Consider the following 115343-nt stretch of genomic DNA (forward strand, 5'->3'; position numbering starts at 1 on the left):
TACCGATGGAACCCTGAGCAAGTCCCATTCTGTCACTCAGACAGGGCATTTCGTCTATCCCTCATCCCCCGGACAGGTACAAATCGGTGGATCGAGGCTTAGCCTGTTCAGCGGCACCCTGCTGGTGGGGTCGCGAGCGCTGGGAGTTCCGGTCTCCAAGGATGATTCGCATGCACTCATGCATCTGTGGAAGTACGTCGGATGGTTGATCGGGGTCGACGAGGACTGGCTCTTCGACCCCGAACGCGCCCAGCACCAGCTGAGCTACGCGATCCTGTTGGCACAGGACGATGTGAGCGCTGCCGGCGCCGAACTCACCTCGGCGCTGGTCGCCGCACAGGCCGATCTGCACTACCGCCATGCGCCCGCCTTCTCGGCCTGGTACACCCGCATCCGCCTGCTCAGCATGCTCACCGGATTCATCGGCATCCGCGGTATGCGCGATCTCGGCCAGAAACCCACGCTCCCCTGGGCATTCGGGATCGCATGGGTGCGGAACACCGTCAATCACCGCCTCATCGGCTCGACGCGCTTCGGTGATCGCTATCTGGAATTCCTCGGAGCACGTGCACGAGACCGCGCCCGCTTCCGCCACTTCGGCACCACCGCGTCGGCCGTGGGTGGACTCGCCGCGTCCGGTCGCGCACAGGTCGGTCACGCGTCATCGTGAGCCGTCGGCGGACCGGCCACGTCGTCACGGCCTGCGCCATCGTTCCCCGACCCCGCGATGTCGAGATCCAGATCGATCAGCACGCCGATGTCGACACGGTAGTTCCGCCCGACGAGCGGTGCCGGGGCGATGATCTCGTGCGTGCCATCGGTGGCGGTCACGACTGTGGTCACCGGCCGTTCGTCGGTGAAGAAGCGGGGTGAGGTCTGCACCTCGCGATAGTCACGCAGATCCGGCTCCGGGAACCCCCATCCTCGCGAATCGGTTTCCGAGAACGTCGATGTCACGCTCACCACACGAACTCGCGTGACCAGGCCGCGCACCCATCCGATCGCATCGATGCCGAGCACCCCACTGAACTCACCCACCAGCTCCACGCGACCCGCGCGCGGCTGCGACCCTTGCCAACTGGCGGTCCATCCGTCGCCGCGCAGCAGTCCCGACCACATCGGCTGCTCACGCCCCTGGGGTGTCGTCATCGTCGGCGGCGCACCGCAGGGTTCGAGATCTGCGCAGATGCTCATCACGTCGGGACCCGTCGGGGGCCGTTCGGTGAACAGCAGCGGAAAGGCGCTCACCGCGCCGACCGACGGCGGTTCGATCTGTCCATCTTCGATGGCGAGTTCGTCGACGAGCACGCGGAGCGTGCGTGGGCGCCTCATGCGCCCTTCTGCTTGTCCGACATCACAGGCATGACGTGACGCTAGCACGCCGTCGATAGCGCTCACACCGCACGGACAAAGATGACAAGGTGGTCACATGACGACCTCCGCTCACAGCAGCGATGCCACCGATCACCAAACCCGTTGGCATACAAGACCACTCATGGCGATCTTCCTCACGTCACTCATCGGGCAGAACGCTATCGCCCTGCCCTATGTGAAGAGGAACGGGTTGCCCAGTGCCGCGGACTTCTTCGTCGGCGACATCTGGAAGACCACGCCGGGTCGATTCGCCATGGTCGACCTGACGCTGGTGGTGATCGGATTCCACACGTGGGCATTCTCCGAGGCCCGGCGACTGCACATCGTGCACTGGTGGCTCGCGTCGCTGGTGATCACCTTCACTGTCGGAATAGCCTCGGCCATCCCGTTCTTCCTGCTCGCTCGCGAACGCCACATCGACTGATTTCGCGCTAACGCGACGTATCGGACTGTGTTCCAGCCACTTTCCCACTACCGCCGTCGTGGATTGGGCACACTGGACGTGGCGGCGTGAGGATCGCTTCACGCGGCCCGCTTCAGACGGGCACGCCGGACAGCGCGCCTCGCGACGAACGAGCCCGCGACGAACAAGGGAGTGCAGATGTACATCGCCACCGTCGTCCTGTCGGTCATCCTGGCCGCGCTGCTGGTGTTCTCCGGTATCGGCAAGCTACGCCACGACCCCAAGCAGATGGGGGTGATGAAGGCGATCAACTTCCCCGAGGATCAGGTGTGGTGGCTGGCGATCATCGAATTCACCGGCGCGCTCGGCCTGCTGCTCGGCTTGTGGGCGTGGCCAATCGGCCTCGCGGCGGTCATCGGCGTGATCATGTACTTCATCGGCGCGCTGATCTTCCATCTGCGCGCACATGACAAGAACATCGGTCCGGCGATCGTGATCATCGTGCTCGCCGTGGTGACAATGGTGATGCGCCTGACGTCGATCTGAGATCGGGCCGGTGCAGTGCGGGACCGGGCGCGTTCGCGCTCACTCGTTGCCCCGGCACACGAAATCCGGTGAGCATGAGACCAATCGATGAGCGACAGCACCCGAGCCGCTTCTTCCGTATGACGAGCAGCTGGTCGCTGCCGTACTCGCGCGATGTGGTATTCGACGCACTCGCCGACGCAGACAGCTATCGGCTGTGGTGGCCCCAGGTGCGCGAAGTCCGTCGTCTCGACGAGACCCACGGGACAGCACGATTGCGCGCGCTGATCCCGATGGCGTTGCACATCACCCTGACCCAACGGGTCAACGACGCTGTTCGAGGTGAGCTACGCGCCGATCTGACCGGCGATCTGGTCGGCTGGACCAGTTGGCATATCCACGGCGACAACCGCACTGCTCGCGCCGAGTTCGCACAGGAGGCCTACCTCGTCAAGAAGGGTGTGCCGACCTGGTCGGTCCACGCAGCCCGACCGATCCTCGTCGCCAACCATCGCTCCATGATGTGGTCGGGACGTCGTGGGCTGATCCGACATCTCGCCGGCTCCTGAGTGCCGGGCAGTAGCGGTGACTCAGACGTTCACAACGGTGGCCTTCTCGCGTGTGGTCAGGATCAGCGGACCATCCTCGGTGACGGCGATGGTGTGCTCGCTGTGCGCGGTCTGCGAGCCGTCGGCCGAGCGGATGGTCCACCCGTCGGGGTCGTAGACGATCGTGTCCGTGCTCGGCGACCACCACGGCTCGATCGCGATCGTCAGACCCGGCCGCAGCACCATCCCACGACCGGCCGGACCGGCGTTGGGAACGTGCGGATCCTCGTGCATCGTCCGTCCGAGCCCGTGTCCACCGAATTCGGTGTTCACCGGATAGCCGTACTCCCGAGCCACGGCGCTGATGGCCGCCGCGATGTCACCGATGTGATTGCCCGGTGTCGCCGCGGCAATACCCGCAGCGAGGGCAACCTGCGTCGACTCGATCAACCGCTCGTCGCCGGGACGCGGTGTGCCGACGATGATGCTGCGGGCCGAGTCGGCGACCCACCCCTCGATCGACACCGCGATGTCCATGCTGAGCAAATCACCGTCGGCCAGTACGTAGTCGTGCGGAAGCCCGTGCAGCACAGCATCGTTCACCGACAGGCAGATGACATTACGAAACGGGCCGCTGCCGAACGACGGCGCGTAGTCCCAGTAACACGACTGCGCCCCGCGCTGCGCGATGAGGTCGCGTGCTCGCTGTTCGAGGTCGAGCAGATTGACGCCGGGTTCGCCGCGCCCGGCGAGATCCTCGAGCAATTCGGCGATGAACGACCCGGTGGTGTCCATCGCGGCGATCTCGCGCGGTGTCTTCAGTTCGAGCACAACACAACCTTCCAACAAAACTCGGTATTAAAATACCAACGTACCCGTATTTTCATACCGCTGTCGAGGTAGACTCCAGCCATGGTCCGACTCCCGCTCACCCCACAGCAACTGGCCGCGGGCAAACAGCTCGGCGACCAGTTGCGCCAGGCTCGGGGGGCTCGCACCCTCGTGAGCGTCGCGGCCGAGGCAGGAATCTCGCCGGAGACGTTGCGCAAGATCGAGACCGGCCGATTGGCCACCCCCGCCTTTCCGACCATCGCCGCGCTGGCGAGTGTGCTCTCCCTGTCTCTCGACGAACTCGCCGCGATCTTCATCGCCCGCAGCGAACCCGGCGACCTGGAACGAACAGGCTGACGGATACGCGCGCCCGAAGTCGACCGCGACCGGAGGCAACTCGTAACCCGCTCGACCCCGATCTCTGACCACGGTGCACCTCGTCACCTCTGCGAGCCTGCCGTTCACGATGGTAGTTTCGAAGCAGTTGCGCTTTGGAGATCACCGGAGCACCGCACGCCTCCACGACGCCAGACGTCGAGGCGGCACGTCCGACGGGGGTTCTCGAACTGACTCACAGCCCGCCCTACCTCACCCAGCCCGCCGGTGGCCCTGGCACACAACTCTCATGGGTGGGACTCGACCACGCACCGGCCGACACCACCCTGATCACTGCGATCACCGACTTCGTCGACCATGCCGGCATCGATCACGCTCACATAGACGGACACTCTCACATAGACCTCACCGAGGTTCCCCATGTCGCGCGTGCGATCGCCGACGCCGACGGCTTACTCGCCGAGTGGTCGGCGATGGCAACGGTGGCCGCACACGGTCTGACGTTGGCGCGAGTGGTGGAGCCCGATGTCGACGCGCTGACGATCCTCGCGGCATCCGACACCCCTCTCGCCGACGATGTCGACGCCCTCACCTGGGGTGTCTTCGCCGCCGAGGGGCGCGGACGCCGGCTCGAGGCGCACCACACCGATCGCGGATGGGAACTCACCGGCAGCAAGCCGTGGTGCTCGCTGGCACACCGCCTCGATCGGGCGCTGGTCACCGCATGGACTTCGGCCCAGTCGCGGCGTCTGTTCGCGATCGACCTCACCCGACCTGACGTCACGGTCGGCGACGACCCGTGGGTGGCACGCGGCCTGGTCACCGTCGAATCACCCTCCATCACCTGTCAGCAGACACCGGCGACACCGGTCGGAGATGATGGCTGGTACCTGCGCCGCCCCGGCTTTGCCGAGGGTGGAATCCGCGTTGCCGCAATCTGGTTCGGTGCCGCCGTTGGCCTGGGTCGCACGCTGCGCGACGCATCAGCACGCCCTGACCTCGACCAGATCGGATGTCTGCACCTCGGCGCGGTCGACTCCGCGCTGTACGCCGCGCGGTGCGTGCTGCGCGACGCCGCGATGCGCGTCTCGTGGCCCGACACCGATCCGTGGGTGGTTGCCCTGCATGCCCGTCGAGCGGTGCGCGAGGCAGCCGAGGACGTTCTCCGGCACACCCATCACGCACTGGGACCCACTCCACTGGTCCGTGACGAACAGCACGCCGCCCGCGTCGCCGATCTGACCGTCTACCTGCGTCAGGAGCACGCCGAACGCGATGCCGCCGCACTCGGCTCGCGCGTACACGACGGCAAGGGTCTCGTCCTGTGACGACCCAGCGGCCCAGTCCGCCGGACACATTCACCCCCGCGGAATCCGGCACCGATGAGCGTGACTGGCGCGCCCTCGTGGCGGCGCGCCCACCTGCTCCCCTGGACCTCGCCGACTACGACGCCCTGGTGGTGGTGGCCGCGCATCCCGACGACGAGGCGCTGGGGTGCGGCGGGCTGATCCACCATGCCCGCACCCTCGGCATCCCGGTGACGGTGGTACTGGCGACCTGGGGTGAGGCGTCACACCCTGACTCGCCGACGGTGTCGCCGTCGCAGCTCGCCGAACTCCGCACGAGTGAGATGCGCCATGCGCTGACGATCATGGACCAGGACCTCCCGCACGACCCGGAAAGTACGAAGAGCTCACGTGCCCCCGGAACACTCAGCAGCACAATCCATCTCATCGCTCTCGGTCTGCCCGATGGCAAGGTGTCGCAGTACCACGACCAGCTGTCGGCAGCGATCGTGGACGCCATCGACGCGCGTGGGGCCGGCCGAGCGCTGGTGGCGGCGCCCTGGCGGTATGACGGGCACCCCGATCACGAGTCGGCCGGACGTGCGGCGGCAGCCGCAGCCGCCCGGACCGATGGCGTTCTGGCGGAGTTCCCGATCTGGTTCTGGCACTGGGGCGATCCCGAGTCCCTGCCGCTCGTCGGCACGGCGGCGCTGGCTCTCACCGACGAGGACATGCGCACGAAGGCCCGGGCCATCCTCGCGCATGAGTCGCAGGTGCGACCGCTGTCCGACTCACCCGACGACGCGCCGATCCTGCCCGCGCATGTCCTGCGTCATTTCCACCGGCCGATCGAAGTGTTCTTCCTCGATCGCGCACCGGCCGACCACACCGCCTTCGACGCCCTGCACCGGACCGATCCAGATCCGTGGAAAGTCGAGTCCCGCTACGAGATCGACAAGCGACACGCGACCATCGGCCTGCTCGACGACATCGAGCGCGTCGGCCGGGCGCTCGAAATCGGCTGTTCGATCGGCGCTCTCACCAGCGACCTCGCGCAGGTGTGCGCCCGCGTGGACGCCATCGAGCCGTCGCCCGCGGCCGCGGAGCGAGCCCGGTCACGAACGTCGCAGTGCGAGAACGTATCGGTGGCCCTGGGCTCCGCACCCCACGATCTTCCCGACGATATCTACGACCTCGTGGTGCTCTCGGAGGTGGGCTACTTCCTCAGCCCGGCCGACCTGCGGGCGACCCTCGACGCGATCGCGGAACGACTGGGGCCGCACGGTCATCTGCTCGCCTGCCACTGGGTGCACCCGATCGACGGATGGGTACTCGACGGACACGCCGTCCACGAGGCGATCAACACCCATCGCTCGTTCACTACGGCCCGCTCCACCAGCACATCCGACTATGTGCTCGGGCTATGGGAGGCCACATGAGTGGCGCGGCACCCGAGCCCATCACGCACGTGACTGTTGTGGTGCCCGCCCGCGACGAGGAACGTCTGATCACCCGCTGCCTCACCTCGATAGCCGTTGCGCGCGAACACCTTCGCATCACTCACCCCACCCCTGTCGACGTCAGGGTCATCGTCGTCCTCGACCGGTGCAGCGATGGGACCGAATACGCCGCACAGAGCGCGGGCGTCGACGTGGTGTCGGTCGATGCCGGCTCGGTCGGCGCCGCGCGACGCATCGGGATGACCAGGGCACTGTCGAACCCCACTGCTCACCAAACCCTTTCCGATCAACACGCGCCAGTCCGGCCACCGGCCCGGCGACACTGGCTGCTCAGCACAGACGCCGATTCAGCAGTGCCTGTCGAGTGGCTGCGCACCCATGTCGAACTCGCCGCCGGCGGCGCGCAGGTCGTTGCCGGCCTCGTACGACCAGACGACTGCACGGCCCCACGGGTGCTCTCACGATGGCACGCTGCGCACCCGATCCACCTCGGACATGACCAGATCTACGGCGCCAATCTGGGGATCCGCGCCGACACCTACCTTCTGGTCGGCGGATTTCCTGCCGTCGACACCGGCGAGGACCGCTACCTGGTGAACGCGGCACGCGCGATCGGCGCGAGGATCGTCGCGACCGACCGCGGTACCGTCACGACCTCCGGACGCCTCGACGGGCGCGCGCCCGCCGGCTTCGCCGCATGGCTGCGGCAGAGCTGAGCACACCACGGATACGGATGAGCCCTCAACTCCAGAACCCTCAAATCCAGAGCACCGTCGACAGGTGTGCAATTGCCTGTGCTACCGCAGCTTTCGACTGCGGAGTGTCGTGCATGCTGTTCACCATGACGAAGTCGTGGATGATGCCGCCATAACGAACCGCTGTCACGGTGACGCCAGCAGACCGGAGCTTGCTCGCGTAGGCTTCACCCTCGTCGCGCAGAACGTCGCACTCGGCATTGATCACCAGCGCCGGCGGAAGACCAGCAAGCTGATCAACTGTCGCCCGCAGCGGGGAGACGGTGATCTGGGCACGGTCGTCGTCACTCGTCGTGTACTGATTCCAGAACCACTGCATCCCGGTTCGGGTAAGCCAGTACCCGTCGGCGAATTCGAGATACGACGAGGTGTCGAATGACCGGATAGAACAGAACCTGCCCCGCGAAGTTCACATCACGACGCTCCTTGGCCATCAGCGTCAGGGCGATCGCCATGTTGCCGCCGACCGAGTCGCCCGCAATCGCAAGCCGGGTACCGTCGAGACCATTGTCTCTTCCCTGCTCGACAACCCATTTCGCAACCGAGTAGGACTGCTCGTTGGCCACCGGATACCGCGCCTCCGGTGAACGGCTGTACTCGGGAAAGACCACCGCGGCACCTGTACCACCGCGAGATCACGGACGAGCCGATCATGCGTGTGCGCGTCGCCGAAAACCCAACCGGCACCATGTGTGTAGAGGATCGCGGGGAGGTGCCCCGGTACCCCCGCAGGTCTCACGATCCGGACTGGGACCGAGCCGCCCGATTCGCCGTCAACGGTGAGCCACTGGTCGTCTACCTCGGGCTTGTCGATCGGCGAATCCTGGACCCCGTCGACCACCGTGCGCCCCTCTTCGGGCGCGAGTTCGTACAGGAAGGGCGGATTCACGGTGGCGTCACAGAACTCCTGCGCAGCAGGTTCGAGGGTGTATCCGTGCGGATTGGATGTGGACATGGTCGAGTCCCCGTTCAAGGAAGAAGTCGTTCAAGGAAAGAAGTTCAGGTGGGGTCAGTTGGCACGTGGCAAGATCCAAGAACTCAACTCACCTCGGCGGCGGCAGCGGCGATGAAATCGGCGACGTCGTCCGGATGTGAGCGCATGACCAGGTGCGGCGAATCGAGCTCGATCACACGTCGTAGTCCGGCTCGCTTGTACCCGAAGCGCTCCACGTCAGGGTTGATCGTGTGATCGGCCGCCGACACGATCCCCCAGCCGGGTTTGGTTCTCCAGGCAGCGACCGACGCGGCCTCGCCGAAAGCGGCTGCGGCCAGCGGACGTTGGGAGACCGCCAGCACCTGGGTCACCTGCGGGTCGACACCGGCGGCAAACACGTCGGGGAATGCGGTGATCTCCACCGAAACGTCAGTACCGGGCTCCCCATCGCCTTGGGGAAATGGGGTGTACACGAGTGCAGCAGCCAGGTCGGAGTCAGCGAATCGGCCCTGCAGCTCGCCGAGTGACTCGCCTTCCTCGAGCGCATACCCGGCGAGATAGACAAGTCCGACGACATTGTCGGCCGCACCAGCAACCGTGACGACGGCTCCTCCGTACGAATGACCGACAAGCAATACCGGTCCGTCGATTCGCTCGATGATGGAACGGACGTACGCCGCGTCGCCGACGAGGCTGCGGTTGGGCACCGCCGGCACCACAACGGTGAAACCGCGGTCGAGCAGTAGGCGGGTGACGGGCGCAAAGCTGGCGGAATCCGCGAACGCGCCGTGGATGAGCATGATCGTGGGTGTGGTCATGATGTCGTCCTCTCGGTGGGTGATATCACCGTAGGTTCGTCCCACCTCTGCGGTCCTGCCCCTGTCATGGCCTGAAAGTTGCTTTCGCACAGCGATATACCTGCTCGTGGCGGCTACGGAACCTGGGATTTCCGACGACTCTGACCCTGTCAGGGTCAGCCTGACAGGCGACCGGATCGCCCCAATCGACCCGCATCGGCATCCGCATCGGCATCGAGAGCACGCGCAAGCCGAGATCTCGCCGACAGGTAGTCGATCGCCGCTGACGCGGGCGAACCCGCCTCACCGAACATGGTCGTCAGGAAGTATTCGCCGCCAGGCACTTCCAGCGTCTGCCACCGGAATGTGACGTATCCGAAGGGTTCGACGAGGGCGAGGAGGTCACCACCACGCTGCGGGCGCGCCTCATGACTTGCCCACGTTGAGCGGAACACCCGCGAGGAGGCGGACAGTGATGCCACCAGCAGCTGCAGACGCGGGTCATCGGGATCGCTGTGATATCGCAGTGCCGCCGTGACGCGGCGAACCATCTGCTCCCAGTGCTCGCTGCGTTCGGTCCCTGCGGCAATCGCCCCTCGCACGACCGCCTCCACGAGGTTCACCCCGGGCGTCAGCGGGAACGGGACCAGCGCCTGCGCCATGTCGTTGACCGCGACCACCTCTTGAACACGATCCGACACGTATGCGGGTGCGGTGGTCCATTGCATGACCAGCGCTGCGAGACCGGACGCCGCCTCATCAGAGTCGTCACGCTCACCCGCCGACGCCGCCACCGTGCCGGCCAGAGCAGACGCGGACTGCGGTGGACTCTGACCCACGAGCCGGAACATGTACGCGGTCGCGTCGGCGTCGAGCACCAGGGCACGCCCCAATGCGAGAAGTACCTGCGGAGAAGGGTTGTGCGCCTTGGCTTGTTCGAGCCGCAGGTAGTACTCCGGGCTGATCCCGGCAATCGTCGCGACCTCCTCGCGCCGCAGTCCGCCGACCCGTCGTCTCGAATCGACGGCCTCCGCCAGGCCCACATCGCCAGGCAACAGTGCGCCTCGTCGAGCGCGCAGAAACGTACCCAGGACCACCTGGGGAGTGCTCACATCTCCTCCTCCTGGCAGGTCGACCGTTCCCGGGGGCGACCTCGCCGATCGTTGATGACGATTCTTCGCAGACACCACCGTGGCGTCCAATGAAAGCTGCCCGTGGCCGCGATAGAAACCATCGATACCCGCCGCCGACACGCACTGACCGCGGCCACACATGTCATTCTGGGAGTGTGGATCTTCGCGGTTTGGAGTACTTCCTCGCAGTGGTCGATGAGCAGTCGTTCACCCGCGCCGCCGCACGATGCCACGTCACCCAGCCAACCATCAGCGCGGCAGTCCACGCGCTGGAACGTGAACTCGGTGAGCAGTTGTTCGACCGCACATCTCGAGGCGTCGCACTGACCGACGGTGGCCGGCTCCTGCTACCCCACGCGCGACGGGCGGTGGCCGCCGGCGACGACGCCCGAGCCGAGTTCTCCGCACGCCGAGGCCTTCACCGCGGACAACTTCGGCTGGGCACCGGAGGTGGGGTCGAACGCACTACCGTTCCCGAACTGCTCGGAGCATTCCGCCGACGGTATCCGGGAATCGACGTCGAACTGCGCGAAGGAACGAGTCTGCCGCTCATGACGCAGGTGGTCGAGGGAGCGCTGCACCTGGCGATCATCGCCCAGCAGCCCGACCCGTTGCCTGCGGTGCTCGACTTCGCCCCGATGTTCGGCGACGAGCTGGTCGCGGCGTTCGACCCGTCAGTGTTCTCGGTGCCCACCGATCCGATGGATCTCGCTGCTTTGGCGGCCTACCCGGTGATCAGCTATCCGACAACCAGCGCGCTTCGTCGCGCGCTCGACATCGCTGCCGCAAAGGTGTCGGCATCCCTGGACGTCAGTTATGTGGCCAACGACGTCCGCCTCCAACTCGCGCTGGCGGCACAGGGTATCGGGGTGGCGGTATGTGCAGGAAGCGATCCGGCGCTGCATAGCACGAGCGCGCTGGTGATCCGCGACCTCGATCCTGCGCCGTACTTCGAGAAGGTGCTCATCTGGCGCCGGGATGGCCAGCCGCCCGCTGTACGTGCATTCCTCGACCTATGGCACGAACGCATGACGCGCTGACCGGCACGACGTCACCACAGCGCATCTGCCTCCGACTCGCGGTCTACGGCGCCGTTTCAGCCTCCGACATAGGGTTTGAGGATGACCTCGGTCGGGGAGTCGTCGAACGAAGGTACGTCGGATCTGCGGTCGTTCTCCGCACAGACTCTTCGGCGGGGCGGCGACGCCTTTCGCTCGCTCCTGCAGTCGGAGACCCTCGGCAGCATCGTGTTGTTGCTGGCCGTGGTGGTTGCACTGGTCTGGGCGAACATCGCTCCCGCCGGCTACGACGGCACCTGGGAGAGCGTGTTCGGGCTGCGCCTGCGAACCCACGAGGTCGACCACACACTGCGGGAGTGGGTCAACAGTGGGCTGATGACCGTGTTCTTCGTGGTGGTCGGACTCGAAGCGCGGCGCGAGTTCGATCTGGGTGAGCTACGGGAGCGCTCTCGACTCGCCATGCCGGTGGCCGTCGGGATCCTCGCGATGGCGATCCCCGTCGGCATCTTCATCGCCGCGAACGTGAGCAGCGGCAATGCCGGGGCGTGGGGTGTTGCAATGTCCAGCGATACCGCACTGGCTCTGGGCGCGCTGAGCGTGCTACGCGGGAGCAATGGCGACCGGCTGCGGATCCATCTGGTGACGATTCTGGTGGTCGACGATCTGGTGTCGATAATCGTCGTCGCCACCGTGTACAGCTCGTCGGTGTCGTGGGTCCGCGTGGGCATCGCGGTGGGCGTACTGGCGATTCTCGTTCTGGCGGTGCGCTTCGGGATGCGTCAGCTGGTCCCGTTCGTCGTGCTGGGATTCGTCGCATGGGCGGCGTTGTTCGGCAGCGGAATCGACCCGATCGCCGCGGGCCTGGCCATCGGGCTGGCGGCGCCCGCATTCACCCCGCGCCGCGAGAGCTTGGAACGGGCCACCTCGACCTTCCGTGCCTTTCGCGAAGAGCCCACGCCCGAACTCGCCCGGACCGCGACTGCGGCGGTCAGCGACACCCAGTCGATGAACGCCCGACTGCAGCGCATCTTCGTGCCGTGGTCGGCATTTCTCATCGTGCCGCTCTTCGCGCTGGCGAACGCCGGTGTGCGGTTGGACGGTGATTCCCTGCGTGCCGCCGCCACCTCGCCGATCACCTAGGGCATCATCGCTGCTCTGCTACTGGGCAAACCGTTGGCGCACATCCTCGCCACCCGTGTCGTCACTCGGGCGAGCTCAGGGAGCCTGCTCGCACCCGTCGGCCCCGGCGGAATCGTGATCGGCGGGTTGGCCGCTGCCGCGCCGTTCACCCTCGCGCTGCTGATCGCCAACACCGCGCTGTCCGGTTCGACGCTGACCGAGGCCAAGATCGGCATCCTCGCCTCCGCGGTGTTGTCCTTCGCGATCACCTCGCTGGTGCTCGTGCTCGTCGGTCGGCTCTCGCGTGCCCGACAGGCGCGACTGCTCATCGGCGCGGCGAGCGGTCTGACCGACCTGCAGCAACCGGTGGATCCGCGCCGGGATCACATTCGCGGAGCCGCCGACTCCGACGTCACCGTGGTCGAATACGGCGACTTCGAATGCCCGCACTGCGGACTGGCCGAGACGGCCGCGCAGCGGGAACAGGCCGAGGACAAGCGGATTCGGTATGTGTGGCGCCACTTCCCGCTGACCGATGTGCACCCGCGAGCACAGATCGCCGCAGAGGCGTGGAGGCGGCCGCGGTCCAGGGGGCGTTCTGGGAGATGCACGACATCCTGCTCACCCACCAAGACGACCTCACCCGCGACGATCTCATCGGCTACGCCCGCGACCTCGGACTCGACGTCGACCGTTTCACCGCCGAGATCGAGAACCGGGCGCACCGTGAGCGGATCGCCCAGGACGTCGATTCGGCCGAATGCAGCGGCGTCGCCGGCACTCCCACCTTCTTCATCAACGAGCGCCGGCATTACGGCGCCTACGACTTCGAGTCGATCCGCGAGGCCGTCAAGCAAGCGCGCGACCGGCTGTTGGTCGCGGCGGGCAGATCGGATGTCGACTGATCACGGCGTGAATCCGCCTTCAGCGTCAGCGGAATGGGCTCAGCCGCGACCAACTCCTGCAACGCCACATACAGATCGGCACGTCGGCCTCCTCACGTGCGTGCCCGACCTCGCCGGGTAACCGGCCGTGCGCACACGATCGCGACACTCAGCGCCAACGGGGGCAGCGCCCACAGCGCTGCGGTCACGTAACCGCCTCGCGCCGGGATCAATTCGCCGTCGGAGGTCGCCACAGTCAGCAGCAGGCCGCCGACCGCGCTGCCGATGCTGAACCCGATACTGCGCACAATCGCATTGACCGTGAGCACGCTGGCGGTTTCCTCGTCGGGTACCCGCGTGAGGACCAGTCGGGGCATGACGGCCGAGATACCCCCGACGCCGAATCCGAGAACCGCCATGGCGATCATGACCGCCGCCATCGAGTCGAGTGTCAGCGCAAAGATCACCGCAGCACACATGACAGCGACCGCCGACAGCAGATACGCCCATCGCACACCGGTGCGGCGGATCAGCATCGGAGTGGTCCTACCGGCGACAAAGCCCAACGCGGAGAACGGAATCAGCGCCGCCCCGGAGGCGATCCCGGGAAGCGCGAACCCGTAATCGGCTGAGGACGGCGTCTGGAGATAGCGTGTGAAGAGGGTGAACAGCAGATACATCCCCACGCCGGCAACCAGCATGGCGACGTTCGCGCCCAGGACCGTCGGTTGCGACAGGACGCGTAGATTCACCAGCGGTGCCGGTACGTGCAGCTCGACGGTGACCCACCCGGCCAGCACCACCACACTCGCCACCAGCAGTGGCAGCCACCCCAGTGGGGTACGCCATACCGACTGGTCGGCGATCAGGATGAGGACGCCGGTGGTGCCCAGCGCCAGCAGAGCCGCACCCCACCAGTCGATTCTCGGTACTGGACCGGGCTTTTCGCGCGGGATGACCAGCCAGGCGACCGCAAGTGCAGCCACCGAGAGCGCCAGACCGAGTCCGTATGCCGCTCGGAGGCCACTAACCTGCTCGATCAGTCCGATCAATGGGTACCCGACGCCGATGCCCACCGTCGAGGCGACCGACAGGCCGGCGATCGTGGATGCCGACCCGCGCGACGACATATGTGTGCGGGCGACACTCATCAGCAGCGGCACACATCCCAGACCGATCCCCTGCAGCACCCGGCCGGCGAGGAGGAACCCGAACTCGAGTGGCAGGGTGGTCAGCACACCACCGATCACGACAATCACCATGCAGCCGAGAATCGTTGTGCGGGGCCATGTCCCACTCCCGAGTCGCCCCAGCACCGGACCAGCTATCGCACACAGCGAAGAGGGTGACGGTGAGCGTCCACTGCGCAGCGTCGAGCGAGACGTGCAGGCCCGTCGCGACCGGGGTGATCAGCGGTGCGCCGAGGCTTCCGATCACTGCGACCACCAGCCCGACCACGATCAGCCCCACCGACAGGCGCTTCTCTCCGTGCACCCTTGCCGGCTCCGAGCCCGGTACCTCTCCGGTGGTCCCCGCGTCGTCGCCGGCCGTCGCGTCCGATCCGATCGCCGGTTGCCGAGTCCAGTCCTGGTCGGTCATCGGTTGGTCTGCGTCGTGATATGGCCGAAGAGCTCGGGATTGATCCGCGTCCGGACTCCGTGCGCCCAGTTCTCATCGAGGTCGTCGATGTCGAGTGCGGCGCCGGTGTTGAGCAGCATGCCAAAGGCGAGAAAGGTTTTCACCGTGACAGGGTCGGCTCCGGTCTGTTCGGCCACAGCATCCCACAGCGCCGCGAAACACTCTCGCACCACCTCACGCACCTCGACATCGCCGCACGCGGCGAATGCCTGGAGTTGTAGCAACAGACTCGTGCGATCGGCGAGCTGTTCGTAGTACTCGAGGCCCATCGCCGACAACGCATCGAGTCCGCCCTCCCCGGCGGCCGCGGCTCGCATCCGTTCAGTGAGGGTGGCGAACGCTCCGCGCACGAGTTCTAGGAACAAGCCCTTCTTCGTTCCGAACATGCGGAAGATGTAGGGCTGGGTGATCTGCGCCGACTTCGCGATGTCCTCGGTCGATGCGCCGTGGAGGCCGTGTGCGGCGAATTCTTCGGCGGCGATTGCGAGCACCTGGGCCCGGCGCTGTTCTCCGGTCATACGTGTGGTCACGGAGCTAAGTTACCAGTTACTAACTACTAACTACACCCCGGTCGCAGGCTGCTGCGCTCTCGCCGCCGCGATCAGCACCACCACGCTCGCGCCCTCGAGAATCACCGCACCCCACAGCGCCGGACCGATTGCGTCTGTCACGGCCGCACCGCACAGGGCGCCGAGGAGGAACGCGATCGCAATGAGGAACGTCGCACCCGCCGCCGACAACCGCTGCGGCGACCGGTCGCGAACGAGATCTGCTGCGGCAGAGACGAAACGCATCAGGTTTCCGGTGGTGGCGATGCTCACGAATGACACCGCCCCCGCCGACCGGAACAGCTCCAGCCGGATGCCGCCGACAAATGACAGCGGGATGACGAACCATCCCTCGGGCGCGTCGGACGGCAGACAGGCGAGGATCACGAACACCACCAGCTGGAATCCCAGTACCGCCACCACCAGTCTCGCCGGCAGGTCGGGGGCCAGCGTGCGCACCACCTGCGCGGCAACGAGTCCGGCGAGGTAGGCGAGTAAGGGCCAGGCGTACTTCGACCAGTTGTCACCTTTGACCAACGCCACCGCCAGGAAGACGACATTGCCGGTCTGCGCGAAACCGAACACCTGATGCCGGAGAAACAGAAAGGCGTCGAGGTAGCCCCCGACGGCCGTCATCAGTGCCGCGCTGATGAGCCCGATGTCGCCACCGGTCACACGCGGCGAGCCGCCCACCGATCCCATCGGTCGCACCCCTCTCCAGCCACCGCGCGTACACGCTGCAGCGTCGCGTCCCCATGGACGTACTCAGGCCGACGCGGCGTCGATCCCGTGTGCCGCATCGCGGTGATGACGTCGATTCGCGGCGATCAATTCATCGAGCGAATCACGGGTGCGGATCAGCTCGGCGATGCGTTCGTCGAGCTTCTCGCGTTCCTCGGTCATTCTGACCCACGCGACGTCGGCCGTCTCCTCAGACGGCGACTGGGCACACGGCAGGATGTCGACGATCGACCGGCTGGACAGACCGGCGGCGTAGAGACGTCGCAGATACCTGACCCGATCCACATCCGCCTCGTCATAGCGGCGCTGGCCGCCCGGCGTGCGCGTACTGGTGAGCAGTCCCTGTTCCTCGTAGTACCGCAACGAGCGGACACTCACCCCTGCACGTTCGGCCACTTCGCCGATCCTCATGTCGCCTACCTCACTAATCGAGTACCGAGCTTGACCCTCACATCGACGTTAGGTTCTACCGTCGACATATGGCAACCAACAACTCAGACACGAACGCTGCGGCAGACCGCTCGCTCTTCGACAGCGTCCAGCTGAACGGACTGACCCTTCCCAACCGCGTCGCGATGGCGCCGATGACCCGCGTGCGATCGACACCAGACGGACTCGCCACACCGTCGATGGCGACCTATTACGCGCAGCGGGCGACCGCCGGGCTGATCGTCACCGAGGGCGTTCAACCGAGTCTGGTCGGACAGTCCAACCCGCTCACGCCCGGGCTCTACACCGACGAGCAGACGCAGTCGTGGAAGCAGGTGACCCACGCCGTCCACGCCAACGGCGGACGCGTGTTCGCCCAGATCATGCACGGTGGTCGCATCAGCCACCCCGACACGACCGGGCATCAACCGGTCGGACCGTCGGCGGTCGCGGCCCGCGACACACAGGTGTTCACCCCCTCGGGTCTTCAGCCGGCACCGGTCCCGCGTGAGCTGGCCCTCGCGGAGGTTCCCGAGGAGGCCAACAGCTACGCCCACGCAGCGACCCGTGCTGTCGAGGCCGGTTTCGACGGCGTCGAACTACACGGCGCCAACGGCTACCTGATCGGGCAGTTCCTCTCGTCGAATGCCAACGTCCGCACGGACGCCTACGGCGGTTCGATCGCCGGCCGCATCCGCTTCGCGGTCGAGGCCACCACCGCGGCCGTCGAGGCGATCGGCGGTGCGCGCGTGGGCATCCGGCTCTCACCTGGTGCGGGGATCTGGGATGCCATCGACGAAGACGTACCGGAGCTGTACGGCGCACTGCTCGCCGAACTCGCACACCTCGACCTGGCCTACGTACACCTCGAGGCGACCACCGACGAGGCGACGCTGCTCGGGCTCCGGGACGCATGGGACGGCACGATGATCATCAACCCCGGCCACCCGGGTAACCCGACTCCCGCCGGGGCGAAGGATGCCGCCTACTGGCTCGAACGCGGCGCCGATGTCATCAGCTTCGGACGCGCCTACATCGCCAATCCGGATCTCGTCGAGCGCCTGCGCAACGACCTGCCGCTCGATGAGGCGGACACCAAGACGTATTACACCGGTGGGGACACCGGATATCTGACGTACCGCTCCTACGCGTACTGATCGCGCCGGTCGCGCCCGTCGTCGGGGTCATCCGCGGTAGCGTGGCACCCAGCCGGCGTCGGCCGGGCCTGCGGCGACAGGAACCGCCATGCGCAGAATCGTCTCGATAGCAGTGAGCATGTGCTGTGCCGCAACGGTTCTCGCCGGTGACCCCGCCGGGGCTTCGGCCCAGCCACCGGCGGGATGCGCGACGCTGCTCTCGGCCGCCGACGTTGCGCAGGTGTCGACATTGTCGGCGCCGCCCCCGGCAGTGACGGGAACAGCCCCGCTCGACACCCTCACCGATCACGTGTGGCGGTTGTCGGAGATCAGCGACATCCTCGTGCGCAACCACGATCGACGCGGGCTGTTCACCGTGGGTCTCGCCGCCACCGAACATGCGGCGGTGCTGCCGCTGGAGACCAGCGGCACGCTGGCGGATCCTACCTGGGCGCAGCGGCTGAGCGTCTTGTTGCTCGACCGCTATCTCGCGGCAGTGCACGCCGAGTTCACCGGCGGTGTCGTGCCGGCACACTGGCAGCGGTATTTCACACTCGGCGACGACTGCTCGGTGTCGGGGGTGCGGGCCGCGGCCACCGGCTACAACGGCCACATCACCGTCGACCTCGCCTATGCGGTCGCCGACTCGGCGGCCACCCGCGCCAACGCCGCCGACTTCTACCGGATCGTCGATGCCATTGCTGCGCATGGTGATGCGATCGTGGACGCGACCGAACGCGACTACGGCGTCGACCTCGGACCGACGTTTCGCTTCTACTTCCTGGGGGAGGGCCTCGACCGCCTGGTCGGGGCCGGGCGCGCATCGAATGCGATGCTGCGTGCCGCCGACGTGGGTTACAACGTGCTCACCTTCGAGAGCGGTCTCGCACTGCAGAACCCGTCGACCCGACGAGCGGCCGTCACGTCGGTGAACGCACTGTGGTCCACCGGCGACGCTGCGCTCGGTGCCGCAGACGACCTCGGGGTCCTCGAATTGCGGTGAGCCGCTTGCGGTTCAGTCCAGCTCGAACATCCACCTCGGGTGCTGGATCAACTCCATCGGCAGGTAGTCGGAATCGACCTCGATGCGCATACCCTCGTCGTAGGCCAGCGACGCCAGCCCGAACAGCGCCAACGAGGAGTAGCCCGACGAATCGTGGGACCGCTTCGGCGTGGCCGCCCAATACTTCTGGTGGCAGCGCAGAGCGTCGACGAGCGCGTCGGTGAAGCGCTGCTGGTCGCCAGGCTCACTCCCGATCGACAACAGCACCGAGAACACCTCGAGGTGCAGCAGCTGGGATTGCTCCCAGCTGGACACCACCGGTCGCTCAATCTCGGGCAGCACCTCACCCGCTCGCGCCGCCCAGGCGGGATCGCCCCGGTCGCGCATGGAGAGCACCTCGATCAGCCCCATCAGTGCGGGGTCGTAGCGAGTCTGGTCACGCATCGGGTCGAGGTCGACCGACCACAGGGTTTCCAGCGCCGCCCGGTTTCTGGTGGCACGGGCGAACCAGTAGGCATCGAGCCACGTGGGCACGTTCGCGATCTTGGTCCGGAATCCGATCCCCTGGGTCTGCACGACCCCCGAGTCGAGTTCGATGACCGCCGGCTCCCCCGGCTGCAGTGCTGCGAGCCGGAACATCGCGTGGTGTAGCTGAGCGGCGCGGCGCAGGGCGACGCGGGTCGCGAGGGCGGCACCGCGCGGATCGCCGGCGAGGTGGTGGGCGCCGCCGCTCGCGGCGATACTGGCTGTCAGACGGATCGTCCGTCCCGGATCGTCACGCAACTCGGCGCGCAGATCGGCGAGGTTGGCATCCACATCTGCGGCCATCGCCGCGAGGTCGGCCATGGGCAGCCCGAACCGGTGGCGCTCGATGCGCGGGTGACCTGCGCCTTCGACCTCGACATCGGTTGGCGTGGTGGTCATCTCGATGTCGGTCGCGATCACCTCGAGTGTGGTGGCGGCGGGAATGTCGGCGACCAGTCCGAGCGGCACCGGTTCGTCGAGTGCGTTGGGTTTGTTGAGGTCGTTGGGTTCGTCGAGTTCGTGGTACGTCTCGCGGGCCGGTGCGGCTGACACGGTGGCCTGGACGAGCTCGAACATCCAGAGGCGGTCGGTGATCAGTGAGGCCGGCAGGTACTCCGAATCCACCTCCAGAGACATTCCCTCCTCCACCGCGATCGCAGCCAGGGCGGTGAGCGGTAACGACCAGAACCCTTGCGGGACAGCGCGGAACGCGGGCGCCGACCAGTGCTCCCGATGCGCACGAAGTGCATCGGTGAGCGCGTCGGTGAACCGCGACTGAACGCCGATGGTGTGGAGCACGTCGCGTATCCCGCTCCACGGCTGATCCCATCGACTGTGACGCCCATGGGAATCGGGGTCGTCCCACCACGACGGTTCGCCGGCGTCACGTCGGCGGAGCAACCGCACCAGTGCACTCGCGGCCTCGTCAGGATGCTGCCCTTCTCCCGGGGCCGAAATCGGTGTTGCCGCAAGCAGATCGATGGCGGTCTGGTCGCGGGTCAGTCGCGCCCACCAGTACGACTGAAGCCACGCGTTCGCGGTGAGCACCCTCGGATCGGGACCCACACCGATGGTCTGGAACTCGTCGAGATCCACCCGGACTGCGACGGGTTCGCCGGCCGGAACCGTGGCCAGGTAGGTGCGGGCAAACCACGACTGAGCACACCGGCCGGCCACGACCCGAGTCGACATCGCGACGGCATCCGGGTCGACCCCCAGATGAACACCAAGCAGGTTCTCGCTGATGACCACGAGGTCGGAGAGGAAACCGACCATGTCGTCGTTGAGCGGCGCGTACACGCCACGGGCGATGTCGTCGTCACCCGCCTGCGCGCACCTGCTCAGCTCGAGAGGGCTGATCCCGCTGTCGTGTCGTTGCACCCTGTGCACATGCCCCCCGATCTCTCGCCGAACCGATGATGACACGTCCCCGCACTTGCGGGCGGGGGCGTGTCGGTCGGCCGGCGGACACGACGGGGCGGGGACCATCGGCGAGCAGCAGAACGGGACGGGATTCGAGCGCGCCCGCAGGTCAGTCGCGCGTGGCGGCCAGCTCCCCATCGGATACCGGGTCCTCATGCGACGCGGCTTCCTCGACCGCGGAGGCATCACTGAACGTAGTGCTGATGATCTCGGGATCGATGGCCTCCAGAGGAGACTCATCGGGATCCATCGCCGCAACGGCCTCCGCCGCGGCAACCGTGTGCTCGGCCTCGACCGGGGTGTCCACCTGCGGCGCCGATCCGCGCAGCGGCTTGCGGGCGGATTCGCGCAGGAACACCACTGCGATCAGGCCCACCACACCGCTGGCGATGAGGTAGAACGCGGGAACGAGGTTGTTTCCGGTCGCGCTGACCAGCGCCGAGGTGATCAGCGGCGTGGTACCGCCGAACGCCGAGACCGCGATGTTGTAGCTGATCGACAGTGCGCCGAATCGCACGGCGGTGGGGAACAGCGCCGGCAGGGTCGCCGCGGTGGGAGCGGCGAAACACGCCAGGATCACACCGAAGATGATGCAGGCCACCGCGGGTGCCCACACCGAGTCCATCCCGAACAGGATGAAACACGGAACCGAGACGATGATCTGCGCGATGGCGCCGATCGCGAACACCGGTCGCCGACCGATGTGGTCGCTGAGCTTACCCAGACCCACGATCGTGACCACCACGACGAGCATCGAGAGCAGCACCAGAAGGTCGGAGCTGAGCTGGCTGCGACCGATGACGCTGGTGAAGTAGGTGGGCAGATACGAGGTGATCATGTAGCTGGTCACGTTGTAGAGGATCACCAGGCCCATGCATACGAGCAGTGGCCGCCAGAAGCGTACGAAGATCGTCCCGATCTCGCCACCGGCCTGCTGATCCTTCTTGACCTGGGCGTCGTGATCGTCGAGCTGCTGCTGGTAGGCCGGGGTGTCCTCGAGGCGTGAGCGCAGGTAGAGGCCGATCAGACCCATCGGGCCGGCGATGAAGAACGGGATACGCCAGCCCCACGAGAGCATCACATCCTCGCCGAGTGAGGCGTTGAGGACGGTGACCAGGATCGACCCGGCCGAGTATCCGATGAAGGTGCCGAAGTCCAGCCAGCTGCCGAGGAAGCCGCGGCGACGGTCGGGTGAGTATTCGGCGATGAAGGTGGTCGCTCCGCCGTATTCGCCGCCGGTGGAGAAGCCCTGGACCATGCGCGCGATGAGCAGCAGGATCGGCGCCCAGATGCCGATCGAGGCGTACGACGGGATGAGGCCGACGGCAAAGGTGCCGATCGACATCATGATCATCGTGATCGCCAGCACCTTCTGGCGACCGATCTTATCGCCGAGGGGGCCGAAGAAGAAGCCGCCCAGTGGCCGCACGAGGAATGCCGCGGCGAAGGTCGCGAAGGTGGCCAGCAGTTGGACTGCGGAGTTGGCATCGGGGTAGAAGACCTTGCCGAGCGTGGCCGCGAGATAGCCGTACACGCCGAAGTCGAACCACTCCATCATGTTGCCGAGGGCGGCCGCACCGATCGCTCGTTTGAGCATCGGCTGGTCGACCACGGTGATGGAATCGCTGGTCATCGTGGGTTTGCGGCGGAACATCGCACCGAGTGAGCGCAGGTGATCTTCGACCACACGGACGTGTGCCCGGTCCAGCGGGGATCGCCTGCGGGTGCTGTTTCCGTTATCGGGCATTTGTTTACTTTATGAAACGGTTGACCAAAATGACCAATCCGGGTGGGTGGCACTAGCGCGCGTCCGAGGTACCAGCCCACCAGCCGGTGGGCGTCATCTCATGGTCAGCACATGTGCTCGGGCGCTACTGACGGGCAGCGTCATCGGGGCCTGCGCCCTCGCGGCGACACCTACGGCCGCTGCACTACGACCTGGGGGTCGATGATCCGCACATCTACGAGAAAGCCATCGTCCACAGCTATCAACCGGCACCCCCGTGGACAGTCACGATCTATGAGCAGCCCGACATCCGCTGAGAGTGTCATGTGAAGTTCACTGGTCGGGTCGAGTCCGATGCCACCGGCCGGTGAATGTCGGGAGCGACCGGTCGATCGCCGACCCCGCCCCTCGATCACCGACCCGCGGCGCCAAGCTGCAGGGGATATGAGAGTTGCTCCCACACCGTCGATTTCGGTGGTTGTCTCAGCTTCACTCCCGGCGGCAGTCGTAGGCCTCCCGCGCTTCGACGATCTCGTCCATGTGGGTATAGGCCCAACGTCGGACGACGGCGATGGAATCTTCTAGGCTCTCCCCGAGCGGGGTCAGGGTGTACTCCACCTTCGGTGGGATCGTCGCGTAGACGTGGCGGCTCACCCACCCGTCGCGCTCCATCGTCCGCAGGGTCTGCGTCAGCATCTTCTGGCTGATGCCCTGGACCTCGCTTCGCAGCTCCGAGAACCTCTTGGTGCCCGTCGAGAGTGCGAAGAGCACGAGCAACGACCACTTGTCGCCCACTCGGCCGATCACCTGACGGGTCGGGCAGTTCTGCGCCATCACGTCATAACGACCGTCATCAGAACCCAAGGTCACGCCATTGGTCACCATTTCGTATGTATAGCACTATGTGCTGCCTACTTCCCAGCAGAGAGTCATGGTGTCAGGCTCATCGATATGAAGGCTTGGACCTCCGCGGACAGCGGATCGCTCACCCTCTCTGACGTTCCAGAGCCGGCGCCCGCGCCCGATGACGTGCTTGTGGCAGTCGAGGCGTTCTCGCCCAACCGCGGCGAAACGTTCGTCCTCGAGCAAGCAGCGCCGGGCTTCCGGCCGGGCAAGGACATCGCCGGCACGGTCGTGCAGACGGCGGCGTCCGGACACGGTCCGCATGTCGGTGAGCGGGTGGTGGCACACCTCGACGGCGGCGGGTGGGCCGAGCGGGCAGCGGTGCCCGTCGATCGACTCGCAGTGCTTCCTGAGTCAGTCAGCACGAGCGACGCCGCCGCCCTGCCGTTGGCGGGCCTCACTGCGCTGCGTTTGACCAGGGCCACCGGCCCCCTGGCCGCACGGCGGGTGTTGCTGACCGGCGCGTCGGGCGGAGTCGGCCACTATTTCGTCGAGCTGGCCGCGTCGCAGGGCGCCCAGATCACCGTGGTCACGGCGAATTGCGAACGCAGTCAACGTCTTCTCGAACTCGGCGCCGCCGAATGGGTTGCGGCGCCGAGCGACGCCCGGGGCACTTTCGATGTCGCACTCGATTCAGTCGGCGGCGCATCAACCCCCGCCGTGCTCCGCACGCTCACCTCTCACGGTGTACTCGTCTGGTTCGGTCAGGCCAGCCGCGAAGCGCCGACAATGGACTTCTTCGACTGGACGGGCGGGTCGAGCGCCACCATCCGCAAATTCCTCTACACCGACGACGAGACCTCGCTGGCCGACGATCTCGCCGCGCTCGTCCGGCTCACCGCTGACGATCGCCTGCATCCCGAGATCGGGCTGGTTGCCGACTGGGCTGATACCCCGCGCGTGATCGATTCGATGGTGAACCGCGGGGTACGAGGCAATGCGATCCTGATGCTTCCACCGCAGCATGCCGATGCGGCAGCGGCTACGTCGGCGTACGACTTCAGATGATGCGGCTGTCGGTCACGGCTTCGGCGTCCGCGATTTCACTTGGTGAGAGCTCGCGGACGTCGACCTGACGGGTCTTCTCCCACTTGTGATGGATCGGACAACGCTGAATCCGCGTCGGCCCGAGTCGAATCGCTTTGAAGGAACCCCACGGCCACCACAACGTCGAGTACAGCCCTCCGCGCTCGCACCGCACGATCGTGCGTTCCATGACTCTCCTTTCGTCGGTCGTCGCTGCAGGGCCTCGCCCAGTGGCGGAATCACCTGCCTCAATTCTTGCAGCTTCCGTCCGCTGAGAGCGGAATCCCATCATGCGGGAATGAACCCGGACTCCCCCGGGTTGAGCCTCACAGACTTAACTTTGGAGGTTAAATGACTGAACCCATCTCAGTGCCGGTTCTGTTCGTGACCGAACCCGTACTGCTACCGGGCATGGTGGTTCCTCTGGCGCTGGATGATGCCGCACGCGCGGCCGTCGACGCCGCTCAGGCCCACAATGACGGAAAACTGCTGGTGGCGCCCCGTCTCGAGGATCGCTACCCGTCCTTCGGCGTGATCGCCTCGATCGTCCAGATCGGTCGCGTTCCCGGCGGCGGACAAGCCGTGGTGGTCAAGGGTGAGCACCGCGCGCAGATCGGCTCCGGGACCACCGGACCGGGCTCGGCGCTGTGGGTCGAGGTGACCGAGGTTGATGAGCCAACGATCACCGACGAGACCAAGGCTCTCGCCGCCGAATACAAGAAGCTCGTGCTGGCGATGCTGCAGCGCCGTGAGGCGTGGCAGCTGATCGACGCGGTCAACAAGATGAGTGACCCGTCCGATCTCGCCGACACCTCGGGGTATGCCTCGTGGCTCACCGAGGTACAGAAGCGTCAGCTGCTCGAGACTCCCGATGTCAACGAGCGCCTGCAGACGCTGATCGACTGGACCGCCGAGCACATCGCCGAAACCGAGGTCTCGGAGAAGATCGCCGAAGACGTGCGCACCGGCATGGACAAGCAGCAGAAGGAATTCCTGCTGCGCCAGCAACTCGCCGCGATCCGCAAGGAACTCGGTGAGGACGAGCCCGACGGCGCCGACGACTATCGCACCCGCGTCGAGCAGGCCGAACTGCCCGACAACGTGCGCGAAGCCGCGATGCGTGAGGTCGGCAAGCTCGAGCGTTCCAGCGACCAGTCGCCGGAGACCGGATGGATCCGCACCTGGCTCGACACCGTGCTCGACCTGCCGTGGAACACCACCACCGACGACAACACCGACATCGCGGGCGCCCGAGAGATCCTCGACGCCGACCATCACGGTCTCGACGACGTGAAGGATCGCATCGTCGAATACCTCGCCGTTCGTGCGCGCCGTGCGCAGCGCGGACTGCAGGTGGTCGGCGGCCGCGGTTCCGGTGCGGTGATGGTTCTGGCCGGTCCTCCCGGTGTCGGCAAGACGTCGCTGGGTGAGTCGGTTGCCCGTGCTCTCGGTCGCAAATTCGTGCGTGTCGCGCTCGGTGGGGTGCGCGACGAGGCCGAGATCCGTGGCCACCGTCGTACCTACGTGGGTGCGCTGCCCGGTCGTATCGTGCGTGCCATCGGCGAGGCGGGATCGATGAATCCCGTTGTGCTGCTGGATGAGATCGACAAGGTCGGTTCCGACTTCCGTGGTGACCCGGCTGCGGCGCTGCTCGAGGTCCTCGACCCCGCGCAGAACCACACCTTCCGCGATCACTACCTCGATCTCGACCTTGACCTGTCCGACGTCGTGTTCCTCGCGACCGCCAACGTCATCGAGAACATCCCGTCGGCGCTGCTCGACCGCATGGAACTCGTCACCATCGACGGCTACACCGAGGACGACAAGGTGGCCATCGCACGTGACTACCTGCTCCCCCGCCAGCGCGAACGCGCTGCACTGGAGGAGTCGGAGGTCAGCGTGACCGATGAGGCGCTGCGCGAGATCGCCGCGGACTACACCCGCGAACCGGGTGTGCGTCAGTTCGAGCGGATGCTCGCCAAGATGATGCGCAAGGTCGCGACGAACCTGGCTGCCGAGAAGGCGACCGCACCGGTGACGGTGGAAAAGTCCGATCTGGTCGACTACCTGGGTCGCCCGCGGTTCACTCCCGAATCCGAGGAGCGTACGGCGGTGCCCGGCGTGGCAACAGGTCTGGCGGTCACCGGTATGGGTGGCGACGTGCTGTTCATCGAGGCCAACTCGACCGACAGCGACGGCAAGCCTGGCCTGCAGCTGACCGGACAACTCGGTGACGTGATGAAGGAGTCGGCGCAGATCGCGTTGAGTTACGTTCGCGCTCATGCTGATTCACTCGGGGTGGATCCCGAGGCGCTGAACCGGACCATCCACGTGCACGTGCCCGCGGGTGCTGTGCCCAAGGACGGCCCGTCGGCGGGCGTCACGATGACCACCGCGCTGGTGTCGATGGCCACTGGTCGCAAGGTGCGCGCCGATGTCGGCATGACCGGTGAGGTCACACTGAACGGACGGGTGCTGCCGATCGGCGGCCTCAAGCAGAAACTGCTTGCGGCGCAGCGTAATGGGCTGAAGACCATCTTCATCCCCGCGCGCAACGAGTCCGACCTGGACGATGTCCCCGCCGAGGTTCTCGATGCGCTCGAGGTCAAGCCGATGACCGACGTCGCCGAGATCGTGGCGCAGGCCCTCGAACCGGCCGAGCAGGCGGTGTCGCAGGCCGCGTGATCTGGCGCTGAGATTCTCGCCGCATCCGCAGAGTTATCCACAGAAGGTCCCCTCCAGCAGTGCTGGAGGGGACCTTCGTGTCGGTGGGTTGTGCTAGGGGCTAGCACGTGAATGTGCTTGTCATTCAAACGAATTAACCTTCTTCACCTTCTTGTTTCGCACGTGTGTTCGAGTAGTCTTGAGGCATGGCCCCAGAATCACTGCTCGACGTGAGCACACTGCGCGACGACTCCGACGCGGCGTTGCTCGCCCGTATGCGTGCACTCGTCGAGCTGCTCAACACCGTCACACACGCTCTCGTGTCATGCGTACGGGAAGCCGAGAGTCGGCGGTGGGCCAAGAAGCGCGGCGAACGGCTACCCACACTGCTGCGGATACTCGGTGTGGCACCGGCAGTCGCCGCGCGCATCGTGTATCTGGCGCAACGAATCGAGTCGATTCCCAAGGCGGCCAGAGATTTCGGCGATGGTCGGTTGTCCCTGGAACACACCGAGGCGGTGGCGCGCGGACTCGACGTCATCACCTCTCGTGCCGTGGAGCCGGTGAGTGAGCCGGAGCGCGCAACCCGCGAACTGTCACTGCTCGCCCAGGCCATCTCCGGGGCCACGCCGCGTGAAATTCGCGACAAGGCCCGCGAGATCAGCAACTCACGCGACAGTGACACGGGTGCCGGTGGAGTTCCCGTCGCTGAGGACACCACGCTGAACTCTCTCGAGATCACCTCAGACGACCTGGGCCGGGTGATCATGCGCGCAGATCTCGACGTGGTGGCAGGCGCACAGCTGGGTTCAGCGATCGACGCACTCATCCGTCCTCGCGCCGAGATCAACGGCCTGCCCGAACCGCGGTCGAAGTCCCGGCTACGCGCCGATGCCCTGGCACTTCTCGTCCACAGAGCCGGCGAGTCCGCCGGAGGACTGCCACGACGCGCACAGATGCTGGTCACCGTTTCCGCCGACAGGCCCGACACGTCGAGACTGTCGTGGATGGGCCCGATCACCGCACGCCTGGCCTCCCGTGTCGCCTGTGACGCCGACATCGCGGTGGCCGGACTCGACGGCAGCGGTGTGCCGCTGACCCTCGGGCGCAGGCAACGTCTGTTCACCGACCACCAGCGCACAGCGCTCCTTGCCCGCGACGGTGGATGCATCAAGTGCGGCGACCAGGGCTCGTGGGTACATGCCCATCATGTGGAGTACTGGTCGCGCGGAGGCGAGACGAATGTGAGCAGTGGTGCAATCCTGTGCCCGCCATGCCATGTCGACGTTCACGACAACGGCTGGGAGATCGTCATGGGTATCGACGGGCACCCGTGGCTGCGTCCTCCCGCTTCGGTCGACCCGCAACGCGAACTGATCCGCTCCCACCATCGTCGCACCATGACACTCGACACCGCGGCCTGAACTCCGACGCCACCCGACCACCCACTGGACCTGGCGCACGACTGCTGCGCCACATGCTCTTTGAGAACTCCATAGTGTGAGAATGCGTCTGGGCCGTGCATCACGGCACGGCCCAGACACGGTGTCACATTCGTCGTGACAACAGTCGCATGATCAGATCGCCAACGCGATCACATCGGCGGCATCAGCACCGTATCGATCAGGTACACAGTCGCATTGGCGGTCTTGATACCGCCACAAACAACACTCGACGAATTGTTGACCTTCCAGTCGTTGCCCGACCCGGTCACCGTCACGTCCTGACCTTCCACGGTCTTGTGGCTGCCGGCGATCTGGTCGGGACCGACCTGTCCGGAGACCACGTGATAGGTCAGGATCTTGGTCAGGAGCGCCGAATCCGTCTTCAACTTGTCGACGGTCGCTGCATCGAGTTTGGCGAATGCGTCATCGGTCGGCGCAAAGAGTGTGTACTGACCGTTGTTCAGCGTGTTGACCAGGTTCACATCCGGGTTCAGCTTGCCCGAGACCGCCTGGGCCAAGGTCTTGAGGATCGGGACGTTGGTAGCAGCGGTCGCCAGAGGCTGCTTGGCCAGCTCTCCTACCGAGGCGGGCCCTGACGGATTCGCTTCTGCGTAGGCCGAGCAGCCCGGACCGACGAGATTCGCCGGAGCCGCAGCGGCGCCGCTGCCCATGTCCATGGACGACGGCATGGAGGACATCGCCGCCACAGACGAGGTCGGTGACGAATCACCCGACGAACTGCTGTCATCCGAACACCCGGCGACAACACCGATGGTGAGAAGTGCACCCGCTGCCGCAACCGTCAAACGTTGAATTCTGCTGCCCGCCATGATCAATCCCATCGTCGTGGACACGCCCACCTGTTGTGTGGGGCTCGACGGTTGTTCGCCAGAGCAGGCGGCGCAGATGGGTATCCGAGACACTCCTCACGATCACCCATCCGCACATCATCTGGCTGCGAACCACCGCGATGGAAGGTGTGACAGCCAGAGCCTGTGACAGCAGCATCGGACTCGGGCGGTCCCCCCCCCCCGCTACATCTGGCGTCCGCGCGGCAGGATCAGCCACGCGGCGAGACTACCCACCACGAGCAGCACAGCGCCGACGGCGAACCCTGCATGGTAACCGTCGCGCGCGCTCGTGAATTGCGCTGCGACGGTGACCAGTACAGCCAGGCCGATCGTCCCGCCGAGCTGACGTGCACTGTTGACTACACCCGACACCGCACCGGCATGGGCTGGCTCCACGCCTTCGGTGCTCACGGCTCCGACGAGCACCAGGGACCCGCCGATACCGATCGCCGCCAGACACGAGGGCAGCAGGATCCCCAGGAAGAAGTCGAAGTGCGCCGGCATCAGTGCAAACACACCGAGGCTGATCGCACCGAGCAGTCCGAGTACGACGATCGCGTTACGTGCGCCGATGCGCGGACGCAGTTTGTTCGCGACGATGATCCCCACTACCACGAAGAAGCAGAACGGCAGAAAGAGCACTCCCGCGATGTCGGGGTCGACATCCCACACGGTCTGCACGTAGAGCGAGCAGAAGTAGAAGGCCGCCAACTGTCCTGCTGCCAACATGAATCCGAAGATGTTCGCACCCAGCACACGTCGGGTCCGGAGAATTTCCAGCGGCATCAGCGGATGTTCCACTCGCCGCTCGATGACAATGAACGCCACCAGCACGGCCAGGCCGGCGACGATACCCGTGACTGTCGGCGCGGACGTCCATCCATGGTCGGTTGCCGCGGTCACACCGTAAACGATCGCCGCCACGCCAAGAGTCACCGTGAAGGCTCCGGCGACGTCGAGCGAACCGCGAGTCGCGCGTGGCGACGCGGGGACACCGACCAGTGCTGCCGCCATGGCGATCGCGACGATCGGGATGTTGACGAACAGCACAGCCCGCCACCCCAGCCAGTCGGTGAGTACGCCGCTGAGGACCACGCCTGCCGCTCCACCCGCTGCGCCGGCGGCTCCCCAGAGTCCCATCGCCTTCGTGCGCGCCTGAGTGTTGCCGATGGTGCTGACCAGCGCCAGCGATGCCGGGGCGAGCAATGCCGCGGCACATCCCTGGATGGCGCGTGCCGCGATGAGCGTCCCCGGCGATGTCGCCAACCCACCGGCCAGACTCGCGAGCGCGAAGACCACGAGACCGCCGAGAATCGTCGCGCGCCGACCCCAATGGTCACCGAGTCGCCCGCCGAGCAGCAGAAGCCCCGCGAAGGTCAGCAGATAGGCAGTCACCACCCACTGCAGTCCCGACGCGGAGAACCCGAGATCAGCACGGATCGACGGCAGCGCGATGTTGACCAGCGACATGTCGAGTGCGACCAGGAACTGCAGGGTGAATATCACCACGATCAACGCACCAGTGCGATCGGCGGGTCGCTCCTGTGCATCGTCGGCGACAACCTTGGCTTCGCTCATCACATCATCCCATCCCTGACCAGCGGTTCGTACGCGTACGGGAAGGGTAACCTAATTTCTGGATGGGTCCAACAGTCGTTCTGCGCGGGAGTGCCTGCGGCGACAACCTTCTCCAGCCGGCGACGACGATGCGCCACAATCGTGGACATGTCTGCGCCAGCCCCGCTCGATCGCGACCGCATCGTCGCCGCCGCGGTGACAATGCTCGAGCGTGACGGCGTCGCCGGGCTCAGCATGCGAAAGCTGGCCGCCGAGCTGGGCACCAAGCCGATGTCGATCTATCACCATGTGCCGAACAAGTCGGCGCTGCTGTCACTGGCACTGTCGGAGATCGCCGCACACATCCCGTGGGAGCCGCCCGCGGGCGCTCCCCGGGAGCGGATGATCCACATCGCGATGGACATGTATCTCAAGCTCACCGACATCCCGTGGATCGTCGCCATCCTGCGCGAAGGCACCAATGTGGGCACGCCGGCACTCGCGCTGGCTGACCAATTCATCACGGCGGCAAATGAACTCGGGCTCGACGATCAGCGCGCTCTCAACCTCTGGCGTGGGGTCTGGTACCTGGTGTCCAGTGAACTGCAATGGCATGACAGCGTGGCGCACCGCACCGACGAGCAGCGATCCTGGTACGAGACAATCGATCCCGATTCCGTGGCCGCACTCCCCGCGGTCGCACGCATACTCCCCGACTGGCGCGGGTACTCAGCAGGATTCGACTTGCGCGAGGCGATCACCGCGCAGATCGACGGAGCGATCACTTCTGAGTGAGGCCAGGCGTGGCAGAACGAACTGAGGTACGGGCGGCCCGGCTTCGACACGGCCGAGCGGCTGGAGAGGAGTTCTCCCCAACCACTCCAACCGAGTGTCCAATCGAATGCTCAACTGAGCGAGCCGGTCCGCCCGTTCGTCAGGATCCCGAACGGACCCTGATCGCTGCAGCGACCATGTTGTGCAGCGACTCCGTCACCTCCACCGTCGTGCGCGTCTTCAGCCCGCAGTCCGGGTTGACCCACAGACGTTGCGAATCACCAACCGTCACACGGCACCGACATGCGGGGAGTCCCCGACACGAGTCCCATGCGACAACTGCAATCGACCATCGCCCAGTCCACGAGGCGGCGAGCCACCGGCCGCGGCGCGACCGGTACAGCAGGCAGGTCTTCGGACTCGCCGGCGCGTATCAGGACGGTGCGATTCCGACTGAATACCCCTATTGGCCGTCGCTTCCGGACGCAGATGCATCCAGTGCTGATGACGGCGGTCGTTCCGACATACCGCTGCGGGACAGTTCCGGATTCCCTCTCACCCGTGGCTGTCGATCGTGACGATCGGGCACCGCGGGCTCGACGCGCCACCGGACGTAGGGGCTCCATCACGTCCGGCACGCGAACCAACTGCGCCGTACACGATAGGTGAGAACCGGCGCCAGGTGAACACTCGACAGATCTTCCTGGCGTTTCGCCGCTGCCGTTTGGTGGCGTCGGATGAGCGTGCTATTCAGATGTGCGCGACCCGCACGCCGATCCCCCGGCGAGCGACGACCGACCCAGGAGGCTGACGAGCGATGCGGTTGACGGCAGGGCGGTTGACGGCAGGGCGGTTGACAGCCGGGCGGTTCGGGGCTCGACACCTCCCAGCAGGGCGAGCGGGCACGAGCAGGGCGCAGCTGCGCCGCAGCGCCGTCGCACTGTTGGCGGTACTGGCGACATCCGGGGCACTCGCGGCATGTTCGAACGGTTCGGACTCGGCAGCGCCGACGTCAGCGACGCCGACGACCACCGCGACCGTCATCGAGACCGCATCGCCCGCACCGGCCACCACCGAAGAGACCACCACCACCCCGTCGAGCACCACCAGCGCCGCTCCGGTCAGCGGCCCGACCCAGGTGTCGACGTTGCGACCGTTCGCCCGCGGCGGTGGTGCAGCGGCCGGCTGGACAATCGACGGCGACGACGCCGGTGTCGCGCAGATCGACTGCACCGCCGCGCAGCCCTCCCCGAGCGCGGTCGACGACGGCATCCTCTACTGCACTCCTGCTGCTGCCGCGGCCGACACCTGCTACGTGGCACCGCGCACCAATGATGCTCTGTGCCTTGTCGATCCGTTCTCTCGGCGGGTTGCCCACTACACCACGAAGCCGAACTCGGACTACAACGTCGACCACCCGATGGATCCGCAGCCGCTGGGGCTCCTGCTCGATGACGGCACCCAGTGCCGCCTCCGCAACGGTGGGGCGTGGACGCGCCAGTCCCAGCACCCCGACTACGTCGGCTACTACACCTGCGGCAGCGGATCCTCGTCGTCGGCGGTCTGGGCGGCACCCAACAGTCAGAAGGCGGGTATCGACACCTCGTCGAACACCTGGACGGTGCAGGTCGGCACCTCGGACGGCGCGCTACAGCAACACACCGTGAGCGAGGCCTACCTGGTGGGCATCAGCAACGACTGACCGCCGCGACCGGGCCCCGTACCGACGCAGGTCACCACCTGTGCCACACACGGTAGCGCCACACACGGTCCGGATTGACGCAGATGACCGACCTGCAGAGGCCGTGATGTCATGCCCAGATCCGGGTAACGAAGTCGCATCGGCCACCGTGCCCGGGCCGTCGGTTCCTTGCCCACCCCACGACGGGATGGAACAGTGATCTGGGCAGCCGCCGCACGGTGCTGCAACCGGACGAGGAGCGCAATGACGAACCCCCCGCATGGGTCCAGCGGATCGCCGGAGCCGGAGGGCAATTCCTCCGGGGACTCCACCGATTCACCATCCACCCCGCCCCAGTCGAATACGCCACCAGCGGATCCCCAGGGCAACCAGGCTTCCGGCCACCCCGCCGACAATCCGTATGGGTCGTATCCGCCACCCACCGAAGGCCAGTACGGCGCCTATCCCCCGCCGCCGCCCTATCCGACCGGCTCGACCTCAGGCGACCCCGGTGCGCAGGGATACGGCTCGCAGAGCTCACAGCAATACGGCGGCCAGGGTTACGGGGTGCCCCCGCAATACGGCACTCCCCAATACGGCACACCGCAGGACAATCCGCCCCAGTACGGCGGTCAGCAGCCCGGGAGTCAGCAATACGGCGGCCAGCAATACGGAGGTCAGCAGTACGGCGGCCAGCAATACCCGCCGCCGCCGAATTACGGGTCGGGCCAGTACGGCGACACCCAATACGGTGACACCCAATACGGTGGCGGCTCGTATCCCCCGCCCCCGCCGGGCGGTGAATACGGCGGGGCCTACGGTTCGTTCCCGCCGCCTCCCCCGGTCACTCCGATGGGCCGCTCACCCGAAGCCTTCTCGGTAGGTGACGCGATCTCATACGGCTGGCAGAAGTACCGACGCAACTGGGCCACCTGGCTTCTGGTGTCGCTGGCCGTCATCGTGATCACCGGCCTGATCGACTGGGCGCTGCGCGGGTTCAAGCTCAACGCCGACGACCTCAGCAACACCGCAACCGTGGTGAGCGGGATCGTCACCTCCATCATCTCCGTGCTGGTCCGCATGGGCTTCACCCGCGCCGCCCTGGACGAGATCGACGGGCGCCGACCGGGATTCGCCGACTTCTTCAAGTTCAACAATCTGGTCGGGGTGTTCCTCACAGCGTTCCTGGTGTGGATCATCACCACGATCGGCTTCTACCTGTTCCTCATCCCGGGCCTGATCGCGACCTTCTTCCTGTGGTACGCACTGACTTTCGCGATCGATCAGGACGCCAGCGCCTTCGACGCGATCAAGCGCAGCTGCCGCCTGATCGCCGATCAGCCCGGCAAGATGTTCCTGTTGGCGCTGGCATGTGTGGCACTGAACATCGTCGGCGCGATCCTCTGCTTCGTCGGCCTGCTCGTGACGCTGCCGCTCACGCTGATCGCCTCGACCTATGCCTACCGCTACTTCACCGGAGGCGTGATCTCACCACCCGACATGTGACAGCTCAACGCTGCTCAGGCCAGTGGTGACCCAGCAGCCGAGCGTTGGACAGGACGCGACACCGACCCCAACGGCCGCCCCGAATCCCGGTGCGGCCGTTGGTCTCTCGGCTGAACGGCAGGTCATGTGACCTCAGGCGACGGCGCGATCCTCGCCGCGGTCGCGCAACAGCTCCTCGACGTGTTCGGCGGCACGCACACCGCTGTTCTTCGCATCCATCGACGTCGCGGCCGCGCGGGCACGCCCGCGCTGTCCGAGTGCCGTCATGATCGCCGCATGCATTCCCGCGGCGTCGAGCGCGCGGGGATCCACCCGCACACCCGCACCGCTGGTGACCACGCGTTGAGCGGTGTCGTGCTGATCGCGGCCGAACGGCGCGATCACCATCGGGATGCCGCGGGCGAGCGCCTTCATCGTGATCCCCATGCCGCCGTGGGTCACCACGACAGCAGCGTTGTCGAGGATCTGATCGTGCGGCCCGAACTGCATGACGGTGGAATGTGCTGCCTTTCGTAGGATCTCGGGCATCATCGCCCCGGTGGTCACCACGGTGTGGAATCCGGTGTGCTCCAGCGCATCCAGCGTCACCTGCGCCAGCATGCCGTCATTCTGCATCTCGGTCGAACAGGTCACCAGGGCGACCGGCCGGTCGATGGCGGCGATGCGTGGATCCGGCCGCGACGGCGGCGCCCAGGTGGAGGGGCCGACGAGTTTGACCGATGCCGGCCAGTCTCGGCGCTGCTTCTCGATGGGGGCTCCGAGGAAGTTCAACACCAGGGGAGCACGGACGAACTGCTCGTCCACATGATCGATCGGCGCGAGACCGAACCTCGTCCGGAACTCGTTCCCACGCCGCAACGCGAACAGGTCGAGTGCACGCCGGGCGGTGTGGCCCAGGCAGAAGTCCCGGGCCCGGCCCACCATCCCGCGCTTGACCGGCAGCCCGATCAGTGGCGGCGGACCGTCGGTGCTGAACGCCGGCAGGTAGGTGGGGCTCCAGACCGCCCACGGCAGGCCGGACCGCTCAGCGGCCATCTGGGCACCGGGTGTGGTCAGATCGCACAGCAGCAGATCCGGCTCACGCTCGGCGATGAGTCGTGAGAAGTGCTCGTACTCGGCCTGGCATCGCGCGAAGAGCTGATCGCCGACGGCCATCAGGCCGGTGATCACACCGGTGGTGTGCGCGTCGGCGAGTTCGGCCTCGTCGAGTTCGGTGGGCAGGGGACACCCGTCGATGCCCAGATCTGCCAACGTGGCGACCTCGGACGACAGGGTGCTCACATACACCGCATGCCCGTGTGCTCGCAGTTCGAGCAGTGTTTCGACGAGGGGGTAGAGGTGACCTCGGGCGGGAGATGTCATCACGAGAATGGATGCCATCTGAACTCCTCAGAACGTGGGTTGTACTTGCGAGGGATGCAGGGTGGTGCGATCCCGAACCTCATGCGAGGTGATCAGTGCGAGGTGATCGGGGGCAGGGCGACGACGCTGCCGCCCGGTTCCGGTCGAATTCGCTGAAGTTCGGGAACACCCGCGGACTCCACTGTCCACCGGCGAAGTAGCGGCATGCCGAGTCGTCTCCGGCGACGAAACGCAGCCACGCGGTCTCACCATTGAGGAAACCGTTGTACTCCGGAGCATCGATCGAGGTGAGGTGATGGGCGCCGGTGAGCATCGCGAACCACGCCGGTCCCGACATCTGCTCGTACAGCGCGCGAACCGACGCAGGCGTCGCGGTGTTGTCGAGCTCGCCGGCCAGCAGGAAGGTGGGAATGGAGATGGCGCCACCGGAGATCAGCATCGTCGCCGCAGCCGGCTGGATCGACATCGCAGCAGCCAGACGCACCTGACCGCTGGTGGCCTGCTCGAGGGGACCGGCCAGCTGCGCGGTCTGCAATGCCGCCGCAGCACCCGCGGAATGACCACCCACGATGGTGCGACGCAGATCGATCCGATGGTGCAGCGGCGAATGCGGATCGTTGTTCTGCTGGTAGGCCGCCGAGATGCCCAGCAGATGCGATTCGGGGGTCAGGTTGAGCGCATCGAAGGCGACGGCCACCACGAACCCGAAGCTGGCGTAGATCCGGGCGGTCGCATCGAAGTAGCCGGGGTTGCCGGTGAACCCGGGGACGAGCACCACCAGCGGGAACGGCCCGGCACCGGACGTCGGATAGGTGAAGTGCACGTCGACGGGCGTGGCGGTGCCGTAGGGGAAGTTGTCGGTACACCGCAGCGGCGCGGTGACATATCCCTTCGCCGACATGATCTGGTACTGGCCGTACAACGACCCCGCACACGACGCCGTCGTCACCGTGTCGGTGACGGCATAGGGACCGACCTCGACCGACTCCGCCGGCTGGGGCGGGGCGGTCGCCGGGGCCGCCGAGGCGACCGCCGCCGGCACGACCGACAGGACCATCACGCAGATGGCGGCCACGATCCACGCCACCGACGTGAGGGCGGTAGCCCGGACATGACGGTCGCCTGACCGGCTCCAGCTCGACACGTCGGAATTGTCACATACCGAGCCCGCACCACGCCGGTGTATGCCCGCACCTATGCGCAATCCCACATCTGCGTGCCCCCACATCTGCGTGCCCCACATCTGCGTGCCCCACATCTGCGTGCCGCCGACCGGTCACGGCACCACGTTGACCATGCGACCGGGCACCACGATCACCTTGCGCGGTTCGCCGTCGAGGAGCGCGGCGATCTTCTCGTCGGCCAACGCGGCCCGGCGAACGGTGTCCTCGTCGGCGTCGACGGAGACGGTGATGCGGCTGCGGACCTTGCCCTTGACCTGGATCGGGATCTCGACGGTGTCATCGACCAGCCAGCGCTCGTCGGTCACCGGGAACCGCTGGTGGACCAGCACGTCGGCGTGCCCCATCCGCGACCAGAGCTCCTCGGCGATATGCGGTGCCACGGGCGCGATCATCGTCACCAGCGCGCTGACGACCGGCTGCGGAGCGCCGTCGGGGTACTCCTTGGTGAGGTGGTTGGTCAGCTCGATCAGCTTGGCGATCGCCGTGTTGAAACGCAGGTTGACATAATCTTCGCGCACCCCGGCGATGGTCCGGTTGAGCAGACGCAAGGTGTCCTCGCCGGGCTCCCGATCGACCGGACGCAGGCTGCCGGTCTCCTCGTCGACCACCAGACGCCACACTCGCTGCAGGAACCGCTGCGAGCCCACGACATCTTTCGTCGCCCACGGCCGCGACTGGTCGAGCGGACCCATCGACATCTCGTAGACGCGCAGGGTGTCGGCGCCGTAGTCCCGGGCGATCTCGTCGGGGGAGACGGCGTTCTTGAGGGACTTGCCCATCTTGCCGTACTCGCGGTTGACCTTCTGGCCCTGATAGAAGAATTCGCCGTCGCGTTCTTCGACCTCCTCGGCGGGCACATAGACGCCGCGCGAATCGGTGTAGGCGTAGGCCTGGATCATGCCCTGGTTGAACAGCTTTCGGTACGGCTCACGCGAGGTGACATAGCCCAGGTCGTAGAGGACCTTGTGCCAGAACCGCGAGTACAGCAGATGCAGCACCGCATGCTCGACACCACCGATGTAGAGGTCGAGTCCACCGGGATCCGTCTTGCCGTGCTGCACCGGTCGCGGACCCATCCAGTACGACTCGTTGGCGATGTCGCACATGGCTTCTTGGTCCTGCGGATCGATGTAGCGCAGCTGATACCAGGAACTACCCGCCCACTGGGGCATCACGTTCGCATCGCGACGGTACTTCTTGAGGCCCTCACCCAGGTCGAGCTCGACCTCGATCCAGTCGGTGGCCTTGGCCAGCGGGGGAGAGGGCTCACTGTCGGCGTCGTCGGGGTCGAATGACACCGGCGCGTAGTCCTCGACCTCCGGAAGTTCCACCGGCAGCATCGATTCCGGCAGCGGGTAGGCCTGACCCTCCTCGTCGTAAACAATGGGGAAGGGCTCACCCCAATAGCGCTGGCGCGCGAACAGCCAGTCGCGCAACTTGTACTGGATCGTGCCCTCACCGCTGCCGTCGGCCTCGAGCCGCTCGATGACCGCCGACTTCGCCGACTCCACATCCATCCCGTTGAGGAACTCCGAGTTCACCAGGATGCCGTCGCCGGTGTAGGCCTCCTCGCCCACGCCCGGATCCGAACCGTCGGCGGCGGCGATCACCTGCACGATCGGCAGGCCGACGGTGCTCGCGAATTCATGGTCGCGCTGATCGTGGGCGGGGACGGCCATGATCGCACCGGTGCCGTAGCCGTAGAGCACATAGTCGGCAATGAAGATCGGAATCGTCTGTCCGCTCAGCGGATTCGCTGCGACGGCACCGATGAACACACCGGTCTTGTCCTTGTTCTCCTGCCGCTCGAGGTCGGACTTGGCCGCGATCGAGGCGCGGTAGCCGGCGACGGCGGTCGCCGGGTTCACCGCACCGCCGGTCCACCTCGGATCGACCCCGGCCGGCCATGCCGCCGTGGTCAGCTCGTCGACCAGTGGATGCTCGGGGGCGAGCACCATGTAGGTCGCGCCGTAGAGGGTGTCGGGCCGGGTGGTGAACACCTCGACCTTCTCCTGCGACCCCGGGACCGCGAAACGCACCCGCGCGCCACGCGAACGTCCGATCCAGTTGCGCTGCATGGTCTTGACCTTGTCGGGCCAATCCAGGACCTCGAGATCCTCCAGCAGCCGCTCGGAGTAGGCGGTGATGCGCATCATCCACTGGCGCAACCGTTTCCGGAACACCGGGAAGTTGCCGCGTTCACTGCGACCGTCGGCGGTCACCTCCTCGTTGGCCAGCACCGTGCCCAGCCCAGGACACCAGTTGACCAACGAATCCGACTGGTAGACAAGCCGATAGGAGTCGATCACGTCATTGCGCTCGGCCGCCGTCAGGTCCGACCACGACCGCCCGTCGTCGAGGGTGCGAGCACCGGAGGCGAACTCGTCGACCAGCTCGCCGATCCGGCGGGCCTTACCCGCCGACTCGTCGTACCAGGCGTTGTAGATCTGCAGGAAGATCCATTGGGTCCACCGGTAGAAGTCCACGTCGGTGGTCGCGACACGACGGCGCTCGTCGTGACCCAGACCCAGGCGGCGGATCTGCGCGAGATACCGCTCGATATTGGCCTCGGTGGTGGTACGCGGATGGGTGCCGGTCTGCACCGCGTACTGCTCGGCGGGCAACCCGAAGGCGTCGAAGCCCATCGTGTGCAGCACGTTGCGGCCGAGCATCCGCTGATAGCGGGCGAACACATCGCTGGCGATGAAGCCGAGGGGATGACCCACATGCAACCCCGACCCCGACGGGTAGGGGAACATGTCCTGCACGAAGACCTTGGCGTCGGGTCCGTCGAACTCGCTGAGGTCGCCGGCGAGGGTTCCGACCGGATTCGGGGTCTCGAAGCTTTTGCGGGCACTCCATTCCGACTGCCAGTGCTTCTCGATCTGCCCTGCCAGCTCGGCGGTGTAACGGTGCTGTGTCACCCATCCAGGGTAGATGTATGGTTTCGTCGTGCAGATCGCCACCGTCGTCTTCGCCGTCATCGCCCTCGTCATGGCCGTGACCTGCGTCTTCACCGGTGTCGCAGGACTGACCGGCCGCATGCGGCGCAACCGATGGTTCGGCGTGCGCACAGCGTCGACGCTGTCGTCCGACGACGCCTTCACCCTGGCCAACCGCGTGGCCGGGCCCGGACTGATCGGTGCCGGCATCATCGCCGCACTCGGCGGCGTGCTCGGGCTCGCGCTGGGCGACTGGGTCGGGCTGGTCCTCGTGGCCGTGGGGATCGTCGTGGCGGCGATCCTCGCCGGCGTGGTGTCGAGCATGGGTGTGCGGGCGGTCGCAGCGTCGGCACCGGGCATCGACTGCGGCGAGACCGGCGGTTGTGGTTCGTGCTCACTGGCCGGACTGTGCAGCGCCGAGGGTGCCCCGGCGCATCGCGCCGCCACCGGCCACTGATCTCCGCGCGGCACAGCGTGCTCAAACGCCTGCACATCGACGGCTTCATCCTGGCCCTGCTGGCCACCGTCGTCGTCGCCTCACTCCTGCCGGCCCGCGGCGTATTCGTCGACATCCTGCACTGGGTCACCGTCGTCGCGATCGCACTGCTGTTCTTCCTCTACGGCACCCGGATGGCCCCGCGCGAGGCGCTGGCCGGTCTGCGGCACTGGCGGCTGCACCTGACGATCCTGGTGTTCACCTTCGTGGTGTTCCCGCTGATCGGGTTGGCGTTGCGGCCGCTGGTCGAGCCGACGCTGGGTACCACCCTCTACTACGGCGTGCTGTTCCTGTGTCTGGTGCCCTCGACGGTGCAGTCCTCGATCGCCTTCACCTCCATCGCACACGGCAACGTCGCCGGCGCGATCGTCAGCGCCTCGGCGTCGAATCTGCTCGGGGTGTTCCTCACACCGCTGCTGGTGGTCGCGCTGATGGGCACCTCCGGCGATGTGCACATCTCGGCCTCGTCGGTGCTCACCATCGTGGTGGAGATCCTGGTGCCGTTCATCGTCGGACAACTCGCCAGGCCCTGGCTGGGCGGCTGGCTGTCGAAACACGCCCAGTCGACCAAGCTCGTCGACCGCGGTTCGATCGTCCTGGTTGTGTACTCGGCGTTCTCCGAGGGTGTCCGCGACGGCATCTGGTCGCAGGTGTCGTGGTGGAAGATCGTCGCGCTGATCGTCGGCGCGATCGTGCTGGTGGCCTTCATGCTGTGGCTGACCTCGTTCACCGCGCGGCGACTGCGATTCGACCGCCCAGACGGCATCGCCATCCAGTTCTGCGGCACCAAGAAGAGCCTCGCCTCGGGTCTGCCGATGGCAGCCGTGTTGTTCGCCGGCACCGACGTCGGCATGATCGTGCTCCCGCTGATGATCTTCCACCAGGTGCAGCTGATGATGTGCGCCTGGCTGGCCGGACGCTACGACCGGCAGTGGCAGGAGAGGGCGCTGAGCCGCGCCCGGGCGGCCGAGAATGACGGTGCGGCCGCGCAGGACGGCGCGGTGGGGGAGCACGGGATCGCCGAGCAGAACGGGGCGGCCGACTAGCGCCAGCGCCGCGACCCTGCCGGAGTTCCTAGTTGCGTGCGATGTCGATCGGGTGGGTGGCCACCAGCGGCAACGGCCACGGTTGCCGGCGCAGCACCGCCGACCAGACGTCGGACTGTGCGGGGGCCAGCAGGTCGCCGGGCATCGCCGAGGCGACCATCCAGCTGTCGTGACGTAGTTCGTCGGCGAGCTGTCCGATACCCCACCCGGCGTACCCGGCGAAGATCCGCACACCCTCGAGCACGTCGGCGAGTTCCTCCGGATCGGCATCGAGATCGACCAGCACCACTCGGCCGCTCACCGTACGCAGGCCGAAGACCGAGTCGGGATCGGCACCGCGCTGCATCACCCCCAGACACAGCGCCGCATCCTGCTTCACCGGACCACCGACATAGACGGCGCGGGGTGAGGCGGCCAGATCGGTCCAGTGGGGCAGTAGGTTGTGCACAGCGGTCTGGCTCATCCGGTTGATCACCACGCCGAGGGTGCCGGCGTCATTGTGTTCGATCACGTAGACCGCGGTACGCCGGAAAGTGTCCTCGAGCAGGTCGGTGGAGGCGAGCAGGATGCTGCCCGGACGGACGCGCGGGAGTTCGCCGGCGGCCTCACGGTCGCCGTAGGACGGGTGGTCGTGTCCGCGGGGATCGTCGCCGCGGGGATCCTCCCCTTCGGGGTCATCCCCGTGGGGTCCTTGACCGTGAGATTCTTCGCCTCCGATGCCCACCGGGACATCATCGCACTATTCTCGTTCTGGTGATCGGCCCTCGACTTGCGCATATGCGACTTCACGCGCATCCAGGCCTGCTGCGCCTGCTGACGGTGCGCCTGGGCAGCCAGATCACCGACGGCGCCTTCCAGGCGGCGCTGGGCGGGGCGATCCTGTTCAACCCCGAACGTCAGACCGACCCGCTGGCCATCGCCGCGGGCTTGGCGGTACTGCTGCTGCCGTACTCGCTGATCGGTCCGTTCGCGGGCGCGCTGCTGGACCACTGGGACCGCCGCAGCGTGCTGATCTGGGCCAACGTGCTGCGTGCGATCACCATCGGCCTGGTCGCGCTGACGATGGCCACCGGCACCTCCGACACATTCGTGTTGCTCACCGCGCTGATGGTGACGGGCACGAGCCGTTTCGTGGCCTCCGGACTGTCGGCGTCGTTGCCGCATGTGGCCAGCCGGGAGCATCTGGTCGCCACCAACGCCGCGTTCACCACCCTGGGTTCGGGTGCGCTGGCGGTGGGTGCAGGTCTGACGATGGCGTTGCGGGCGATCTTCGGCGCCGACAACACCGGCAGCGCCGCGACCTTGCTCGGTGGTGTGGCGCTCGCGCTGGTGGTCGCGGTGATCGCGGCGAGCTTCACCGCGCGCTCGCTCGGCCCCGACCACGCCGACGGCGGCGGGGTGTCGGCCGCACGTGCGGTGACCGTCGGACTGTTCCACGGCGCCCGCGCGGTCGCCCGGACCCCGTCGGTGGCCTCGGCGCTCACCGCGATCGGTGCACATCGCATCGTGTTCGGCATCAACACGCTGATGCTGCTGATCATGACCAGGCATTCGGCCTTCGGCGGGGGCATCACCGGCATCGGCATGGTCGCCGGGTTCATCGCGGTCGGCATGTTCATCGCCGCACCGGTGGCCCCGATCGCCGTCCGCCGGTACGGACGCCACCGCACGCTCGTCGCCGCGCTGACCGTCGGCCTGTGCGCCGAGCTGACCCTGTTGACCTTCAACTCGACGATCATCTGCATCGCCGCGGTGTTCATCGGACTCATCGGCCAGGTCGCCAAACTGTGCGGCGACTCCGCGATGCAGACCGACATCGCCGACGACCGCCGCGGACAGGTCTTCGCCTTCCAGGACGCGGTGTTCAACATCGCCTACGTCGCCGCGATCACCGTCGCCGCCCTGCTGGTGTCGGAGGATGGTCAGTCGCCGGGACTCGTCGTGATCGGTGTGGTGGTCTACGCCCTGGGCGTGCTCGCAGTCCTGTCGCCGCTCGCCCGGCGCATCGCCCATCGTCAGACCACTCACGATCCCGACCGCACCCACGACACGAACCGGGCCGACGATCCCGACCGCGCCGACGGTGCCAAGCGCGCCGACGATGCACCCGAGGCGGCCCTGGTGACCACCGGCCCGCTGCCGACCGGATCCACCGGCGAGATCGCGATCTCACCCGACGCTCGCTGAACGACCCCGGGGAACCGCATCCGTATCTGCGGTGCCACGAACGCACGGGGTCACGAATGCACGGGGCCACGAATGCGACCATCGTCATAGCCCGTCGCCGAGGGGCGCAATCGCACACCGCCACGCGGCGCTGCGGGTTGGACGCCGTCCGCAATCCACTGATTGTGTTGACTACGCAGCCACCGGCGCGTCCGTGCTCGGTGATCGCCTCGACGAATGGCAGGGAGCACCAGTGGGAGTCACCATTCACGCGCAGGGCATCACCGCACGTGGGCCCCGCGGGCCGGTGTACGAGAACATCTCGTTCACCTCCGCCGACGGCCAGATGACCATCGTGACCGGACCAGCGGGGTCGGGCCGAACCTCGCTGCTGCTGACGATCGCCGGACGCTGGCGCACGATCGCCGGACAACTGCGCGTCGACGGTCTGACCCGTCCGCGCGAGATCGCCAGCCGTGTCCAGGTGGCACAGGCACCGCCGGCGGTAGACCTCGACGACGAACTGCGGGTGCATGAACTCATCGAGGAACGCCGGCTGTTCAGCAAGAACCGGCTGTCTGTCGCCGACATCGAAACCGCGATGGCCGCCCTCGACGTCCACGCCGACGGCGACGAGTTCATCCACCAGCTGCCCGCACCCGATCGTGTGCTGTTCTCGGTGGCACTGGCCATCGCCGCCGACCCGCCGGCGGTGGTCGTCGACGATGCGACACGCAACTGCACCCCCGACGAGGCGGACCGCGTGTGGGCGATGCTCAGGCAGCTCAACGCACACGGCTGCTCGGTGATCGCCTCGAGCCTGGGGGCACCGACCACGGCAACCGCCACCGCCACCGCCACCGCCACCGGCGACACAACCGCAGCCGCGCAGGCAACCGAGGACGGGGAGGGCTCCACGGTCGTGGTGGCACTGCCGCATCCACGCGACCGGTACTCACCGGATGAGCCGGATGAGCCCGATCAGCGGGATCAGCTCGCTGCGCCCGGTCAGCACGGGCACCACGAACAGCACCAGGGACATCGAGATGACGAGGGGCGTGAGGCATGAGGGCCATCCGGCTGGCGATCAACGAACTGCGCCGCTTCCGTGAACCGCTGCGGATCATCGCGCCGATCGGACTCGCCCTCATCCCGCTGCTCTACGGCGCGCTGTACCTCTGGTCGAACTGGGATCCCTACGGCAAGACCGACAAGATCCCGGTCGCGGTGGTCAATCAGGACAAGCCCGTGACCGCGGCCGGAGAGCTGGTCGACGCCGGCGGCCAATTCGTCCAACAGCTACGCGCGACACCGAAGTTCGACTGGGACTTCGTGGACGCCGACACCGCACACGACGGTCTCGTCCACGGCCGCTACTACTTCACCATCACCATCCCGTCGAACTTCAGCTCGAACCTGGTGAGCGCGCAGAACCCGATTCCAGAGCGGGCGACGATGGGCATCACCCTCAACGATGCCAACAACTACATCGTCGGCGTGGTCGCCCAAACCGCCGAGGTGGAGCTGCAGAACCAGGTGAACAGTGCCGCTCACGCCGCGTACGCCAAGGCCATCTACGGCAACCTGTCGCTGGTCAAACAGCAACTCGGTATCGCCGCGCAGGGGGCGGATGCATTGGTGAACGCGACCGGTCTGGCCCAACGGGGCAGCGATGCGCTGGGTCAGGGGATCGACGCCGCGCGTCAGGGCGCCCAGAGCATCGGCGGCAGCGTCGACAAGATCACCGCCGCGACAACGCAGTTGAGCAACGGCGTGAATGCGCTGGCCGACTCGGCGGCGGCGACCCTGCCCGCCGCGGCAGGCGCACTCGCCGACGCCGCCGACGCCGCACACAGCGGGGTGAAGATCGTGGCCGACGGTACCTCGCTGGCCACCACCCAGGCCGACCAGGCGCTCTCGGCACTGCGCGAACTCGGCGCCAACCCCCTGGTGTCGGCGACTCCGGCGTATTCGCAGGCACTCTCGGCGCTGACCGCGGTGTCGCAGACCACCCGGTCGGCGAACTCGGCGGCCACCGACTCGCTGACCTCGCTGGACAACGCCACCGCTCAGGCACAACAGGTGGGGAAGCAGAGTGGGCCGGTGACCGCGGCGGTGCGTTCGGTCACCTCCTCGGCGACCGCACTGTCGGCGGCGGCCACCTCGGTCGGCGGCGCCGGCACGCAGATCTCACAAGGCCTCGACGCCATCTCCTCGGGTGCGGCAACGCTGCAGGAGTCGGCAAACCAGTCCAACGCCGGTGCGGCGAAGATCGCCACCACGGTCAACGGCGCGGTCGACAAGATCCCCGACACCTCGCCGGAACAGACCGCCAAAGCCGCCGACATCCTCGGCTCGCCGGTGGGACTGACCACCCGAAATCTGCACCCCGCCGGTGTGTACGGGCGCGGGCTGGCACCGTTCTTCATGTCGATCGCGGTCTGGGTGCTGGGCCTGTTGGCCTACCTGTTCTTCCGGCCGGTGAACCTGCGTGCGCTGGCCAACCGGGTGAACCCGGTGGTGGTCGCTGTCGGCGGCTGGCTGCCGGTGGCCCTGCTCGGTGCGATCGGCGGTCTGATCCTCTACGCCGCAGTGCAATTCGGACTCGGACTCGATCCCGAGAAACCGGTCCTGCTGGGGTTGCTGCTCATGCTGGGGGCCGTGTCCTTCGTGGCGATCGACCACATGCTGCGCTACACGCTCGGGGTGATCGGCGATTCGCTGTCGCTGGTGCTGCTGATCGTGCAGCTCACCGCATGCGGCGGCCTCTATCCGATCGAGACCACACCCGCCCCGTTCCAGGCGGTGCACCCACTGCTGCCGATGACCTACCTGGTGCAGGGACTACGCGTCACCGTGTCGGGGGGTCTGAGCTCCACGCTGATCCGCGCCTTCGTGGTGCTGGCCGCATTCGCGGTGGCAGCACTGGCGGTCACGTCGGTGGCGGTGTGGCGCAGACAGGTGACGAATATGTCGCAGCTGCACCCCGCACTCGACGTGTGAACACCGGCCCGTGAGCGCACGGGCGCAGCCCGTCACGACTGCTCGGACGCCCACCACTTCTTGAGCTCGGCGATCGCCTCGTCGTGGTCGAGGGGCCCCCGATCCAGGCGTAGTTCCTTGAGGAAGCTCCACGCCTTGCCGACCTCGGGGCCCGGCGAGATGCCGAGGATCGTCATGATCTCGTTGCCGTCGAGATCGGGGCGGACCCGGGCGAGGTCCTCCTTCTCGGCGATCTCGGCGATCCGCCGCTCGAGGTCGTCGTAGTTGCTCTGCAGACGGGCGGCGCGGCGCTTGTTGCGGGTGGTCACGTCGGCGCGGACGAGCTTGTTCAGCTGGGGGAGCAGGGACCCGGCGTCGGTCACATACCGCCGCACCGCCGAATCGGTCCATGTGCCGTCGCCGTAGCCGTGGAAACGCAGATGCAGGAACACCAGCGTCGCGATGTCCTCGATGGTCTGCTTCGGGTATTTCAGCGCGCGCAGCCGCTTGCGCACCATCTTCGCGCCGACCACCTCGTGATGGTGGAAGCTCACACCGCCGTCGGGTTCGTGACGCCGGGTGGCGGGTTTGCCGATGTCGTGCAGGATCGCCGCCCAGCGCAACACCAGATCGGGATCGGACTCCTCGAGATCCATCGCCTGCTGCAGCACCGTCAGCGAGTGGTTGTAGACGTCTTTGTGCTGGTGGTGTTCGTCGATGGTGAGCTGCATGCCCGGGATCTCCGGGAGGATGCGGTCGGCCAGGCCGGTGTCCACGAGCATCCGCACACCCTCGACCGCGTATTCGCCCAGGATCATCTTGTCGAGCTCGACCGCCACCCGTTCGACGGTGATGCGGTTGATCTGATCGGCCATCTCCACGATCGCGGTGAACACGCGCGGCTGCAGCCGGAAGCCGAGTTGGGCGACGAAACGTACCGCCCGCAGCATGCGCAGCGGGTCGTCGTTGAAGGAGTCCTCCGGCGCGGCCGGCGTGTCGATGATCCCGGCGAGCAGATCCGACATGCCGTCGAGCGGATCGACGAATTCCTGGGCGCCCGACGGCCCGATCCGCACCGCCATCGCGTTGATGGTGAAGTCGCGGCGGATGAGGTCGCCCTCGAGGGTGTCGCCGTAGGCGACGGTGGGATTGCGGGAGACGTGGTCGTAGGAGTCGGCGCGGTAGGTGGTGATCTCGATCTGCTGACCCGACTTCGCCGCGCTGATCGTGCCGTAGTCGATTCCGGTGTCCCAGATCGCCTCGGCCCATCCGCTCAACAGCTCTTTGACCTGTTCAGGGCGGGCATCGGTGGTGAAATCGAGATCGGTTCCCAGGCGGCCCAGTGCGGCGTCGCGGACCGAGCCGCCCACCAGATACAGCTCATGTCCGGCGTCGGCGAACCTCTGCCCGAGCGGGGCCAGCACATCCTCGACCGGGCGCAGCCCGGCCGCAGCCGACGCCAGCAATCGCACGCGCCGATCGTTGTCGGCGCCGCCTCGGCCCCCGGTCACACCGCCTCGTCCCTCGGTCACGGGGTCCCAGCATATTGCAGCGTCGGCGCCCGCAGACATGCGCCGACGGGTGCGCGTGAACAGATGGGGGCTTGACAGTCGCTAGCATCATGTGGGTGTCCGCCGACTTCGTAGACCCCGATCACGCCCGAGTGGCGCGCTCTGGTCGTGAGATCGCCGGACCCGTCGGCTCCCGATCCGAGGGCTCCCGATCCGAGGGGTCCGGCGCCGACGCGCCGCGCGCTGAGGCGACTGGTCGCACATCGCGCCGTCGCGGTCGCCGACGTGGCCGTCGCCGCGGCACCCCTCAGGTGGCCGGTACCAAGAGTGAATCGACCGAGGCCGCCGCCGCAGCCCGCCGGAACGGCGAAGAATCCGGTCCGGTCGCCGACGTGGGCGAGCGGGGCGGCTCGAATTCGTCTGTGGTGACGCCGGCTGATCTGTCCGGCGGCACCCGATCGGGTCGCAGTTCCCGTCGCGGTGGCCGAGGCCGTGGTCGCCGGGGCGGCGACGGTGCCAGGAACAACGGGACCAAGAACAACGGATCCGCGAAGAACAACGCCAAGGCTTCGGGGGCGTCAGGGGCATCGGGCACCGCCTCGACCGGTCCGACGGCGGCAAACCCCACACCGAAACCTGCCAAACCCGCTGCGGCGAACCCCAAACCAGGAAACCTGAAGCCGGGAAACGTCAAGCCTGGCGGCAAGGTCGCCGGTACCAAGAATGCTGGTACCAAGAATTCCGGGGCCAAAAATGCCGGGACCAGGTCGGGCGGAACCGCGACGCCCGCACCTCAGGCGGCCGACCTCGCGAGCCAGAACGCCCGCTCCACCACTCCGCGACTGCGGACGGTGCGCGAGACGTCGGCGGGTGGACTCGTGGTCGCCGGACTCGACACCGTGGGCGAAGATCTGCGCGCGGCACTGATCGGGCGCGTCGATCGTCGTGGCCGGATGCTCTGGTCGCTGCCCAAGGGCCACATCGAGACGGGGGAGACCGCCGAGCAGACCGCCGTGCGCGAGGTCGCCGAGGAGACGGGCATCGAGGGTAAGGTCGTCGCGTCGCTGGGCAAGATCGATTACTGGTTCGTCAGCGAGGGCAAACGGATCCACAAGACCGTGCACCATTACCTGATGCGGTTCACCGGCGGCGAACTGTCGGATGCCGATTACGAGGTCAGTGAGGTCGCCTGGGTGCCGTTCACCGAATTGCCCCGGCGCCTCACCTATTCCGACGAACGCCGGCTCGCACGACTGGCCGAGGGCGTGATCGCCGACCTCACCGGTGACCCCGACAAACTCGCGCAATCGGAGGCCAAGTGCACGCGCACCGAGCCCAACGCCTACGAGAAGGCGGCCGCGGCGCGCAACCAGCACCGCAACGACCCGGTGGCCCGCACCAGCCCCCGCAACCGGCGACGCCGGCGGGGCGGGCGACGCCGGTCGACCGGACATGACACCGGCGGGCCGTCGGAGTCCGCCCGCGGCGAGCAGGGGTGAGACGGTGCCGACCGGACCGACGATCCTGCGTCGCCTCTGGCCGATCCTGCTCGTAGTCGCCGTACTCACCGTCTCGGGTCCGGCAGGTGTGGGCGGACTCGCCGAGGCATTGGTGTCACCGCAGACCATCTCCAGCGCGCAGGCGGCCCCGGGGGACGACCCCTCCCAGGCCGACACCACCGCCGGTGTGGTGATCGACATCGACGCCGTGACACCGTCGACGGTCACCACCACCAGTCCCGGCACGGTCACCATCACCGGCCACGTCCGTAACCCGGGCAAACAGACGCTGAGCAACCTCACCGTGCGGATGCAGCGAGGGCAGGCGGTCACCTCGGGCACCGGCCTGCGGTCGGCGTTGGGCTCGGACGCCTCCGAATACCCCGTCATCACCGCCTTCACACCCATTCCCGGGACCCTCGGACCCGGCGGCACACTGCCGTTCCGGGTGAGCGCGAGCCTGTCGGGCGACAACGGGCTCCAGATCTCGCAGCTGGGCGTCTACCCGCTTCTGGTCGCCGTGGACGGCACCGACCCCGACATCGGCGCGCTGCGGCTCGACGATTCGCGCACGCTCCTGCCGGTACTGGGACTGCCGCCGGATCCTTCCCGCGCCAACAGCGACAACTCGTGGGCGCAGACCTCGAACGACGACTCGGCGCCGGTGTCGGCCGGCCCGGACGGTGCAGTCGCACCGTCGGTGTCGGCACCGACCCCGGTCACCGTGCTGTGGCCGATCGCCGCGACCCCGACGCTGGCGGCGGGGATTCCCGCCGACCCGGACGCCCGCGGTCGGCTCATCGACGATGATCTCGCCGGATCGCTGCGCGGCGGCGGACGTCTGGACACCCTCGTCTCGGCGGTCGACAAGGTGACCTCGGGGACCGGCGCGGCGACCGCACCGCTAGCGCGCAGCCTGTGCCTGGCGATCGACCCCGACTTGTTACGCACCGTGCAGACGATGGCCGACGGCTACCAGATCAGCGAGAACCCTGGCGATCCGCGATCCAAGACCCGGCGGGGGACCAATTCATCGGTGGCCGCCGACTGGCTGGCACATCTGCGTGACGTCGCCGGACGGATGTGTGTGGTCGCGTTGCCCTACGCGCAGACCAGCCTGGACGCGCTGACCCGTGTCGACAGAACCGATCTGAGCCGCAGCGCTCTCATCGACCCCGCCGACACCGTCGACCAGGTGCTCGGTGTGCGCTCGGTACGTGATGTGGTGATCCCGACCACCGGTTCGCTGTCGCAGAACCAGGGCCGGATGCTGGGAGACCTGTTCGGGTCGACCCCGCACGGCGCGGTGATCTCGCAGTCGGCGGTGTCGGTCGGCGACGTCAGTAGCCAGGGGCTTTACGAGGCCGAGGGCACGAATGTGGCGACCTTCGACCCGGCGGTCACCTCCGCGGTGGCCCAGCTGGGTGACTCCCCGACGATCCCGGCGATCACTCCGTCGGCGGTACGCATCGACCCGTCGGGGGAGTCGCCGGCGAGTCGCCGCCAGACCGCGGCCGCCTCGCTCGCCTACACGGCCATCGCACCGTCGATGCCTGCCAAACCCGACCCCGGGCCGATCGGCCGCTCCTCGCTGATCGTCCCGCCGGCCGTCTGGTCGCCCGACGCCGACGACGCGTCGGCGGTTCTCGACGAGGTCTCGACGCTGCTCGACACCGGGCTGGCCACGCCGCGCCCGTTCGGCGACCTCGCCGCGCGGCTGGCCTATCCGACGCGGGGGACGCCATCGGCGAAGCTGATCGTCCCGGCGGCGACCGGACTACCCGGCACCCTGATCAGTCAGCAGACGGTCACCCGGGTACGCACCCTCGACGACCAGATCGGCTCGCTCGGCGCATCACTGATCCAGCGGGCCGGGTCGCAGCTGACGCCCGAGGCCTACCTCGCACCGCTGCGCGGCGACCTGCTGCGTGCCCTGCGCCCGGCACCGCAGGGCAGCGCACCGCAGGCCAGATCGGCGCTGACGGCTGCGCGCACGGCGACCACCACACGGCTCGCGGCGCTGGATGCGTCGATGGCCTCGATGCGGGCGGCCGTGAGCATCGTCGACCCGGGTGGTCAGTTCACGCTCGCATCCGAACGCAGCCCGCTGCTGCTGGTGGTGCGCAACGAGCTGGCCCTGCCCATCCGGACGCGGCTGGAACTGTCGGCGCCGTCGGGTATGCAGGTCGACGACATGGGGGTCGTGGAGATCCCGCCGAAGGGAACCCGCCAGATCCAGGTGCCCGCCCGCGCCACCTCGTCGCGCACGGTGACGGTCCACATCGCGTTGGTGACCACCTCGGGCATGGCTGTCGGCGACTCGATCAACCTGTCAGTACATTCCAATGCGTATGGCAAACCACTGTTCTACGTCACGATCGGCGCCGGTGTGCTGCTCGTCCTGCTCGCGGGGCGACGCCTGTGGCGTCGATTCCGTGGACGCCCCGACCGCGCCGACGCCGACCGTCCCGAACCCGACGAGCACGACCGCATGATGGCCGAGAGCCGTTACCTGCACAGTCACGGTCGACCCGCTGACGGCCGGGCGGGTACCGGGCGAATGGGTACCGGGCGAGTGGGTACCGGGCGGGCGCCGGCCGACCGGACCCGTGGGGACAGGACCGGAGCCAGCCGGTCGGGCCACGACGATCCGGGCCCCGACGCTGCCCCGAACGCCGATCGATCGACCGCCACCCAGCCGAGCGCACAGCGCACGAACCGCGAACGGAACACACGGTGAACGAACCGCCACGTCGTGCCGACCCACGTCGTATCCCGCCCGCGACGCCGGCCCATCGGCCGCCGTGGGAGCGCGGCGGCGTGCCCCGCTCGGACCGGCAGGGGCCCGACCAGCACCGGTCGGATCGTCAGTCAGGGCAGGATCGTCAGTCAGCGCCCGATCGTCAGTCAGCGCCCGATCGTCAGTCAGGGCCGGATGAGTACCGGCCAGATCAGGACGCCGGACAACGGGATTCGACCCGGTCGCGCCACAGCAAGGGCGACCAGGCAGACACCCCGACCCGCGCGACCCGACCCAATGCCGACCAGCGGCGTCCCCAGCGCACCGATCCCGACGCGACGTCGATCATGCCGGCGCTGGCCGCCGACGGGTCGATCGCCACACCACGACGCGCGACGCCGCGGCGGGTGCCACCGGCCGACCGGTCAGCGCAACGGTCACGCGGTCGGTCACCCCAGAGCACTGGCAACCGGCGCCCACCGCGTGAGGAGCTGCCCGCCGAGGCCGACCTGATGCGCCATGAGCTCGACAGTGCCTTCGGCGAGGACGGCACATCGGTGGGGGCGCAGGTGGCGCAGACCCCGATCCGCGAACCGCTGCGGGCCCGCACCGCGACGGCTCGACGCGGCCCCGACGGCGTAGACCCCTACGACACGGACGCAGACGACACCGACCCCGACGACCTCACGGACGACGACGCGGGGGAGTCCGGTGTGCAGCGTCCGGCCCGCGATTCCGATGCCAGCGTGCTGCGGACCTCCGGATCGATCGCGATCGCTACGCTCACCAGCCGGATCACCGGTTTCGTGCGCGCGATCCTGGTCGCCGCGTTGCTCGGCCCCGCCATCGCCTCGGCCTTCCTGACGTCCTACACGCTGCCGAGCATGGTCGCCGAGGCGTTGCTCGGCGCGGTCCTCACCGCCATCGTGATCCCGGTGCTGGTCCGCGCGGAGGCCGAGGACGCCGACGGCGGCGCCGGCTTCATCAACCGGGTGTTCACACTCGCCCTGACCGTGCTCGGCGTGGGCACCGTGGTCGCGCTCATCGCCGCACCGCTGCTGACCTACGTCTCCCTCGGTGACGGCAAGGTCGACCGGACGCTGGCGACCGCCCTCGCCTACCTGTTGCTGCCCGAGATCCTCTTCTACGGTCTGTCGGCGTTGTTCATCGCGATCCTCAACATGAAGGGTCTGTTCAAACCGGGCGCCTGGGCGCCGGTGATGAACAACATCGTGCAGATCCTGGCACTGGTCGCCTATGCGGTCACCCCTGGTGAGATCACCCTCAACCCGGTCCGCATGAGCGATCCCAAGCTGCTGGTGCTGGGCATCGGCACCACGCTGGGCGTCATCGTGCAGACCGCGGTGCTGCTCCCGGCGCTGCGCCGCGCGAAGGTCAGACTCAAACTCCAGTGGGGGCTCGACGCACGTCTGCGGCAGTTCGGCCAGATGGCCGCCGCGGTGATCCTCTATGTGCTGGTGCTGCAGGTGGGGTGGGTCATCACCACACACATCGCGGCCTCGGTGTCTGCGGCCGGGCCGACCGCCTACAACCAGCACTGGCAGCTGCTGCAGCTGCCCTACGGCGTGCTGGGCGTGACGATCCTGACCGCGATGATGCCGCGCCTGTCGCGCAACGCCGCGGCCGGCGACACGAACCGGGTGATCGACGACATGTCGATGGCCACCCGACTGACACTGGTCGCGCTGGTGCCGGTGACCGCGTACATGACCTTCTTCGGTCCGGCGATCGGCCTGACCGTCTTCCACTTCGGCCGCTTCGACGCCGACACCGCCACCCAGGTGGGCAGCGTGCTCGCCTGGGGTGCGTTCACGATCATCCCGTATGCGATGACCCTGGTGCAGTTGCGCGTGTTCTACGCCCGCGAGGACGCCTGGACACCGACCTTCATGGTCATCGGCATCACCGCGGTGAAGACGGCCTCGTCGCTGCTGGGCACCGTGCTCTTCAGCGATCCCGATCTGGTGGTGCGCTGGCTGGCGCTGTCGAACGGTCTCGGATATCTGGTCGGCGCGATCGTCGGCCACTATCTGCTCCGGCGCCGCCTGGGCAACGTCGAGATGACCAACGTCAAACGCACCACGCTGGTGACGCTGGCGGCGTCGGTGGTGGTGTCGCTGGTGGTGTGGCTGATCGCCGAGGCGTCGGGACTGGCCGGGCTCGCACGTAACGGCGGGAAACTCGGATCGCTGGGCTACCTGATCCTCACCGCGATCATCGTGCTCGGCGCCACCTACGCACTGCTGGTCGCGTTCCGGGTGCCCGACGTGGTGGCGATCGGGGTCGCGCTGCGTCGTGCGCTGTCGAGATTCATCCCGGCGCTGGCCCCCAAGACCACACTCGAACCCGACGACGCGCCTGCGATGACGGTGCAGTTTCCGCGGATCAGCTCCGAGGAGTCGCTCCCGTATTCTGGTCAGGTCCAAGTGCTCCGACGCTTCGACCAGGGCACCGCCAGCTGGCAGTCCTATGCTGTGCACACCGGTGGCGCTGCCGGACAGCGCGGCACCGCCGGGAGTTCGGCGGCCGCCTGGTCGGCGAGCGATGCCGGCCATGGCCTGAGATACCGCAGGAGAGGAGTGGGACCGTTGGACACGGGCGAGGTCGACGACAAGCGCCAGACCGGTGCGCGCCCGGATTCCGGCGTGAACACGCCCGACAACGCGGTCGGAACCCCGGTCACGGGTGCTCCTACAGCGGGTAGTTCGACGGCGGGTGATCCGGCGGCCGGTGGTTCGACAGCCGGGCAGCGATCGCGCCCGGACACACCTCGCCAACCCGCCGTTGATGGTGACAGCGGTGCCGCGCCCACCCCGCCGCGACGCCGCGGGCCGCGGTTGGTCCCCGGCGCACAGGTCGCCGGCGGGCGCTACCGGCTGCTCAGCCATCACGGCGGCACGCGCGGACTGCAGTTCTGGCGCGCTCGCGACATCCATCTCGATCGCGACGTCGCACTGACCTTCGTCGATCCCGACCAGTCCGCAACACCCGCCACCGGCACGCCGCCCGAACGCCAGTCCGAGGGCCCGCAGGCCGTGCTGTCTCGCACCCTGCGGCTCGGCCGGGTGAACACCCCCGGCATCGCGCGCGTGCTCGACGTGGTGCGCGGGTATTCGGGCGGCATCGTGGTGAGCGAGTGGGTCAGCGGCTCATCGCTCGCCGAAGTCGCCGCCACCCATCCCTCACCGATCGGTGCCGCGCGCGCCGTGCGGGCACTCGGCGCCGCCGCCGAGTCGGCCCATCGCACCGGCACCGCGCTGTCGATCGATCACCCCGACCGGATCCGGATCAGCACCGACGGCAACGCCGTACTGGCCTTCCCCGGAACCCTCGCCGGCGATGACAAGGCGACCGACGTGAAGGGGCTGGGCGCGGTGCTCTACGCGCTGCTGCTGGAGCGCTGGCCGCTCGACGACGACAACCCCGATCAGGTGGCGACCACGGCGACCCATCCCGATCCCATCGGCGGGCTGCAGGCTGCCGAGCCCGACGACAACGGATTTCCGGTCGAGCCGCGGATGGCGCGCGGTGACATCCCGTTCGAGATCTCCGCGGTGGCTGCCCGGGCACTGCAGGGCAACAGCGGTATCCGCACCGCCGCCACGGTGCAACACGTCCTCGACCAGGCCACGGTGGTCGACCAGCCGACCGACCTCATGCCGGCGGTCCCCGGTCCCGCGATGCGCCCGGAACCGGCAACCAATGTGGGCCGCACACGCCGGCTGCGCTCATTGCTCAAACGGCCCGAGTCGATGCGGACGACGGCACTGCTCGTGGGCGCCGGTCTGCTCATCCTGTTCCTCATCGTGGCGATCGTCGTCTCGATCACCAACGCACTCGGTGGCAGCGGCGGCAGCGACAACATCGACTCGATCCTGACGCCCACCACGTCAGCCTCGGCGGCCGCACCCAAGCCGACGACGTCGGCCTCGGCGCCCGCTCCGGCCGCCGGCCCGGTCACCTTCAACGCGGTGACGCTGGTCGACTTCTCCAACCAGCCGCCCGACAGCTCGGCCAACCTTCGCAACACCATCACCGGCGCCCCGCCGGCGTGGAAGACCGACACCTACCAGGGCGGTCCCCGGTTCGGGAATCTGAAGAACGGCCTCGGTCTGATGTACCGGTTGGAGAGTCCGGCTGCGGTGCGGACCGTCACGATCCGCACCACCACGCCCGGCTTCTCGGTGGAGGTCCGCCCGGCGCCGTCGGCGAATGCCACGCTCTCCCAGACCTCGCCGGTGGCCACCGCCCAGATCAACCGGCCCACCACCACCATCACCGTGTCCGACCCTCGGTCGGCGCCGTATCTGCTGGTGTGGATCACCTCGCTGGCATCGACCTCAGGCGGCTACTCGGCCACGGTGAACCAGGTCGGCGCCGCGAGCTGAGCGATATGACCGCGCCGCACTTCTCCTTTCGAGACCTGGCACTACCTGTGATGGGTGCGCCGATGGCCGGCGGGCCGTCGACCCCCGCACTGGCGGCCGCGGTGTCGGGCGCCGGTGGACTGGGTATGCTCGCCTCGGCCTATCAATCCGCAGAAGCATTGCGTGAGAACATCATTGCCACTCGTACCGCAGGTGCCGAGATCTTCGGCGCGAATCTGTTCGTGGTGAACGAGTTCGACGTGGACACACCCGCGCTCGCCCGGTACCGCGAACATCTCGCCGACCTCGCCGAACCGTGCGGAGTGTCGATCGCCGAGAGTGCCACCTTCGACGACGACGGCTATCACGCCAAACTCGACGTGCTCGTCGACGCCGCACTCGCCGTGGTGTCATTCACGTTCGGTCTGCCCGGCGATGAGGACATCGCGCGCCTCCACGGCGCCGGCACTGCGGTGGGCGTCACCGTCACCAACCATGAGGACGCCCGCTCGGCCGCGGCGCTGGGCGCGGATTTCCTTGTGGTGCAAGGCCCGAATGCGGGTGGGCACCGCTCCACCTTCGATCCGCGCATCGAGCCACCGGCCCGCCCGCTGCCCGACCTGCTCGCCGACGTCGCCGCTGATGTGGACCTCCCGGTCGTCGTCGCCGGTGGCCTATCGGATCGAGCCGACGTGGACATGATGCTCTCACTCGGCGCACACGGTGTGTCGATGGGTACCGCGCTGCTGCGCACACCCGAGGCAGGCACCAAGTCCGCACACCGTCGCGCACTGACCGATCCAGCGTTCACCGAAACCGTTGTGACCCGGGCATTCTCGGGTCGGCCTGCACGGGGATTGCGCAATCGCTTTCACGACGAACTCGGCCCGATCGCTCCTGCGGCCTACCCGCAGGTGAACACCCTTGCCGGACCGTTGAAGTCGTGGGCCGCGGCGAATGACGATCCGCAGTTGACCAACCTCTGGGCTGGCACCGGCTGGCGGTCGGCCACCGAAGCTCCTGCGGCCGAAGTGATCACCGGACTGCTCGGCTGAATTCGGTCCGAGTACTTCGGTTCCACTCAACCGTCTGAATGACAGCCGAACAGCATCATTGCGGCGCTGAGCATGCACGGTGGTGTGCGACGCACCTAGCGTTCGACACATGACGGACCTGCCACCTCCGCTGCACCCCGCCGCATACGAGGCGATGACCGACGCCGAACTCCTCGACGTGCACGTCGCCGGAGATCACCGCGCATTCGGCGTGCTGTTCACCCGCCATCGAGATCACCTGTGGTGTGCCGCGAGGCGATACAGCGTCAGTCCCGACGACGCCGAGGATGCGCTGCAGGAGGGCATGATCAAGGCCTTCGTCACCGCCCGAGCCTTCCGTAAGGATTGCGCCGTGCGGTCGTGGCTGCATCGGATCGTCGCGAACTGTGCACTGGACATTCTGCGGCGCAAGCGATCCCAGCGACAGTTGGTCACGTCGGTGGCCGATGAGCTCACCGCGACCGCGGCACCGCTCGACCCGATGGCAACGCTGGATCTCGCGATGTCGATGACCGGCATCCTCGACTGCCTCTCACCCGAGTTGCGTGCCGCCGTGGTCGCCGTCGACATCGACGGCATGTCGGTGGCCGAGGCTGCCGAACTCCTCGGCGTGCCCACCGGCACCATCAAAAGCCGATGCGCGCGCGGCCGCACCAAACTCGCTCTGGCAGCGGGACATCTGCGTCCGCGGCACTCCGGCGACGCCGTCCCCGGCACACCGGGCGAACGCAGCACCGGCAGCCGGACCACCGACCCCCACAGCACCGACACCAGAAATCCCGACAGTCGCAGCGCGTGAGCCCGACAGCAGGGGACTTCCACGGGAACTGAGCCTTCCCGCCCCAGAGTGTCCAGCAGGCCACACCATCCAGACCGCAAGGCACCAGATCACAGACTTTCGAGAGCGATGCAACCACACGCCATGAGACGACACCTGAGCATCCCCGCCACCACATGCGAGCTCCACACGCCCGCCCCAGGCGACGACCAGTCCCCGTCCGCGGGACACGACCACCCGGCGAGGGGAGAGGAGTCCGTCATCGTCTCGTCAACCGAGCGCCTCGACCGCATCGCCTACCTCCACGCACAGTCACCGGATTCCAATTCCTCACTGCGCCTGGCCCTCGAACGCAGCCCGGAGAGCCGTGCGGTGGTCGCCGCGCTGGAGGCGACCCGCGCTGAACTGCGCGCCCGCGCGCTGCGCGAACAGTACGGCCTTGCCCCCACTACGATTCCCGCCAACTTGCCGTCGGACGTGGCCGAACGGCTCGACGAGACTCTGGCACGCCTCATCGGAGAGGAGAACCCGTCCGATCGCTGACGGATGGTCACCGCGCACCGATCTCCTCGCCTCCTCGGCGACACGCCGGGAACAGATGCCTTTACCCTGGTGTTGAATCGGCCGCTGAGGGTGGAGCAGTCTCCACCGACGGTCACACGTCCATCACAACGATGGGTACGGGCGGATAGTTGGAGGATTGATGAGCGCAGCCAGCCAGGACGGGCACATCCACGATGTGATCATCATCGGTTCGGGACCGGCAGGCTATACCGCTGCGGTGTATGCCGCCCGCGCCGAACTGGCGCCGCTGGTGTTCGAGGGAACCCAGTTCGGCGGAGCCCTGATGACCACCACCGAGGTGGAGAACTTCCCGGGCTTCCGCAACGGGATCATGGGCCCGGAGCTCATGGACGAGATGCGTGAGCAAGCGCTGCGATTCGGCGCCGACCTGCGTATGGAAGACGTGGAGGCGGTGCGACTGACCTCCGACATCAAGGAGGTCGACGCCGGCGGCGAGACCTACCGTGCACACGCGGTGATTCTCGCGATGGGTGCGGCTGCCCGCTACCTCGACGTCCCCGGCGAGGCCGAACTGCTCGGCCGCGGCGTCTCCGCCTGCGCCACCTGCGACGGCTTCTTCTTCCGCGACCAGGACATCGCGGTGATCGGCGGCGGCGACTCGGCGATGGAGGAGGCCACCTTCCTCACCAAGTTCGCCCGCTCGGTGACGATCATCCATCGACGCGAGGAATTCCGTGCGTCGGCGATCATGCTCGACCGCGCCCGCACCAACGACAAGATCTCGTTCATGACCGACACCGCGGTGACCAAGGTGAGCGGCGAGGGTTCGGTGTCCACCCTCGACCTCGTGGACACCCGCACCGGCGAGCCGCGGGAACCCCTGCAGGTGACCGGCATGTTCGTGGCGATCGGACACGACCCGCGCAGCTCCCTCGTCCGCGGCCAGCTCGACCTCGACGACGCGGGCTATGTGCAGGTGCAGGGCCGCACCACCTACACCTCGCTGCCGGGAGTCTTCGCCTGTGGCGACCTGGTGGACCACACCTACCAGCAGGCCATCACCGCTGCGGGCAGTGGCTGTTCGGCCGCGATCGATGCGGAGAAGTGGCTCGCCGACCATGCCGGCCACCCGATTCCCGTCGAGGTGGAGGCCGAGGAGATCACCGCCGGCTCGATCTGATCCGGTCCGGCGGCGCGCTCAGCGCGTCGTGCGGCGCTGTCCGCGCGGATGGGCCACGACTCCGGTCGCCTCGGATGCCCGGTTTGTGGTCAGTGTCGGACTCGGGGGGGTGCCGATCAGCGCCACACAGATGAGCTTCCGGACAGACTTCCCGAACACATTTTCCGTCAGAGTCCCCCGTCAGATCCACAATCAGTGAACACACACCAAGGAGTTCCCATGGCAGAGACACACAACACCGTTGCCGTCACCGACGCCACCTTCAAGACCGACGTCCTGGAGTCCGACAAGCCGGTGCTCGTGGACTTCTGGGCCACCTGGTGCGGCCCGTGCCGTATGGTCGCCCCCGTCCTCGAGGAGATCGCCGGTGAGAACACCGACGCGCTCACCGTGGCGAAGGTCGACATCGATGCCAACCCCGCCATCGCCCGCGACTACAAGATCATGTCGATCCCGACCATGATCCTGTTCGAGGGCGGCGAACCGGTGAAGACGATCGTCGGCGCCAAGAGCAAGGCCGCCCTGCTGCGTGAACTCGGCTCGGTCGTCCAGGCCTGACCTCCGACTACGACAGCGGGTCATCCGACACCGGGACCCCACCGCGCACAGTGCGCCTGGGATAATCGGGCAATGCTCGCGTGTGGGTGCGGCGGTTTGTTTACCCGTGCATCCACCTGACACAATCCACTGCGGTACACCGGCGTGTACCCGCACTACAACAGTCTGAACTGATCGAAAGGCGGCGTATGCGTCTGCTCCGACTCGGTGACCGCGGCTCTGCCGTGGCCGAGGTCAAGGCGCTGCTGCGTCAGCTCGAGGTGCTCGACACCCCGGCTGAACCGACCGACCCCGATGCGTTCGCGCTCGATCCCGACACGATCGTGTTCGACCCCGACACGATCGTCTTCGACGAGGCCACCGACCAGGCTGTCCGCGCATTCCAGCAGCAGCGCGGACTCCTGGTCGACGGCATCGTCGGGCCGGCCACCTATCGCGTGCTGCTCGAGGCGTCCTACCGACTCGGCACGCGCATCCTGCTCTACCGCCTGTCGGCTCCCATGCAGGGCGACGATGTGGCCACCCTGCAGGCCCGCCTGCAGAACCTCGGCTACTACACGGCGCTGGTCGATGGCACGTTCAACGAGGCCACCCACGCCGCCCTGTGTGCGTACCAGAGCGAGTTCGGGCTGAACCCGGACGGCATCTGCGGGCCCGTCACACTTCGCTCACTGCAACTGCTCGGCACCCGCGTGAGCGGTGGTTCCCCGCACGCCATCCGCGAGGAGGAGAACGTGCGACGGTCGGGGCCGCAACTGTCGGGCAAGCGGATCATCATCGATCCCGGCAACGGCGGAAACCACCAGTACTCCACGGGCGCGCTGGCCCAGCTCGAATCCGACGTGCTGTGGGATCTGTGCGCTCGTCTCGAGGGCCGGATGGCGGCCGCGGGGATGGAGACCTCCCTGTCACGCGCCGCTGATCAGAACCCCGACAATGCCGAACGAGCCGCCGTCGCGAATTCGATCGACGCCGATTTGATGATCTCGTTCCGCTGCGCGCACTATCACAACAATCTCGCCAACGGCGTGGCGACCTTCTACTTCGGCAGCCAGCACGGCTCGGCGTCGGCCATCGGTCAGTCGCTCGCGGGGTTCATCGACCGGGAGATCGTCGCGCGAACACCGCTGCGCGACTGTCGGTCTCACCGCCGGACCTGGGATCTGCTCCGCCTCACCCGGATGCCGATCGCCCAGATCGACGTCGGCTACATCACGAACGAACACGACGCCGAGGCCCTCAGCGATCCGCGGGTGCGCGACGCGATCGCCGAGGCGACACTGGTCGCGGTCAAGCGCCTGTATCTGTTGGGCAAGAACGACCAGCCGACCGGCACGTACACCTTCGCCGAGTTGCTCGCCGCCGAGCAACTCGCACGCTGATCCCGCGACGCCAGCTCCTAGACGTATCTCCGCCAGGACCTCAGGTTCGGGAATGTTTCATGTGAAACATTCCCGAACCGCCCTAGACCGCAACCGCGATCCGTTCGCTGCCCGACAGCTCCAGAGTCGCCGCGATCACCAGCTTCTCCAGTGCGAGTTCCACGCCCGCCTTCCAGCCCAGTCCTTCGTCGAGTTCCAACCGGAACCGCGGGAACTTGTGGTGCGGAGCAACGAGATCAAAGCCGGAATCCTTGAGGAAATCCGCGTCGATCATCGCCTCGGCGCAGATGTCGTCGGGGAAGGAGTCCGCAAAGGCCGATCGGATGATCCCGAACGCTTCGATCGCGCGGACGCCACGACTGATCAGATCGTCGATGACCGCATCGGCCAGCGCCACTGCGACGCCCGGCGAATCCGCGACCGTACGTATCGAGGTCAGGATCACCGCATCGGCACTGACCGGGGCGGTCGGAAACCAGCGGGCTCGGGGGACACGACCGGGCGGCGCGTAGAACGCCACTCCCGTCGCTTGCTTCGATTCGCTGTCGACCGCGAGCTGCCCACACGTCCCCCATTCGAGAAGCAACATGGAGATCCATGCTTCCTTATCGAATTCGCTGGCGAACCGTGAGGTTTCACCGGTCGGCGGCGTCTGGGGGACCAGATCCGGATCGACCTCCCAGAAGACACATGTCCGATCGTGTTCTGGGAGATCCTCGAATGCGTCGAGGGTGAGCGGACGAACAGTCACCATGCGGCACAACAACTTTCGGTCAAGATACCCCGAGGTCGGCGCTGTCGCGTCACAGTGACGTTTCGCGCGTGGGTGGTCAGTAGGGGAGTTACACCCATGAAATTCGCCTTACTCCGCTGTCGAGGTCTCCAACAGGTGCACGATCCGTTCGAGATCATCCACCGAGCCGAACTCCACCACAATCTTGCCCTTCCGCTTCCCCAGGCTCACGCTCACCCGGGTGTCGAAGCGATCCGACAGACGTTCAGCGACGTCCTGCAGGCCCGGCATCTGGATCTGGCGACGCTTGGCGGCCGGCGTCGGAGAAGGGGAGTCGCCACGGTTCGCGAGGGTGACCGCCTCCTCCGTCGCCCGCACCGACATACCCTCGGCCACGATTCGAGCGGCCAACGCCTCCTGCGCTTCCGGTCCGCCGTCCAAGGACAGCAGTGCGCGCGCATGGCCGGCCGACAGGACACCGGCGGCGACGCGACGTTGCACGGGGATCGGGAGCTTCAGCAGACGGATCATGTTGCTGATGAGCGGGCGCGACCGACCGATACGGGCGGCCAACTCGTCGTGCGTGACACCGAAATCGTCCAGCAGTTGCTGATAGGCGGCTGCCTCTTCGAGGGGATTCAGCTGCGCTCGGTGGATGTTCTCCAAGAGCGCATCACGCAGCATGTCGCCGTCGGGGGTCTCACGAACGATCGCGGGGATCGCCTCCAGACCCGCCTCCTGGCTGGCCCGCCACCGACGCTCACCCATCACCAGCTGGTATCTCACGCCCCCCGGCGCCGCCTGCGTGGACGGTAGGGCGCGCACCACGATCGGCTGCATCAGGCCGAATTCACGGATCGAATGCACCAGCTCGGCCAGGGCCTCCTCGTCGAAGGCCGTGCGCGGCTGATGCGGATTCGGCTGGATCTCGGCCGGCGGGATCTCCCGATAGGTCGCGATCGCCGCATCGGTGAGTGCGGGCTCTGCGGCACCGTCTGAGGACGCAGTACTGTGTGACGTCGCAGGCGCAGCGGCCGCAGGCTTCCCGTCGTCGGTTTCCGACGACACCGGTTTCACGTGGTCGCCGGGAACCGACGTCGGCGAACCACCCGACGGGGTACTGCTCGTCTGCGCGGGGGAGCTGACGGTTCCAGGAGTAGGGGTTCCAGCAGACGGGGTCGCACCGGACGGGGTCCCACCGATCACCACGTCGGCGGCCGCACTTCCCAGCCGCGGTCCCTCCGATGGCCCGGTGGGGATCAGTGCGGCAAGACCGCGTCCCAGACCACCCTTGCGCTGCGATGCCTTCTTGGTCCCGCCGATCTTCGGTGCCGGCTTAGCGGGCTGGCCACTGTCTGTCTGCGGTGCACCGTCTGTCTGCGGTGCATCGGTGCGATCAGTGCTCATCGGCCGGATCCTTCCTCGGTGGCGGTGTCCGCCCTCATGGCCAGTTCACGGGCAGCGTCGAGATAACTCATCGCTCCACGTGAACCCGGGTCGTAATCGATGATCGTCATGCCATAGCCCGGCGCCTCCGACACCTTCACACTGCGGGGGATCACCGTCGTCAGCACGCGGTCGCCGAAGTGATTACGCACCTCCTCGGCCACCTGGTCGGCGAGCTTCGTACGGCCGTCATACATCGTCAGGAGAATGGTGGACACATGCAGGCCGGGGTTCAGGTGGGCCTGCACCATACTGATGTTGTTCAGGAGCTGACTCACACCCTCGAGCGCGTAGTACTCGCACTGGATCGGGATAAACACCTCACGGGCCGCGACCATCGCATTGAGGGTCAGCAATCCGAGCGATGGCGGACAGTCGATGATGACGTAATCGATGCCCAGTTCGGTGATCACATCATCGTTGAGTGCGTTCCGTAGCCGTGTTTCACGTGCAACCGTCGACACCAATTCGATCTCCGCGCCGGCGAGATCGAGAGTCGCCGGGACACAGTAGAGGTTCTCATTCGACGAGCTCTGCACGATCGTCTCGGCCAGGGTCACCTCGCCGATGAGCAACTCGTAGACGGAGTTGATGTCGGGCGAGCGGTGATCGATACCCAGGGCGGTACTCGCATTGCCCTGCGGATCAAGATCGACGACGAGGACCCGCAGTCCATGCAGCGCAAGACCTGCGGCAATATTGACCGCACTCGTCGTCTTGCCGACGCCGCCCTTCTGGTTGGCCACCGTCATGATCCGCGTGTGCGCGGGGCGGGGGAGTGTCCCCGCACCGCCGGGCATCTTGACCTGACTCGCGCGAGCCGCAGCTGCCGCGATCGGAGTGTCCGCGAGATGATCGCTGAACGCTGTTTCACGTGAAACGGCCGTCGGCATGGTTTCACGTGAAACGGCCTCGCGGGGCACCGTCGATTCATCCGTCACTGCGCCGCTCCTTCGCCGGTCATGATCACTATTCTGCGCCCTTTCCGCCGCGCCGCGCGCGACGTACATGCTCACTCTTCGCCGGTCCGCGGACACCGAGGACAACGGTCGTCGCGGGCTCGATCAACCCTTCACCACACGTGACCACCTCGAGGGCGCGCAGCCCACGTCCCGCGGCAGCGCCGCCATGCTTCTCGATCTCTTCCGGTGCCGATGCACCCTTGATCGCGACCAGTCGTCCGCCATCTCGAAGCAGGGGAGCACTCCACCGGGCCAGCCGATCCAACGGGGCGACCGCGCGTGATGTCACCACATCGGCTTGCCCGGCACGCGATATCACCGCCTTCTCCTCGGCACGACCGCGCACCACCTCGACATCGATATCCAGCTCCGCGATCACTTCGGACAGGAAGTCGGTCCGGCGTTGCAACGGTTCGATCAGCGTGACATCCAGATCTGGTCGAGCGAGGGCGAGCGGGATACCCGGCAGACCCGCACCGCTGCCAACGTCCACAACGCGCACTCCGTTGTCGATGACCTCCCCGATCACTGCGCAGTTGAGGATGTGTCGATCCCACAGCCGAGGGACCTCGCGCGGTCCCAGCAGACCGCGCTCCACACCGGCGTGAGCCAGAGCGTCGTGGTAGGCGATCGCCTTGTCGATGCGATCACCAAAAATCGTGCGTGCGGCTTCCGGAACGGCATCCGTACCCGCGTCGTCCGATGACGACGCGTCATCGTTGTCGGACGTCGACCCCTCATGTTTCACGTGAAACATCCCCTCGTTGCGAAACTACATCGATGTTATTCGCAGGCTTCGAAATGACGAAGTCCCGCAGTGCACAGGCACCCGGGACTTCGTTCATCTCACTCCACTGGGGAGTCAGGATTCGACCGTGAGAACCACCACGCGCCGATTCGGTTCGGCGCCTTCACTCTCGCTGGTCACACCGTCGACCGCGGCAACAGCGTCATGGACGATCTTGCGCTCGAACGGGGTCATGGGGTCGAGCGACTCCCGACCACCCTTGTCGCGCACACGTTCGGCCACCTCGGTACCCAGCCGCGTCAGGCGCGCCCGGCGATCTGCACGCCACTGACCCACGTCGAGCATCAGTCGGCTGCGCTCACCGGTCACCTGCTGCACAGCCAGCCGGGTCAGCTCCTGGAGTGCGTCGAGAACCTCGCCGCCCTTGCCGACCAGCTTCTCGAGATCGTCCCCACCGTCGATGCTGACCACCGCGCGGTCACCGTCGACGTCCAGATCGATGTCGCCGTCGAAGTCGAGTACGTCGAGCAGCTGCTCGAGGTAGTCACCGGCGATCTCGCCCTCTTCGATCAGCCGCTCTTCGTCATCGTCGAGATCATCGTCGGTGGTGTCGTCAGCACTCGTACCAGTGCTGTCGTCCCCGGTTTCGTCGGCGTCGGCCGGCGTCGCCGCGTCCTGACCCGATGGCGTCTCGTCCGTCGCGTCGTCGCCGACTACCGGGGCGTTGGTGTTGTCATCGAGCTGATCTGTGTCGTCCGTCTGCGCAGTCACGTCGTATCACCTTGTCTTTCACTGTGAGTCCCGGAGCGTGCGACCGTCTCCGTGAGTCGGGTCTGGGTTCGATCGGTCTGGGTTCGATCGAGAAGGAGTCGAACGGGCAGTCCCATGCCGTGCACTCCGGCCGGCGGGACCGGACACGGACGACGCGGGAGAACCCGATCGCTACCGCTTCTTGCGGTTGCCGCCGGCCTTCTTGCTCTTGGGCTGACTCTTGTTCGGAGTGTTGCGGGCCTGACCGTTCTTGCTCTGTGTGCCCTTGTTCCGGGCGCCGGTCGGCTTCTGGCCCGGACGTGGCGTCTTGGGTGCCGAGGCATTCCCCGCCGAACCCGAACCACCTGTCGAACCCGTGGCTGATGTCGAACCGCTGCTTGCCGATCCGATCGCCGCCGACGCACCATCGGCGGACGCTTGCTTACGCCCCCACCGCCTGCGCGGGGCGGGGGAGGAGGCTTGCGACTGGGGATCAGAGACAGAGGTGGATGCGTCCGAACCCTCGACGACGCCATCGACCGATGCGCCGTCGGCGGCCGCCTCATCCCACTGGCCACCACCGGATGGGGAACCGGAACCACTCGTCGCCGAACCGCCGCCCTTCTTCGGATTCACCGGTTTGGCGCCGGGCTTGGGGGCGTTCGCCTTGAGCTTCTCGGCTTTGGCGAGCTTCGCCGCCTCTTCTTCCTTGGCGATCTTGCCGAACACGATGTGCTGCTGGCCGTAGGTCCACAGGTTGTTCGACACCCAGTACAGCAGGATCGCGACGGGGAAGAACGGACCCGAGACGAGGATGCCGAGCGGGAACACATACAGCGACAGCTTGTTCATGATGGCCGTCTGCGGGTTCGCCGCCGCCTCAGGACCCTGCCGGGCCACCGACGCGCGGGAGTTCATATGGGTCGCGATGGCCGCGATGATCATCAGCGGGACCACCACATACGAGATCGACAGTCGCGTGAAGTCGATGTCCTCCACGCGGCCGGATGCCACGAAGGCCGTCCACTCCGACTTGGGTTCGGTGATGTACGACGAGAGCGGCACACCGAACAGGCGAGCGTCGAGGAAGTTACGCACCTGCTCGGCGTTGAACACGTAGTTGCCGGTGCTGCGCGTCTCCTGCACCGTCATGCCGAGCTGTCCGACACCGTGACCGGTGCGGTTGAACGAGCGCAACACGTGGAACAGGCCGATGAACACCGGGATCTGCAGCAGCATGGGCAGACAGCCGAGCAGGGGATTGAAGCCGTGCTCGCGCTGCAGCTTCTGCATCTCCTCGGTCATCTTGACCCGGTCGTTGGCGTACTTCTTACGGATCGCCTGCAGCTGCGGGTTGATCTCCTGCATCTTCTTCGTGGTGCGGATCTGCTTCACGAAGGGCTTGTAGAGGATCGCGCGCAGGGTGAAGACCAGGAAGACCACCGACAGTGCCCAGGCGATACCGTTCCACCCCGGGGTGTCGGGCATCATGTGGTCGAACAGCCAGTGCCAGGCCCACATGATGGCCGAGACGGGGTAGTAGATGAAGTTGAGCACTGTGTCAGGTACTCCTCACTGAAATGCCTTCGACGGTCGGAATGTCCGTCTGTGACAGCTGATGAAAATCTGGTGGCCGGTAGGCGGGTCAGCGCCGGCTGGTCGGGCTCGGTCGGGTCGGGTTCACGGGAGTCGGCCTACATGCGCTTGCGCTGCACCTGTATCCCACGCGCCCGTCCCCAGGCATCGGATCCCCCCGGCGTCAGTTCCCCATGGTCTCATCCGCTCCGTCGGTCTCCTGTGGTGCGGGTGGCACCCCGATGGCGTCTCACGCATCTCGGGTCCTTCGCTCAGGCACCGGGTCGTAACCCGGCTTGTGCCACGGGCCGCATTTCAGCAGACGCACCACCGATAGCCACCCACCGACGATCAGACCGTGTGTCTGGAGTGCCTCCACAGCGTACGCACTGCACGTGGGATAGAACCGGCACGAAGGAGGCCGCATCGGCGACACCCAGGTCCGGTACAGCTCGATCACGAAGACCACGGCCGTCACCGGCCATCGCCGGATCCGAGTTCGCCAGGTGCTCGCTGCACCGGACTGCGCCGTTGCCGGACCATCGGGTGCGGTCTGCGGTTCCGACTCGATCGTCACCGCATGTGATTCCGGCGCGGTCACGACTGTCCCACCTTCTGCGAAACGTCCACGGAGTCGTCCACAGCGTCATCGGCTGACACAGCCGCAGGCGACAGGGCAGCGGCCTTACGCAGCGCTCGACGCACCTGCGCGGTGAGATCTTCGACGCCACGGTCGGCAGCCGAAGGGAAGGCGCGGATCACCACGCGAGCCTCGGCCACGGTGTCACCGGCCACCGATGCGCAGGCGACGCGGAGCCGCCGACTCACGGCGTGTCGTGTCACCGCATTGCCGACCTTCTTGCTCACAATGAAACCGAACCGTGCGGGCGCGGGCGTTGCCACATCGACACGTCGCCCGCTGACATCGGGCCACTCGGCCGGCGGGATCAACACATGGACCACCAGATCATGCACTTTCACCCGGACGCCGCGATGCAGCGTCCGGGTGAAGTCAGAACTCGCAGTCAGCCTGCGGGAAGTCGTGAGCACCTGGTTCAGCAGACGTTCGACCGCACACCATCGATGCCGGCGCACCGGACAATCAGTTCCCGTCGAGCAGATCGACACGAATCAGATCGACGTGGATCAGATCGATGTGCGATCAGAACAGCAACGCAGGTGGGGTCACGCAGATCTGACTCAGGCGGTCAGGCTCGAACGGCCCTTACGACGACGGCCGTTGACGATCGAACGACCGGCGCGGGTCCGCATACGCAGACGGAAGCCGTGCACGCGTGCGCGGCGGCGGTTGTTCGGCTGAAAGGTGCGCTTGCCCTTGGCCACGACAGAACTCCTTGTGCTGGCGGGTCGCGGCGGCGCGCCGCGTCCTCGTGTGGGTAGGTCTCCTGCCCGGGAGTTCGACTTTCGCTCCCGCAGGCGACCACGGGAATACGGGCACACTGATGCGGGCGCGCGGAATCATGCCACTCCGGGCGACCAATTGAGAGTACGCAGCGCCGCCGAACGGGTCAAACCGCCGTGACCTCTGGTGCGACCAGCGCCGGACCCGGCGGTCACACTCACCGACCACCACCGAACCCACATTCAGGCTCACAACCAGGCCGCACCCGGACGACGCAACAGCATGGTCGCAGGTCAGCGTCGAGGTCTCGACCACTACCTGAGGATCTGCCGCGTGGGGTTGAGGCCGACCAGAAAACCACCGGGGAACTGCACAAACGCGATCCGCGGCCACGGTCGAGAGCCGGTGATTCTGCCCGCGATTTTGTGGGGACTGAAGGTTTCGGCCAAGCTGATCGCGAATCGGCGCTATCGGTTGTGCTGACTGATCCGCTTCTGTTAATTTTCTTCATTACACGGATCGGGGGTCACCCCCGATAGCACCGGCCCCTCCTGTCGACGGGGCCGGATCATTTCTGCTGCACACAGTTGTCCACACCTGTGGATAACTGTGTGGACAATTGGGGACGCGTGGGGGGTTCTGACACTGCGATGGATGACCCCACGGTTGCCGAGTCCCACCCTCAGGCACGAGTATCTACATCCATGGGTTCGGAGCGAGGGTTCGACGGGCAAGACGCATTCGCCGGTGTGTGGCAGCGGGTGGTCGCCGAACTCAACAATGACTCCCTCACCGACCATCCTCCGCTGTCTCGCCAACAAAAGGCCTGGTTGTCGCTGGTTCAGCCGCTGACACTGACCGAGGGATTCGCACTGCTCGCGGTGCCGACACCACTCGTGCAGGAGCAAATCGAACGCGGACTCCGTGAACCGATTCGCGCAAGTCTGTCGCGGATCATCTGCGAATCGGTGGACCTCGGTGTGCGCGTGTCGCCGTCGGCAGCCCCGGCCCCCACACCACCTGTGGACAACTCTTCGCAGGCCGACCTCGCAACCGGCGACCACGGTTCGCCGGATACCTCGGTCGCCACACCGGACGGATCGGCACCAACCGGATCGCCGGGATCGGGCGCGGCCTACGACTCCGACTTCGCCTTCACCCATCAGCCGGCCCGTCCGGCACCGACGCCGGGTGATCCAACCTATTCCTCGACCGCCGAGACCTTCGCCTCGCGACCCGATCCGGCTCGTACGGGCGACTGGACCAGCTACTTCGACCCAGCCTCGCCCCAACCGACGACATCGGCGTCGGCGCGCGGCACCGCGGAGACGAGCAGTCTGAGCCCGCGGTACACCTTCGACACCTTCGTCATCGGCGCCTCCAACCGCTTCGCCCATGCGGCCGCGGTCGCGGTCTCCGAGGCACCGGCGCGCGCCTACAATCCGCTGTTCATCTGGGGTGAGTCGGGTCTGGGCAAGACACATCTGCTGCACGCGGCCGGCCACTATGCACAACGACTGTTCCCCGGGATGCGCGTCAAATACGTCTCCACCGAGGAATTCACGAACGACTTCATCAACTCGCTGCGCGACGACCGCCGGGTGGCGTTCAAACAGCGCTACCGCGACGTCGACGTACTGCTGGTCGACGACATCCAGTTCCTGGTGGGCAAAGAAGGTATCCAGGAGGAGTTCTTCCACACCTTCAACACCCTGCACAATGCGAACAAGCAGATCGTGGTGTCCTCCGATCGACCGCCGAAACAGCTTGCGACACTGGAAGATCGGCTGCGCACCCGCTTCGAGTGGGGGTTGATCACGGACGTCCAGCCGCCGGAGCTGGAGACCCGGATCGCGATCTTGCGCAAGAAGGCGCAGATGGACCACCTCAAGGTCCCCGACGACGTGCTCGAATTGATCGCCTCGAAGATCGAACGCAACATCCGCGAACTCGAGGGTGCGCTGATCCGCGTCACAGCGTTCGCATCGCTCAACAACGCCGAACTCAACGAGGGTTTGGCAGAGATCGTGCTCAAGGCACTGCTGCCCGACAGTTCCGGACTCGAGATCTCGGCACCGGCGATCCTGGCGATCACCGCCGAGTACTTCGGCATCACGGTCGACGAACTTCGCGGGCCCGGTAAGACCCGGTCGATCGCTCAAGCGCGTCAGATCTCGATGTACCTGTGCCGTGAACTCACCGATCTCTCGTTGCCGAAGATCGGTGAGACCTTCGACCGCGACCACACGACGGTCATGTATGCCGATCGCAAGATCCGCAAGGAGATGGCCGAACGCCGCCGCGTGTACGACCATGTCCAGGAGCTGACCGCGCGTATCAAGCAGCGCTCCCAGCGCTGACGCGACGCCCATCGCCCACACACGGGCATCACCACAACCGTCGGTCCTGGCGCACACGCTCATACGGGCCGCACCGCACTGATTCAGCCCGCCCCCTCACCTTCACAGACCCCTAGAGGCCCTCAGCGCCCCGCTGAGGGCCTGTTTGCCACTCCCGGCCTCCTCACCCCGGTGAAAATCCGTCCATCGACGGCCGTCGGCACATCAGACGCACGCCGATCCCGATGACGCACGCCCGCCCGTCGGGCCGACGGCCGACGGCCGAACTCTCCGGACACCGGTCAACCCTCAAGCACCAGGCGAGAGTTTTCCTCGAGGCGAACCCACCGCCGATCTGTGACAAAGGAGAAAATTGTTCACTTCAGGGAGTTGTCCAGAGCTGTGGATAACTCGGTGGATAAGGTGGACAACCTGTGAATCCCCCGTGCAGTTCCGCAACACAAGCTCGGCGATGCGAGAACTGTCCGCATTCGATGCACGTACTGTCCACGCCGCGTCCACATCGGTGTCATCCCGGTGACCTGCATTGAGCACCGGTAGTCCACAGATTTCACACCCGCTACTACAACTACTGAGAATCTCTTCTGGGAATATCTTTCAAAAGAAGCGGCTGTGCAGAACCGATCCAGCGCGCGGCCCGGCCCGGATCACCGAGCCACGACCAGATCACGCCCCCACACCCGGAGTGTGAGTTCGTCGTTTTAGAGTGGAACCCCACCGACGGCACAGGCGAGTTCGTGTCCTGGCGCCGCCACTGCGGTCGACGCATGCCCTACGAGCTGGTCCACACGCGCTGACCTGGTGAAACCGAATGGAGTTGGAGAGACGTGAAGTTTCGTGTGACTCGGGATGAGTTCGCTGATTCCGTCGCATGGGTGGCCCGTAGCCTGCCCAGCCGCCCGCCCGTCCCGGTCCTGGGATGTGTCGTCCTCACCGCCGCCGACGCGGGGCTGACCATCGCGGGCTTCGACTACGAGGTCTCCACCCAGGTCCAGGTCGCCGCCGAGGTCGCCGACGAGGGCGAGGTGCTCGTCTCGGGCAAGCTGCTGGCCGATATCACCAAATCTCTGCCCAACAAGCCCGTCGACGTGTCACTCGACGGCGCGCGGGTTGCCATCTCGTGTGGCAGTGCGCGCTTCTCCCTGCCGACCATGCCGGTCGAGGACTACCCGCAGCTGCCCGAACTGCCCTCGGTCACCGGTTCGGTCACTGCGGAGGTGTTCTCCCAGGCCGTGTCCCAGGTGGCCGTGGCCGCCGGTCGCGATGACACCCTGCCGATGCTCACCGGCATCCGGATGGAGATCGAGTCCAACACGATCGTGCTCGCCGCCACCGACCGTTTCCGTCTCGCCGTACGCGAATTCGAGTGGGAGCCGGTGTCCTCCGAGGTCACCGCCGCAGTGCTGGTTCCGGCGAAGACCTTGGCAGATGTCGCCAAATCCGTTGCCGCCGAGAGTGGTTCGGAGGTCTCATTGGCCATCGGTGCTGCTGGCAGTGTCGGTAGCGACGGTCTGTTCGGCGTGGTGGGCGCCGGGCGTCAGACCACCAGCCGACTCCTCGACGCGGAATTCCCCAAGTTCCGTCAGCTGCTCCCGCCCAGCCACACCTCGATGGCCACGATGGAGATCGCCGCGCTGACCGAGGCCATCAAGCGCGTGTCGCTGGTCGCCGAGCGTGGTGCCCAGGTGCGCATGGAGTTCTCCGAGGGATCGGTCACGCTGTCCGCGGGCGGTGACGACGCCGGCCGCGCCGAGGAAGAGCTGCCGGTCTCCTTTTACGGTGAGCCGCTCACGATCGCCTTCAACCCCGGATATCTCCTCGACGGTCTGTCGGCGATGACATCATCGGTGGTGGAGTTCGGATTCACCACGCCCAGCCGTCCGGCGGTTTTGCGTCCGGCCACCGAGGAAGAGCCGGTCGCCGACGAATCCGGTGCGTTCCCGGCGCCGAACACGCCCTATACCTACCTCCTCATGCCAGTGCGTCTGCCCGGCTGATCGTGGAGGATTGAGTAGGTAGCGGCTATACCGCCGCGACTCCTCGCGACACGGTCGATCCCGGCGGGATCGGGCCGCCCGCACCACGACGAAAGGTCTCGCCTCATGCAGCTCGGTCTGGTCGGTTTGGGAAAGATGGGCGCCAACATGCGTACGCGCGTGCAGGCGGCGGGGATCGATGTGGTCGGCTACGACCCGCGCCCCGAGGTCACCGACGTCGCATCGTTGTCCGAACTCAAAGACAAGCTCTCCGCGCCGCGCATCGTCTGGCTGATGGTGCCCTCGGGTGATCCCACCAGGGAGAACGTGAAGCAGCTCGCCGACATCCTCGAGCCCGGCGATATCGTGATCGACGGCGGTAATTCGCGGTTCACTGATGACGAACCGAACGCTACGTTGTTGGACGCCAAGGGAATCCACTACCTCGACTGTGGTGTCTCCGGTGGCGTGTGGGGTCTGCAGAACGGCTACGGCCTGATGGTCGGCGGCGACAAGGAGCATGTCGCAACCGCGATGCCGATCTTCGACGCGCTGCGGCCGGAGGGTCCGCGAGAAGAAGGCTTCGTCCACGCCGGCCCGGTCGGTGCGGGGCACTACGCCAAGATGGTGCACAACGGTATCGAATACGGGCTGATGCAGTCCTACGGCGAGGGCTACGAAATGCTCACCGCCGAGCCGCTCATCGAGGACGTGACCGGCACGATCAAGGCCTGGACACGCGGAACGGTGGTGCGTTCGTGGCTGTTGGATCTGCTGGTCCGCGCCCTCGAAGAGGATCCCGGACTCACCGAAATCTCCGATTACACACCGGATTCCGGTGAGGGGCGGTGGACCGTGGAGGAAGCGATCAACCACGCCGTCCCCCTCAATGTCATCTCCGCAGCGCTGTTCGCCCGGTTCGCCTCACGTCAGGAAGACGGTTCGCCGACCCTCAAGGCGGTGTCTGCGCTGCGCAACCAGTTCGGCGGACATGCGATGAAGGCCGCCGAGCACTGACGTGTTCATCCGTTCGCTGACGCTGCACGACTTCCGGTCGTGGACCGACGTGACCGTCGATCTGCGACCGGAGCCGACCATCTTCGTCGGACGTAACGGATTCGGCAAAACCAACCTCCTCGAAGCGATCGGTTATCTGACCACGTTGCGCTCACACCGGGTCAGCACCGACGCGCCCCTGCTGAGGGCGGGCACGGACTCGGCGAAAATCGCTGCGACCGTGGAGAATTCGGGTCGCGAACTGACGGTCGAGGTCACCTTGTCGGCCGATCGGGCCAACCGGGCCACGATCAACGGGTCGCCGCAGCGACGTACCCGTGACATCCTCGGCGTGCTGCGCAGCGTGTTGTTCGCGCCCGAGGATCTGGCGTTGGTGCGTGGCGAGCCGGGGGAGCGGCGCCGGTTTCTCGACGAGCTTGTGGCCACCCGCGGGCCCCGATGGGCCGCGGCGCGCGCCGATTACGACAAGGTCCTTCGCCAGCGGTCGGCGCTGTTGAAGACCGCGTCGGCCTCCCTGCGCCGTGGTGGATCCGACGCCGCATCCGTCCTGAGCACCCTCGATGTGTGGGATGCCCAGCTCGCCGAACACGGGGCGATGGTGACCGCTGCGCGTATCGAGCTGGTCGCACAGCTGGCTCCGCATGTGATCGGCGCCTACGCCGCCATCGCACCGGCGTCGCGTCCGGCGGACCTGCGCTATCACTCCTCTATCGATGACTCATTGGGCACCCCGATGACGGCGGTCGATTCGGCGCCGGTGGATTCTGTGGCGGTGGATTCTGTGGCGGCGAGTGTCGACGACATCGCCGCGATGATGCTGGAGCGTCTGAAAGCGGTGCGCGACAAGGAGATCGAACGCGGCATGTCGCTGGTCGGCCCGCATCGCGACGATCTCGAACTCATCCTCGGCGACCAGCCGGCCAAAGGTTTCGCCAGCCATGGCGAGTCGTGGTCACTGGCGTTGTCGCTGCGTCTGGGATCGGTGGAACTGTTGCGCGCCGAGGGTACCGAGCCGGTGGTACTGCTCGATGACGTGTTCGCCGAACTCGACGCCGCGCGCCGGGCGAAGCTCGTGGAGTTCACCGACGACGTGGAGCAGGTGCTCATCACCGCCGCCGTGGGCGAGGACATCCCGGCGGGTCTGCGCGGCCGCCGGCTGGCAGTGGACGTCGACGAATCCGGCGGTTCCCGACATTCGGTGCTCACCGACATCGGTACGCAGGTCGCATGAGCGGGGGACAGATCGTATGAGCGGCGAACACCACGATCCGGCATCGGGTGCGCGTGATGCTGCCTCCTCACCCGACTCCACAGTCGGTGCCGAGGCCGGTGAACTGCGCGGATACGATCTGGCGCGCAAGGTGCTCGAGGATGCGCGTGCTCAGGCGCGTGCCGCGGGCAAGTCGGTCGGCCAGGGCCGCGCCTCACCGCCGCGTCGGCGCTCGACCACTCGTCGGCGCTGGTCGGGAGCGGGCCCCGACGGCCGTGATCCGCAGTCGCTGGGCACGCTGGCGGCATCGATCGCACGCTCGCGCGGCTGGCAGTCCCAGATAGCCCAGGGTGCGGTCTTCGGTGCGTGGAGCTGGATCGTCGGACCCGACATCGCCGCGCACGCCGAGCCGACGTCGTTGCAGGACAAGGTATTACACGTCCGTGCGGAATCGACCGCCTGGGCCACCCAGCTGCGGCTGATCCAGTCGCAGATCATCGCCAAGATCGCCGCGTCGGTCGGCGACGATGTGGTGACCAGTGTGCGGGTGACCGGACCGCAGGCGCCCTCGTGGCGCAAGGGGCCCCGCCACATCGCCGGCCGAGGTCCTCGCGACACCTACGGCTGAGGACTTTCCCGGTGTACGGCAACGGGGCGTCAATGGCCCGAGAACCCGTTTTCGTGACGTGGTGGTCAAGCGCGCGCGGCTGAATCGAAAAAAATCGGCCAGGAGAGCAATCAGCGGCCACGGATGCCTATTCCTTGTCATGTTCTGGACGGGGAAGGCAGTACACTAGGAGGAGTTGCCCCGAAGGGGGGCATACCGCAGTACCCGGACACGGACGGCGACACCTCGCCGGCACGTGGAGAACAGGTCACGAGCACCGCATCAGACAGGGTCTCATGAGGGCATTGGATCCTCGAACCCGTGCTGATCGGCGTGCGTGTCGGTTCCATCGTGCCTGCTCTCGTCGTGCCGCTCGCGTTCCATCACGGGTACCCCGGTGCGAACACCAGTGAGGAGCGGACGCAAGTCGTGGCCGACACCAGCGATAGCAACCGATCGAAGAAGTCCGGTGGCAAGTCCGCCGCCAAGGGATATGACGCCGATTCGATCAGCATCCTCGAAGGACTCGAGGCGGTGCGTAAACGCCCCGGCATGTACATCGGCTCCACCGGAGCGCGTGGTCTTCATCACCTGATCTGGGAGGTCGTCGACAACTCAGTCGACGAGGCGATGGCCGGCTACGCCAGCCGAGTCGACGTGACGATCCTCGAGGACGGTGGCGTCGAGGTGGTCGACGACGGTCGTGGCATCCCGGTGGGGATGCACGCCACCGGTGTCCCCACGGTCCAGGTGGTGCTCACCCAGCTGCACGCCGGCGGCAAATTCGATTCGGACTCCTATGCGGTGTCCGGCGGCTTGCACGGCGTGGGCATCTCGGTGGTCAACGCGCTGTCGACCAAGGTCGAACTCGAGATCGCCCGTGACGGTTACAACTGGTCGCAGACCTACGACCACGCCGAACCCGGTGAACTCGTCAAGGGCTCACCCTCGAAGAAGACCGGCACCACGGTGCGGTTCTGGGCCGACCCCGAGATCTTCGAGACCACCGACTACGACTTCGACACCATCGCGCGCCGACTGCAGGAGATGGCCTTCCTCAACAAGGGCCTGACCATCACCCTCACCGACAAACGTCCGGCCAAGGTCGAGGTCGGCGACGCCGAGGATGTCGAGGAAGCCGCCGCGATCCGCAGCTCGGACGAGGCACTCGAGGCCGCGGGCATCCCGCTCGACGGTGAGTCCGAGCTCGCCGACGCAGGCGAGGCCGCACCCCCGGCCGACCAGGCCGCGACACCGGCCGCGTCCAAGCCGAAGACCAAGACCCGCACCTACCACTACCCGGGCGGCCTGCGCGACTACGTCGAGTGGCTCAACCGCACCAAGACCCCGATCCACAAGTCGGTGGTCGACTTCACCGCCCGTGGCACCGGCCATGAGCTCGAGGTCGCGATGCAGTGGAACTCCGGCTACTCCGAGTCGGTGCACACCTTCGCCAACACCATCAACACCCACGAGGGCGGCACGCATGAGGAGGGTTTCCGCGCGGCGCTGACCCGCGTGGTCAACTCCTATGCGCGCGACAAGAAGCTGCTCAAGGAGAAGGACGGCAACCTCACCGGCGATGACATCCGCGAGGGTCTGGCCGCGGTGATCTCGGTGAAGGTGGCCGATCCGCAGTTCGAGGGTCAGACGAAGACCAAACTCGGGAACACCGAGGTGAAGAGCTTCGTGCAGAAGGCCTCTGGTGAACATCTCGAGCACTGGTTCGAGTCGAATCCGGCCGACGCCAAGGTGATCGTCAACAAGGCCGTGGAGTCCGCGCATGCTCGCCTGGCCGCGCGTAAGGCGCGAGAGTTGGTGCGGCGCAAGAGCGCAACCGATATCGGTGGTCTGCCGGGCAAGCTGGCCGACTGCCGCAGCAATAATCCGTCCACATGCGAGATCTATCTGGTGGAGGGTGACTCCGCGGGTGGTTCGGCCAAGACGGGTCGCGATTCGATGTATCAGGCGATCCTGCCGTTGCGCGGCAAGATCATCAACGTCGAGAAGGCGCGGATCGACCGGGTGCTCAAGAATGCTGAGGTCCAGNCACGCTGCTGCTGACGCTGCTGTTCCGGTTCATGCGCCCGCTGGTGGAGCACGGCCACGTGTACCTGGCCCAGCCGCCGCTGTACAAGCTCAAGTGGCAGGGCAAGAATGCCGAGCCGGAATTCGCCTATTCCGATCGTGAGCGTGATGCGCTGCTGGAGATGGGTAAGGCCGCGGGCAAGAAGATCAACGTCGACGACGGCATCCAGCGGTACAAGGGTCTGGGCGAGATGAACCCGAAGGAACTGTGGGAGACCACGATGGATCCGGCGGTGCGTGTGCTGCGCCAGGTGACCCTCGATGACGCCGCCGCGGCCGACGAGCTGTTCAGCGTCCTCATGGGTGAGGACGTGGTGGCTCGCCGCTCGTTCATCGCACGTAATGCCAAGGACGTCCGATTCCTCGACGTGTAGCGGTGCGCCCGGCGGCCCCTGGGGTCGCAGGTCTGCACGCCGATGTCGAATCTCGCTGACAAGAAAGAGTTTTCATGACCGACACCACTCTGCCGCCCGACACCGGTGACGGCGGCGACCGCGTCGAACCCGTAGACCTTCAGCAGGAGATGCAGCGCTCCTACATCGATTACGCGATGAGCGTGATCGTGGGCCGTGCGCTGCCCGAGGTGCGTGACGGCCTTAAACCCGTACACCGGCGCCTGCTGTATGCGATGTACGACGCCGGCTTCCGGCCAGATCGCTCGTATGTCAAGTCCGCCAAGCCTGTTGCCGAGACGATGGGCAACTACCACCCGCATGGCGACTCGGCGATCTACGACGCCCTGGTGCGTCTGGCACAGCCGTGGGCGATGCGCTACCCACTGGTCGACGGACAGGGCAACTTCGGCTCGCGCGGTAACGACGGCCCGGCCGCGATGCGTTACACCGAGGCTCGCCTGACGCCGCTGGCGATGGAGATGCTGCGCGACATCGGCGAGGACACAGTCGATTTCACCCCCAACTACGACGGCAAGACACTCGAGCCGACAGTTCTCCCCAGCCGCATCCCCAACCTGTTGATCAACGGGTCGGGCGGCATCGCGGTGGGTATGGCCACCAACATCCCGCCGCACAACCTGCGTGAGGTGGCCGATGCGATCTTCTGGGCACTCGACAACCACGAGGCCGACGAGGAAACGACTCTCGCCGCCTGTATGGAACGGGTGAAGGGACCCGACTTCCCCACGGCCGGACTCATCGTGGGTAGCCAGGGGATCCGTGACGCCTACACCACCGGTCGCGGTTCGATCCGTATGCGCGGCGTGGTCTCCATCGAGGAGGCCAAGGGCGGTGCGACTCAGATCGTCATCACCGAACTGCCCTATCAGGTGAACCACGAGAACATGATCCAGTCGATCGCCGAACAGGTGAACGAAGGAAAACTCAAGGGCATCAGCAAGATCGAGGATCATTCCTCCGATCGTGTGGGTATGCGCATCGTGGTCACGCTGCGTCGCGACGCGGTGGCCAAGGTGGTGCTCAACAACCTCTACAAGCATTCGCAGCTGCAGACCAGCTTCGGTGCCAACATGCTCTCGATCGTCGACGGCGTGCCGCGCACCCTGCGGCTCGACCAGATGATCCGGCTCTACGTCGCCCACCAGATCGACGTGATCGTGCGTCGTACCCGCTACCGGCTGCGCAAGGCCGAGGAGCGCGCCCACATCCTGCGCGGGCTGGTCAAGGCTCTCGACGCCCTCGACGAGGTCATCGCGTTGATCCGTGCCTCGGCCGACACCGAGACCGCACGCACCGGGTTGATGGGTCTGCTCGACATCGACGAGGTGCAGGCCGATGCGATCTTGGCCATGCAGCTGCGTCGCCTGTCGGCGCTGGAACGCCAGAAGATCATCGACGAGTTGGACGAGATCGAGCGCGAGATCGCCGATCTGAAGGACATTCTCGAGCGTCCCGAACGTCAGCGCGCCATCGTCCACGACGAACTCACCGAGGTGGTGAGCAAGTACGGCGACGACCGGCGTACGCAGATCGTGGCCGCCGACGGCGACGTGACCGACGAGGATCTGATCGCCCGCGAAGACGTGGTCGTCACGATCACCGAGACCGGATACGCCAAGCGCACCAAGACCGATCTGTACCGCAGCCAGAAGCGCGGCGGCAAGGGCGTACAGGGTGCCGGCCTCAAGCAGGACGACATCGTGCGGCACTTCTTCGTGACCAGCACACACGACTGGCTGCTGTTCTTCACCACGAAGGGCCGGGTGTACCGGGCGAAGGCCTATGAGCTGCCCGAGGCCAACCGCACCGCACGCGGTCAGCATGTGGCGAACCTGCTGGCATTCCAGCCCGAGGAGCGCATCGCCCAGGTGATCCAGATCAAGGACTACCACGAGGCGCCGTATCTGGTGCTGGCCACGCGCAACGGCCTGGTGAAGAAGTCCAAGCTGGAGGACTTCGACTCCAACCGCTCCGGTGGTATCGCCGCGATCAACCTGCGTGGCGAAGATGAGCTCGTCGGTGCCCAATTGTGCAGTGCCGATGACGATCTGCTGCTGGTGAGCAAGCTGGGTCAGTCGATTCGCTTCTCGGCCAACGACGAGACGCTGCGGCCGATGGGTCGGCAGACCTCGGGTGTGCAGGGGATGCGCTTCAACGGAGACGACGAGTTGTTGTCGCTCAACGTGGTTGCCGAGGGCACCTACCTGTTGGTGGCCACCTCCGGCGGGTACGCCAAGCGCACTCCGATCGAGGACTACGCGTCGCAGGGCCGCGGTGGTAAGGGTGTTCTCACCATCCAGTACGACCCCAAGCGCGGAACGCTCGTCGGTGCGATCATCGTCGACGACGATTCGGAGGTGTATGCGATCACGTCGAACGGCGGCGTCATCCGCACCATGGCCAAGCAGGTGCGCAAGGCCGGACGCCAGACCAAGGGCGTTCGCCTGATGAACCTGGATGAGGGGACTATCCTCTTGGCCATTGCCCGCAACGCCGACGAACCCGAACAGGCCGGGGAGTAGCGCTTCCACGCATTACCCTGCAGGCGAGCACTAGTCTGCAAGGGAGCACCGACGGTGTGATCCGTCGGGGGATCGAGCGAAGGATACGGACAGGTGACGACACCCAACGAGCCCGATGACCGTTCGGCGCAGACGCCGCAGTCATCGCGCGGACCGGCGTCTTCCGGCGCACCGGCTGCCACCGGTGACACCGGAGCGACGAACGGTGGGAGTCAGTCACCGTCCGGGTCCGGCGGGCCGGATGCGGCCGGTACCTCGAACGCTGCAGGAACGTCGAATACCGCAAACGGAACTCGCACGAGCAGCGGCAACGGGGCTCGACCCGGTTCACCGCCGCCGTGGGAACGTGGGAATGTGGGTCCCGGCAGCTCGAGCAACGGTTCAGACGCATCTCCCGCCTCGGCGACCAGACCTCTGGTCACCGGCACCGCCGCCGCGCGGATCCTCAGCGGCGGCTCGGCCTCCTCGGGCGGATCGGCTGGTCCGGCGCCGATCAACCGGGTGGACGCGACCGGGGCCCTGCATCCGCGCAACGGTGAGCATGCGACGTCCAGCGGGGCGAACGGTCGGGAGAGCGAGCACGGTCGTGCCACGCTCACCGGCCGGGTGATCGACAGCCCGACCCACAACATCGAGCGCTCCAAGGCTCCCGACAACCTGCCCGACCTCGACGCGATCCATCACACCCGCCCCGCTCCGGCTCCCGCCGGCGCGGCCGTGGGTGCGGCGGCCGGGACAGCAGGCGGTGGGTCGGCGGGCGCTGCCGGCGGGGACGTCGGCGGGTCTGCCACGCGGGCGACCACGTCGTCGGGGTCCTCGGGCACCGCACGGCCGGTCTACTCGTCACCGACGCATGCGGGGCCGTTGCGCGCGGCGGTGCAGCTGCGTCGCGTCGACCCGTGGTCGGCGTTCAAAATCTCCGCGGTGCTGTCGGTCGCCTGTTTCTGCGTCTGGATGATCGCCGTCGGCATCTTGTACCTGGTACTCGACGGGATGGGCGTGTGGGACTCGCTGAACAGTTCGTTCGGCACGCTCGTGTCAAACAGTGACGGCTCCACCGCGTCGTATGAGATCTCGGCCGGCACCGTGTTCAGCATCGCCGCCTTGATCGGCATCGCGAACATGGTGTTGTTCACCGCGTTGTCGACCATCGGTGCGTTCATCTACAACCTCACCGCTGACCTCGTCGGCGGTGTCGAGGTGACCCTGGCAGATCGCGACTGACGGTCCCGATTCGCACCGCCTCTACCAGGCGTTTTGTGAGTTGGCGGGGTTGTCGGGTAATCTTCCACCTCGGTTCAAGGGCCTATAGCTCAGGCGGTTAGAGCGCTTCCCTGATAAGGAAGAGGTCGGAGGTTCAAGTCCTCCTAGGCCCACTGGGACACCCGAACTCGATACCGATCGGGAGGCCACGATGAAGGTCCTCGCAGTACTCGCAGCGCTGGTCGCGGCGGTGTGCGCGGGACTGGCCATCGAGGCCCATCGGAACATCGAGGTCTGGCACGTCCCGACCAGGATGCCGGACTGAGGTTCGGCACGGGGCCTTAGCTCAGTTGGTAGAGCGCTGCCTTTGCAAGGCAGATGTCAGGAGTTCGAATCTCCTAGGCTCCACCGTAGTTGACGTACTCGAACCCCCGACATGCGAAAGCGTGTCGGGGGAGAGTGCGTTGAAGGGCTCGGCGAGTTCGACGGTGGGCTGCTCGTCTTCGCCGATGTAGATCTTGTCGAAGAATGCCTGGTTCGCGAGACGCTTTGCTTCGTCGTCCGACTGCCGGTACATCGTGGCGCAGTACGTGAGCAGCTTCATGGCGCTGGTGAGGTACTTGCGCTGCCCGGTGTACTGCTCGTGATCGTTCTCGAGCTTGCGGTCGATCTCGGCGAGCCCAGTGCGGATCCGGTCCTGATGACGCTTCAACGTGTCGAGGTCGATGGCGTCGGCGAAGTGCGCGGCGAGGAGCTTCTCGCTCTCGGCTTCGAGCCGCTTGCGGTTCGCGGTGAGCTCGGCGAGTTCCTGGGAACGCGTGGCCATCCGCTCGTCAAACGCGGCATCGACCTGCTTGGCCAGTTCCGTGTAGGTGGCCTCGCTAATCCCGATCCGCTGGTAGGAGGTCTGGACAAGGTCTTCGGCGATCCCGACGGGAACGGCCTTGCGGGTGCAGGTGGTGCGCTTGCTGGTCCGGCCGGAGCAGACGTAGTAGGCGTAGCGGATCCCTTGCTTGTTCCGGGCGAAGTCCAGGTGAAGGCGGGACTTGCAGGTCGCGCAGTACAGGATCCCCTTCAGGGGGTGCTCGTGCTTGCGGAACCGGACGTCGGCGTGCGCGCGGGAGTCCAGGAGTCGCTGCACCCGCTCCCACACCTCAGTGTCGACGATGGGCGGGTGATTGCCGTCATAGACGGCTCCGTTGTAGCGGATCCGCCCGATGTAGTAGGGGTTGCGCAAAAGCTTGAAGAACCCGGACTTGCTGACCGGCTTGGACGGCCGCTGCGGCGTAGCCACGGTCGTCAGGCCGCGGGCGGTGAGGTCGGTGAGTATCTTCTCGACCGAGGTGTCGCCGGCGGCGTAGACGGCGAAGGCCCACTGGATCAGCGGCGCCCGCTCCGGGTCGACCTCGACGGTGCGGTATTCGCGGCCCTCCTCGCTGTGCTTGCGGACGTTGAGGTAGCCCAGCGGTGCCCGCCCGGGAGTGCCGCCGGTAGCGATCTTCTGGGTCAGGCCCTTGGTGACCTCGGCGGCGAGGTTCTTGGAGTAGAACTCGGCGATCGCGGACATGACGCCGTGCACGAGCGTGCCCGAGGGGGTCTCGTCGATGCTCTCGGTCACCGAGACGAGGGTGACGCCGGCCTCGATGAGGGCACGCTGGATCTCGAGGTCGACGAGCCGGTCACGGGCGAGCCGGTCGAGCTTGTGGACGATGCAGTACGTGACCTGGTGGGTCTTGATGTACTTGAACATCCGCTGCAGATCCGGGCGTTTGAGCGTGCGGCCGGAGTAGCCGGGATCGACGAACTCCTCCACAACCGCGGCGCCGAGTTCGTCGGCCTTGCGCTGATTGGCCTGCCGCTGGGCCGGGATCGAGAAGCCCTCGCGCTGGCCGCCCTTGGCAGCCTGCTCCTCGGTCGAGACTCGCTGGTACGTGATGGCGGTCAGGTGGAAGTTCTCCAGATCCAGTGGCCGTCCTGCGGTGTATGCGGTCGTCATGACATCCTCCATCGCCCCCGGTAACCGATCGCGTCGGTGCCGGACCGGGTCGAGAGTGGTTCATTGTTCCTTGGGTTCGCCCTTGTTCGCGAGCGATTCTGCGCCTGACGATCCGCACTCGCGTCCGGGCCCACCGGGCCGCGTGAGCGTGGCCGCACGGTGCTGCGACTCAGCCAGGTGCAGGACGAGGTCAACGAGCCGTTCCATGTCCGGTTCGTCCCGCACGACCGGGTCGGCATAGAGCCGACGGCCGGTGGACTGATCGCTGTGACGGGTCATGCCCATCAGGTACGGGAGCCGCCAGGAGACGCCCGCTTGCCGCGTAGAGGCGCGGATCGCTGACCCAGACGCACGAGGTCGGCCGGGACGATTGCCATCCCGGCCGACCTTTGCAGCGACATCTCCTCGCCTATTCGTCGTCGATGATCTCGCGCATGGCGGCATCCTGTTCCTCGCCGCGGGTGCGCACGGCGTCGAGGACGAAGGCGACGAAGTCGGCGCTGCGCTCGGTGACGGGGAGCTCGGCGGTGCCCGGCGGCGTCCAGCCGTCGGCCTCACCGCCAGGCCAGGCGGTGATCCGGGTGGGCCGGTCGCGGTCGAGGCGGCTGCCGGAGATCGAGACCCAGTCGCGCAAGCGCTCCCGGGCGGCGACGAAGTCGTTGTGCCAGACGACGCCCATGTTGCCCTTCGCCTGCTGGTCGTAGCAGATCAGCCAGTGCTGCCGCAGCGCGGACAGCTCCCAGAGCAGCTCCGGGTGGCGGTGCCACATGGGCGGGATGATCTGCGGCGGCAGCCCGTAGGTGTGCCGGAGCCAGTCGACCCATTCGTTCAGCGCGAGGAGTTCCTGCTCGAGGTCTTCGGGGGTCAGGGCGTCCCAGTTGATGGTGCGCGGCACGGTGCCGAGCTGGGTACGGAGGTCCTTGGCGTATTCGGCCTGGACCATCCGCTTGACCTGCTGCAGCACTCCGGGCGGCAGGCTCTCCAGATCCGGCGGAGCCGACCCGCCGCTGGGCTCGCTGCCGCTGGTCGGGTCATCGGGATCCCGTGGGGTTGTGCTCATGATGGTTCCTCCTCACCGAGGCATCGGACCGAACGGTGCGGGGCGGCCAGGAGAAACTGGCCGCCCCGCACGTTGCCGGGTGCTCATCGGGCGACGGGCTCGCGTTCCTGTGCCGATGCGGCCGGGCTGGAGACCGGTTCCGGGGTGACCTGGGACGCGCGCCGGGCGAGCACATCGGCCACCGGGTCGGGCTCCTTCTCGGCGGTCTCGGGATCCACGGCCGGCGCGTCCTGGCCGCTGCTCTCCCGTGCGGTGGCTTCGGCAGCGGGGGTCTCCCGCTCGTGCTGCGGGGTGCGGTCGATGCTGAAGGTGGTGATGTTGCCGTTCGGGCCGATCGTGCTGGCCCGGAACTGCTCGCGAGTCACCTGCTCGCCCTCGACGTTCTGCGTGTACGTGCGCTCCTGGCCCTGGGCGATGAAGTTGTCGCCCTTCTGGTAGGTCGCGTGCGCCCGCTCGGCCGAGGGGCCGAACATGATCAGGTCGGTGAAGTACGGCTCGACCTCGTGGAAGTTGCCCTGATCGTCGCGCTCGGCGTCCTGGTGGAGGCCGACGCGGGCGTAGAAGCGGGCGTCGCCGTACCGGGTGAAGGTCAGGGTCGGGTCGGATGCGATGAACCCGGACACGCCGGGCTTGGTCGGCATAGGCATACCGAGGTCTCCTCTCAGATCTCGCCCGGCCCTGCGCCGGGTCACACGTCAGGTACGGGCCACAACCACCCGGCGACGATCCGTCAGTGCGCGCGCTGGAGGAGCTGCTCGATCTCGGCCCGGTCCGCTCGCAGCTGGGCGGCGTCGCGGCGGGCGGTCCAGGGACGCAGGGTGGCGATGATCGGCCGGGCGGAGCGGAGCATCACGACCCCGGTGCCGAACGGGAGGGTCCTCAACACCGCGGGTGGCATGATCGGGATCCGCCTGATCGACCTCTGGTTCGAGTGCGCGCCGTAGGCGTCGGTGGTGACGGAGTCGGTGGTCTCGTCGGTCGGGCCGCCGAGATCCGGCAAAGGACTGCATGTGGTCGTGAACGGATCTGGCATCGGCGGTGGAGGGGTTCTACCAGCAGATGTTCCCCAATCCAACTGAAGCACGGGCCCAGGCGCTCCCGCTCACGCAGCTTGACGGGGACGGCCCGCACCGTCTCTTGGAACTCCGCCCGCGAGAGCTATGGATCCTCGATCTCGACCGGTGGGACGACGAAGGTGTCTCGGCACGCCAAGCCGTCGATATTCATGCCGTCGAAGATGCCCTCGCTGCGCGGGCCACTCGTGAACGCCGATACTGAGTTGCTTGCTCCGGCAGAGCGACCGCCGTCAGGAGGCGGTTCCCGCTGATTCCCCACCGCCCCTCGATCGAGCTAATGCGGAATCGTGATCGCGATTCGCCATCCAGAAGCAGCCGGCCAGTAAAAGTTCCCGTAACGGGGTCGATGCTGAGCGTACATTCCCGGTAGTCCAGCCAGTGACCGGTCAGCGGGAACCACACCTTAAAAATGGCCTCCTTGGCACTGAACAACAGACGGTCCCATGCAACGGCCGGCCACGATGATTCCAACGACACCAGCGCCAGGCGTTCAGCGGTGCTCCCGATCAAATCCAATGTGCCTTCAGGCAGGCCCGTGTTGGGCTCGGCGTCGATACCAACCGCTCGATACTGCGGCTTCAATGCCACGGCAGCGGCATGGAGGTCCGCGCCATGGGTCAGGCTTCCCACGACATCGCGCGGCCAGACAGGCTCTCGATGTGTTCCTACTGGGATTGGACCAGGTGAAAACCCCAGCCGCTGGAGCGCTCGACGCGCACACTCCCGGGTGGTCACGAACTCCACCTGACGCCGTAGAACAGCGCTCTCCACCGATACGGCTTCCTCGGGCCATGCGGGTTGGAGCACTCCACAGTCTCCATCGACCTGGACGACCTCAACCGACGATGGCAACAGATCAGCAAACCCGTCGCACTCCCACATTGCACCATTCTGCCCGCTGCGAAGTGGTGCCCCTGGGTCGCTCCCATCGCGTGCCTCCTCGATCAGAGTTACACCGTTGTCGGGTTTACAGGTCCGAGGCCAGGGACGGGGCCGCTCAGGAGCGGACGAGGCGGTTGATGGCATCGGTGGCTTCCTGGATCTTGGCGATGGCCGCGTCGTCGCCGAGTTTGGCGGCGTCGAGGACGCAGTGCTTGAGGTGGTCGTCGAGCAGCCCGGTCGCCACCCCCTGGAGGGCGCGGGTCAGGGCGGAGACCTGGGTAAGGATGTCGATGCAGTACTTCTCGTCGTCGATCATCTTGGCGATGCCGCGGGCCTGGCCCTCGATGCGCTTCATGCGGGCCAGGTAGCGGTCCTTGTCGCTGATGTAGCCGTGCTGATGAGCCCCGGTATCGAGCCCGGTTCCGGTGCTGTCGATGGCGGCGTCGGTGGTCATAGGCGTGTCCTTCACTTCTGGCGCTCCAGGACGGAGCGGGTGCTGGCTTGGGGTGTGAGGTCGATGCGCCGCAGGAGCTGGGCGTTGAGGGCGACGACCACGGTGGACAGCGACATCAGGATCGCGCCGACCGACATCGGCAGGACGAACCCGACGGGTGCGAGGACGCCGGCCGCGAGCGGCACGGAGATGAGGTTGTACCCAGCGGCCCACCACAGGTTCTGCTTCATCTTCCGGTAGGCGGCCCTCGACAGTTCGATGACCGAGAGCACCGAGCGCGGGTCGGAGCTGGCGAGAATGACTCCGGCGGAGGCGATGGCGACGTCGGTGCCGGCCCCGATGGCGATGCCGACGTCGGCCTGCGCAAGCGCGGGGGCGTCGTTGACACCGTCACCGACCATGGCGACCTTCTTGCCCTCGCGCTGCAGCGCGGCGACCTTCGCGGACTTGTCCTCCGGGCGGACGCCGGCGAAGACGCGGTCGATGCCGAGCTCCTTTCCGACCTCAGCCGCCACGGCCTCGGCGTCGCCGGTGATCATGACGACCTCGACGCCCAGCTGGTGGAGCGCGTCGACAGCGTCGCGGGATTCCGGGCGGACCTCGTCGGCGAGCTTGAGACCGCCGATCACCTTGCCGTCCCGGAGGACGTGCAGGATGATCGCGCCCTCGGCGCGCCAGGCGTCGGCGGCGTCGACCTCGTCCTGTCCGGTCTCCTCGAGCAGCCGGGGACCGCCGACGCGGATCTCCTGGCCGGCGACGGTCGCGGTGACTCCCACTGCCGGCGAGGAGGAGAACCCGGTGGCCGGCTCGAGGGCGAGGCTCTTCTCTTTGGCGGCGGCGACGATCGCATGGGCGAGGGGATGCTCGCTGTCGGCCTCGGCGGCGGCGGCCAGAGTCAGCACCTGGTCGGTGTCCAGGTCACCGGTCGGCTCGACGCCGGTGACGGTGGGCTCACCCCGGGTCAGGGTTCCGGTCTTGTCGAAGAGCACGGCGTCGACCTGGCGCATGGACTCCAGGGCGAGGCGGTCCTTGACCAGTACGCCGCCTCGGGCGGCGCGCTCGGTGGCGATGGCGACGACCAGGGGGATCGCCAGGCCCAGGGCGTGGGGGCAGGCGATGACGAGCACGGTGATGACGCGGATGACCGCGTCGTCGGGACTGCCGACCAGCGTCCAGACGACCGCGGTGATCAGAGCGGCACCGAGCGCGAACCAGAACAGCAACGCCGCGGCGCGGTCGGCGATGCGCTGGGCGCGGGAGGAGGAGCCCTGCGCCTCGGCGACCAGCCGGTTGATGCCGGCCAGCGCGGTGTCGTCTCCGGTGGCGGTGATCTCCACGCGCAGCCCGGAGTCGGTGGCCACGGTGCCGGCGGTGACGTTCTCGCCCTCGCCGCGGGTGACGGGGCGTGACTCGCCGGTGATCATGGACTCGTCCATGTCGGCGCGGCCGTCGACGACGGTGCCGTCGGCGGGGACGCTGCCGCCGGGACGGACGATGACGACGTCGCCGACGCGCAGGTCGGCGGGATCGACCTTCACGACGTCGTCACCGTCGACGCGCTCGGCCTCGTCGGGCAGCAGCGCGGCAAGGGAGTCCAGCGCGGAGGTGGTCTGGGCCAGGGAGCGCATCTCGATCCAATGGCCCAGCAGCATGATGACGATCAGCAGCGCCAGTTCCCACCAGAACTCGAGCTCGTGGTCGACGAGTCCGAGGGTGGCGGCCCAGGAGGCGAGGAAGGCCACGGTGATGCCGAGCGAGATCAGCAGCATCATCCCGGGTTTGCGGGTTTTCAGCTCGCTCCAGCCGCCGGTGAGGAACGGCTTGCCGCCCCAGGCGTACATGACCGTGCCGAGCACCCCGGCGACCCAGCCCGCCCAGCCGGGCACCGAGTAACCCAGCAGCATGGCGAACATGGGCGAGAGCGCCACCACCGGGACCGCGATGACGAGGTTGATCCAGAACAGCCGGCGGAACTGGCCCACGTGGTCGCCGTGGCCGGCATGACCGCCGTGCGCTGCGTGGTCGTCGTGCTGGCCGTGGTCCATGCCGTGACCCTCGTGCTCGCCGTGCGAGTCGCCGCCGTGGCCGGGCTCGGTGGTCGCAACGGCCTCGTGGTGATGATGGTGCGCGTTCGGGTCCGTCATTGCTCTTCGCTTCCCTCGGTTATTCCCCTCGATCGGGTCGATCGGGTCAGGTCGTGTCTTTCTCGCCGCGGACCCTGTGGGGCTCGCGGTGGCTGTCAGGAGGCCGGCTTGATCTCGCTCTCGACGACCCACTTGTGGTTGGTCATCGTCATGCCGTCGGCCTCGTAATCGACCATGTAGACGGTCTGGTCGGTGGAGGAGGCGATGGTGGCCTTCGCGCCCTTCATGCCCGTCATGTGCTCGGCCTCCAGCGTGACCTCGGTGCCGTCGGCCAGGCGCTGGTCCCCGGCGTCCTTGATCTCCTCCTGCACGACCCACTTGTGGTCCTTGACCGGCTCCCCGCCGGTGGTGGGGGTGAAGTTCACCGCGTAGGTGTAGGTGTCGAAAGCCCCGACGATGGTGGCCTTCGCGCCGTCCATGCCTGTCATGTGGCCGGCGGTGAGCGTCACGTGGGTGCCGACCGGATACTTGGGGGACGCGGCCTTTTCGATGCCGGCGGGCGCGGGCCCGCCGGCCATCGGGTGCTCCATCCCGCCGCCGCTGCTCGAGCTGCCGCTTCCATGCTCCTGATGCTGGCTGCTACTCGTTGCCGAAGGGCTCGCCTGGCCCTGGTCCCCTCCGGTGCTGCAGCCGGTGAGCACGAGGGCTCCGCCGAGCACTCCTGCGGCGATGGTGGTCATAAGGCGCTTTCGCACGTGGTCTCCTACTTCATTTCGTCTGACCCAATCAACCTATACCCCCACGGGGTATAGGGCAAGTGATCGTCGATCGGTACGGTCGTCGGGTCGGTTCGTTCGTGGGGCGGGGCCGCAGCGATTCAGTGCCGCGGCCCCACGCCCCCCGAGGATTACGCCATGTTGGCGGCGTACTTGGCCGGGTCGGAGTCGAAGGTCGGTCCGCAGCCGGCGCAGCAGAACCAGTAGCGCTGGCCGTCGTAGTCGCGGAAGAGGCCCTGCGCTTCGGCCTCTTTCTTGCTCACCGGGTTTCCGATCATGACGGGGCAGGTGGTGGTGTCCTCGCCGCCGGCGAGCAGGTTGTCGCGGCCGTCCGGCTCGACTGCGGGGCGCTCTGCGCCAGCCGTGCCGCAGCAGCCGGAACCGGCGCTGACAGGTGCCTCGGGGGCGGATGCCTCGGATGCGGGGGAGGTGTTGCAGCAGCTGGCGGGTGCCTGGTGTTCGTTGCTCATTCTTGGTGGGTGCCTTTCGTGTATCGATGCGGGAGATCAGTAGTTCTGCGGCGTCACTGTGTGGCGACGCTGCGGAACCCGCGCAGGCGGAGGCTATTGCCGACGACGAAGACCGACGAGAACGCCATCGCCGCGCCTGCGAGCATGGGGTTGAGCATGCCCAGCGCCGCGATCGGGATGGCCGCGACGTTGTAGGCGAAGGCCCAGAACAGGTTCGTCTTGATCGTGCCGAGGGTCTTGCGGGAGAGCCGGATTGCGTCGACCGCGGCCCGCAGGTCGCCGCGCACGAGGGTGATGTCGGAGGCCTCGATGGCAACGTCGGTGCCGGTGCCCATTGCCAGGCCCAGGTCGGCCTGGGCGAGGGCGGGGGCGTCGTTGACGCCGTCGCCGACCATCGCGACGACCCTGCCCTCGTTCTGGAGGCGGGTGACGACGTCGACCTTGTCCTTCGGGAGGACCTCGGCGATGACCTGGGCGATGCCGACCTCGGCGGCGATCCGCTTGGCCACGGCCTCGTTGTCGCCAGTGAGTAAGACCGGGGTGAGGCCCAGGTCCTTCAGTCCGGCGATGGCTTCGGCGCTGGTGGGCTTGACGGCGTCGGCGACGACGAGGATCCCGCGGGACGTTCCGTCCCAGCCGACGGCGACGACGGTCTTGCCCTCGTCCTCGGCTGCGGCCTTGGCGGCGGCGACGTCGGTGGACAGTTGCTGGGACCAGTCGGCCAGCAGCGACTCCCGGCCGACGAGTACGCCGTGGCCGTCGACTACCCCCTGGACGCCTTTGCCCTCGATGTTCGCGAAGTCCTCCGGGCTGGGCAGCGCGCCTACCTCCTGGACCGCGCCCTTGGCGATCGCCTGGGCGATCGGGTGCTCAGAGGCATCCTCCAGGGCGCCTGCCAGGCGGAGCAGTTCGACGCGGTCGGTGCCGGGCTCGGTGATCGCGTCGACCAGGGTCATTCTGCCGGTCGTGACGGTGCCGGTCTTGTCGAGGACGACGGTGTCGACCTTGCGGGTGGACTCCAGGACCTCCGGGCCCTTGATGAGCACGCCCATCTGCGCGCCGCGGCCGGTTCCGACCAGCAGCGCGGTGGGAGTGGCCAGGCCGAGGGCGCAGGGGCAGGCGATGACGAGGACCGCGACGGCGGCGGTGAAGGCCGCGGTGACGGGGAATCCGGCACCGAGCCATGCGCCGAGGGCGATGACCGAGATGGCGATGACGATTGGGACGAACACGCCGGAGATCCGGTCGGCCAGGCGCTGGACCGCGGCCTTGCCGGTCTGGGCGTCCTCGACGAGTTTGGCCATCTGCGCCAGCTGCGTGTCCGCTCCGACGCGCGTGGCGCGAATAACCAGGCGGCCGCCGGCGTTGACGGTCGCGCCCGTGACTGGGTCGCCTGAGGCGACCTCGACTGGCACGGACTCGCCGGTGAGCATGGACGCGTCCACGGCCGATGTCCCGGAGACCACAGTGCCGTCGGTGGCGATCTTTTCGCCCGGGCGGACGACGAACTCGTCTCCGACGGCCAGTTCGGAGGTCGGGATCTTGACCTCGGTCCCGTCGCGCAGCACCGAGACTTCCTTCGCGCCGAGCTCGAGCAGGGCGCGTAGCGCGGCACCGGCTTGGCGCTTGGAGCGCTTCTCGAAGTAGCGGCCGGCGAGGATGAACATCGTCACCCCGGCGGCGGCCTCGAGGTAGATGTTCCCGGCTCCGTCGGACGGAGCGATGGTGAACTCGAAGGGATGGGTCATGCCCGGGGTGCCGGCGGTGCCGAGGAACAGGGCGTAGAGCGACCACAGGAATGCCGCGGTCGTGCCCATCGAGATGAGGGTGTCCATGGTCGCGGTGCCGTGGCGCAGGTTGGTCCAGGCCGCTTTGTGGAACGGCCAGGCCGCCCACACGATCACCGGTGCGGCAAGCGCGAGGGAGGCCCACTGCCAGTAGGTGAACTGTAGGGCGGGGACCATGGCCATGGCGATCACCGGGACGGTGAGCACGATCGCGCCGATCAGGCGATGCTTGAGCGAGGTCAGCTCCGAATCGGGAGCCTCGCCGTCGTCCGTGGTCGTGCCCGACGGATTCGCGTCCTGGGGCCGGGGCATGGCGGCGGTGTAGCCGGTCTTCTCGACCTCGGCGACCAGCAGGGTCGGGTCGTAGCCCTCGGGGACAGTGACCTTGGCCTTCTCGGTGGCGTAGTTGACGGTGGCGGTGACGCCGTCGAGTTTGTTGAGCTTCTTCTCGATCCGGTTCGCGCAGGAGGCGCAGGTCATCCCGCCGATCTCCAGCTCGATGCCGGCGTCCGCGACCAGCGGCGTTCGGTTGTTCGCTGCGGCTTGGGTGCTCACTGCAAGTCCTTTCCTGTTGCTTCTTCGTCGACGGCCCTGCCCCGTGGGGTCAGTGACCGCCCGAGTGCGAATCGTCGTCTGCCTGGGTGCCGCCGGCGTGCCCGGCGTCGACCACGAACTCGGCGGTGTGGACCTTGCCGTCGACCTGGAAGTCCAGGTAGAGCAGGTAGCGCCCCGCGGTCGGGGCCTGGGCGGCAAAGGCGATGTCCGCTCCGCCGATCGAGCCCGGCTCGGGCTCCTTGCCCTCAGGGTGGACGTGCAGGTAGGCCAGGTCGCCCTCGCGCAGTGCGACGAGGTGGCCGTACGCGCCGAGGTACGGCTCAAGCGTCGTGACCGGCTCGCCGTCGCGGCTGACCGAGAGTGTGAGCTCGCTGGTGGACCCGGCGGCGAGGCCACCGTCGAGGGTCACGGTGTACCCGTCAACCTCGTCGATCCGCTTCGGGGAGCTGGCGACGGGAGCGTAGTCGCCCGCGACCTGGACGGTACGGGTCAGCGTGATCCCCGATGCTCCTTCGCCGGGCGGGGTGAAGTCGGTGTACACGCGGTAGGTGCCGGCCTCCTGCCATGTCCAGGGCAGCGACCACGTTCCGGTGGCCTCGTTCAGCATCGGGTGCACGTGGCGGAATTGCGCGCCGTCGCTGCGCACCACGATGAGGTGCAGGTCCTTGTCGTGCTCCCGCTCGAACTCGGTGACCGGGCCGCCCTGGCCGATCACCTGGAAGCTCAGCTCGCCCTCGGTGCCCGTGGCCGTCGGTGCCTTCACGGGCGAGAGCGCGAAGCCGTCCGCGCTCAGCGAGACCCCGTTCAGCGCCTGGCCGGCCGTCTGCTGCTCATTGGTGTGGCCTTGACTATGCGTGCTCATGCCCGTTCCTTTCGCCCAGGCGTCCACGGCGCTGGCGGGGACGACGACGCCGGCGAGCCCGAAGGCTCCACCGAACGCGACCGCCAGGCCAGCGCCGTAGAGGCCGAGGCGTGCTGGGGTCTTCATCCGGCGCGGACCGCCGAGTAGCCGGCCTCCTCGACAGCGGCCAGGACCTGCGTATCGTCGATCTCGCCGGCGCCGGAAACGACGAGCTTGCCGGTCTGTGCGCTGACCTCGACGTCCTCAACGCCGGGGACCTCGCTGACCTCCTCACGAACCGACATCTCGCAGTGCCCGCAGGTCATGCCTGTCACCTGGTACTCGTTCGCAGCCATCGATTGCCTCCTCGTTTGTGATACCCCCAGTGGGTATCATTACAACCAACCATATACCCCCACCGGGTATTCTCGCAAGCGAACCGAAGAACAGTGCGCCAGGCGGCGGGGCTTGGCAACGGCATCGCCGGCCTCTCGAACGTCCGCGCTCGAGTGAGGTTGGAACCGCGGACGTGCAATAATATGCGTATGGACGCAGATAAGCAGATATGCGGACTCGACCCGGACAGCCAGTACGTCGAGCTCGCCGTCGAGGTGTTCGGCCTGCTCGCCAACGCGACTCGGGTGCGGGTCATCCTGGCGCTGCGCGCAAACGACGAGCTGTCGGTGAACCACCTGGCCGACATCGTGGACAAGTCGCCCGCCGCGGTGTCCCAGCACCTGGCCAAGCTGCGGATGGCGCGGATCGTGTCGACCCGGCAAGACGGGCAGCGGGTGTTCTACCGACTGGAGAACGAGCACGCCTCGCAACTGGTGTCCTACGCGATCTTCCAGGCCGAGCACGCCGTCTCCGATGGGCACTCCCCGGCGCATCATCATCAGGAACGAGAACGAGCATGACCCAGCACAGCCACGCCCACCCGCACGACGCCGAGCACGAACAGTCTTCATGCGACCACGCGCAGGATGTGCATCCTCACGAGCGCGACCATGGACATTCCCAGGACCGCGACCACTCGCACGGGCACGGCCACTCCCATGGTCACGGTGAGCACGGGCACTCCCACCCGACCCCGCCCGGGTTCAAGGGCTTCTTCTACGGGATCTTCGTGCCGCACTCGCACGATGCCGCTGACTCGATCGACGACGCGATGGAGGCGCACTCCGAGGGCATCCGAGCGCTGAAGATCAGCCTGGTGCTCATGCTCGCCACGACAGTGGTGCAGGCGGTGATCGTCGCGTTCTCCGGCTCGGTCGCCCTGCTCGCCGACACGATCCACAACCTCTCCGACGCGCTCACCGCCGTGCCGCTGTGGATCGCGTTCGTCCTGTCCCGGCGGGTCGCCACACGGAAGTACACCTACGGGTTCAACCGGGCCGAAGACCTCGCTGGCCTGTTTGTCGTCCTCATGATCGCGCTGTCGTCGATCGTGGCCGCCTATGAGGCCATCGACCGCCTTATCAACCCGAGGCCGATGGAGAACATCGGCTGGGTGATCGCCGCGGGTATCGTCGGGTTCCTCGGCAACGAGGCCGTAGCCGTCTACCGCATTCGCGTAGGTAGAAAGATCGGCTCCGCCGCACTGATCGCCGACGGTGTGCATGCTCGCACCGACGGTTTCACCTCGCTGGCCGTGGTGGTCGGCGGGATCGGCGTACTGCTCGGCTTTCCGCAGGCCGACCCGATCGTTGGCCTGCTGATCTCGGCCATGATCGCTGTGCTGCTCGTGGGCACTGTCCGGTCAGTCGGACGCCGGCTCATGGACGGCATCGAGCCCGAGCTCGTCGACCGCGCCGAGCATGCCCTCGATCACCTCGAGGAAATCGAGTCGGTGGAGCGGGTGCGGCTGCGCTGGGTCGGCCACCGCCTCCACGGCGACGCCATCCTGCGCACCGGGCCGATGACACTGACCGAGGCGGCCCGCCTGGCGGACAAGGCTGAGGCGTCGGTGAAGAAGCACATGCCGAACGTGGATGAGATGGCCGTCCGCGTCACCGCAGCGGCCCCCGGGGTGTGACGATTGCGAGCCAGGTACACCACCCGGGTAGGGTAAGACCCGTGCTGACCGCGATCCCCGACCCTAGGCGAAGCATGCGCCGGGTGCCGCTGATCGCTCTCGCGGCGCTGCTGGTCGCCGGCCTCCTTGGCATGCACGCCCTGGCCAGCGCGCCCATGACCGCGATGGCCCAGGCTTCCATGGGGCAGTCGGGTCACGCGTTCACGACGTCGCCCGGCATGACCGACGAGGCGGCCGCCGCCCCGATGTCGACGACGCCCGGACCTCAGGGCACGGTCCACTTCGGTGGATGCGCAGACGCCATGAGCAGCGGTGGAGGCTCCACCTGCGTCTCCGTGCCCACGGCCAAGAGCATCCCGGCGCTCCCGGTCCCGTCCGCCGCGAGCCTGCCCGGACCCGTCTTTGCCGTCCTGTCGTTGCCGCCGCCCGAGACGTCCCGCCGGCTCGCGCTGTCGCACCTGGAGCTGTCGATCTACCGGACGTGAGCAGCTAGGAGCCCCGATCCGGCGCTCCTCACCGCCCTCGGCAGGGTCTATGGCCCTGTCCCGAACCTGCGACAGCATCGTGTTTCCATCGCGCTGGCTCTTATCGGAGGGCCTACGCCGCCCTGCGCGTCCGATCACCCGTGATCGTCGAGCGCGCCGGGTCGATTCTGTGGCACAGCTCACCATCGACACAGAAGGACATCACCCATGCACCCCACCCTGAACCGCCGCCAGTTCCTCGCCGCCGGCGCACTGACGTTCGCCGCCGCCGGCCTCGCCGGCTGCAGCTCCACCTCCACGAGCAAGACGACCTCGTTCGTCAAACCCGGCAGCACCGCGGTCACCGCGGCCGAGGCGAAGCGCCGCAGCACCGGGGCGGTCGTGAAGCGCGCGCTGACCGCCGAGCCCGTCACGCTCGACCTCGGCGGGAAGACCGCCAAGACCTGGGCCTACCGTGGAGCATCCGCGACCGAGCCGCTGCGCGGCAACGTCGGCGACACCCTGAAGGTCGCCCTCACCAACGGCCTCCCCGACCCGACCAGCGTCCACTGGCATGGACTGGCGTTGCGCAACGACATGGACGGCGTGCCGAACCTCACCCAGGAGCCCGTCCAGCCCGGCGGGTCGTTCGCCTACGAGTTCACGCTCCCCGAGGCGGGCACGTTCTGGTTCCACCCCCACGTCGGCGTGCAGCTCGACCGCGGCCTCTACGCGCCCCTGATCATCGACGACCCGAACGAGAAGGCCGACTACGACAAGGAATGGATCATCGTCCTGGACGACTGGCTCGACGGCGTCACCGCGACGCCGGAGGAGGTCCTCAAGGAGCTCAGCCAGGGGATGATGGACCACGGCGGCATGGACATGGGGCCGATGAGAATGGGTAACACCCTGATGGGCGCGACCTCGCCGCTGCTCGGCGGAGACGCCGGAGACGTCTACTACCCCCTCTACCTGATCAACGGCAAGCCGGCCACCGACCCGCAGACCTTTACGGCGAAGCCCGGGGAGCGGATCAGGCTGAGGGTCGTCAACGCCGGCGGCGACACCGCCTTCCGGTTCGGCGTCGCCGGGCACCCGCTGACGATCACCCACTCCGACGGATTCCCTGTTCAGCCCTTCGAGGCCGAGAGCGTCGTGCTCGGCATGGGCGAGCGCTACGACGCGGTCATCACCGCCGGCGACGGCGCGTTCGCGGTCGTCGCCGAGGCCCTGGGGAAGCAGGGCCAGGCCCTCGCCGTGCTGCGCACCGGATCGGGCAGCGCACCCACGAATAACGCGAAGCTCCCGCAGACGAAGAGCCCCGCCGCGGCCGCGGACCTGAAGGCCGCCGACGCGGTCAGGCTGCCCAAGCGCGGCGTGGACCGGACGCTCACGCTCGAGCTGACCGGGGGGATGGAGAAGTACGACTGGGGGATCAACGGCAAGCGCATGGACATGGGCCAGCCGATGCGCGACGCCCTCGGTGTCGCCGACGGGGAGCGGGTCGCGCTCGAGTTCAAGAACTCGACGACGATGTGGCACCCGATGCACCTCCACGGGCACACCTACCAGCTCCCCGGCGGCGGGCCGCGCAAGGACACCTCGATCGTCCTGCCCGGCAAGACCCTCCGCGTCGAATTCGACGCCAACAACCCCGGACGGTGGCTCACCCACTGCCACAACCTCTACCACGGGGAAGCCGGGATGATGACGACGATCGCCTACCAGATGTCCTGATTCGCGGCCTGCCAAGGAGGCGTGTGACGACCGGGCTCGGAGTCGTCGAGCATACGACAAAAAGGGATGACGCAACCAGCCTGCCGCGACCTAGACGAAGGGCGCACCTGCCAGGTGTGACGGTTTCGATCCGGGTGATGACGGCCGGGCAGGGCTACCGGTATCTGCTGAACAGCGTGGTCGTCGGGGATGGGGACCGGGACGCGGCGGCCGCGCTGACGCGCTACTACGAGCAGACCGGGACCCCGCCCGGCCGATGGCACGGGTCGGGACTGGCCGGCCTGGAGCAGCCCCTCGATCCCGGCGCGGAGGTGTCCGAGGAGCAGCTCAGGCGGCTCCTCGGACACGGTCACGACCCCGTCACGGACACCCCACTGGGACGCCCGTTCCGCACATTCGTCCCGAAGGGCGAGCGCGTCCAGGCCCGCGTGGACCAGCTCCCGGACCCTCTGACCGACGATGCGCGGGCGGCGGAGACGGCGCGGATCGAGGCGGAGGAGGCCGCGAAGCCGGTCGCCGCGCCGGTGGCCGGGTTCGATTTGACCTTCAGCGTCCCGAAGTCCGTCTCCACGCTCTGGGCCGTCTCGGACGCGGGCACTCAGGCGCTGATCGCGGAGGCTCATCACGCGGCGATGGCGGATGTCATCGATCTGATCGAGCGGGATGTCGCGATGACCCGGGTCGGTGCTGCCGGGCCGCGGGGGGCGGTCGCGCAGGTCGAGGTTCGGGGTCTGCTGGCCGCGGCGTATGACCATTACGACAGCCGTTCGTCGGATCCGCAGCTGCACACGCATCTGGTGATCGCGAACCGCGTCCAGGCGGTTCGCGATGGCAAGTGGCGGACGCTGGACTCCCGTGCCCTGCACAACGCGGTTACGGGCCTGTCGGAGCACTACAACGCCGTCCTGTCCGACCATCTCGCCTGTGCCCTGGAGACGACGTGGGAGGCTCGGGAGCGGGGGCCGGGCCGGTCGACGGCGTGGGAGATCGCCGGCGTCCCGCAGGAGCTGATGGACGAGTTCTCCTCCCGCACCCGCGACATCGAGGAAGCTAAGGACCGGCTGGTCGATGAGTACGTGGCCAAGTACGGACGCCAGCCGTCGTCGAAGGTGCTGTGGCAGATCCGCCAGCAGGCCGCCCTGGAGACCCGCCCCGAGAAGGAGCACCACTCCCTGGCCGACCTCACCGCCCGCTGGCGGGAACGAGCCGAGGCCACGCTGGAGGCAGACCCGGTGGCCTGGGCGCGGGAGATGCTCGCAGGGACGGAGTTGGAGCCGCTGCTGCGGGCCGATGACCTCCCGGCGGAGACGATCACCGAGCTCGCGGAGATCGTGGTCGCCACGGTAGCCGACCGCCGCTCGACGTGGCGGCGGTGGAACCTCCACGCCGAAGCGGTCCGGCAGTCCATGCCGTGGCGTTTCGCCTCGGCCGAGGACCGTGACGCCATCGTCGGGATGATCACCGATGCCGCCGAGCAGGCCTCCCTCGCCCTGACCCCACCGGAGTTCGTCTCCACGCCGGAGCGGTTCCGGCGCTCGGACGGATCGAGCGCGTTCCGGCCTCTGCACGCGACCGTGTACTCCTCGACGGACCTCCTCGAAGCCGAGGACCGGCTCCTCGCCGCGTCCCGCAGCCGCGAGGCACCGACCGTCACGCTGCAGGCGCTCGAGCATGCGGCCCGCACCCCAGCGGCGCCGGGTGAGCCGGTGCTGTCGCTCGATCAGGAGCAGGCGATCAGCCGAATCGGGGTCTCCGGCCGTGTCCTGGACGTGTTGGTCGGCCCGGCCGGGTCCGGGAAGACGTCGACGATGAAGGCCCTGCGCCGCGCCTGGGAGACCGAGCACGGCGCGGGCAGCGTGGTCGGGCTCGCGCCGTCGGCCGCCGCCGCAACAGTGCTTGGTGAAGACCTGGGGATCCAGACGGAGAACACGGCCAAGTGGCTGTTCGAGCACCGTCGCGGCGCCTGGGACCTGCAGGCCGGGCAGTTGCTCATCGTCGACGAGGCCTCGCTGGCCGGCACGCTCGCCCTGGATCAGCTCACCGCCCACGCCAGAGAGGTCGGAGCGAAGATCCTCCTGGTCGGCGACCCGCACCAGCTTTCGGCGGTCGACGCGGGCGGGGCGTTCGGTCTGATCGTCCGCGACCGCCCGGACGCGGCGCGCTTGGCCGAGTTGCACCGCTTCCGGCATGCCTGGGAGAAGCGCACCTCCCTGGCCCTGCGGCTCGGCGACGCCGATGCGATAGATGAGTACATCGCCCAGGATCGGGTGCATGACGGCGACTACGACGACATCCTGGAGGAGGCCTACCAGGCGTGGCGGGCCGATCAGCGAGCAGGCAAGGCGTCGCTGCTGATCGCGGAGACCATCGACACCGTCTCCGCCCTGAACGCCCGCGCTCGCCTCGACCGCATCGCCACCGGTGAAGTCGTCGATGACCCCGGTGTGACCCTGCACGACGGGAACCACGCCTCCCGCGGAGACGTGGTTGTCACCCGACGCAATGAGCGGCGGCTCGCGCTCGGCCGGGGCTGGGTGAAGAACGGCGACCGATGGATCGTGACCGGCACCCGGGAGGACGGATCGGTCACCGTGCGCCGCGAGAACTCGAAATGGCGCACCACGATCACGCTGCCGGCCTCTTACGTTGCCGACGAGCTCGAGCTCGCTTACGCGGTCACAGCCCATCGCGCGCAGGGGTCGACGGTGGAAACTGCGCATGCGATCGTGCGTTCCCCGGAGATGACTCGGGAGAGCCTGTACGTGTCGATGACCCGCGGGCGCGAGGCGAACCATGTCTACGTCGCCACCGATCAGGCGCACCTCGAGCAGCACCAGTACCGGGACGACCTGGAGATGAGCGGCCGGTCGGTGCTGTACGGGATCGTGCAGCACACCGGGGTCGAGGTCTCCGTCCACGAGATGATCGAGCAGGAGCACGAGGACGCCTCCTCGATCGCGCAGCTCGCCGCCGAGTACGAGACCATCGCCGTCGAAGCCCAAGCCAACCGGTGGCTCACCGTCCTCACCCAGGCCGGACTCACCAGCGAGCAGCTGGGCGAGCTTGCGGATGCGGAGTCCTTCGGCGTGCTCGCCGCCGAGCTGCGCCGCCTTGAAGCCTCTGGCCACCGCGTCGAGCAGCTCCTCACCGCGGTAGTCCGGGCCGGAAGGCTGGAGAACGTCGAGGACGTCGGCTCCCTGCTGAGGCACCGGGTCACCCGCCTCGCGGACCGCTACCAGCCCGCGGCGCCTCCGCGGCCTGGGCTGATCGCCGGCCTCATCCCACGCGCCCAGGGCACCATGGGCCCCGACGACCGGGCGGGGCTGGACGAGCGTGAGGATCTCATCGAGCAGCGCGCCCAGGCCGTCCTCGACCGCGCCCGCGACCAGCACGAGCCCTGGTTGACCGGGCTGCCCGAGCCACGGAACGGCCAGCAGCAGGCGTCGCTGCGGGTGGTCGCGGCCTACCGCGACCGGTGGCGCATCACCGGCACCGACCCACTCGGCCTCGACCCGGACAACGACACCCAGCGTTTGGACTACCGGCGCGCCAGCGCGCACCTCGAGATTCTCCGCACCGGCACCGACGACCCCAACCTGCACACACCGATCGCCCCGAGCGCGGGCAGGGACGCACCGCAACGCTGACCTACGACGAGGTCGCCAAAGTCCCTGCAAGGGGTGGTGGTTGTCGACGCACGGTCGTATCCTGGTAGTGAGCAGGAACACAGATGTCCGACCCAGCGAATCGCAATCTGGGCGGAAGACCCTCTCGCCATCGGGAGACCCACCAGCACAGGCCTGCGACGTCGCCAATCGGCTATCCGTCTGTGCTGAAAGAGGTCCGAAATGTTCACCGGATTGTGGAACCTCAGCGTCCGCACCCACACCCTGCTGCAGCGATACGCGCCCACCAACCGGCTCCTGAACCGGCTGCGCACCCGGGAATGGCTGCGCTGGGGCGTGCCCGCGATGCTCCTCGGCGTCGCGTACCTGGCTGCGGCGGTCGGTTGCGCCGTGCTCGTCCAGCACGGCTGGACCGAGTGGCTCTACCTGCCGTTCCTGCTCTTCTTCTACAACGCCCTGAAGTTCCTCATATTCGGCCCCTGGAGCCTCGTCCTCCTCGCCCGCATCCGGCTCCGCGAACGCCGTCAGCGCAAGCACGCTGTCCGCACCGAGGCCTGAGCAGGGGGCACGGAAGGGCCGATCACGGAGCGGTGTCGCCTCCTACCGCGGCAAGGAGGTACTCCCATTCCTCGGGGAGCACCTCCCGCATGCCGTCGGCATCGATCCGTCGGATGTCAAGGACGTACTCGTGCTCGCCGCGGGTGGTGTGGAAGCTGGCCAGCACGCTCTCTCGTGGGGCATCCATCTCGTAGATCCGGTGCGTCGTGCCCGCCGCCCATCCCAGGCGGGTCGCGAACCAGAGCGCCCGCTCGAAACTCGTTGTCCACGACAGACCCTGCTTGTAACCCGGGGCGGCTGCCCGGTACAGCTGCAGCGACTCCGGTAGCGCCGCCACAGGATGCAGTTCCGTCTCGTCGAGGAATGTGCCTTCCTCGACGGCCATGTCGAACAGGGTCAGCCACAGGTCATACTCGGCGACTCGGCCAGGCCACTCACACGTCGTCCACGTGTCCTCCAACGCGATCCGCAGCTCGCCCGGATCCGAGAGCAGCCCTGAGCCGACAGCACCGACCAGCAGGCCTGGCTTCTCGTTACGCCCCGACCGCGCAGAGAGCTCAGACCACTGAACCGGCGGCGACGAGTCGGGTAGCTCAGCGACAGGCATCGACAGCCCCTGTCGCCGGTCTCCAGGCATCGCGCGTCCGAACGCATCCCATGCATCCATGTCACCACTCCTTGGCCTGGATCGACAGCCTCTTCACGTGCTCGTACAGCATCGGATAGGGGGTCGCGGATCAGCACGTGACTCGCGTCGCGGCCCTCTGGTCCTGGCCTACCCCTTCGTGATCGTAGGTACGGATCTGCCTCCTCGTGTCTGTGGCTTCAGGTTCAATAGACAGGGAGTCCCCGGGCCGCGCAGAAGGACGTTCGGGCAGCAACAGAGGAGGCTACGCATGCCCGAGAGTCGACATCGCTACCTGTACGAGCGCCTGGGCGACCACGAGTTCCAGCAGCTCGTCAGCGCTCTGCTCGCGAACCAGTTCTCTGACTACATCCCGATGGCTCTACGACAGGCCGATGGAGGCCGGGACGGCTTGCGCAAGGTCGACGCCTCGAAGGTACTGATCTACCAGGTGAAGTGGTCCGTCAGCGGCAAGGAGAAGGACCCGGTCGCCTGGCTGGACCAGGTGGTCAAGAACGAGGAAGCGAGCCTGAAGCGTCTGGCTGCACAAGGGGTTCGCCACTATACGTTGGTCACTAACGTGGGCAGTACTGCCAAGGAGTACTCGGGCACCTTCGACCGGCTGGACAAGAAGCTCCAAGCGTACGCGAAAGAGTTCGGCTACGAGCAGATGACCTGCATCTGGCGCGAGGCGCTGAACCCGTGGGTCGACAACGCCCCGACCGAGACGAAGTGGGCCTACGCCGAGATGCTCGCCGGGTGGGATCTGGTTCGATACCTCGTCGCCGAACACGTCGGCGCAGGCGCGGACAAGGCGCACCGTGACCTGATCCGCAAGGTCGCCGCAGCCCAGTGGGAAGACGACAAGCGCGTCAAGTTCAGCCAGTCCGATGTAGACCGAGAGCAGGTTGTGGACCTGTTCGTTGACGTCACCGCCGACCGCGTCCACACCGCAGCCAGCAGACTTTCGCAAGCACAATCGCCCACGACCGTGGGAGGTACCGCGGCCTACCTGTTGCGCGCATCGGCACCTTTCACTCTCGTCCGAGGCGCGCCAGGGCAGGGTAAGTCGACCCTTAGCCAGTACGTGTGCCAGGCCCATCGCAACGCGTTCATTCCTGAGCGCGATCGAGCTGGCTCGCTACCGGCGCTCGATCGGCCCCGATTCCCGCTCAGGCTAGACCTGAGTGACTACGCGCTCTGGCTCGGTGGCAACGACGTATGGGACCACTCCGAGGACGTCAAGCGACGAAAGACCAAAGCGCGCAAGGGAGAGCAGGCCACCGTCGAATGCTTCCTCGCGGACCTAATGACTCACGAGAGCGGCGGCATTGCGTCTGACGCAAAGACCGTGCAGGACATCTTCGAACGGGTCCCCAGTCTCGTCGTGCTGGACGGACTCGATGAGGTCGGCAGCGCCACCGTACGTGGCAAGGTCGTCAGGGAGATCGACAAGTTCGTCGGTCGGGCGAAGGCCTATACCGACCCGCCCAAGGTGGTGGTTACAACGCGCCCCAGTGCCGGTGAACTGCCCGAGCCCTCAACCAACCTGTTCGAGATCGTGACCCTCAACCAGTTCACTGTCGAGCAGCGTGACGCCTATTTGCGGAAGTGGTGTGCCGTTCGCGGGATCAAGGGCCGAGACGGGCGGGCGCTGCGGAACAGCTTCAAGGAGAAGAGCCGCGAGCCGTACATCAACGAACTCGCCGGCAATCCGATGCAGCTCACAATCCTGCTCGACCTTCTGCATCAGCAAGGGGCCGCAACCCCCACTCAGCGGACCGATCTCTACGACAAGTACGTCGAACTTCTCCTAGCTCGCGAGGCGAACAAACACCCCAGAGCCGTTCGCGACCATAAGGAGGAATTGCTCGAGATCATCCCGTTCCTCGGCTGGTACCTCCACGCTCACACCGAGGAATCGCAGATCAACGGCCGCATGAGCGTCGACGAGCTCAAAGAGGCCATGCGCCACTTCCAGCGCACCTACGGTAATCGCGAGTCGATCGTCGACCAGCTTTTCGAGGGCGCCAGCGACCGCCTCTGGGCGCTGACCAGCAAGATCGACGGAACCTACGAGTTCGAGGTCCTGTCGCTGCGAGAGTATTTCGCCGCACGCTTCCTCTACAACAACGCGGGCGAGGGCAACACAAACTTTGACAGCACGACCGTGCTGCGCGAACTGCTCCGGCGACCCTACTGGCTCAACACCGCCAGGTTCTACGGTGGCAACGCGAAGGGCAACGGCATCTACCCTCTGACCGCAGGGATCGAGCAAGAACTCGCACGGAGCACATCACCTGCCTCCTACCTCGCTGCATGGGCGCTGCTCACCGACGGGGTATTCCTGCGCCGGCCGCGCGAGGCACGCAAGATCCTCGCAGCACTCTGCTCCGACGCCGGAATCGCGGTCCTGCTCTCCGCGCTGGACCGCCGTGACATCATCCCGCTGCCCGAGCTGCCGGACCTCCCAGATGAGGACGGGCCTGATCCCACATGGGTCCGGCTCACCACCGAGATCAGCGCGAGCCCAGCCGACAGCGGCAACAATCAGCGGGTACGCGCTCTCCGTGAACTGCTGAATCAACGCAGTCAGTTCGGGGCATGGTGGCACGAGCAGCTCAGCGCAGCCATCGACACACCCCAGCAGAACGCATGGCTCAAGATCGGCGCTCAATGCGAGGCCGGCGCTGGCCTCACCGCGTCGTTCGAGCACATCAATCTCTCGGACGGCGCCGCCGAGCTGTTCCTCAGCGCAGGGCTCGTCCCTCCGCCCGAAAGCTCGCTCGAGACGGCACTTCTCGACGCAGTCCTGGAAGGGGAATGCCCCTGCGTGACATCAACGCGATCCAAGCCAGCCCAAGTTGCAGTCGCCCTGGCTCCGGGAGACTTCCTCACCACCTCCAGGACGGGATTCGTCGGTGCGGATGAGAAGACGAAACGACGCCGCAGCGAGGCGATCAACCAACTCCGACGAGCGAGCTCTGCATACACCCAGATCGCCAAGCAGCGAGCGTTCAAGGCAGGACAGAAGGGCAGTACGTTCCCCTGGGCTGAGACCGCCGCCGCCTTGCACGCTCACGTTGGTCGCCGCTGGCTCGTTTCCGAGATTGCGATCATCGGTGCCGCATCGCCCTTTCCGCCCGCTTACACGAAGAAGCCAGGCTCGACACCATTCGGAGCCACGAGCCATCCGTCCGAACTCCTCGCTCAAGCCCGCGCCAACAACCGCAACGTGCAATGGTGGCGGGAACAACTTGCTGACCTCCACGATGAGCTCTCGAGAGCCGAGTGGTCGCTTGCTGTGTGGTGCGTAGCCTCCGGGCCCGTCGTGACAGAGCTGCTGCCGACACTGGAGTCGGTGCTCAACGAGCTCCCTGCCTCACGTCGCCGAACAGTCCTACGAGCCGCCGAGCAGATCGCCCGCTTCGGTTGGCTGGACAGCCGCCCGGTCACCGCCGCTACCGGCGACCCGGACCTCGCGGCACTGAACCTACTTCGGGCATCGGGGTCACCGACGGGCCACGGAAACAATGTGCATCCAGCTCCGGACGGCGCCGCAGCAGAGCCCTCCCTGCTCAGCGTTGCTCGAGCAGGAAAATGGCTCAAGGTCGATTCGAAGCCCTCCTACCGGTAGATCGAGGCTACTCACACATCTCGGATGTCAGAAGACCACAAGGCAGAGCGCCGGGACTGGCGGCCTTCCGCAACCTTGCAGCGATGTCAACGGACGCCTGACCGGCCGGCAGTCTTCGTGTGCTCCCACACCGTCACCCGATGGATGTTGAACCGCTTGGCTATCGATAGCACGCTCTCCCCGTTCGCCCGAGCAGTTTGAATAGCCTCTACTTCCCTCGCCGTCAGCGGTGTTCGATTACGTCTACTAGGGTTCAAGACCACCTCAGGATCCGGTTGCTCGATCACGCTCGACTCATCTGAGCCACCTCGGTCGCGCTGCTCCCACGCGGAAACCAGCCGATCCAGCCGCTGCTGGGAGTTCCGATTAGGTCCACCACCGGCCACAGGATCACAGAAACGGCACTTCCCGGCTCGGGAGGTGCCGCTTCTGCTTATGCGGTGAGGTCCGATGTCCTCACACGACCCGCAACAACGTCCCGCGGAAACTCCCCAGCAGCGTCTGCGTCGCGACGATCACCCACGCGGCGACCAGCAGCGCATACAGGCACACCGCCACATCGTCGAGTGCGTTCAGGCTCAGCGCCGCGCCTAATGCGCTCGCGCCGGTGACACAGGTGCCCACCGGGAAGGTGAACGACCACCAGGTCAGCGAGAATTGCAGGCCCCGTCGCGCGACGTACACGGTGAGCAGCGTCGCGAGGCCGAACATCAGAACCCCGAAGCCACCCATCAGCAGCCCGTAAACGATGCCGAACACGTGCAGCCCGGTGGCAACGACGGCCTCGTGACCGGTGAACACCAATGGGGCGTCGCGACCGAGCAGATTCGCCGCGGTGATGGACTGCCCGATCAGACCGAGGGTGATCCACACCGTCGGTGCTGCCTGCACGGGCGGGACACCGCCGTGGATGAGGCGACCATAGATCAGCGTCATGGTCATCATCCCGACGACCAGCGACAGCCCGAATAGGGCGTAACAGCCGACCAGCATCAGCAGGCGCGGGTGGCCGCCCGCGAGATGCGGGACCAGCAGCGCACCGGTGGAGGCGGACACCATCGGGGGGACGATCGGCATCAACCAGGCCGGGCTCGCGGTGACGGCAGTGTGGTCGTGGGCGGTGATCATGACGTAGGGGACGGCGACGCTGGTGATCAGCCCGATCAGAGTGCCGACGCCCCACAACACCGCGAAGACGGCGGTCGCCACGCTCGGCCCGAGGAGGTCTGTGCCGAGCAACATCGTGCCGGCGCCGACCGTCAACAACGCCATCGGGACCGCACCGTAGAACTGCACCATCACCGGGTCGGCGGCATGCGCACGCGCATGGTCGCGGTGTCGGACCCAATGGGTGACGAAGGCACCGGAGACGGCGATCAGCGCGACTACTGCGGCAATCCACACAATGGTGGCGAACGTGTGCAGCCCGGGGATCTGGCCGGGGAGCGTGGCCGCGGCGTTGGCGACGATCCCGGTGCCCATCACCGATGCGAACCAATTCGGAGTGATGTGCTCGAAGATCTGCGCGCGGCGCCGGACCGCCGGACGTTGCTCTGTGTCGGTCGCGCGCGGTCGCAGGGTATCGGTCACGGTCATGACGTCATCGTCGTCGCGAACCATCGTGCCTGGTAGACCCCGATTGCCTGGGCAGTCCAAACCAGAGGTTATGGGTGGTCTGGTCGCTCATCGCCTATGGGTGCGTCGACGACTATCAGCTGGTCGGGTCGAGGGCGATCCTCAGCAGGTCACTGGCCGGACCACGAAGGTCGCGTCCGGTCGGCCACACCGCGCGCAGCGAGCGGTGCAGATCCAGTCCGCGGGTGACCACGCGCGTCAGGGTCCCCGCCTCGAGTTCGGCCGACACCGACAGTGAACTGAGCACCGCCGGTGCGAGACCGCCGGCCACTGCCGCCTTGATCGCGGTGGTCGAGGACACCTCCAGCACGGGCGGTGCCGGCGTCGTGGGTGCCAGCGCGCGTTCGAGCGCGAGTCGGGTGCCCGAGCCCGCCTCGCGCGTGACCAGCGGGGTTGCCGCGAGTTCATCGGCGGTGATGGTGCGACCAGCCCAACCGTGTCCGGGCGCGACCACCACGACCAGCTCGTCGCGCGCGACCGGTCTGGAATCGAGCCCGCTCGGTACCACCGGACCTTCGATGAATCCCAGGTCGGCGCCGCCGGTGAGGACGGATTCGGCGACGTCGGCGGAGTTCCCCGACGAGAGCGCCGGCGCGATGGACGGGTGTTCGGCACGCAGACGGATCAGCCACGCCGGCACGAGATATTCGGCCACGGTCAGGCTCGCGGCGATACGCAGATGACTGTCGCGGTCGTCCCGCAGGGTCTCCAGGTTCGCGGCCAGCTCCGCGGCATCGGTGATGACGCGCTGCGCCCACCCGGCGACCAGTTCACCCGAGGCGGTGAGGGTGGCACCGGCCTGGCCACGATTCAGCAGCGGCACCCCGACCCGTCGCTCGAGCGTTCGCAACCGCGCGCTCGCCGCCGGCTGCGACATCCCATGCACGTGCCCGGCGCGGCCGATACTTCCCAGTTCGGCGACCGCCAGGAGCAGTTCGTAACTGATCAGATCGGTCACATGGGTCGGCAATGCCACATGCGTGAGCCTACCGCCACACATCCTGTGCAGATCGGCTGGCGGCTAACGGTTTTGAGGCCAGTGTGCCGTCGCCGTGCGAGCCCTCACGGGGGGTGCGGTACCCGGCGTTTCGATGATTCACCCGCGCGTGAGGGTGTCCGCGGGTTAGCGTCGGAAGATCGATACGTTCGCAGGGTCGGGGGATTCGGGAGCAGATAGGCGATGCTGAACACCCCAGGGCAGATCTTGGATTTCACCACCAACTACCTCGGGCAGGTGAGCCGCGCGCTGCCGGGCTACACCCAGTACCTACAGCATGCGGTCCCCGAGATCTTCCCCTATCCGTCGGTGCAGGACTGGGCGGTCTCGCTGTTCAACTGGTACTTCGGCTGACCTGCTCGGGTCAGTTCGCGGTGCTGCGTGCGGTCACCTCGGCCGTGATGTCCTCGGGAGTCCGGTCGCCCAGGTCGTTGCTGTCGCGGTAGTCGCCGTAGATGGTGAGGTTGCCCGACCCGGCATAGTTCTCGCCCACTTCCGGGCCCACCTCGGCGGTCAGCGACTCCCTGTGCAATGTCGTGCCGTGAAACTTCTGGCCGTCGGCCGCACCGCTGCTCCAGCCCAGGTGCCGCATCGCCGACACGACGTCGGCGCGATACCGCTCCGCGTCGGCCGGCTGAGCGAAGGTGACCTCGACCTTTCCCGCAAACGGCGGTCGGTTCTGGTCGTTGTCGGATACATAGACCAGGGTGGCCAGCTGCACCGTGAGATGTGCCGCGGCCACGATCTCGGCGGCCGGTCCGATCACCTGCTCTCGGGTCTGTGCATCGCTCATCGTTGTGGTCGCTCCTGAGGTCGGGGTGTGAGAACTTCCGCTCTGTGTCTGACCGCTGTCGGTGTCGCAGGCCGTCGCGGTCAGACAGAGCAGTGCGGCGAATCCGACGGACGCTGCGGACGCCCCGACGGTGCGTGTCGCACGGGGGTGTTTGGGCAACGGTGCCTCCACGAGTGGTGTCTCGGTCGTTTCAGTGGATCTGCGTTCAATGATTGTGGTTGTCGGTCACGCCGCCACGGAGGAGTTCGGGATCGGCCAGCTTCCCGATGCCGGTGTCGAGCGGGTTCGGCAGGTTGATCCGATCAGGCCCGAGAATGCCACCGAGCGGATTGGGCACCGACACCGGGGCCACCGACGGTCGGTGCACGGCCAGCATCCCCTGATCCCCCAGCGAGTCGCCATGTCCGGCCGCGATGGTCGAGAGGTTGTAGAGCGATTCGCTGCCCGGCTTGTAGTACTGGGAATGATCGGCAAACGTCACGAATGAGCCGGGTGAGGCATCCGACGCCTCGGCCTTGAACCGCTGCGCCCCGTAATTCACGCCGGCCGGATCGGCATCGCCCAGCCCAGGCCCGTCGACACCAGCGACCGAGATCCCGGGCATCCCCAGCGGCGAGCTGGAGAGCATCCCCACCGGGTCCGTCGAGGCGTCGCCCACGTACACATGCCCTCCGTCGAGATGGAAGTCACCGGCGTTGTGAGCGAGATCCGTTCCCGGACAACCGATCAACGCGACATCGGTGGCGTGCATCTGGTTCGCGGCAGCGGCGTCGGCGACCGTGGTGGAGCCGTAGGAATGCCCGATCACCGTCACGTGCTGCGGCGATCCGTCGTGGGTGGCCCACAAGCTGTTCACGTCGTCGGCCAGCGCAGCTCCGGATGCCCGCGCCGTGGCCGGGGTGAGCATCCGCGGATCGGTGGGGCTGTCGGGTGCGTCGTAGCCCATCCACGACACCACTGCCGTCTTGTGGTCGGGGTCGGCCTTGTTCGCCTGCTCGTACAGCGAGATCGAATCCTTGGCTCCCGACCAGCCCTTGTTGACATGATTGCCGGTGCCCGGAACCACCACCGCGATATTGTCGGCCTGGTCGGGGTCGCCGATGGTGACCGCGGCTCGTCCCTTACCGCCGAAGGCCAGCGGGTCGTAGGCCATCACATAGGTACGGTTACGGCCGCCGTTCGCATCGGTCTTGCGGGCGTCGAGAACGTGATTGGCGTTGCGGTAGCGGGTCACCGCTGAGGCATCCAGCCCGTAGAGCTCCGGATGTGCCAGCACCTCATCGGAGGGCACGTGGTGTGCGGCGGCCACATCGTCGACTCGATGAATGTCGCGGTCGACCGACAGCTCGTTCGCGGCAGATCGATCCGCGATCGGCACGCCGTTGAGGTTGCCGATCCGATCGGGGTGTTCGTCGATCAGGCGTTGTTTGTCCGTGGCGCTCAGTCCCTCCCACCACTGCTTGACCGTCGCGGGGTCGGTGCCGTTGCCGGGAATCGTCGCTGCCGGGTCGCCACCGCGGCGCGCCGAACCACTGTGCCAACGATTCGCCTGGGCCAGCGCCATGTGGTCTTGCAGTGTCGACTGATAGGAGGTGACGACGCCGGTCACCAGATCGCCCGCAGATCCCACCACACCGGCTCCCTCGGCACGGATCTGGTTGTATTGCTGTTCGTTCGCACCGCTGCCAGGCCCTATCGCTTCAGCCATCGCGTCGAGCTGGGACAGAGCCGCGTTCAGCGATCCGACGTACTCGCCGGTGGTCTTCTGTGCGGTGGTGAGCGCGTGTGCGACCTCGTCGAGGCTGCGCGAGATCGTGTCCAGTTGCGAGGCGCCGAGCTGGAAGTCGTTGGCCGTCTTGGTCACCTCGGGGGACGCGTTGATGGTGTCGCCACCGGACTGCGCGCTGTAGGCACCCTGGAAGCAACTGCGTGCCTCACCGAAGACACCGTCACCTTCGGCAACCCGGGATGCGGCGCGATGAAAACTGTTGGCCAACTCGTCGATCTGCTCAGGTCGGCCGACCATCAGACGGTCGTGCAGCTCCCACGGGTTCACACCCGCCATCCCGACCAGCTCGTCGACCGACAGCCGCGTCAACGCAGGAGGTGGCATCAGCGCGGCCCGAGGCGGGACAGGGCACCGGCGATCGCCGCATCGACACGTCGCAGCGTTGCTGCCGTCGTCATCGCGTGAACTGCGATGTCGTTGAGAGATTTCTGTTGTGCGAGCAGTCCGTCGCAGTGGCTCTGCCGGACGTCGGCGATGCCGGCTGCGGCGGATTCGCACGTGGGGAACCCGCCGAAGAGTTGGGCTGCGATCGAGCCCCCGTCGAGGACGGAGTGAGCGGAATCGACGTACTCCGCCGACTCCCGTGCGCGGTTGCCCCCGCGGTCGATGCGATCGGGATCTGCCTCCATACGAACACCTCCTGGCGGGGACGTTATCCGACCGAGAAGTGGTGTGGCAGAAATGTCTGTCAGGTGATGGACACGGTTCGAGCGGGGACGCGCACGTGCAACCGGCGCCGCACGTGCAACCGTCACCGCCGCGAGCGCGATCAGCTGATGCACACCATCGGCATCGAACCGGAGGTCACCGGTGAACCGGCACCTATCTGAGCCGCCGACGCAGGCGGGGTTCACGCCATCGGGTTCACCAGTCCGTCGACCAGTCGCGAGGGTGATCCGAAGCGGTGTGCGGTCGCCGAGATCGACTGCTCGCGCAGGAATGTCAGCATCTCCACGCGTCCGGCCTCCACCACGGGTCCGCCGTAGAGCGCGATCTCGGGCCGCCCACCCGAGTCGGCGGCGAACTGTGCCGTGTCACCGCCGATCAGGCGCACGCGCCCCGATGCCAGTGCTGCCAGCGACGCGCGCCACGCATCCCCGTCCTCGACCACCACGGTCACGCCGAGATCGGCAAACGCTGCGACGATGTCGTCGGGCACCTCGCGCACCGAGGAGACGCGAAGTTCGGCGCCGGCGACCAGCCCCGCGCCGACCACCCGCAGCACCTCCCACAACCGGGCATCGGACTCTGCGCGAACCCACACCGGCACGGGCAGATACCGCAACCAGTTCCGCTCGGCGACAAGCCCGCTCACATCGCGCACCGTGGAGTACTCCGTATCCCACGCCTTGGCATCCGAACGTAGCGACCGGAGGAGCGCGGCGACGTCGTCGCCGGGTACACCGGCGGCCACCGCGATGTCGGGCAGCGTTGCGATCACCGGATGCGGTTGGAGTGACTCCGCGGCCGGTATGCGACGCCAATTCGTGAGCCCCACCAGGTAATTGGGTCCACCGGCCTTGGTTCCCGCCCCGACTGCCGAACGCTTCCAGCCGCCGAACGGCTGCCGGCGCACGACCGCACCGGTGATGCCGCGGTTGATGTAGAGGTTGCCCGCCTCCACGCGGTTCACCCACGTCGACAACTCGTCGCGGTCGAGGCTGTGTACGCCGGCGGTCAGGCCGTAGTCCACGTCATTCTGCATCGCGATGGC

The 115343-nt window shown here is 67.0% G+C and carries 93 protein-coding genes, 2 tRNA genes, 5 pseudogenes and 1 riboswitch (1 of these 101 running past the window's edge); of the genes and pseudogenes, 51 read left to right on the forward strand and 49 right to left on the reverse strand.

Going from position 1 to position 115343, the window contains the following annotated elements; all coding sequences use genetic code 11:
* The coding region (locus tag IEW22_RS09495) for an oxygenase MpaB family protein (protein WP_188586380.1) at positions 1–670 on the forward strand (670 nt) is incomplete at its 5' end.
* Here the strand turns inward: IEW22_RS09495 and IEW22_RS09500 are convergent.
* Positions 655–1332, reverse strand: coding sequence for a hypothetical protein (locus tag IEW22_RS09500; RefSeq protein ID WP_188586381.1), 678 nt, complete (start codon positions 1330–1332; stop codon positions 655–657). The two genes, IEW22_RS09495 and IEW22_RS09500, sit on opposite strands and share 16 nt — an antisense overlap.
* 97 nt (positions 1333–1429) lie before the next feature.
* Here IEW22_RS09500 and IEW22_RS09505 point away from each other — a divergent pair, with 97 nt between their 5' ends.
* From IEW22_RS09505 to IEW22_RS09515, 3 genes are all read left to right on the forward strand, one after another.
* Positions 1430–1798, forward strand: a complete 369-nt coding sequence (locus IEW22_RS09505; RefSeq protein ID WP_188586382.1) for a DUF2834 domain-containing protein — start codon at positions 1430–1432, stop codon at positions 1796–1798.
* A gap of 177 nt (positions 1799–1975) precedes the next feature.
* Positions 1976–2323 carry a DoxX family protein gene (locus tag IEW22_RS09510; protein ID WP_188586383.1) on the forward strand — a complete coding sequence of 116 codons (348 nt, stop codon included), beginning with the start codon at positions 1976–1978 and terminating at the stop codon, positions 2321–2323.
* 74 nt (positions 2324–2397) lie between these two features.
* Positions 2398–2871: an SRPBCC family protein gene (locus tag IEW22_RS09515; protein ID WP_229742404.1), complete on the forward strand. Its 474-nt coding sequence runs from the start codon at positions 2398–2400 to the stop codon at positions 2869–2871.
* Positions 2872–2892: 21 nt separating this feature from the next.
* Here the strand turns inward: IEW22_RS09515 and map are convergent, their stop codons facing one another.
* Complete coding sequence (gene map, locus IEW22_RS09520; RefSeq protein ID WP_188586384.1) at positions 2893–3681, reverse strand: type I methionyl aminopeptidase; 789 nt, start codon at positions 3679–3681, stop codon at positions 2893–2895.
* A gap of 81 nt (positions 3682–3762) precedes the next feature.
* On the opposite strand from map, the gene IEW22_RS09525 reads away from it, so the two are divergent.
* The 4 genes from IEW22_RS09525 (at position 3763) to IEW22_RS09540 (ending at position 7479) form a co-directional block, all read left to right on the forward strand.
* The gene (locus IEW22_RS09525) at positions 3763–4038 is read left to right on the forward strand and encodes a helix-turn-helix domain-containing protein (protein WP_188586385.1); all 276 of its coding nucleotides are present in this window, start codon (positions 3763–3765) and stop codon (positions 4036–4038) included.
* Between the two features lie 134 nt (positions 4039–4172).
* Complete coding sequence (locus tag IEW22_RS09530) at positions 4173–5345, forward strand: acyl-CoA dehydrogenase middle domain-containing protein (protein ID WP_188586386.1); 1173 nt, start codon at positions 4173–4175, stop codon at positions 5343–5345.
* Positions 5342–6742, forward strand: a complete 1401-nt coding sequence (locus tag IEW22_RS09535; RefSeq protein WP_188586387.1) for a bifunctional PIG-L family deacetylase/class I SAM-dependent methyltransferase — start codon at positions 5342–5344, stop codon at positions 6740–6742. Before IEW22_RS09530 ends, IEW22_RS09535 begins: the two co-directional genes overlap by 4 nt.
* Positions 6739–7479 carry a glycosyltransferase gene (locus tag IEW22_RS09540; protein ID WP_188586388.1) on the forward strand — a complete coding sequence of 247 codons (741 nt, stop codon included), beginning with the start codon at positions 6739–6741 and terminating at the stop codon, positions 7477–7479. The genes IEW22_RS09535 and IEW22_RS09540 overlap by 4 nt, the downstream gene beginning before the upstream one ends.
* 40 nt (positions 7480–7519) lie before the next feature.
* On the opposite strand, the pseudogene IEW22_RS09545 reads toward IEW22_RS09540, so the two are convergent.
* The 3 genes and pseudogenes from IEW22_RS09545 to IEW22_RS09555 all read right to left on the reverse strand — a co-directional run bounded on the left by IEW22_RS09545 (position 7520) and on the right by IEW22_RS09555 (position 10361).
* Positions 7520–8473: pseudogene (locus IEW22_RS09545) on the reverse strand (alpha/beta hydrolase).
* Between the two features lie 83 nt (positions 8474–8556).
* Entirely contained in the window at positions 8557–9270 is a 714-nt protein-coding gene (locus tag IEW22_RS09550) for an alpha/beta hydrolase (protein WP_188586389.1), read from the reverse strand.
* 155 nt (positions 9271–9425) lie between these two features.
* Entirely contained in the window at positions 9426–10361 is a 936-nt protein-coding gene (locus IEW22_RS09555) for a helix-turn-helix domain-containing protein (RefSeq protein ID WP_229742370.1), read from the reverse strand.
* A gap of 176 nt (positions 10362–10537) precedes the next feature.
* Between IEW22_RS09555 and IEW22_RS09560 the strand changes: the two genes are divergently transcribed.
* The 3 genes and pseudogenes from IEW22_RS09560 to IEW22_RS20385 all read left to right on the forward strand — a co-directional run bounded on the left by IEW22_RS09560 (position 10538) and on the right by IEW22_RS20385 (position 13425).
* Positions 10538–11422: a LysR family transcriptional regulator gene (locus IEW22_RS09560; protein WP_188586391.1), complete on the forward strand. Its 885-nt coding sequence runs from the start codon at positions 10538–10540 to the stop codon at positions 11420–11422.
* Positions 11423–11503: 81 nt separating this feature from the next.
* Positions 11504–13027 (forward strand): annotated as a pseudogene (locus IEW22_RS20380) (Na+/H+ antiporter NhaA); the annotation flags it as partial.
* Positions 13028–13089: 62 nt separating this feature from the next.
* Positions 13090–13425, forward strand: coding sequence for a DsbA family protein (locus IEW22_RS20385; protein ID WP_373284164.1), 336 nt, complete (start codon positions 13090–13092; stop codon positions 13423–13425).
* A 92-nt stretch (positions 13426–13517) separates the two neighbouring features.
* On the opposite strand, the gene IEW22_RS09580 is transcribed toward IEW22_RS20385, so the two are convergent.
* From IEW22_RS09580 to IEW22_RS09595, 4 genes are all read right to left on the reverse strand, one after another.
* Entirely contained in the window at positions 13518–14720 is a 1203-nt protein-coding gene (locus IEW22_RS09580) for an MFS transporter (protein ID WP_229742372.1), read from the reverse strand.
* Between the two features lie 279 nt (positions 14721–14999).
* Positions 15000–15572, reverse strand: coding sequence for a TetR/AcrR family transcriptional regulator (locus IEW22_RS09585; protein WP_308421379.1), 573 nt, complete (start codon positions 15570–15572; stop codon positions 15000–15002).
* Positions 15573–15602: 30 nt separating this feature from the next.
* Positions 15603–16292, reverse strand: a complete 690-nt coding sequence (locus tag IEW22_RS09590) for a YoaK family protein (protein WP_188586394.1) — start codon at positions 16290–16292, stop codon at positions 15603–15605.
* A 63-nt stretch (positions 16293–16355) separates the two neighbouring features.
* On the reverse strand, positions 16356–16742 hold the full coding sequence (locus tag IEW22_RS09595) for a MerR family transcriptional regulator (protein WP_188586395.1): 387 nt from the start codon (positions 16740–16742) through the stop codon (positions 16356–16358).
* A 68-nt stretch (positions 16743–16810) separates the two neighbouring features.
* Between IEW22_RS09595 and IEW22_RS09600 the strand changes: the two genes are divergently transcribed.
* Entirely contained in the window at positions 16811–17917 is a 1107-nt protein-coding gene (locus IEW22_RS09600) for an alkene reductase (RefSeq protein WP_188586396.1), read from the forward strand.
* An 88-nt stretch (positions 17918–18005) separates the two neighbouring features.
* Complete coding sequence (locus IEW22_RS09605) at positions 18006–18899, forward strand: DUF5995 family protein (protein ID WP_188586397.1); 894 nt, start codon at positions 18006–18008, stop codon at positions 18897–18899.
* A 12-nt stretch (positions 18900–18911) separates the two neighbouring features.
* Here the strand turns inward: IEW22_RS09605 and IEW22_RS09610 are convergent, their stop codons facing one another.
* The 3 genes from IEW22_RS09610 to IEW22_RS09620 all read right to left on the reverse strand — a co-directional run bounded on the left by IEW22_RS09610 (position 18912) and on the right by IEW22_RS09620 (position 23406).
* Positions 18912–20804: an immunity 49 family protein gene (locus IEW22_RS09610; protein WP_188586398.1), complete on the reverse strand. Its 1893-nt coding sequence runs from the start codon at positions 20802–20804 to the stop codon at positions 18912–18914.
* Positions 20805–20955: 151 nt separating this feature from the next.
* The gene (gene proP / locus IEW22_RS09615; protein WP_188586399.1) at positions 20956–22593 is read right to left on the reverse strand and encodes a glycine betaine/L-proline transporter ProP; all 1638 of its coding nucleotides are present in this window, start codon (positions 22591–22593) and stop codon (positions 20956–20958) included.
* A 468-nt stretch (positions 22594–23061) separates the two neighbouring features.
* Positions 23062–23406 (reverse strand): winged helix-turn-helix transcriptional regulator, encoded by a 345-nt coding sequence (locus tag IEW22_RS09620; RefSeq protein ID WP_229742405.1) that lies wholly within the window; start codon positions 23404–23406, stop codon positions 23062–23064.
* A 117-nt stretch (positions 23407–23523) separates the two neighbouring features.
* Here IEW22_RS09620 and IEW22_RS09625 point away from each other — a divergent pair, with 117 nt between their 5' ends.
* On the forward strand, positions 23524–24483 hold the full coding sequence (locus IEW22_RS09625; RefSeq protein WP_188586401.1) for a zinc-binding dehydrogenase: 960 nt from the start codon (positions 23524–23526) through the stop codon (positions 24481–24483).
* On the opposite strand, the gene IEW22_RS09630 is transcribed toward IEW22_RS09625, so the two are convergent.
* Positions 24476–24691: a hypothetical protein gene (locus IEW22_RS09630; protein WP_188586402.1), complete on the reverse strand. Its 216-nt coding sequence runs from the start codon at positions 24689–24691 to the stop codon at positions 24476–24478. The two genes, IEW22_RS09625 and IEW22_RS09630, sit on opposite strands and share 8 nt — an antisense overlap.
* A gap of 161 nt (positions 24692–24852) precedes the next feature.
* Here IEW22_RS09630 and lon point away from each other — a divergent pair, with 161 nt between their 5' ends.
* Together lon and IEW22_RS09640 are read left to right on the forward strand one after the other, a co-directional pair.
* The gene (gene lon, locus IEW22_RS09635; protein WP_188586403.1) at positions 24853–27186 is read left to right on the forward strand and encodes an endopeptidase La; all 2334 of its coding nucleotides are present in this window, start codon (positions 24853–24855) and stop codon (positions 27184–27186) included.
* 185 nt (positions 27187–27371) lie between these two features.
* The gene (locus tag IEW22_RS09640) at positions 27372–28589 is read left to right on the forward strand and encodes an HNH endonuclease (protein ID WP_188586404.1); all 1218 of its coding nucleotides are present in this window, start codon (positions 27372–27374) and stop codon (positions 28587–28589) included.
* 170 nt (positions 28590–28759) lie between these two features.
* Here IEW22_RS09640 and IEW22_RS09645 read toward each other — a convergent pair whose 3' ends face one another.
* Together IEW22_RS09645 and IEW22_RS09650 are read right to left on the reverse strand one after the other, a co-directional pair.
* The gene (locus IEW22_RS09645; RefSeq protein ID WP_188586472.1) at positions 28760–29440 is read right to left on the reverse strand and encodes a fasciclin domain-containing protein; all 681 of its coding nucleotides are present in this window, start codon (positions 29438–29440) and stop codon (positions 28760–28762) included.
* Positions 29441–29644: 204 nt separating this feature from the next.
* Positions 29645–31039 carry an MFS transporter gene (locus tag IEW22_RS09650; RefSeq protein WP_188586405.1) on the reverse strand — a complete coding sequence of 465 codons (1395 nt, stop codon included), beginning with the start codon at positions 31037–31039 and terminating at the stop codon, positions 29645–29647.
* 147 nt (positions 31040–31186) lie between these two features.
* Between IEW22_RS09650 and IEW22_RS09655 the strand changes: the two genes are divergently transcribed.
* A complete protein-coding gene (locus tag IEW22_RS09655) occupies positions 31187–31813 on the forward strand; it encodes a TetR/AcrR family transcriptional regulator (RefSeq protein ID WP_188586406.1) in 627 nt (208 codons plus the stop codon).
* 139 nt (positions 31814–31952) lie between these two features.
* On the opposite strand, the pseudogene IEW22_RS20060 reads toward IEW22_RS09655, so the two are convergent.
* Positions 31953–32069, reverse strand: a pseudogene (locus tag IEW22_RS20060) (hypothetical protein); the annotation flags it as partial.
* 111 nt (positions 32070–32180) lie between these two features.
* Positions 32181–32407: riboswitch (cobalamin riboswitch) on the reverse strand.
* Positions 32408–32609: 202 nt separating this feature from the next.
* On the opposite strand from IEW22_RS20060, the gene IEW22_RS09665 reads away from it, so the two are divergent.
* Together IEW22_RS09665 and IEW22_RS09670 are read left to right on the forward strand one after the other, a co-directional pair.
* Complete coding sequence (locus IEW22_RS09665) at positions 32610–33494, forward strand: hypothetical protein (RefSeq protein ID WP_188586407.1); 885 nt, start codon at positions 32610–32612, stop codon at positions 33492–33494.
* A 243-nt stretch (positions 33495–33737) separates the two neighbouring features.
* Entirely contained in the window at positions 33738–34979 is a 1242-nt protein-coding gene (locus IEW22_RS09670; RefSeq protein ID WP_229742376.1) for a hypothetical protein, read from the forward strand.
* A gap of 132 nt (positions 34980–35111) precedes the next feature.
* Here IEW22_RS09670 and IEW22_RS09675 read toward each other — a convergent pair whose 3' ends face one another.
* From IEW22_RS09675 to leuS, 3 genes are all read right to left on the reverse strand, one after another.
* Positions 35112–36359: a glycosyltransferase gene (locus IEW22_RS09675; RefSeq protein WP_188586408.1), complete on the reverse strand. Its 1248-nt coding sequence runs from the start codon at positions 36357–36359 to the stop codon at positions 35112–35114.
* Between the two features lie 61 nt (positions 36360–36420).
* Complete coding sequence (locus IEW22_RS09680; RefSeq protein ID WP_188586409.1) at positions 36421–37485, reverse strand: alpha/beta fold hydrolase; 1065 nt, start codon at positions 37483–37485, stop codon at positions 36421–36423.
* Between the two features lie 132 nt (positions 37486–37617).
* Positions 37618–40449, reverse strand: a complete 2832-nt coding sequence (gene leuS / locus IEW22_RS09685; protein WP_229742377.1) for a leucine--tRNA ligase — start codon at positions 40447–40449, stop codon at positions 37618–37620.
* 28 nt (positions 40450–40477) lie between these two features.
* Between leuS and IEW22_RS09690 the strand changes: the two genes are divergently transcribed.
* Positions 40478–40924 (forward strand): SdpI family protein, encoded by a 447-nt coding sequence (locus IEW22_RS09690; protein WP_229742379.1) that lies wholly within the window; start codon positions 40478–40480, stop codon positions 40922–40924.
* On the forward strand, positions 40924–42009 hold the full coding sequence (locus IEW22_RS09695) for a bile acid:sodium symporter family protein (RefSeq protein WP_188586475.1): 1086 nt from the start codon (positions 40924–40926) through the stop codon (positions 42007–42009). The genes IEW22_RS09690 and IEW22_RS09695 overlap by 1 nt, the downstream gene beginning before the upstream one ends.
* 28 nt (positions 42010–42037) lie before the next feature.
* On the opposite strand, the gene IEW22_RS09700 is transcribed toward IEW22_RS09695, so the two are convergent.
* Entirely contained in the window at positions 42038–42733 is a 696-nt protein-coding gene (locus IEW22_RS09700; protein ID WP_268235469.1) for a YqgE/AlgH family protein, read from the reverse strand.
* A gap of 53 nt (positions 42734–42786) precedes the next feature.
* On the opposite strand from IEW22_RS09700, the gene IEW22_RS09705 reads away from it, so the two are divergent.
* The 3 genes from IEW22_RS09705 (at position 42787) to IEW22_RS09715 (ending at position 47178) form a co-directional block, all read left to right on the forward strand.
* A complete protein-coding gene (locus IEW22_RS09705) occupies positions 42787–44196 on the forward strand; it encodes an MFS transporter (protein ID WP_188586412.1) in 1410 nt (469 codons plus the stop codon).
* 232 nt (positions 44197–44428) lie between these two features.
* The gene (locus IEW22_RS09710) at positions 44429–45244 is read left to right on the forward strand and encodes an ABC transporter ATP-binding protein (protein WP_188586413.1); all 816 of its coding nucleotides are present in this window, start codon (positions 44429–44431) and stop codon (positions 45242–45244) included.
* Positions 45241–47178: a YhgE/Pip family protein gene (locus IEW22_RS09715; RefSeq protein WP_188586414.1), complete on the forward strand. Its 1938-nt coding sequence runs from the start codon at positions 45241–45243 to the stop codon at positions 47176–47178. Before IEW22_RS09710 ends, IEW22_RS09715 begins: the two co-directional genes overlap by 4 nt.
* Before the next feature lie 32 nt (positions 47179–47210).
* Here the strand turns inward: IEW22_RS09715 and IEW22_RS09720 are convergent, their stop codons facing one another.
* Positions 47211–48689 (reverse strand): CCA tRNA nucleotidyltransferase, encoded by a 1479-nt coding sequence (locus tag IEW22_RS09720; protein WP_373284161.1) that lies wholly within the window; start codon positions 48687–48689, stop codon positions 47211–47213.
* A gap of 95 nt (positions 48690–48784) precedes the next feature.
* On the opposite strand from IEW22_RS09720, the gene IEW22_RS09725 reads away from it, so the two are divergent.
* From IEW22_RS09725 to IEW22_RS09765, 9 genes are all read left to right on the forward strand, one after another.
* The gene (locus IEW22_RS09725; RefSeq protein ID WP_373284162.1) at positions 48785–50167 is read left to right on the forward strand and encodes an NUDIX hydrolase; all 1383 of its coding nucleotides are present in this window, start codon (positions 48785–48787) and stop codon (positions 50165–50167) included.
* A 4-nt stretch (positions 50168–50171) separates the two neighbouring features.
* Positions 50172–52907, forward strand: coding sequence for a DUF6049 family protein (locus IEW22_RS09730; protein WP_188586416.1), 2736 nt, complete (start codon positions 50172–50174; stop codon positions 52905–52907).
* Positions 52908–53419: 512 nt separating this feature from the next.
* Positions 53420–57316: a murein biosynthesis integral membrane protein MurJ gene (locus tag IEW22_RS09735; protein WP_407066593.1), complete on the forward strand. Its 3897-nt coding sequence runs from the start codon at positions 53420–53422 to the stop codon at positions 57314–57316.
* Between the two features lie 5 nt (positions 57317–57321).
* Entirely contained in the window at positions 57322–58350 is a 1029-nt protein-coding gene (locus tag IEW22_RS09740; protein ID WP_188586417.1) for a nitronate monooxygenase, read from the forward strand.
* A 109-nt stretch (positions 58351–58459) separates the two neighbouring features.
* Positions 58460–59149 (forward strand): RNA polymerase sigma factor SigM, encoded by a 690-nt coding sequence (gene sigM, locus IEW22_RS09745; protein ID WP_308421380.1) that lies wholly within the window; start codon positions 58460–58462, stop codon positions 59147–59149.
* A 123-nt stretch (positions 59150–59272) separates the two neighbouring features.
* On the forward strand, positions 59273–59671 hold the full coding sequence (locus IEW22_RS09750; RefSeq protein ID WP_188586418.1) for a hypothetical protein: 399 nt from the start codon (positions 59273–59275) through the stop codon (positions 59669–59671).
* A 160-nt stretch (positions 59672–59831) separates the two neighbouring features.
* A complete protein-coding gene (gene trxB, locus IEW22_RS09755) occupies positions 59832–60833 on the forward strand; it encodes a thioredoxin-disulfide reductase (protein ID WP_188586419.1) in 1002 nt (333 codons plus the stop codon).
* 219 nt (positions 60834–61052) lie between these two features.
* Complete coding sequence (gene trxA / locus IEW22_RS09760; RefSeq protein WP_188586420.1) at positions 61053–61391, forward strand: thioredoxin; 339 nt, start codon at positions 61053–61055, stop codon at positions 61389–61391.
* 188 nt (positions 61392–61579) lie between these two features.
* The gene (locus IEW22_RS09765; RefSeq protein ID WP_188586421.1) at positions 61580–62773 is read left to right on the forward strand and encodes an N-acetylmuramoyl-L-alanine amidase; all 1194 of its coding nucleotides are present in this window, start codon (positions 61580–61582) and stop codon (positions 62771–62773) included.
* A gap of 82 nt (positions 62774–62855) precedes the next feature.
* On the opposite strand, the gene IEW22_RS09770 is transcribed toward IEW22_RS09765, so the two are convergent.
* The 9 genes from IEW22_RS09770 to rpmH form a co-directional block, all read right to left on the reverse strand.
* The gene (locus tag IEW22_RS09770) at positions 62856–63527 is read right to left on the reverse strand and encodes a hypothetical protein (protein WP_188586422.1); all 672 of its coding nucleotides are present in this window, start codon (positions 63525–63527) and stop codon (positions 62856–62858) included.
* A gap of 108 nt (positions 63528–63635) precedes the next feature.
* A complete protein-coding gene (locus IEW22_RS09775) occupies positions 63636–64913 on the reverse strand; it encodes a ParB/RepB/Spo0J family partition protein (protein WP_188586423.1) in 1278 nt (425 codons plus the stop codon).
* On the reverse strand, positions 64910–65845 hold the full coding sequence (locus tag IEW22_RS09780) for a ParA family protein (RefSeq protein ID WP_188586480.1): 936 nt from the start codon (positions 65843–65845) through the stop codon (positions 64910–64912). The genes IEW22_RS09775 and IEW22_RS09780 overlap by 4 nt, the downstream gene beginning before the upstream one ends.
* Before the next feature lie 76 nt (positions 65846–65921).
* Positions 65922–66671: a 16S rRNA (guanine(527)-N(7))-methyltransferase RsmG gene (gene rsmG / locus IEW22_RS09785; RefSeq protein WP_188586424.1), complete on the reverse strand. Its 750-nt coding sequence runs from the start codon at positions 66669–66671 to the stop codon at positions 65922–65924.
* A gap of 105 nt (positions 66672–66776) precedes the next feature.
* Complete coding sequence (locus tag IEW22_RS09790; protein ID WP_188586425.1) at positions 66777–67433, reverse strand: Jag family protein; 657 nt, start codon at positions 67431–67433, stop codon at positions 66777–66779.
* Between the two features lie 171 nt (positions 67434–67604).
* Entirely contained in the window at positions 67605–68969 is a 1365-nt protein-coding gene (yidC, locus tag IEW22_RS09795; protein ID WP_188586426.1) for a membrane protein insertase YidC, read from the reverse strand.
* A 268-nt stretch (positions 68970–69237) separates the two neighbouring features.
* Entirely contained in the window at positions 69238–69588 is a 351-nt protein-coding gene (gene yidD, locus IEW22_RS09800) for a membrane protein insertion efficiency factor YidD (RefSeq protein ID WP_373284163.1), read from the reverse strand.
* Positions 69585–70037 (reverse strand): ribonuclease P protein component, encoded by a 453-nt coding sequence (rnpA, locus tag IEW22_RS09805; protein ID WP_188586427.1) that lies wholly within the window; start codon positions 70035–70037, stop codon positions 69585–69587. Before rnpA ends, yidD begins: the two co-directional genes overlap by 4 nt.
* A gap of 150 nt (positions 70038–70187) precedes the next feature.
* Positions 70188–70331: a 50S ribosomal protein L34 gene (rpmH, locus tag IEW22_RS09810; protein WP_188586428.1), complete on the reverse strand. Its 144-nt coding sequence runs from the start codon at positions 70329–70331 to the stop codon at positions 70188–70190.
* Positions 70332–71054: 723 nt separating this feature from the next.
* Between rpmH and dnaA the strand changes: the two genes are divergently transcribed.
* From dnaA to IEW22_RS09860, 10 genes and pseudogenes are all read left to right on the forward strand, one after another.
* The gene (gene dnaA, locus IEW22_RS09815) at positions 71055–72710 is read left to right on the forward strand and encodes a chromosomal replication initiator protein DnaA (protein WP_188586429.1); all 1656 of its coding nucleotides are present in this window, start codon (positions 71055–71057) and stop codon (positions 72708–72710) included.
* Positions 72711–73537: 827 nt separating this feature from the next.
* On the forward strand, positions 73538–74707 hold the full coding sequence (gene dnaN / locus IEW22_RS09820; RefSeq protein WP_188586430.1) for a DNA polymerase III subunit beta: 1170 nt from the start codon (positions 73538–73540) through the stop codon (positions 74705–74707).
* A 105-nt stretch (positions 74708–74812) separates the two neighbouring features.
* Entirely contained in the window at positions 74813–75703 is an 891-nt protein-coding gene (gene gnd, locus IEW22_RS09825) for a phosphogluconate dehydrogenase (NAD(+)-dependent, decarboxylating) (protein WP_188586431.1), read from the forward strand.
* A 1-nt stretch (position 75704) separates the two neighbouring features.
* Entirely contained in the window at positions 75705–76934 is a 1230-nt protein-coding gene (gene recF / locus IEW22_RS09830) for a DNA replication/repair protein RecF (RefSeq protein WP_188586432.1), read from the forward strand.
* 16 nt (positions 76935–76950) lie between these two features.
* The gene (locus IEW22_RS09835; protein ID WP_188586433.1) at positions 76951–77541 is read left to right on the forward strand and encodes a DUF721 family protein; all 591 of its coding nucleotides are present in this window, start codon (positions 76951–76953) and stop codon (positions 77539–77541) included.
* 408 nt (positions 77542–77949) lie between these two features.
* Positions 77950–79982, forward strand: a pseudogene (locus tag IEW22_RS09840) (DNA topoisomerase subunit B).
* Between the two features lie 74 nt (positions 79983–80056).
* On the forward strand, positions 80057–82546 hold the full coding sequence (gene gyrA, locus IEW22_RS09845) for a DNA gyrase subunit A (RefSeq protein WP_188586434.1): 2490 nt from the start codon (positions 80057–80059) through the stop codon (positions 82544–82546).
* Positions 82547–82900: 354 nt separating this feature from the next.
* Positions 82901–83770 (forward strand): DUF3566 domain-containing protein, encoded by an 870-nt coding sequence (locus IEW22_RS09850; protein ID WP_229742383.1) that lies wholly within the window; start codon positions 82901–82903, stop codon positions 83768–83770.
* Positions 83771–83848: 78 nt separating this feature from the next.
* Positions 83849–83922, forward strand: a tRNA-Ile gene (locus tag IEW22_RS09855).
* 162 nt (positions 83923–84084) lie between these two features.
* Positions 84085–84157, forward strand: a tRNA-Ala gene (locus IEW22_RS09860).
* Positions 84158–84716: 559 nt separating this feature from the next.
* Here the strand turns inward: IEW22_RS09860 and IEW22_RS20550 are convergent.
* The 12 genes and pseudogenes from IEW22_RS20550 to IEW22_RS09920 all read right to left on the reverse strand — a co-directional run.
* Positions 84717–85757, reverse strand: a pseudogene (locus IEW22_RS20550) (recombinase family protein); the annotation flags it as partial.
* Between the two features lie 397 nt (positions 85758–86154).
* A complete protein-coding gene (locus tag IEW22_RS09870) occupies positions 86155–86805 on the reverse strand; it encodes a hypothetical protein (protein WP_188586436.1) in 651 nt (216 codons plus the stop codon).
* 83 nt (positions 86806–86888) lie between these two features.
* Positions 86889–87446, reverse strand: a complete 558-nt coding sequence (locus IEW22_RS09875; RefSeq protein WP_188586437.1) for a single-stranded DNA-binding protein — start codon at positions 87444–87446, stop codon at positions 86889–86891.
* 89 nt (positions 87447–87535) lie between these two features.
* Positions 87536–87838, reverse strand: a complete 303-nt coding sequence (locus tag IEW22_RS09880) for a hypothetical protein (protein ID WP_188586438.1) — start codon at positions 87836–87838, stop codon at positions 87536–87538.
* A 190-nt stretch (positions 87839–88028) separates the two neighbouring features.
* Complete coding sequence (locus IEW22_RS09885; RefSeq protein WP_308421381.1) at positions 88029–88907, reverse strand: 4'-phosphopantetheinyl transferase family protein; 879 nt, start codon at positions 88905–88907, stop codon at positions 88029–88031.
* Entirely contained in the window at positions 88879–89217 is a 339-nt protein-coding gene (locus tag IEW22_RS09890) for a metal-sensitive transcriptional regulator (protein ID WP_188586440.1), read from the reverse strand. The genes IEW22_RS09885 and IEW22_RS09890 overlap by 29 nt, the downstream gene beginning before the upstream one ends.
* Before the next feature lie 11 nt (positions 89218–89228).
* Positions 89229–91361 (reverse strand): heavy metal translocating P-type ATPase, encoded by a 2133-nt coding sequence (locus tag IEW22_RS09895; protein ID WP_188586441.1) that lies wholly within the window; start codon positions 91359–91361, stop codon positions 89229–89231.
* Between the two features lie 95 nt (positions 91362–91456).
* Positions 91457–92056 (reverse strand): YdhK family protein, encoded by a 600-nt coding sequence (locus IEW22_RS09900; protein WP_188586442.1) that lies wholly within the window; start codon positions 92054–92056, stop codon positions 91457–91459.
* Positions 92057–92208: 152 nt separating this feature from the next.
* Positions 92209–92547: a YHS domain-containing protein gene (locus IEW22_RS20465; RefSeq protein WP_188586443.1), complete on the reverse strand. Its 339-nt coding sequence runs from the start codon at positions 92545–92547 to the stop codon at positions 92209–92211.
* 53 nt (positions 92548–92600) lie between these two features.
* A complete protein-coding gene (locus IEW22_RS09910) occupies positions 92601–94814 on the reverse strand; it encodes a heavy metal translocating P-type ATPase (RefSeq protein ID WP_188586482.1) in 2214 nt (737 codons plus the stop codon).
* Positions 94815–94938: 124 nt separating this feature from the next.
* Positions 94939–95877, reverse strand: a complete 939-nt coding sequence (locus tag IEW22_RS09915) for a hypothetical protein (protein WP_188586444.1) — start codon at positions 95875–95877, stop codon at positions 94939–94941.
* The gene (locus IEW22_RS09920; RefSeq protein ID WP_188586445.1) at positions 95874–96086 is read right to left on the reverse strand and encodes a heavy-metal-associated domain-containing protein; all 213 of its coding nucleotides are present in this window, start codon (positions 96084–96086) and stop codon (positions 95874–95876) included. The genes IEW22_RS09915 and IEW22_RS09920 overlap by 4 nt, the downstream gene beginning before the upstream one ends.
* A gap of 189 nt (positions 96087–96275) precedes the next feature.
* Between IEW22_RS09920 and IEW22_RS09925 the strand changes: the two genes are divergently transcribed.
* The 6 genes from IEW22_RS09925 (at position 96276) to IEW22_RS09950 (ending at position 104153) form a co-directional block, all read left to right on the forward strand.
* Entirely contained in the window at positions 96276–96647 is a 372-nt protein-coding gene (locus IEW22_RS09925) for an ArsR/SmtB family transcription factor (RefSeq protein ID WP_188586446.1), read from the forward strand.
* The gene (locus IEW22_RS09930; RefSeq protein WP_188586447.1) at positions 96644–97765 is read left to right on the forward strand and encodes a cation diffusion facilitator family transporter; all 1122 of its coding nucleotides are present in this window, start codon (positions 96644–96646) and stop codon (positions 97763–97765) included. The genes IEW22_RS09925 and IEW22_RS09930 overlap by 4 nt, the downstream gene beginning before the upstream one ends.
* A 41-nt stretch (positions 97766–97806) precedes the next feature.
* On the forward strand, positions 97807–98250 hold the full coding sequence (locus IEW22_RS09935; RefSeq protein ID WP_188586448.1) for a DUF6153 family protein: 444 nt from the start codon (positions 97807–97809) through the stop codon (positions 98248–98250).
* A gap of 207 nt (positions 98251–98457) precedes the next feature.
* A complete protein-coding gene (locus IEW22_RS09940) occupies positions 98458–99969 on the forward strand; it encodes a multicopper oxidase family protein (protein WP_188586449.1) in 1512 nt (503 codons plus the stop codon).
* A gap of 23 nt (positions 99970–99992) precedes the next feature.
* Positions 99993–103616, forward strand: coding sequence for a MobF family relaxase (gene mobF / locus IEW22_RS09945; RefSeq protein WP_229742389.1), 3624 nt, complete (start codon positions 99993–99995; stop codon positions 103614–103616).
* A 201-nt stretch (positions 103617–103817) separates the two neighbouring features.
* Positions 103818–104153: a sulfate permease gene (locus IEW22_RS09950; RefSeq protein WP_188586450.1), complete on the forward strand. Its 336-nt coding sequence runs from the start codon at positions 103818–103820 to the stop codon at positions 104151–104153.
* A gap of 22 nt (positions 104154–104175) precedes the next feature.
* On the opposite strand, the gene IEW22_RS09955 is transcribed toward IEW22_RS09950, so the two are convergent.
* Positions 104176–104820 (reverse strand): hypothetical protein, encoded by a 645-nt coding sequence (locus tag IEW22_RS09955; RefSeq protein WP_188586451.1) that lies wholly within the window; start codon positions 104818–104820, stop codon positions 104176–104178.
* Positions 104821–105049: 229 nt separating this feature from the next.
* Here IEW22_RS09955 and IEW22_RS09960 point away from each other — a divergent pair, with 229 nt between their 5' ends.
* On the forward strand, positions 105050–108415 hold the full coding sequence (locus tag IEW22_RS09960) for an NACHT domain-containing protein (protein WP_188586452.1): 3366 nt from the start codon (positions 105050–105052) through the stop codon (positions 108413–108415).
* Between the two features lie 456 nt (positions 108416–108871).
* Here IEW22_RS09960 and IEW22_RS09970 read toward each other — a convergent pair whose 3' ends face one another.
* Together IEW22_RS09970 and IEW22_RS09975 are read right to left on the reverse strand one after the other, a co-directional pair.
* Positions 108872–110011 carry a TDT family transporter gene (locus IEW22_RS09970; protein WP_188586454.1) on the reverse strand — a complete coding sequence of 380 codons (1140 nt, stop codon included), beginning with the start codon at positions 110009–110011 and terminating at the stop codon, positions 108872–108874.
* Positions 110012–110126: 115 nt separating this feature from the next.
* Complete coding sequence (locus IEW22_RS09975; RefSeq protein ID WP_229742392.1) at positions 110127–111026, reverse strand: LysR family transcriptional regulator; 900 nt, start codon at positions 111024–111026, stop codon at positions 110127–110129.
* A 204-nt stretch (positions 111027–111230) separates the two neighbouring features.
* Between IEW22_RS09975 and IEW22_RS09980 the strand changes: the two genes are divergently transcribed.
* Entirely contained in the window at positions 111231–111401 is a 171-nt protein-coding gene (locus IEW22_RS09980) for a hypothetical protein (protein WP_188586455.1), read from the forward strand.
* 10 nt (positions 111402–111411) lie between these two features.
* Here the strand turns inward: IEW22_RS09980 and IEW22_RS09985 are convergent, their stop codons facing one another.
* The 4 genes from IEW22_RS09985 to IEW22_RS10000 form a co-directional block, all read right to left on the reverse strand.
* Entirely contained in the window at positions 111412–111840 is a 429-nt protein-coding gene (locus IEW22_RS09985) for a hypothetical protein (RefSeq protein ID WP_188586456.1), read from the reverse strand.
* Positions 111841–112045: 205 nt separating this feature from the next.
* Positions 112046–113938, reverse strand: a complete 1893-nt coding sequence (locus tag IEW22_RS09990; RefSeq protein WP_188586457.1) for a putative alpha/beta hydrolase — start codon at positions 113936–113938, stop codon at positions 112046–112048.
* Positions 113939–113952: 14 nt separating this feature from the next.
* Positions 113953–114258 (reverse strand): DUF2563 family protein, encoded by a 306-nt coding sequence (locus IEW22_RS09995; RefSeq protein ID WP_188586458.1) that lies wholly within the window; start codon positions 114256–114258, stop codon positions 113953–113955.
* A gap of 221 nt (positions 114259–114479) precedes the next feature.
* Positions 114480–115343: the 3' portion of a proline dehydrogenase family protein gene (locus IEW22_RS10000; RefSeq protein ID WP_188586459.1), read on the reverse strand. Its footprint extends 2685 nt past the window's final position; 864 of the gene's 3549 nt are visible here — the last part of the coding sequence; the start codon falls outside the window, past its right edge — the gene reads right to left on this strand; it ends in the stop codon at positions 114480–114482.

This window comes from Gordonia jinhuaensis, from assembly GCF_014639795.1.
Taxonomy (GTDB): domain Bacteria; phylum Actinomycetota; class Actinomycetes; order Mycobacteriales; family Mycobacteriaceae; genus Gordonia_B; species Gordonia_B jinhuaensis.

What these genes read in the sequence shown, in the direction of transcription:
- IEW22_RS09500 (WP_188586381.1), bottom strand. Translation starts at nt 1,332, where the DNA reads ATGAGGCGCCCACGCACGCTCCGCGTGCTCGTCGACGAACTCGCCATC.
- IEW22_RS09505 (WP_188586382.1), top strand. Translation starts at nt 1,430, where the DNA reads ATGACGACCTCCGCTCACAGCAGCGATGCCACCGATCACCAAACCCGT.
- IEW22_RS09510 (WP_188586383.1), top strand. Translation starts at nt 1,976, where the DNA reads ATGTACATCGCCACCGTCGTCCTGTCGGTCATCCTGGCCGCGCTGCTG.
- IEW22_RS09515 (WP_229742404.1), top strand. Translation starts at nt 2,398, where the DNA reads ATGAGACCAATCGATGAGCGACAGCACCCGAGCCGCTTCTTCCGTATG.
- IEW22_RS09525 (WP_188586385.1), top strand. Translation starts at nt 3,763, where the DNA reads ATGGTCCGACTCCCGCTCACCCCACAGCAACTGGCCGCGGGCAAACAG.
- IEW22_RS09540 (WP_188586388.1), top strand. Translation starts at nt 6,739, where the DNA reads ATGAGTGGCGCGGCACCCGAGCCCATCACGCACGTGACTGTTGTGGTG.
- IEW22_RS09550 (WP_188586389.1), bottom strand. Translation starts at nt 9,270, where the DNA reads ATGACCACACCCACGATCATGCTCATCCACGGCGCGTTCGCGGATTCC.
- IEW22_RS09590 (WP_188586394.1), bottom strand. Translation starts at nt 16,292, where the DNA reads ATGGGATCGGTGGGCGGCTCGCCGCGTGTGACCGGTGGCGACATCGGG.
- IEW22_RS09595 (WP_188586395.1), bottom strand. Translation starts at nt 16,742, where the DNA reads ATGAGGATCGGCGAAGTGGCCGAACGTGCAGGGGTGAGTGTCCGCTCG.
- IEW22_RS09600 (WP_188586396.1), top strand. Translation starts at nt 16,811, where the DNA reads ATGGCAACCAACAACTCAGACACGAACGCTGCGGCAGACCGCTCGCTC.
- IEW22_RS09605 (WP_188586397.1), top strand. Translation starts at nt 18,006, where the DNA reads ATGCGCAGAATCGTCTCGATAGCAGTGAGCATGTGCTGTGCCGCAACG.
- proP (WP_188586399.1), bottom strand. Translation starts at nt 22,593, where the DNA reads ATGCCCGATAACGGAAACAGCACCCGCAGGCGATCCCCGCTGGACCGG.
- IEW22_RS09620 (WP_229742405.1), bottom strand. Translation starts at nt 23,406, where the DNA reads ATGGCGCAGAACTGCCCGACCCGTCAGGTGATCGGCCGAGTGGGCGAC.
- IEW22_RS09625 (WP_188586401.1), top strand. Translation starts at nt 23,524, where the DNA reads ATGAAGGCTTGGACCTCCGCGGACAGCGGATCGCTCACCCTCTCTGAC.
- IEW22_RS09630 (WP_188586402.1), bottom strand. Translation starts at nt 24,691, where the DNA reads ATGGAACGCACGATCGTGCGGTGCGAGCGCGGAGGGCTGTACTCGACG.
- lon (WP_188586403.1), top strand. Translation starts at nt 24,853, where the DNA reads ATGACTGAACCCATCTCAGTGCCGGTTCTGTTCGTGACCGAACCCGTA.
- IEW22_RS09640 (WP_188586404.1), top strand. Translation starts at nt 27,372, where the DNA reads ATGGCCCCAGAATCACTGCTCGACGTGAGCACACTGCGCGACGACTCC.
- IEW22_RS09645 (WP_188586472.1), bottom strand. Translation starts at nt 29,440, where the DNA reads ATGGCGGGCAGCAGAATTCAACGTTTGACGGTTGCGGCAGCGGGTGCA.
- IEW22_RS09650 (WP_188586405.1), bottom strand. Translation starts at nt 31,039, where the DNA reads ATGAGCGAAGCCAAGGTTGTCGCCGACGATGCACAGGAGCGACCCGCC.
- IEW22_RS09655 (WP_188586406.1), top strand. Translation starts at nt 31,187, where the DNA reads ATGTCTGCGCCAGCCCCGCTCGATCGCGACCGCATCGTCGCCGCCGCG.
- IEW22_RS09665 (WP_188586407.1), top strand. Translation starts at nt 32,610, where the DNA reads ATGCGGTTGACGGCAGGGCGGTTGACGGCAGGGCGGTTGACAGCCGGG.
- IEW22_RS09670 (WP_229742376.1), top strand. Translation starts at nt 33,738, where the DNA reads ATGACGAACCCCCCGCATGGGTCCAGCGGATCGCCGGAGCCGGAGGGC.
- IEW22_RS09675 (WP_188586408.1), bottom strand. Translation starts at nt 36,359, where the DNA reads ATGGCATCCATTCTCGTGATGACATCTCCCGCCCGAGGTCACCTCTAC.
- IEW22_RS09705 (WP_188586412.1), top strand. Translation starts at nt 42,787, where the DNA reads ATGCGACTTCACGCGCATCCAGGCCTGCTGCGCCTGCTGACGGTGCGC.
- IEW22_RS09715 (WP_188586414.1), top strand. Translation starts at nt 45,241, where the DNA reads ATGAGGGCCATCCGGCTGGCGATCAACGAACTGCGCCGCTTCCGTGAA.
- IEW22_RS09735 (WP_407066593.1), top strand. Translation starts at nt 53,420, where the DNA reads ATGCGCCATGAGCTCGACAGTGCCTTCGGCGAGGACGGCACATCGGTG.
- IEW22_RS09740 (WP_188586417.1), top strand. Translation starts at nt 57,322, where the DNA reads ATGACCGCGCCGCACTTCTCCTTTCGAGACCTGGCACTACCTGTGATG.
- sigM (WP_308421380.1), top strand. Translation starts at nt 58,460, where the DNA reads ATGACGGACCTGCCACCTCCGCTGCACCCCGCCGCATACGAGGCGATG.
- IEW22_RS09750 (WP_188586418.1), top strand. Translation starts at nt 59,273, where the DNA reads ATGAGACGACACCTGAGCATCCCCGCCACCACATGCGAGCTCCACACG.
- trxB (WP_188586419.1), top strand. Translation starts at nt 59,832, where the DNA reads ATGAGCGCAGCCAGCCAGGACGGGCACATCCACGATGTGATCATCATC.
- trxA (WP_188586420.1), top strand. Translation starts at nt 61,053, where the DNA reads ATGGCAGAGACACACAACACCGTTGCCGTCACCGACGCCACCTTCAAG.
- IEW22_RS09765 (WP_188586421.1), top strand. Translation starts at nt 61,580, where the DNA reads ATGCGTCTGCTCCGACTCGGTGACCGCGGCTCTGCCGTGGCCGAGGTC.
- IEW22_RS09770 (WP_188586422.1), bottom strand. Translation starts at nt 63,527, where the DNA reads ATGGTGACTGTTCGTCCGCTCACCCTCGACGCATTCGAGGATCTCCCA.
- IEW22_RS09775 (WP_188586423.1), bottom strand. Translation starts at nt 64,913, where the DNA reads ATGAGCACTGATCGCACCGATGCACCGCAGACAGACGGTGCACCGCAG.
- IEW22_RS09780 (WP_188586480.1), bottom strand. Translation starts at nt 65,845, where the DNA reads ATGCCGACGGCCGTTTCACGTGAAACAGCGTTCAGCGATCATCTCGCG.
- rsmG (WP_188586424.1), bottom strand. Translation starts at nt 66,671, where the DNA reads ATGTTTCACGTGAAACATGAGGGGTCGACGTCCGACAACGATGACGCG.
- dnaA (WP_188586429.1), top strand. Translation starts at nt 71,055, where the DNA reads ATGGGTTCGGAGCGAGGGTTCGACGGGCAAGACGCATTCGCCGGTGTG.
- gnd (WP_188586431.1), top strand. Translation starts at nt 74,813, where the DNA reads ATGCAGCTCGGTCTGGTCGGTTTGGGAAAGATGGGCGCCAACATGCGT.
- IEW22_RS09835 (WP_188586433.1), top strand. Translation starts at nt 76,951, where the DNA reads ATGAGCGGCGAACACCACGATCCGGCATCGGGTGCGCGTGATGCTGCC.
- gyrA (WP_188586434.1), top strand. Translation starts at nt 80,057, where the DNA reads ATGACCGACACCACTCTGCCGCCCGACACCGGTGACGGCGGCGACCGC.
- IEW22_RS09870 (WP_188586436.1), bottom strand. Translation starts at nt 86,805, where the DNA reads ATGAGCACAACCCCACGGGATCCCGATGACCCGACCAGCGGCAGCGAG.
- IEW22_RS09875 (WP_188586437.1), bottom strand. Translation starts at nt 87,446, where the DNA reads ATGCCGACCAAGCCCGGCGTGTCCGGGTTCATCGCATCCGACCCGACC.
- IEW22_RS09880 (WP_188586438.1), bottom strand. Translation starts at nt 87,838, where the DNA reads ATGCCAGATCCGTTCACGACCACATGCAGTCCTTTGCCGGATCTCGGC.
- IEW22_RS09885 (WP_308421381.1), bottom strand. Translation starts at nt 88,907, where the DNA reads ATGCCATCAACCGCCTCGTCCGCTCCTGAGCGGCCCCGTCCCTGGCCT.
- IEW22_RS09890 (WP_188586440.1), bottom strand. Translation starts at nt 89,217, where the DNA reads ATGACCACCGACGCCGCCATCGACAGCACCGGAACCGGGCTCGATACC.
- IEW22_RS09895 (WP_188586441.1), bottom strand. Translation starts at nt 91,361, where the DNA reads ATGACGGACCCGAACGCGCACCATCATCACCACGAGGCCGTTGCGACC.
- IEW22_RS20465 (WP_188586443.1), bottom strand. Translation starts at nt 92,547, where the DNA reads ATGAGCAACGAACACCAGGCACCCGCCAGCTGCTGCAACACCTCCCCC.
- IEW22_RS09910 (WP_188586482.1), bottom strand. Translation starts at nt 94,814, where the DNA reads ATGACCTGCGCCTCCTGCGCGAACCGGATCGAGAAGAAGCTCAACAAA.
- IEW22_RS09915 (WP_188586444.1), bottom strand. Translation starts at nt 95,877, where the DNA reads ATGAAGACCCCAGCACGCCTCGGCCTCTACGGCGCTGGCCTGGCGGTC.
- IEW22_RS09920 (WP_188586445.1), bottom strand. Translation starts at nt 96,086, where the DNA reads ATGGCTGCGAACGAGTACCAGGTGACAGGCATGACCTGCGGGCACTGC.
- IEW22_RS09925 (WP_188586446.1), top strand. Translation starts at nt 96,276, where the DNA reads ATGGACGCAGATAAGCAGATATGCGGACTCGACCCGGACAGCCAGTAC.
- IEW22_RS09930 (WP_188586447.1), top strand. Translation starts at nt 96,644, where the DNA reads ATGACCCAGCACAGCCACGCCCACCCGCACGACGCCGAGCACGAACAG.
- IEW22_RS09940 (WP_188586449.1), top strand. Translation starts at nt 98,458, where the DNA reads ATGCACCCCACCCTGAACCGCCGCCAGTTCCTCGCCGCCGGCGCACTG.
- IEW22_RS09950 (WP_188586450.1), top strand. Translation starts at nt 103,818, where the DNA reads ATGTTCACCGGATTGTGGAACCTCAGCGTCCGCACCCACACCCTGCTG.
- IEW22_RS09955 (WP_188586451.1), bottom strand. Translation starts at nt 104,820, where the DNA reads ATGGATGCATGGGATGCGTTCGGACGCGCGATGCCTGGAGACCGGCGA.
- IEW22_RS09960 (WP_188586452.1), top strand. Translation starts at nt 105,050, where the DNA reads ATGCCCGAGAGTCGACATCGCTACCTGTACGAGCGCCTGGGCGACCAC.
- IEW22_RS09970 (WP_188586454.1), bottom strand. Translation starts at nt 110,011, where the DNA reads ATGACCGTGACCGATACCCTGCGACCGCGCGCGACCGACACAGAGCAA.
- IEW22_RS09980 (WP_188586455.1), top strand. Translation starts at nt 111,231, where the DNA reads ATGCTGAACACCCCAGGGCAGATCTTGGATTTCACCACCAACTACCTC.
- IEW22_RS09985 (WP_188586456.1), bottom strand. Translation starts at nt 111,840, where the DNA reads ATGAGCGATGCACAGACCCGAGAGCAGGTGATCGGACCGGCCGCCGAG.
- IEW22_RS09995 (WP_188586458.1), bottom strand. Translation starts at nt 114,258, where the DNA reads ATGGAGGCAGATCCCGATCGCATCGACCGCGGGGGCAACCGCGCACGG.